This window comes from Streptomyces sp. NPDC046712 (assembly GCF_040645695.1).
Taxonomy (GTDB): Bacteria; Actinomycetota; Actinomycetes; order Streptomycetales; family Streptomycetaceae; genus Streptomyces.
Genome location: NZ_JBEYYW010000004.1, coordinates 115344 through 229460 on the forward strand (window position 1 = coordinate 115344; position 114117 = coordinate 229460).

The 114117-nt window shown below is 69.7% G+C and carries 111 protein-coding genes, 2 tRNA genes and 1 pseudogene (2 of these 114 running past the window's edge); 41 read left to right on the forward strand and 73 right to left on the reverse strand.

Features of this window, described 5'->3' with window-relative positions; all coding sequences use genetic code 11:
- Positions 1-467 carry the 5' portion of a tetratricopeptide repeat protein gene (locus ABZ939_RS07065; RefSeq protein WP_361850177.1) on the reverse strand. 508 nt of this gene lie to the left of the window's left edge, so 467 of the gene's 975 nt are visible here — the first part of the coding sequence; its start codon is at positions 465-467; its stop codon lies off the left edge, out of view.
- A gap of 251 nt (positions 468-718) precedes the next feature.
- Here ABZ939_RS07065 and ABZ939_RS07070 point away from each other — a divergent pair, with 251 nt between their 5' ends.
- Entirely contained in the window at positions 719-1348 is a 630-nt protein-coding gene (locus ABZ939_RS07070; protein WP_361850179.1) for a TetR/AcrR family transcriptional regulator, read from the forward strand.
- A 42-nt stretch (positions 1349-1390) separates the two neighbouring features.
- Positions 1391-1804: a PPOX class F420-dependent oxidoreductase gene (locus tag ABZ939_RS07075; protein WP_361850181.1), complete on the forward strand. Its 414-nt coding sequence runs from the start codon at positions 1391-1393 to the stop codon at positions 1802-1804.
- A 58-nt stretch (positions 1805-1862) separates the two neighbouring features.
- Here ABZ939_RS07075 and ABZ939_RS07080 read toward each other — a convergent pair whose 3' ends face one another.
- From ABZ939_RS07080 to ABZ939_RS07095, 4 genes are all read right to left on the reverse strand, one after another.
- A complete protein-coding gene (locus ABZ939_RS07080; RefSeq protein ID WP_361850183.1) occupies positions 1863-3563 on the reverse strand; it encodes a methylmalonyl-CoA mutase family protein in 1701 nt (566 codons plus the stop codon).
- An 83-nt stretch (positions 3564-3646) separates the two neighbouring features.
- Positions 3647-3979, reverse strand: coding sequence for a DUF3817 domain-containing protein (locus tag ABZ939_RS07085; protein ID WP_361850185.1), 333 nt, complete (start codon positions 3977-3979; stop codon positions 3647-3649).
- A gap of 56 nt (positions 3980-4035) precedes the next feature.
- Positions 4036-4545 carry a MarR family transcriptional regulator gene (locus tag ABZ939_RS07090; RefSeq protein ID WP_361850187.1) on the reverse strand — a complete coding sequence of 170 codons (510 nt, stop codon included), beginning with the start codon at positions 4543-4545 and terminating at the stop codon, positions 4036-4038.
- 31 nt (positions 4546-4576) lie between these two features.
- Positions 4577-5734, reverse strand: a complete 1158-nt coding sequence (locus ABZ939_RS07095; protein ID WP_361850189.1) for an MFS transporter — start codon at positions 5732-5734, stop codon at positions 4577-4579.
- A 248-nt stretch (positions 5735-5982) separates the two neighbouring features.
- On the opposite strand from ABZ939_RS07095, the gene ABZ939_RS07100 reads away from it, so the two are divergent.
- Complete coding sequence (locus tag ABZ939_RS07100) at positions 5983-6990, forward strand: DUF5937 family protein (RefSeq protein WP_361850191.1); 1008 nt, start codon at positions 5983-5985, stop codon at positions 6988-6990.
- Positions 6991-7103: 113 nt separating this feature from the next.
- Here ABZ939_RS07100 and ABZ939_RS07105 read toward each other — a convergent pair whose 3' ends face one another.
- Both ABZ939_RS07105 and ABZ939_RS07110 read right to left on the reverse strand, forming a co-directional pair.
- Complete coding sequence (locus ABZ939_RS07105) at positions 7104-7397, reverse strand: MTH1187 family thiamine-binding protein (protein ID WP_361850193.1); 294 nt, start codon at positions 7395-7397, stop codon at positions 7104-7106.
- The gene (locus ABZ939_RS07110; RefSeq protein WP_361850195.1) at positions 7394-7738 is read right to left on the reverse strand and encodes a DUF3817 domain-containing protein; all 345 of its coding nucleotides are present in this window, start codon (positions 7736-7738) and stop codon (positions 7394-7396) included. The genes ABZ939_RS07105 and ABZ939_RS07110 overlap by 4 nt, the downstream gene beginning before the upstream one ends.
- Before the next feature lie 116 nt (positions 7739-7854).
- Between ABZ939_RS07110 and ABZ939_RS07115 the strand changes: the two genes are divergently transcribed.
- The 4 genes from ABZ939_RS07115 to ABZ939_RS07130 all read left to right on the forward strand — a co-directional run bounded on the left by ABZ939_RS07115 (position 7855) and on the right by ABZ939_RS07130 (position 10542).
- Positions 7855-8493 carry an AIM24 family protein gene (locus ABZ939_RS07115; protein WP_361850197.1) on the forward strand — a complete coding sequence of 213 codons (639 nt, stop codon included), beginning with the start codon at positions 7855-7857 and terminating at the stop codon, positions 8491-8493.
- The gene (locus ABZ939_RS07120; RefSeq protein WP_361850199.1) at positions 8493-9143 is read left to right on the forward strand and encodes an AIM24 family protein; all 651 of its coding nucleotides are present in this window, start codon (positions 8493-8495) and stop codon (positions 9141-9143) included. The genes ABZ939_RS07115 and ABZ939_RS07120 overlap by 1 nt, the downstream gene beginning before the upstream one ends.
- On the forward strand, positions 9140-9925 hold the full coding sequence (locus ABZ939_RS07125; RefSeq protein ID WP_361850201.1) for an AIM24 family protein: 786 nt from the start codon (positions 9140-9142) through the stop codon (positions 9923-9925). Before ABZ939_RS07120 ends, ABZ939_RS07125 begins: the two co-directional genes overlap by 4 nt.
- A gap of 140 nt (positions 9926-10065) precedes the next feature.
- Entirely contained in the window at positions 10066-10542 is a 477-nt protein-coding gene (locus ABZ939_RS07130; protein ID WP_361850203.1) for a MarR family transcriptional regulator, read from the forward strand.
- Between the two features lie 49 nt (positions 10543-10591).
- On the opposite strand, the gene meaB is transcribed toward ABZ939_RS07130, so the two are convergent.
- A complete protein-coding gene (meaB, locus tag ABZ939_RS07135) occupies positions 10592-11548 on the reverse strand; it encodes a methylmalonyl Co-A mutase-associated GTPase MeaB (RefSeq protein WP_361850206.1) in 957 nt (318 codons plus the stop codon).
- 25 nt (positions 11549-11573) lie between these two features.
- On the reverse strand, positions 11574-12776 hold the full coding sequence (locus ABZ939_RS07140; RefSeq protein ID WP_361850208.1) for an acetyl-CoA C-acetyltransferase: 1203 nt from the start codon (positions 12774-12776) through the stop codon (positions 11574-11576).
- 137 nt (positions 12777-12913) lie between these two features.
- Between ABZ939_RS07140 and mce the strand changes: the two genes are divergently transcribed.
- The 7 genes from mce (at position 12914) to ABZ939_RS07175 (ending at position 22838) form a co-directional block, all read left to right on the forward strand.
- A complete protein-coding gene (gene mce, locus ABZ939_RS07145; protein WP_361850210.1) occupies positions 12914-13366 on the forward strand; it encodes a methylmalonyl-CoA epimerase in 453 nt (150 codons plus the stop codon).
- Between the two features lie 175 nt (positions 13367-13541).
- Positions 13542-17882, forward strand: a complete 4341-nt coding sequence (scy, locus tag ABZ939_RS07150) for a polarized growth protein Scy (RefSeq protein WP_361850212.1) — start codon at positions 13542-13544, stop codon at positions 17880-17882.
- A 114-nt stretch (positions 17883-17996) separates the two neighbouring features.
- Positions 17997-18935 carry a cellulose-binding protein gene (locus ABZ939_RS07155; RefSeq protein ID WP_361850214.1) on the forward strand — a complete coding sequence of 313 codons (939 nt, stop codon included), beginning with the start codon at positions 17997-17999 and terminating at the stop codon, positions 18933-18935.
- Positions 18936-19039: 104 nt separating this feature from the next.
- The gene (locus tag ABZ939_RS07160; RefSeq protein ID WP_361850216.1) at positions 19040-20014 is read left to right on the forward strand and encodes an ATP-binding cassette domain-containing protein; all 975 of its coding nucleotides are present in this window, start codon (positions 19040-19042) and stop codon (positions 20012-20014) included.
- A gap of 3 nt (positions 20015-20017) precedes the next feature.
- The gene (locus ABZ939_RS07165) at positions 20018-20797 is read left to right on the forward strand and encodes an ABC transporter permease (protein ID WP_361850218.1); all 780 of its coding nucleotides are present in this window, start codon (positions 20018-20020) and stop codon (positions 20795-20797) included.
- Positions 20798-20928: 131 nt separating this feature from the next.
- Positions 20929-22023 carry an ABC transporter ATP-binding protein gene (locus tag ABZ939_RS07170; RefSeq protein WP_361850220.1) on the forward strand — a complete coding sequence of 365 codons (1095 nt, stop codon included), beginning with the start codon at positions 20929-20931 and terminating at the stop codon, positions 22021-22023.
- Complete coding sequence (locus ABZ939_RS07175) at positions 22020-22838, forward strand: ABC transporter permease subunit (protein WP_361850222.1); 819 nt, start codon at positions 22020-22022, stop codon at positions 22836-22838. Before ABZ939_RS07170 ends, ABZ939_RS07175 begins: the two co-directional genes overlap by 4 nt.
- A gap of 13 nt (positions 22839-22851) precedes the next feature.
- Here the strand turns inward: ABZ939_RS07175 and ABZ939_RS07180 are convergent, their stop codons facing one another.
- Entirely contained in the window at positions 22852-23178 is a 327-nt protein-coding gene (locus ABZ939_RS07180) for an ATP/GTP-binding protein (RefSeq protein ID WP_361850224.1), read from the reverse strand.
- Between the two features lie 199 nt (positions 23179-23377).
- On the opposite strand from ABZ939_RS07180, the gene ABZ939_RS07185 reads away from it, so the two are divergent.
- On the forward strand, positions 23378-24412 hold the full coding sequence (locus ABZ939_RS07185; protein WP_361850226.1) for an LLM class flavin-dependent oxidoreductase: 1035 nt from the start codon (positions 23378-23380) through the stop codon (positions 24410-24412).
- A 107-nt stretch (positions 24413-24519) separates the two neighbouring features.
- Here the strand turns inward: ABZ939_RS07185 and ABZ939_RS07190 are convergent, their stop codons facing one another.
- Positions 24520-24912, reverse strand: a complete 393-nt coding sequence (locus tag ABZ939_RS07190) for an SCO5389 family protein (RefSeq protein WP_017236120.1) — start codon at positions 24910-24912, stop codon at positions 24520-24522.
- Between the two features lie 229 nt (positions 24913-25141).
- On the opposite strand from ABZ939_RS07190, the gene nucS reads away from it, so the two are divergent.
- Positions 25142-25813, forward strand: a complete 672-nt coding sequence (nucS, locus tag ABZ939_RS07195; protein WP_361850228.1) for an endonuclease NucS — start codon at positions 25142-25144, stop codon at positions 25811-25813.
- 86 nt (positions 25814-25899) lie between these two features.
- Here the strand turns inward: nucS and ABZ939_RS07200 are convergent, their stop codons facing one another.
- From ABZ939_RS07200 to ABZ939_RS07215, 4 genes are all read right to left on the reverse strand, one after another.
- Complete coding sequence (locus tag ABZ939_RS07200; protein WP_361850230.1) at positions 25900-28446, reverse strand: ATP-binding protein; 2547 nt, start codon at positions 28444-28446, stop codon at positions 25900-25902.
- Between the two features lie 296 nt (positions 28447-28742).
- A complete protein-coding gene (locus ABZ939_RS07205; RefSeq protein ID WP_024761898.1) occupies positions 28743-29066 on the reverse strand; it encodes an STAS domain-containing protein in 324 nt (107 codons plus the stop codon).
- A 127-nt stretch (positions 29067-29193) separates the two neighbouring features.
- A complete protein-coding gene (locus tag ABZ939_RS07210; RefSeq protein ID WP_361850232.1) occupies positions 29194-30042 on the reverse strand; it encodes a 3-hydroxyacyl-CoA dehydrogenase family protein in 849 nt (282 codons plus the stop codon).
- Positions 30043-30192: 150 nt separating this feature from the next.
- Positions 30193-30828: a TetR/AcrR family transcriptional regulator gene (locus ABZ939_RS07215; protein WP_361850234.1), complete on the reverse strand. Its 636-nt coding sequence runs from the start codon at positions 30826-30828 to the stop codon at positions 30193-30195.
- Between the two features lie 72 nt (positions 30829-30900).
- On the opposite strand from ABZ939_RS07215, the gene ABZ939_RS07220 reads away from it, so the two are divergent.
- Genes ABZ939_RS07220 through ABZ939_RS07230 form a run of 3 tightly spaced genes read left to right on the forward strand, consistent with a single transcriptional unit; the run spans position 30901 to position 33018 of the window.
- The gene (locus tag ABZ939_RS07220; RefSeq protein ID WP_361850236.1) at positions 30901-31674 is read left to right on the forward strand and encodes an ATP-binding cassette domain-containing protein; all 774 of its coding nucleotides are present in this window, start codon (positions 30901-30903) and stop codon (positions 31672-31674) included.
- Between the two features lie 8 nt (positions 31675-31682).
- Positions 31683-32432: an ABC transporter permease gene (locus ABZ939_RS07225; RefSeq protein WP_361850238.1), complete on the forward strand. Its 750-nt coding sequence runs from the start codon at positions 31683-31685 to the stop codon at positions 32430-32432.
- Positions 32433-32445: 13 nt separating this feature from the next.
- Positions 32446-33018, forward strand: a complete 573-nt coding sequence (locus ABZ939_RS07230; RefSeq protein ID WP_361850240.1) for a cob(I)yrinic acid a,c-diamide adenosyltransferase — start codon at positions 32446-32448, stop codon at positions 33016-33018.
- Here the strand turns inward: ABZ939_RS07230 and ABZ939_RS07235 are convergent.
- Positions 32938-33564, reverse strand: a complete 627-nt coding sequence (locus tag ABZ939_RS07235; RefSeq protein ID WP_361850242.1) for a hypothetical protein — start codon at positions 33562-33564, stop codon at positions 32938-32940. The two genes, ABZ939_RS07230 and ABZ939_RS07235, sit on opposite strands and share 81 nt — an antisense overlap.
- Positions 33565-33719: 155 nt before the next feature.
- Here ABZ939_RS07235 and ABZ939_RS07240 point away from each other — a divergent pair, with 155 nt between their 5' ends.
- From ABZ939_RS07240 to ABZ939_RS07250, 3 genes are all read left to right on the forward strand, one after another.
- Positions 33720-34934, forward strand: coding sequence for a histidine kinase (locus tag ABZ939_RS07240; RefSeq protein WP_361850244.1), 1215 nt, complete (start codon positions 33720-33722; stop codon positions 34932-34934).
- A complete protein-coding gene (locus ABZ939_RS07245) occupies positions 34922-35572 on the forward strand; it encodes a response regulator transcription factor (protein WP_361850246.1) in 651 nt (216 codons plus the stop codon). Before ABZ939_RS07240 ends, ABZ939_RS07245 begins: the two co-directional genes overlap by 13 nt.
- A gap of 209 nt (positions 35573-35781) precedes the next feature.
- Positions 35782-37539: a glycoside hydrolase family 18 chitinase gene (locus ABZ939_RS07250; RefSeq protein WP_361850706.1), complete on the forward strand. Its 1758-nt coding sequence runs from the start codon at positions 35782-35784 to the stop codon at positions 37537-37539.
- Between the two features lie 108 nt (positions 37540-37647).
- Here ABZ939_RS07250 and ABZ939_RS07255 read toward each other — a convergent pair whose 3' ends face one another.
- The 25 genes from ABZ939_RS07255 to ABZ939_RS07375 all read right to left on the reverse strand — a co-directional run bounded on the left by ABZ939_RS07255 (position 37648) and on the right by ABZ939_RS07375 (position 63534).
- Complete coding sequence (locus ABZ939_RS07255; RefSeq protein WP_361850248.1) at positions 37648-38094, reverse strand: DUF2550 domain-containing protein; 447 nt, start codon at positions 38092-38094, stop codon at positions 37648-37650.
- A 144-nt stretch (positions 38095-38238) separates the two neighbouring features.
- Entirely contained in the window at positions 38239-38613 is a 375-nt protein-coding gene (locus ABZ939_RS07260) for a F0F1 ATP synthase subunit epsilon (RefSeq protein ID WP_361850250.1), read from the reverse strand.
- Between the two features lie 111 nt (positions 38614-38724).
- Positions 38725-40167, reverse strand: coding sequence for a F0F1 ATP synthase subunit beta (atpD, locus tag ABZ939_RS07265; RefSeq protein ID WP_361850252.1), 1443 nt, complete (start codon positions 40165-40167; stop codon positions 38725-38727).
- Positions 40167-41084 carry a F0F1 ATP synthase subunit gamma gene (locus ABZ939_RS07270; protein WP_361850254.1) on the reverse strand — a complete coding sequence of 306 codons (918 nt, stop codon included), beginning with the start codon at positions 41082-41084 and terminating at the stop codon, positions 40167-40169. Before ABZ939_RS07270 ends, atpD begins: the two co-directional genes overlap by 1 nt.
- A gap of 20 nt (positions 41085-41104) precedes the next feature.
- Entirely contained in the window at positions 41105-42703 is a 1599-nt protein-coding gene (gene atpA, locus ABZ939_RS07275; RefSeq protein WP_361850256.1) for a F0F1 ATP synthase subunit alpha, read from the reverse strand.
- 136 nt (positions 42704-42839) lie between these two features.
- The gene (locus ABZ939_RS07280) at positions 42840-43655 is read right to left on the reverse strand and encodes a F0F1 ATP synthase subunit delta (protein WP_361850258.1); all 816 of its coding nucleotides are present in this window, start codon (positions 43653-43655) and stop codon (positions 42840-42842) included.
- A complete protein-coding gene (locus ABZ939_RS07285) occupies positions 43652-44197 on the reverse strand; it encodes a F0F1 ATP synthase subunit B (RefSeq protein ID WP_361850260.1) in 546 nt (181 codons plus the stop codon). The genes ABZ939_RS07280 and ABZ939_RS07285 overlap by 4 nt, the downstream gene beginning before the upstream one ends.
- A 41-nt stretch (positions 44198-44238) precedes the next feature.
- A complete protein-coding gene (gene atpE / locus ABZ939_RS07290; RefSeq protein ID WP_158990502.1) occupies positions 44239-44496 on the reverse strand; it encodes an ATP synthase F0 subunit C in 258 nt (85 codons plus the stop codon).
- Between the two features lie 94 nt (positions 44497-44590).
- Positions 44591-45400, reverse strand: coding sequence for a F0F1 ATP synthase subunit A (gene atpB / locus ABZ939_RS07295; protein ID WP_361850262.1), 810 nt, complete (start codon positions 45398-45400; stop codon positions 44591-44593).
- A gap of 225 nt (positions 45401-45625) precedes the next feature.
- Positions 45626-46042, reverse strand: a complete 417-nt coding sequence (locus tag ABZ939_RS07300) for a hypothetical protein (protein ID WP_361850264.1) — start codon at positions 46040-46042, stop codon at positions 45626-45628.
- 264 nt (positions 46043-46306) lie between these two features.
- A complete protein-coding gene (locus ABZ939_RS07305; RefSeq protein WP_361850266.1) occupies positions 46307-47638 on the reverse strand; it encodes an MraY family glycosyltransferase in 1332 nt (443 codons plus the stop codon).
- A gap of 107 nt (positions 47639-47745) precedes the next feature.
- Positions 47746-48993, reverse strand: a complete 1248-nt coding sequence (gene glyA, locus ABZ939_RS07310; protein WP_361850268.1) for a serine hydroxymethyltransferase — start codon at positions 48991-48993, stop codon at positions 47746-47748.
- A 180-nt stretch (positions 48994-49173) separates the two neighbouring features.
- Complete coding sequence (locus ABZ939_RS07315) at positions 49174-49818, reverse strand: protein-tyrosine-phosphatase (protein ID WP_361850270.1); 645 nt, start codon at positions 49816-49818, stop codon at positions 49174-49176.
- Complete coding sequence (locus ABZ939_RS07320; protein ID WP_361850272.1) at positions 49815-50462, reverse strand: L-threonylcarbamoyladenylate synthase; 648 nt, start codon at positions 50460-50462, stop codon at positions 49815-49817. Before ABZ939_RS07320 ends, ABZ939_RS07315 begins: the two co-directional genes overlap by 4 nt.
- A gap of 34 nt (positions 50463-50496) precedes the next feature.
- The gene (prmC, locus tag ABZ939_RS07325; RefSeq protein WP_361850274.1) at positions 50497-51342 is read right to left on the reverse strand and encodes a peptide chain release factor N(5)-glutamine methyltransferase; all 846 of its coding nucleotides are present in this window, start codon (positions 51340-51342) and stop codon (positions 50497-50499) included.
- Between the two features lie 46 nt (positions 51343-51388).
- Positions 51389-52465 carry a peptide chain release factor 1 gene (gene prfA / locus ABZ939_RS07330; RefSeq protein ID WP_361850276.1) on the reverse strand — a complete coding sequence of 359 codons (1077 nt, stop codon included), beginning with the start codon at positions 52463-52465 and terminating at the stop codon, positions 51389-51391.
- A gap of 97 nt (positions 52466-52562) precedes the next feature.
- A complete protein-coding gene (gene rpmE, locus ABZ939_RS07335) occupies positions 52563-52781 on the reverse strand; it encodes a 50S ribosomal protein L31 (RefSeq protein WP_046909139.1) in 219 nt (72 codons plus the stop codon).
- A gap of 155 nt (positions 52782-52936) precedes the next feature.
- Positions 52937-54028 carry an LCP family protein gene (locus ABZ939_RS07340; protein ID WP_361850278.1) on the reverse strand — a complete coding sequence of 364 codons (1092 nt, stop codon included), beginning with the start codon at positions 54026-54028 and terminating at the stop codon, positions 52937-52939.
- Between the two features lie 267 nt (positions 54029-54295).
- Positions 54296-56305 carry a transcription termination factor Rho gene (rho, locus tag ABZ939_RS07345; RefSeq protein ID WP_361850280.1) on the reverse strand — a complete coding sequence of 670 codons (2010 nt, stop codon included), beginning with the start codon at positions 56303-56305 and terminating at the stop codon, positions 54296-54298.
- A 384-nt stretch (positions 56306-56689) separates the two neighbouring features.
- Positions 56690-57607: a homoserine kinase gene (gene thrB / locus ABZ939_RS07350; RefSeq protein ID WP_137993333.1), complete on the reverse strand. Its 918-nt coding sequence runs from the start codon at positions 57605-57607 to the stop codon at positions 56690-56692.
- A 357-nt stretch (positions 57608-57964) separates the two neighbouring features.
- Positions 57965-59035, reverse strand: coding sequence for a threonine synthase (gene thrC, locus ABZ939_RS07355; RefSeq protein WP_361850283.1), 1071 nt, complete (start codon positions 59033-59035; stop codon positions 57965-57967).
- A gap of 6 nt (positions 59036-59041) precedes the next feature.
- The gene (locus ABZ939_RS07360) at positions 59042-60334 is read right to left on the reverse strand and encodes a homoserine dehydrogenase (protein WP_361850285.1); all 1293 of its coding nucleotides are present in this window, start codon (positions 60332-60334) and stop codon (positions 59042-59044) included.
- 104 nt (positions 60335-60438) lie between these two features.
- The gene (gene lysA, locus ABZ939_RS07365; protein WP_361850287.1) at positions 60439-61830 is read right to left on the reverse strand and encodes a diaminopimelate decarboxylase; all 1392 of its coding nucleotides are present in this window, start codon (positions 61828-61830) and stop codon (positions 60439-60441) included.
- Positions 61831-61842: 12 nt separating this feature from the next.
- Positions 61843-62844, reverse strand: coding sequence for an ArgS-related anticodon-binding protein NrtL (nrtL, locus tag ABZ939_RS07370; protein WP_361850289.1), 1002 nt, complete (start codon positions 62842-62844; stop codon positions 61843-61845).
- A gap of 162 nt (positions 62845-63006) precedes the next feature.
- The gene (locus tag ABZ939_RS07375) at positions 63007-63534 is read right to left on the reverse strand and encodes a response regulator (RefSeq protein ID WP_361850291.1); all 528 of its coding nucleotides are present in this window, start codon (positions 63532-63534) and stop codon (positions 63007-63009) included.
- A 111-nt stretch (positions 63535-63645) separates the two neighbouring features.
- Here ABZ939_RS07375 and ABZ939_RS07380 point away from each other — a divergent pair.
- A tRNA-Arg gene (locus tag ABZ939_RS07380) sits at positions 63646-63717 on the forward strand.
- 137 nt (positions 63718-63854) lie between these two features.
- Here the strand turns inward: ABZ939_RS07380 and ABZ939_RS07385 are convergent.
- On the reverse strand, positions 63855-64613 hold the full coding sequence (locus tag ABZ939_RS07385; protein WP_361850293.1) for a hypothetical protein: 759 nt from the start codon (positions 64611-64613) through the stop codon (positions 63855-63857).
- Between the two features lie 270 nt (positions 64614-64883).
- Between ABZ939_RS07385 and ABZ939_RS07390 the strand changes: the two genes are divergently transcribed.
- Positions 64884-65081, forward strand: a complete 198-nt coding sequence (locus tag ABZ939_RS07390; RefSeq protein ID WP_361850295.1) for a hypothetical protein — start codon at positions 64884-64886, stop codon at positions 65079-65081.
- An 88-nt stretch (positions 65082-65169) separates the two neighbouring features.
- Here the strand turns inward: ABZ939_RS07390 and ABZ939_RS07395 are convergent, their stop codons facing one another.
- The 13 genes from ABZ939_RS07395 to ABZ939_RS07455 form a co-directional block, all read right to left on the reverse strand.
- Positions 65170-66543 (reverse strand): site-specific integrase, encoded by a 1374-nt coding sequence (locus ABZ939_RS07395; protein WP_361850297.1) that lies wholly within the window; start codon positions 66541-66543, stop codon positions 65170-65172.
- A gap of 86 nt (positions 66544-66629) precedes the next feature.
- Entirely contained in the window at positions 66630-66845 is a 216-nt protein-coding gene (locus ABZ939_RS07400) for a helix-turn-helix domain-containing protein (RefSeq protein ID WP_361850708.1), read from the reverse strand.
- Between the two features lie 283 nt (positions 66846-67128).
- Entirely contained in the window at positions 67129-68673 is a 1545-nt protein-coding gene (locus tag ABZ939_RS07405) for a YfjI family protein (protein ID WP_361850299.1), read from the reverse strand.
- Positions 68674-68782: 109 nt separating this feature from the next.
- Positions 68783-69688 (reverse strand): bifunctional DNA primase/polymerase, encoded by a 906-nt coding sequence (locus ABZ939_RS07410; protein ID WP_361850301.1) that lies wholly within the window; start codon positions 69686-69688, stop codon positions 68783-68785.
- A gap of 86 nt (positions 69689-69774) precedes the next feature.
- On the reverse strand, positions 69775-70281 hold the full coding sequence (locus ABZ939_RS07415; protein WP_361850303.1) for a hypothetical protein: 507 nt from the start codon (positions 70279-70281) through the stop codon (positions 69775-69777).
- Positions 70282-70284: 3 nt separating this feature from the next.
- Complete coding sequence (locus ABZ939_RS07420; RefSeq protein ID WP_361850305.1) at positions 70285-70881, reverse strand: hypothetical protein; 597 nt, start codon at positions 70879-70881, stop codon at positions 70285-70287.
- Between the two features lie 11 nt (positions 70882-70892).
- On the reverse strand, positions 70893-71081 hold the full coding sequence (locus ABZ939_RS07425; RefSeq protein WP_361850307.1) for a hypothetical protein: 189 nt from the start codon (positions 71079-71081) through the stop codon (positions 70893-70895).
- Between the two features lie 165 nt (positions 71082-71246).
- A complete protein-coding gene (locus tag ABZ939_RS07430) occupies positions 71247-71498 on the reverse strand; it encodes a hypothetical protein (RefSeq protein ID WP_361850309.1) in 252 nt (83 codons plus the stop codon).
- A gap of 141 nt (positions 71499-71639) precedes the next feature.
- Positions 71640-73907 carry a cell division protein FtsK gene (locus tag ABZ939_RS07435; RefSeq protein ID WP_361850311.1) on the reverse strand — a complete coding sequence of 756 codons (2268 nt, stop codon included), beginning with the start codon at positions 73905-73907 and terminating at the stop codon, positions 71640-71642.
- A 98-nt stretch (positions 73908-74005) separates the two neighbouring features.
- A complete protein-coding gene (locus ABZ939_RS07440; RefSeq protein WP_361850313.1) occupies positions 74006-74557 on the reverse strand; it encodes a hypothetical protein in 552 nt (183 codons plus the stop codon).
- A gap of 32 nt (positions 74558-74589) precedes the next feature.
- Positions 74590-74976 carry an RRQRL motif-containing zinc-binding protein gene (locus ABZ939_RS07445; RefSeq protein WP_361850315.1) on the reverse strand — a complete coding sequence of 129 codons (387 nt, stop codon included), beginning with the start codon at positions 74974-74976 and terminating at the stop codon, positions 74590-74592.
- 91 nt (positions 74977-75067) lie between these two features.
- Positions 75068-76078, reverse strand: coding sequence for a DUF2637 domain-containing protein (locus ABZ939_RS07450; RefSeq protein ID WP_361850317.1), 1011 nt, complete (start codon positions 76076-76078; stop codon positions 75068-75070).
- Complete coding sequence (locus tag ABZ939_RS07455) at positions 76075-76368, reverse strand: hypothetical protein (protein WP_361850319.1); 294 nt, start codon at positions 76366-76368, stop codon at positions 76075-76077. Before ABZ939_RS07455 ends, ABZ939_RS07450 begins: the two co-directional genes overlap by 4 nt.
- An 862-nt stretch (positions 76369-77230) precedes the next feature.
- Between ABZ939_RS07455 and ABZ939_RS07460 the strand changes: the two genes are divergently transcribed.
- Together ABZ939_RS07460 and ABZ939_RS07465 are read left to right on the forward strand one after the other, a co-directional pair.
- Positions 77231-78001 carry a helix-turn-helix transcriptional regulator gene (locus ABZ939_RS07460; RefSeq protein ID WP_361850321.1) on the forward strand — a complete coding sequence of 257 codons (771 nt, stop codon included), beginning with the start codon at positions 77231-77233 and terminating at the stop codon, positions 77999-78001.
- Positions 77998-78471, forward strand: a complete 474-nt coding sequence (locus tag ABZ939_RS07465) for an NUDIX domain-containing protein (RefSeq protein WP_361850323.1) — start codon at positions 77998-78000, stop codon at positions 78469-78471. The genes ABZ939_RS07460 and ABZ939_RS07465 overlap by 4 nt, the downstream gene beginning before the upstream one ends.
- Here the strand turns inward: ABZ939_RS07465 and ABZ939_RS07470 are convergent.
- From ABZ939_RS07470 to ABZ939_RS07485, 4 genes are read right to left on the reverse strand one after another with little or no spacing between them, the layout of a single operon-like run.
- Positions 78459-79028 (reverse strand): HD domain-containing protein, encoded by a 570-nt coding sequence (locus tag ABZ939_RS07470; RefSeq protein ID WP_361850325.1) that lies wholly within the window; start codon positions 79026-79028, stop codon positions 78459-78461. The genes ABZ939_RS07465 and ABZ939_RS07470 overlap by 13 nt on opposite strands.
- An 11-nt stretch (positions 79029-79039) precedes the next feature.
- Positions 79040-79486 carry a GntR family transcriptional regulator gene (locus tag ABZ939_RS07475; RefSeq protein WP_361850327.1) on the reverse strand — a complete coding sequence of 149 codons (447 nt, stop codon included), beginning with the start codon at positions 79484-79486 and terminating at the stop codon, positions 79040-79042.
- A gap of 50 nt (positions 79487-79536) precedes the next feature.
- A complete protein-coding gene (locus ABZ939_RS07480) occupies positions 79537-81432 on the reverse strand; it encodes a tetratricopeptide repeat protein (RefSeq protein ID WP_361850329.1) in 1896 nt (631 codons plus the stop codon).
- Entirely contained in the window at positions 81429-82037 is a 609-nt protein-coding gene (locus ABZ939_RS07485) for a hypothetical protein (RefSeq protein WP_361850331.1), read from the reverse strand. The genes ABZ939_RS07480 and ABZ939_RS07485 overlap by 4 nt, the downstream gene beginning before the upstream one ends.
- A gap of 244 nt (positions 82038-82281) precedes the next feature.
- Between ABZ939_RS07485 and ABZ939_RS07490 the strand changes: the two genes are divergently transcribed.
- A tRNA-OTHER gene (locus tag ABZ939_RS07490) sits at positions 82282-82345 on the forward strand.
- 217 nt (positions 82346-82562) lie between these two features.
- On the opposite strand, the pseudogene ABZ939_RS07495 reads toward ABZ939_RS07490, so the two are convergent.
- Positions 82563-82941, reverse strand: a pseudogene (locus tag ABZ939_RS07495) (site-specific integrase); the annotation flags it as partial.
- Positions 82942-83728: 787 nt separating this feature from the next.
- Here ABZ939_RS07495 and ABZ939_RS07500 point away from each other — a divergent pair.
- Both ABZ939_RS07500 and ABZ939_RS07505 read left to right on the forward strand, forming a co-directional pair.
- On the forward strand, positions 83729-84919 hold the full coding sequence (locus ABZ939_RS07500) for a DUF262 domain-containing protein (RefSeq protein ID WP_361850333.1): 1191 nt from the start codon (positions 83729-83731) through the stop codon (positions 84917-84919).
- A gap of 10 nt (positions 84920-84929) precedes the next feature.
- Complete coding sequence (locus tag ABZ939_RS07505) at positions 84930-85550, forward strand: HEPN domain-containing protein (RefSeq protein WP_361850335.1); 621 nt, start codon at positions 84930-84932, stop codon at positions 85548-85550.
- 876 nt (positions 85551-86426) lie between these two features.
- Here ABZ939_RS07505 and ABZ939_RS07510 read toward each other — a convergent pair.
- Positions 86427-87236 carry a DUF6551 family protein gene (locus tag ABZ939_RS07510; RefSeq protein WP_361850337.1) on the reverse strand — a complete coding sequence of 270 codons (810 nt, stop codon included), beginning with the start codon at positions 87234-87236 and terminating at the stop codon, positions 86427-86429.
- Positions 87237-87915: 679 nt separating this feature from the next.
- Here ABZ939_RS07510 and ABZ939_RS07515 point away from each other — a divergent pair.
- Positions 87916-88761 carry an alpha/beta fold hydrolase gene (locus ABZ939_RS07515; protein WP_361850339.1) on the forward strand — a complete coding sequence of 282 codons (846 nt, stop codon included), beginning with the start codon at positions 87916-87918 and terminating at the stop codon, positions 88759-88761.
- A gap of 387 nt (positions 88762-89148) precedes the next feature.
- On the opposite strand, the gene ABZ939_RS07520 is transcribed toward ABZ939_RS07515, so the two are convergent.
- Complete coding sequence (locus ABZ939_RS07520; protein ID WP_361850341.1) at positions 89149-89805, reverse strand: DUF6308 family protein; 657 nt, start codon at positions 89803-89805, stop codon at positions 89149-89151.
- Between the two features lie 286 nt (positions 89806-90091).
- Here ABZ939_RS07520 and ABZ939_RS07525 point away from each other — a divergent pair, with 286 nt between their 5' ends.
- The 7 genes from ABZ939_RS07525 (at position 90092) to ABZ939_RS07555 (ending at position 97467) form a co-directional block, all read left to right on the forward strand.
- Entirely contained in the window at positions 90092-91312 is a 1221-nt protein-coding gene (locus tag ABZ939_RS07525; RefSeq protein WP_361850343.1) for a glycosyltransferase, read from the forward strand.
- Positions 91313-91456: 144 nt separating this feature from the next.
- On the forward strand, positions 91457-93046 hold the full coding sequence (locus ABZ939_RS07530) for an aldehyde dehydrogenase (RefSeq protein WP_361850345.1): 1590 nt from the start codon (positions 91457-91459) through the stop codon (positions 93044-93046).
- Positions 93043-93498: an SRPBCC family protein gene (locus ABZ939_RS07535; protein ID WP_361850347.1), complete on the forward strand. Its 456-nt coding sequence runs from the start codon at positions 93043-93045 to the stop codon at positions 93496-93498. Before ABZ939_RS07530 ends, ABZ939_RS07535 begins: the two co-directional genes overlap by 4 nt.
- 21 nt (positions 93499-93519) lie before the next feature.
- Positions 93520-95412, forward strand: coding sequence for an NAD(P)-binding domain-containing protein (locus ABZ939_RS07540; RefSeq protein WP_361850349.1), 1893 nt, complete (start codon positions 93520-93522; stop codon positions 95410-95412).
- The gene (locus ABZ939_RS07545) at positions 95409-96002 is read left to right on the forward strand and encodes a YdeI/OmpD-associated family protein (protein WP_361850351.1); all 594 of its coding nucleotides are present in this window, start codon (positions 95409-95411) and stop codon (positions 96000-96002) included. The genes ABZ939_RS07540 and ABZ939_RS07545 overlap by 4 nt, the downstream gene beginning before the upstream one ends.
- Positions 95999-96751: a 4'-phosphopantetheinyl transferase superfamily protein gene (locus ABZ939_RS07550; RefSeq protein WP_361850354.1), complete on the forward strand. Its 753-nt coding sequence runs from the start codon at positions 95999-96001 to the stop codon at positions 96749-96751. Before ABZ939_RS07545 ends, ABZ939_RS07550 begins: the two co-directional genes overlap by 4 nt.
- A 110-nt stretch (positions 96752-96861) precedes the next feature.
- Positions 96862-97467: a response regulator transcription factor gene (locus ABZ939_RS07555; RefSeq protein WP_361850356.1), complete on the forward strand. Its 606-nt coding sequence runs from the start codon at positions 96862-96864 to the stop codon at positions 97465-97467.
- 45 nt (positions 97468-97512) lie between these two features.
- On the opposite strand, the gene ABZ939_RS07560 is transcribed toward ABZ939_RS07555, so the two are convergent.
- The 11 genes from ABZ939_RS07560 to ABZ939_RS07610 all read right to left on the reverse strand — a co-directional run bounded on the left by ABZ939_RS07560 (position 97513) and on the right by ABZ939_RS07610 (position 110762).
- Entirely contained in the window at positions 97513-98685 is a 1173-nt protein-coding gene (locus ABZ939_RS07560; RefSeq protein ID WP_361850358.1) for a histidine kinase, read from the reverse strand.
- A gap of 120 nt (positions 98686-98805) precedes the next feature.
- Positions 98806-100350, reverse strand: coding sequence for a SagB family peptide dehydrogenase (locus ABZ939_RS07565; protein ID WP_361850360.1), 1545 nt, complete (start codon positions 100348-100350; stop codon positions 98806-98808).
- Between the two features lie 32 nt (positions 100351-100382).
- Entirely contained in the window at positions 100383-102656 is a 2274-nt protein-coding gene (locus tag ABZ939_RS07570; RefSeq protein ID WP_361850362.1) for a TOMM precursor leader peptide-binding protein, read from the reverse strand.
- A 73-nt stretch (positions 102657-102729) separates the two neighbouring features.
- Positions 102730-102870 (reverse strand): hypothetical protein, encoded by a 141-nt coding sequence (locus tag ABZ939_RS07575; RefSeq protein ID WP_361850364.1) that lies wholly within the window; start codon positions 102868-102870, stop codon positions 102730-102732.
- Positions 102871-102992: 122 nt separating this feature from the next.
- The gene (locus ABZ939_RS07580; RefSeq protein WP_361850710.1) at positions 102993-104273 is read right to left on the reverse strand and encodes a GTP-binding protein; all 1281 of its coding nucleotides are present in this window, start codon (positions 104271-104273) and stop codon (positions 102993-102995) included.
- Between the two features lie 77 nt (positions 104274-104350).
- A complete protein-coding gene (gene cysD, locus ABZ939_RS07585) occupies positions 104351-105346 on the reverse strand; it encodes a sulfate adenylyltransferase subunit CysD (protein WP_361850366.1) in 996 nt (331 codons plus the stop codon).
- Positions 105343-105963, reverse strand: a complete 621-nt coding sequence (gene cysC, locus ABZ939_RS07590; protein ID WP_361850712.1) for an adenylyl-sulfate kinase — start codon at positions 105961-105963, stop codon at positions 105343-105345. Before cysC ends, cysD begins: the two co-directional genes overlap by 4 nt.
- 5 nt (positions 105964-105968) lie before the next feature.
- Positions 105969-107825 carry a M20/M25/M40 family metallo-hydrolase gene (locus ABZ939_RS07595; protein WP_361850368.1) on the reverse strand — a complete coding sequence of 619 codons (1857 nt, stop codon included), beginning with the start codon at positions 107823-107825 and terminating at the stop codon, positions 105969-105971.
- A 183-nt stretch (positions 107826-108008) separates the two neighbouring features.
- The gene (locus ABZ939_RS07600) at positions 108009-108779 is read right to left on the reverse strand and encodes an SDR family oxidoreductase (RefSeq protein WP_361850370.1); all 771 of its coding nucleotides are present in this window, start codon (positions 108777-108779) and stop codon (positions 108009-108011) included.
- On the reverse strand, positions 108776-109717 hold the full coding sequence (locus ABZ939_RS07605) for a sulfotransferase (protein ID WP_361850372.1): 942 nt from the start codon (positions 109715-109717) through the stop codon (positions 108776-108778). The genes ABZ939_RS07600 and ABZ939_RS07605 overlap by 4 nt, the downstream gene beginning before the upstream one ends.
- A gap of 151 nt (positions 109718-109868) precedes the next feature.
- Complete coding sequence (locus ABZ939_RS07610; RefSeq protein WP_361850374.1) at positions 109869-110762, reverse strand: family 3 encapsulin nanocompartment shell protein; 894 nt, start codon at positions 110760-110762, stop codon at positions 109869-109871.
- 283 nt (positions 110763-111045) lie between these two features.
- On the opposite strand from ABZ939_RS07610, the gene ABZ939_RS07615 reads away from it, so the two are divergent.
- The 4 genes from ABZ939_RS07615 to argC form a co-directional block, all read left to right on the forward strand.
- Positions 111046-112023, forward strand: a complete 978-nt coding sequence (locus ABZ939_RS07615; protein ID WP_361850376.1) for a LysR substrate-binding domain-containing protein — start codon at positions 111046-111048, stop codon at positions 112021-112023.
- A gap of 137 nt (positions 112024-112160) precedes the next feature.
- Complete coding sequence (locus tag ABZ939_RS07620) at positions 112161-112343, forward strand: lysine biosynthesis protein LysW (protein WP_355108004.1); 183 nt, start codon at positions 112161-112163, stop codon at positions 112341-112343.
- Between the two features lie 45 nt (positions 112344-112388).
- Positions 112389-113252 carry a RimK family alpha-L-glutamate ligase gene (locus ABZ939_RS07625; protein ID WP_361850378.1) on the forward strand — a complete coding sequence of 288 codons (864 nt, stop codon included), beginning with the start codon at positions 112389-112391 and terminating at the stop codon, positions 113250-113252.
- A protein-coding gene (gene argC, locus ABZ939_RS07630) for an N-acetyl-gamma-glutamyl-phosphate reductase (protein ID WP_361850380.1) crosses the window boundary here: on the forward strand, positions 113249-114117 show its 5' portion. Its footprint extends 157 nt past the window's final position; the window shows 869 of its 1026 coding nt (coding positions 1-869); it begins with the start codon at positions 113249-113251; its stop codon lies off the right edge, out of view. Before ABZ939_RS07625 ends, argC begins: the two co-directional genes overlap by 4 nt.

The following is a 114117-nucleotide window of genomic DNA, read 5'->3' on the forward strand; positions in this document are numbered from 1 at the left end:
ACCTGGATCAGCTGGTCCAGGGTCTGCCGGATCTGGGCCTCGGGCGCCGCACCCTGGAAGAGCGGCAGCGCCTGACCGGCGACCACCGCGAAAACGGCCGGAATTCCCTGGATGCCGAACTGCTGCATCAGCATCTGGTTGGCGTCGACGTCGACCTTCGCGAGCAGGAAGCGACCGTTGTACTCGACGGCCAGCCGCTCCAGGAGGGGGCCGAGCTGCTTGCACGGCTCGCACCACTCGGCCCAGAAGTCGATGACGACCGGAACCTCGGCCGAGCGCTGCAGGACATCGCGCTCGAAGCCGGCCTCGTCGACATCGATCACCAGGGCAGAGGGGGAGACGGCCGCCGCGCCACCCTGCCGGGCGGCCTCGGCACGCGCCTGCTCCGCTTTCGCCTTGGCCTCTCCGGCCGCCTTCACCGCGGCGAGGTCGACGACGCCGCTCATGGACATGTTTCTGGGCTGCATGAGTACATCCTCCCCCTTCCGCGCACGTAACCGGTACGTCATGGCTGAACCGTGCACCGAAGTGCACGGTTCGTATTCTGTTGCGCCGGGTCCCCACCTGGCGCGTGTGGTTGTCGCTGGGGCCTATCAAGCCTTTCGCTACGAGTCGTAGCGTAACTCCCACACCCGGTCCGCGGACAGATCCGTCCGGTGAACTGGCTCACATCACCGGCCTCTGGCGCAATACCTACCGGCGGGTATGGTCGATCCCCATGTGTAGCCGCACCAGTTCCCGCAGCCGTACCGGACGCCCCCGAAGTGTCGAGGCCGATGCCGCGATCCTCGAGGCGACCCGTGCCGCCCTGGTCGAACTGGGCTGGTCCAAGCTGACGATGGGCGATGTGGCCGGCCGGGCCGGGGTCGCCAAGACGACCCTCTACCGGCGCTGGGCGAGCAAGAACGAGCTGGTCGTGGACGCCGTCGCCGTCCTCTTCGACGAACTCGAACTCCCCGACCTGGGCTCCCTCCAGGCCGACATCGAGCATGTGGTGCTGCAGTTCGCCGCGCTGCTCCAGCGGCCGGAGACCAAGACGGCCCTGATGGCGGTGGTGGCGGAGTCCACCCGCGACGAACCGCTGCGCGAGCGCATCCGCAGTTCCATCGTCGACCGGCAGAAGCGGCTGGTTCTCGAGGGTCGCCAGCGCGCCCAGAACCGCGGCGAACTGCCCGCCGACCGGGATCCGGTGTCGATCGACGACACCGACGACCTGATCTTCGACGTGATCGCGGGCGCGGTGGTCCACCGGGCGCTGGTGAGCGCGGAACCCGTCGACGAGGCATGGGTCCAGCGCTTCACCGCCCTGCTGCTCGGCGGACTCGGCGCGGCGGCGGCGCGGGGCTGAAATTCCCTGTCCGGCACGGATCCCGAAAGCTAGGGTCACGCCGTGACGACGACCTTGAACAGCGCCGTGCGCGCGCTTCTGGACGACATCAACCCGGCGATCCTGGGCACCGTCCACCCCGACGGCTCTCCGCAGACCTCGGTGGTCTGGGTGGCGAGGGACGGTGACGAGCTGCTGATCTCCACCCAGGACGGCCGCCGCAAGGTGCTCAACGTCCGGGCCGATCCCCGGGTCAGCCTCACGGTGTACGACCGCCGGGACCCGCTGCGGTACGCCGAGATACGGGGGACGGCCGCGGTCACCGAGGACGCGGGCCGCGCGCTCGCGGTCGCGCTCGCGGAGCAGTACGAGGGGCCGGGCGCCGGTCAGGAGTACCTCGAGCTGCCGCCGGAGGAGGTGCGGGTGGCCATCCGCATCACGCCGTCGAAGGTGCTCGGCACGGCCGCGAAGGAGTGACCGACGGGGGCGGTACCGGACCTCCGGTACCGCCCCCGTCGTCAACTCGCCGTACCGGCTAGAAGCCGGGGGGCTCCGTGTAAATGCCCCACTCCTCGCGGAGCACGTCGCAGATCTCGCCGAGCGTGGCCTCCGCGCGGACCGCGTCGAGCATCGGGCCGATCATGTTCGAGCCGTCCCGGGCCGCCGCCAGCATCGCGTCGAGGGCGGCGCGGACCTGGGCGTCGTCGCGGCGGGCCTTGCGCTCGCCGAGGACCCGGACCTGCTCCCACTCGACCTCGTGGCTGACCCGCAGGATCTCCAGGTCGCCGGTGACCGAGCCGTGGTGCACGTTGACGCCGACGACCCGCTTGTCGCCCTTCTCCAGGGACTGCTGGTACTGGAAGGCGGACTCGGCGATCTCGCCGGTGAACCAGCCGTCCTCGATGCCGCGCAGGATGCCCGAGGTGATCGGACCGATCGGGTGCTGACCGTCCGGGTGGGCCCGGCGGCCGCGCTCCTTGATCTGGTCGAAGATCTTCTCGGCGTCGGCCTCGATGCGGTCGGTGAGCTGCTCCACGTACCAGGAACCACCGAGCGGGTCGGCCACGTTGGCCACGCCCGTCTCCTCCATCAGCACCTGCTGCGTGCGCAGCGCGATCTCGGCGGCCTGCTCGCTGGGGAGCGCGAGGGTCTCGTCGAGGGCGTTGGTGTGCAGCGAGTTGGTGCCGCCGAGCACCGCGGAGAGCGCCTCCACGGCGGTCCGTACGACGTTGTTGTACGGCTGCTGGGCGGTGAGGGAGACGCCGGCGGTCTGGGTGTGGAAGCGCAGCCACTGGGCCTTGTCGGTCTTCGCCCCGTAGACCTCCTTCATCCAGCGCGCCCAGATCCGGCGGGCGGCGCGGAACTTGGCGATCTCCTCGAAGAAGTCGAGGTGCGCGTCGAAGAAGAAGGAGAGGCCGGGCGCGAAGACGTCGACGTCCAGGCCGCGGGAGAGACCGAGCTCCACGTAGCCGAAGCCGTCGGCGAGGGTGTACGCGAGCTCTTGCGCGGCCGTCGCCCCGGCCTCGCGGATGTGGTAGCCGGAGACGGAGAGCGGCTTGTACGCGGGGATGCCCTGCGCGCAGTGCTCCATGAGGTCGCCGATGAGGCGCAGATGCGGCTCGGGCTGGAAGAGCCACTCCTTCTGCGCGATGTACTCCTTGAAGATGTCGGTCTGGAGCGTGCCGTTGAGGACGCCCGGGTCGACACCCTGGCGCTCGGCGGCGACCAGGTACATGCAGAAGACGGGCACGGCGGGCCCGGAGATGGTCATCGAGGTGGTGACGTCGCCGAGCGGGATGTCCTTGAAGAGGACCTCCATGTCGGCGGCGGAGTCGATGGCGACACCGCAGTGGCCGACCTCGCCGAGCGAGCGCGGGTCGTCGGAGTCGCGGCCCATGAGGGTGGGCATGTCGAAGGCGACCGAGAGCCCGCCGCCGCCGGCGGCCAGGATCATCTTGTAGCGCTCGTTGGTCTGCTCGGCGTTGCCGAAGCCGGCGAACTGGCGGATGGTCCAGGTCCGGCCGCGGTAGCCGGTCGCGTGCAGGCCACGGGTGAAGGGGTACTCCCCGGGCCAGCCGATGCGCTCGAAGCCCTCGTAGCTGTCCCCGGGCCGGGGCCCGTAGACCGGGTCCACGGGGTCGCCGGAGAGCGTGGTGAAGTCCGCGTCCCGCTTGCGGGCCTTGTCGTAACGGGCCTGCCAGCGGCGGCGGCCTTCTTCGATGGCGTCAGCGTCCATGCTTCAAATTTACTAGGACGTCCTAGTAAATGTCGATGGCAAACCTCCGTGCGAATCCGCACGGAGGTTCGGGTTCCGCGTGCCTACGCCTCGGCCGGGGCGGGCTGCGCGCCGCTGACCAGCGGCTGGACCTCGCGGACGATCTTGCGCTCGACGAAGAAGGCGGCGAACGGAATCGTCCCGGACAGCAGCACCCACAGGAGCTTGCCGAACGGCCACTTCGCCTTGGAGCCCAGGTCGAAGGCGAAGATCAGGTAGATGATGTAGAGGACGCCGTGGGCCTGGGAGACCGCGAAGGTCACGTCCTCGCCCATGTCGAACCCGTACTTGAAGACCATGCAGGTGCACAGCACGAGCAGCATGACGGCGGTCACGTACGCCATGACGCGGTAACGGGTCAGCACGCTGGATTTCATGCCGTCGAGCGTAACGGCACGTTCCGGGCGATCTTCGCCCGGCCCCGCCCCGAGCGTCAGGACTCCTCGAAGTCCGACGCCGCGACCCGCAGGGGCCGCAGCATCGCGAAGATCTCCGCGCACTCCTCGGCGTCGTAGACCCCGAGCCCGAAGTCCATCGCCATCAGGTCACGGGTGGCCGCCTCGACGACCTCGCGGCCCTTCTCGGTGATGGAGGCGAGCGTTCCGCGCCCGTCGTTGGGGTTGGGCCGCTTGTCGACCAGGCCCGACTTCACGAGCCGGTCCACCGTGTTCGTCACGGACGTGGGGTGGACCATCAGCCGTTCGCCGATCTTGGACATCGGCAGCTCACCGGCCTTGGAGAAGGTGAGCAGCACCAGCGCCTCGTAGCGCGCGAAGGTCAGCCCGTACGGCTTGACCACGGCGTCGACCTCCGCGAGGAGGATCTGGTGCGCCCGCATGATCGAGGTGATCGCGGCCATCGAGGGGACGGGCCCCCAGCGTTTCTGCCAGAGCTCGTCGGCGCGGGCGATGGGGTCGAACGGGAGACTGAGCGGCTTCGGCACGCGTCGACCTTACCCACTGGTCACATGCCGGTCAGCCCCGTCTCGTACTTCGGTCCCCTTCCGTGGCACGGACTTCGGCGAGAAGCGCCAGGACGCAGACGGTCCCCAGCACGCCCGCGCCGACGACCACCACGTGGACGGGGAGGAACTCGGCGGCGAGACCGGCCCCGGCCATGCCGACGCCCTGGATCGTCATCATGCCCGCGCTCATCAGGGTCATGGCCCGGCCCCGCTGTTCCTCCGGGACCGCGGCGACGAACCAGGCGTCGAGGCCGAGGGTGTACGCGCCGGTGACACCGGCCAGGACGAGGGCGACGGCGGCGAGGGCGATGCCGGGCCGGACGGCGTAGAGGAGGAAGGGCAGCAGCCCCACCGCCACCAGCGGGAAGACGATCCGCTCGCGGACCCGGGCACTGAGGGCGGAGCCGGCGAAGAGCTCGCCCGCGATGAGTCCGACGGGCATCGCGCACATGAGCAGGCCCACGGCGGCGGTGGAGGCGCCGAGCTCGCGGACGTAGGGGGTGGCGAGGGCCTCGGGGGTGACGACGAAGAGGGGCGGCACCCAGAACATCAGCATCAGCGCGCGGACGCGGCGGTCGCGCAGCACGCCCCAGGTCCCGCCGAGCCCCCGGCGCTCGCCGGCCGCGGTCGCCCGGGCCGGGCGGTGGGCCGTGCCGAAGCGCAGCAGCAGCGCGGAGGCGAGGAAGGTGGCGACGGTGATCGCGATGGCGCCGCGCGGCGGCACGACGGTGAGGAGCACACCGCCGACGCCGAAACCGGCGAGCAGGGCGCTCTGCGAGACGATCCGGAGGAGGGAGCGGCCGAGCACGAAGAGGTCGCCCTCGCCGAGGATGTCGGCGAGGGTCGCCATCCGGGTCCCGTTGAAGACGGGCGCGACGGCGGCGACGGCGCAGCGCAGCACGAGCAGCCCGGCGACCGGGGTCACGGGCGCGACCATGAGGGCGACGCAGCCGGCGCAGACGAGATCGCAGACGACGAGCACCCGCCGGGCCGGGTACCGGTCGGCGACGCCGCCGAGCAGCGTGCCGCCGAGCAGATAGGGCAGGAGACCCAGGGCGAAGGTGAGGGAGGAGAGGAGCGGCGAGCCGGTGAGGTCGTAGACGAGCACGGTCAGCGCGATCTCGCTGACGATGACCCCGAGCAGCGAGAGCAGATGCGCGACGAACACGGTCCTGAACTCCCGGACCCCGAAGACGGCCCGATACCCGGGCCCCCGCCCGGGGTCCCCCCCGGGACCGGTCGGCGGCGCGGCGGCGGGCTCGGGCTCCGGGGGCGTGGGTCTTGTGCGGTCTTCGGTGTGCTCGATCGACATGGGGCAAGCCTCGCCCCGGCCCGAGCCCAGCCCTAGACTTTCGGCTCCAGCCGAATCTTTCCGGGAGGGGCCGTGCCCTGCCCCGACTCTTTCCGGGAGGAACCATGCCCTACCACCTCCACTTCGGCGAGGCCGACCCTCTCCGGATCCGGTTCGCGCTCTCGCCGCTCTGGGAGACGCACTCCGCCGTGCGGGTGCTCGCGCGGCCCCGGCAGCAGGGCTATCACCTGCCCTGGCTGCGGCGGATCCGCGGCGCCGCCGAGGGGATCGATCTCGGGCCGCTGCAGCTGCTGATGCCCCTGCACGGGCACAGCCCGGACTTCCTCTATCCGCCGCCCCTCGGGCCCGCCGCCTCCTTCGAGGAGGAGATCGCGGCCATGCGCGCGACCGATCCGGCCCTCACCCTGGACGACTTCGCGCGGGCGCTCGACGACACCCCCGGCGCCGCGGCGACCGACGAGGGACGGCGAATGCTCGCCGACCCCGCGGGCACCGTCCAGCGGCTCGCCGATCTGCTGGAGGAGGCGTGGGAAGCCCTGATCGCGCCCGAGTGGCCCCGGCTGCGGGCCCTGCTCGAGGCCGATGTCGCCTACCACTCCCGCCGGCTCGCCGACGGCGGCCTGGAGCGCCTGCTCGGCGAGTTGCACCCGAGCTTCGCGTGGGCCGCCGACAGCGCCACCCTCACCGTCGCCTACCGCGGTGAGCACGTCCGCGCGCTGGACGGGCAGGGCCTCGTCCTCATGCCGTCCGTCTTCACCTGGCCGGACGTGGTGAGCGGCTTCGATCCGCCCTGGCAGCCGACCGTCGTCTACCCGGCGCGCGGGATCGGCGGGCTGTGGACCGAGGCCCGGGAGCGGACGCCGGACGCGCTCGCCCGGCTCCTCGGCCGGGCCCGCGCGGACGTGCTGTGCGCGCTGGACGAGCCGGCCGGCACGAGCGCGCTCGCGCACCGGCTCGGTCTCGCCCCCTCCTCCGTGTCGGCGCATCTGTCCGTCCTGAAGCAGGCCGGGCTGCTGACCTCCCGCCGGTACGGCCACCAGGTCCTCTACGAGCGCACCCCGATCGGCATCGCGCTGGCCGCGGACACGGTGTCGCACCCCTCCCCCGACTGACCGTCATGTCACGACGACGCCCGCCCGGCCGGTGACGGGCAGGGCCGTTCGCGGGGCGGGCACGACGAAGCCCCCGGGCCGTCGGGCCGGGGGCTTCGTGCGGGTTCGGCGGCTCAGCCCGCCAGGTGGCGCTCCACCGTGGCGACCTTCGAGGTCAGCCCGTCGGTCACGCCGGGCCGGACATCGGCCTTGAGCACGAGCGAGACGCGTGGCGCCCGCGCCTCCACGGCGGCGACGGCGCGCCTGACGACGTCCATCACCTCGTCCCAGTCCCCCTCGATCGAGGTGAACATCGCGTCGGTACGGTTCGGCAGCCCCGACTCCCGTACGACCCGGACGGCGTCGGCGACGTACTCCCCGACCTCCTCGCCGACACCGAGCGGGGTGACGGAGAAGGCGACGATCATGCGTTCACCGTGCCCTCGCGGCGGGCGCGGGAGGCGATGACGGCGTCCTCTGCCTCGCGCTTGAGCTTGCGCTCGGCGAAGAAGCCGCCGAAGGGCAGCACGGAGAGCACGAAGTAGAGCGCCGCCGTCTTGAAGTTCCACTTGGTGCGGTTCCAGGCGTCGAGCCAGAAGAGCACGTAGAGGATGAAGAGGATGCCGTGGACCGCTCCCATGACCGGCACCGCGTTGAAGTCGGTCGTGCGCTTGAGCACCGAGCAGACCAGCAGCAGCAGGAAGGACACGGCCTCGGGGGCGGAGACGAGCCGGAGTCGCTGGAGGGAGGAGGCGGTCTTGATGTCCACGGGGTCACCTTCGGTGGGAGGGGGCAGGTGATCTTGTGAATGGATGCACAAGCGTCGGTCCATTGTGGCACCCGACTTTGCTGTCCCTTTGTCCGGGGGCCCCGTAACCTCGCTCCGTGGCAACGTTCCGACTCCAAGGCAGCAAAGTGCTCGCCGTCGACATGACCGGTGACGCCGTGAAGGCGAAGAACGGCTCGATGGTCGCGTACGACGGCCAGATGGCCTTCAAGAAGATGTCCGGCGGCGGTGAGGGCCTGCGCGGCATGGTCACCCGCCGGCTCACCGGCGAGCAGATGGAGGTGATGGAGGTGAAGGGCCAGGGGACCTGCTGGTTCGCCGACCGCGCCTCCGAGATCAACCTCGTCTCCCTGCACGGTGACAAGCTCTACGTCGAGGCGAGCAATCTGCTCTGCACCGACGCGGGGCTGCGCACCGGCACGAGCTTCACCGGGCTGCGCGGCGGAGCGACCGGCAACGGTCTCTTCACGACGACGGTCGAGGGCACCGGCCAGGCGGCGATCATGTCCGACGGCCCGGCCGTGGTGCTGCGCGTGTCCCCGCAGTACCCGCTCTCCGTCGACCCCGGCGCGTACATCGCCCATCAGGGCAACCTCCAGCAGAGCTTCCAGTCCGGTGTGACCTTCCGCACGTTCCTGGGTGAAGGCGGCGGCGAGGCGTTCCAGATCCGCTTCGAGGGCGACGGGTTGGTCTACGTGCAACCGAGCGAGCGCAACACGATCGGGGGTGACGTCTGATGCCGTTCCGCGAGATCAACTCAAAGATGGTCGAGGCCCAGGTGGTGCCCGGGCAGCGCATGTTCAGCCAGCGTGGCGCGATGCTCGCCTATCGCGGCGACGTCACTTTCACGCCGAACATCGCCGGCGGCCAGGGCGGTGTGATGTCGATGATCGGCCGCCGCGTGGCGGGCGAGGCGACTCCGCTGATGACCGTCGAGGGCAACGGCACGGTGATGTTCGGGCACGGTGGTCACCACATCCAGGTGATCCAGCTGACCGGCGACACCCTCTACGTCGAGGCCGACCGCCTCCTCGCCTTCGACGGCACGCTGGAGCAGGGCACGATGTTCATGGGCTCCCAGGGCGGGGTCATGGGCATGGTGCGCGGCCAGGTGACGGGCCAGGGGCTCTTCACGACGACGCTCAAGGGCCACGGCGCGGTCGCGGTCATGGCCCACGGCGGGGTGATCGAGCTGCCGATCACCCCGGGACGCGCGGTCCATGTGGACCCGCAGGCGTACGTCGCCCATCACGGCGACGTACGGAACAAGCTCTCCACCGCGCTGGGCTGGCGCGACATGGTGGGGCGCGGCTCGGGCGAGGCGTTCCAGCTGGAGCTGAGCGGCAGCGGCGCGGTGTACGTACAGGCCTCGGAGGAGAAGCTGTGACCGGTCCGGTGGTCCTCGACCCGATGACTCTGCCGTCGGACGACAACGTCAATCCGTACACCTTCTGCGTGGAGCTCAAGGGCTCCCAGTGGTTCCTGCAGAAGGGCAAGATGATCGCCTACTACGGGCGGATCGACTTCAACGGCATCGGACACGGGCGTCTCGACCGCCTGGTCCGTACGTCCTTCCACTCGCCGCTGCACGCGAGCGACTGGGTGGTGGCGGAGGGCAGCGGCAAGATGCTGCTCGCCGACCGGGCCTTCGACGTGAACTCGTTCGACCTGGACGAGGGCAATCTGACGATCCGTTCAGGCAACCTGCTGGCGTACCAGCCGACGCTGGCGCTGAAGCAGTCGATCGTGCCGGGCTTCGTGACGCTCATCGGCACGGGGAAGTTCGTGGCGGCCTCGAACGGGCCGGTGGTCTTCATGGAGCCGCCCCTGCGGGTGGACCCGCAGGCGCTGGTGGGCTGGGCGGACTGCCCGTCGCCGTGCCACCACTACGACCACGGCTACCTGACCGGCGTGATGGGCGGCGTACGGGCGCTGACGGGGATCGGGGGCACCTCGGGCGAGGAGCACCAGTTCGAGTTCGTGGGCGCGGGTACGGTGCTGCTCCAGTCGACGGAGCTGCTGATGGCCGAGCGGGCCATCGGTGAGACGCCGTCGCAGCCGGGGGTGCCGGGCGGTCATGGACCGGTCGGTTCCGGCCACGGCCAGGGCGGATCCGTACCGCGCCTTCCCGGACAGCTCGGGGACCTCCAGCGTCGCTTCGGGCTGTAGCCGGTAGTCTGCGGAGTGTGACGTCATCGAACGGCGTCGAACGCCGTCGAATGTCCGCACCCGTACACCGGGGTCCTGGGTGCCCGGCGTCACACCCCCTCATTTCGTCCAGCATTCAACTTCTTAGGTAGAATCCATATATGGAGACCGAGACGGCCACCCCCTGGCTCACCGACGCCGAGCAGTGTGCGTGGCGCACGTACCTGGACGTCAACAGGATGCTGACGTACCAGCTGGAGAAGGATCTCCAGCCCTTCGGCCTGACCATGAACGACTACGAGATTCTGGTGAATCTGTCGGAGTCGGCGGCGCGACGGCTGCGTATGAGCGACCTCGCGACGGCGACACTGCAGTCCAAGAGCCGGCTCTCGCACCAGATCACGCGCATGGAGAACGCGGGGCTCGTGCGCCGCGAGAACTGCGAGTCCGACCGCCGGGGCCTGTACGCGGTCCTGACCGACCACGGCATGGACACGATGCGCAAGGTGGCACCGCACCACGTGGAATCGGTGCGCCGCCACTTCATCGACCAGCTCAGCTCCGACTCGCTGGGCGACCTCCACGAGTCCCTGAAGCCGGTGGCGGAACAGCTACGCGGCCGCCGAGGCAAGCCGTAGACGAAGAAGGCCCGGTGCGCGGATGCGCACCGGGCCTTCTTCGTGTCCGTCAGTTGCCCGTCAGGCTCGCGATCAGCTCGTCGGAGGCCGCGTACGGGTCCAGCTCGCCCGCCACGATCCGCTCCGCCAGGGCGTCCAGGCGGCGGTCGCCGTGCAGGTCGCCGATGCGCTCCCGCAGCGCCGTGACCGCGATCGTCTCGACCTCGCGCGCCGAGCGCGAGCGGCGGCGCTCCGCCAGGACCCCGTGCTCCTCCATCCACGCGCGGTGCTTCTCGAGCGCCTCGACGACCTCGTCGATGCCCTCGCCGCGCGCCGCGACCGTCTTCACGATCGGCGGCCGCCAGTCGCCCGGCCCGCGCGCCTCGCCCAGGCCCAGCATGTGGTTCAGCTCGCGGGCCGTCGCGTCCGCGCCGTCCCGGTCCGCCTTGTTCACCACGTACACGTCGCCGATCTCCAGGATGCCCGCCTTCGCGGCCTGGATCCCGTCGCCCATGCCCGGCGCGAGGAGCACCACCGAGGTGTCGGCCTGGGAGGCGATCTCCACCTCCGACTGCCCGACGCCCACCGTCTCCACGAGGATCACGTCGCAGCCCGCCGCGTCCAGGACGCGGATCGCCTGCGGGGCCGCCCAGGCGAGCCCGCCCAGGTGGCCACGGGTCGCCATCGAGCGGATGTAGACGCCCGGGTCCGAGGCGTGCTCCGACATCCGGACCCGGTCGCCGAGCAGCGCTCCCCCGCTGAAGGGGGACGAGGGGTCGACGGCCAGGACGCCGACCCGCTTCCCGGCCCGCCGGTACGCCGCCACCAGCGCCGACGTCGACGTGGACTTGCCCACGCCGGGCGAGCCCGTCAGGCCCACCACGTACGCACCGCCGGTCAGCGGCGCCAGCGCCGCCATCACCTCGCGCAGCTGCGGGGACGCCCCCTCCACGAGTGAGATCAGCCGGGCCACGGCGCGCGGCCGGCCCTCCCGTGCCTGGGCGACCAGTTCGGGGACGTCCACCATGTTCAACCGCTCCTTGGTTCCGGTGCTACTTGCCGGGTACGCGAACGATCAGAGCGTCACCCTGACCGCCGCCGCCGCACAGCGCCGCCGCGCCGACGCCGCCGCCGCGACGCTTGAGCTCCAGGGCCAGGTGCAGCACCACACGGGCGCCGGACATGCCGATCGGGTGGCCCAGCGCGATCGCGCCACCGTTGACGTTCACCTTTTCCGGGGTCACGCCGAGGTCCTTCATTGACTGGACGGCGACGGCCGCGAAGGCCTCGTTGATCTCGATGAGGTCGAGGTCCTCGACGCCCAGGCCCTCCTTCTTGAGGGCGTGCTGGATCGCGTTGGACGGCTGCGACTGCAGCGAGTTGTCCGGCCCCGCCACGTTGCCGTGGGCGCCGATCTCGGCGATCCACTCCAGGCCCAGCTCCTCGGCCTTCGCCTTGCTCATCACGACCACGGCGGCGGCGCCGTCCGAGATCTGCGAGGAGGTGCCGGCGGTGATGGTGCCGTCCTTGGCGAAGGCCGGGCGCAGCTTGCCGAGCGACTCGGCGGTCGTCTCGCCGCGGATGCCCTCGTCCTTGGAGAAGACGACCGGCTCGCCCTTGCGCTGCGGGATCTCGACCGGGGTGATCTCGGCCTCGAAGATGCCGTTCTTCTGGGCGGCGGCGGCGCGCTGGTGCGACAGCGCGGCGATCTCGTCCTGCTCGGGACGGGCGATGCCGAGGCGGGTGTTGTGCTTCTCGGTGGACTCGCCCATCGCGATGTTCTCGAAGGCGTCGGTCAGACCGTCGTACGCCATGGCGTCGAGCATCTCGATCGCGCCGTACTTGTAGCCCTCACGGGACTTCGGCAGCAGGTGCGGGGCGTTGGTCATCGACTCCTGGCCGCCGGCGACGACCACGTCGAACTCACCCGCGCGGATGAGCTGGTCGGCGAGCGCGATGGCGTCGAGGCCGGACAGACACACCTTGTTGATGGTGAGGGCCGGGACGTTCATCGGGATGCCGGCCTTGACGGCGGCCTGGCGGGCGGGGATCTGGCCGGCGCCCGCCTGGAGCACCTGGCCCATGATCACGTACTGCACCTGGTCGCCGCCGATGCCGGCCCGGTCGAGCGCGGCCTTGATGGCGAAGCCGCCCAGCTCCGCGCCGGAGAAGGACTTGAGGGAACCGAGCAGCCGCCCCATGGGCGTGCGGGCGCCCGAGACGATCACTGAGGTGGTACCGGTCGTTCCAGACATGAGGCACAGCCCCTTGGGATGAGGAGTGAACGAGGGTTTACCGCCAATGTACTGAGCGGTGCCGCACGCGGTCACCGGCCAGCCGGTGTGATCGCGCGCACGTTGCGTAACCATGCCCGGAGCGCTGCACTGGAGAAATGCTGACGCGAATCGACCACATCGGGATCGCCTGTTTCGACCTCGACAAGACCGTCGAGTTCTACCGTGCGACCTACGGTTTCGAGGTGTTCCACTCCGAGGTGAACGAGGAGCAGGGCGTCCGCGAGGCCATGCTCAAGATCAACGACACCTCCGACGGTGGCGCCTCCTACCTCCAGCTCCTTGAGCCCACCCGCGAGGACTCCGCGGTGGGCAAGTGGCTGGCCAAGAACGGCGAAGGGGTGCACCACATCGCCTTCGGCACCGCCGATGTCGACGGAGACTCCGCGGACATCCGCTCCAAGGGCGTCCGGGTCCTCTACGACGAGCCGAGGATCGGCTCCATGGGCTCCCGTATCACCTTCCTTCACCCCAAGGACTGCCACGGCGTACTGACCGAACTGGTCACGTCGGCAAGCCCTTCCGACGACCACTCCTCAACGGAGCACTGACCTCCGGATTCCTGGCCCGGTAGAGTGGGCGGCTCCGGGCCGGGGCCGGTCGGTGCCGCATGCCATGCGGCGTCGAAGTCGGGGTATCCGATCTGCCACGATTCCCCGGGGGGCCGTTCTCCGGGGAACGGTGCTCGTTGGAGTGTTGCGACCAGGGGACGGATGGGACCGCGCAGTGCGGGGCTACGAACGCCAGGAGAGCCACCGAGCTGAAGACGACCATCTTTCGCGGTTCGAAGCCGAGATGGACCGGCTGAAGACCGAGCGGGAGAAGGCCGTCCAGCACGCCGAGGACCTCGGTTACCAGGTCGAGGTCTTGCGCGCCAAGCTCCACGAGGCGCGCCGGACCATCGCATCCCGCCCCGCGTACGACAGCGCGGACATCGGCTACCAGGCCGAGCAGCTGCTGCGGAACGCGCAGATCCAGGCCGACCAGCTGCGCCAGGACGCCGAGCGCGAGCTGCGCGAGGCCCGCGCCCAGACCCAGCGCATCCTGCAGGAGCACGCCGAGCACCAGGCCCGGCTCCAGGCCGAGCTGCACGCCGAGGCCGTCCAGCGCCGGCAGCGTCTCGACCAGGAGCTGGCGGAGCGCCGCCAGACCGTCGAGGCGCACGTCAACGAGAACGTCGCCTGGGCCGAGCAGCTGCGCGCCCGTACGGAGTCCCAGGCCCGCCGTCTGATGGAGGAGTCCCGCGCCGAGGCCGAGCAGTCGCTCGCCGCCGCGCGCGCCGAGGCCACCCGGCTCGCCGAGGACACCCGTCAGCGGGTCGGCTCGGAGGCGGAGGCGGCCCGTGCCGAGGCCGAAGCGATTCTGCTGCGCGCCCGCAAGGACGCCGAGCGGCTCCTGAACGCCGCGTCCACGCAGGCGCAGGAGGCCACCAGCCACGCCGAGCAGCTGCGTTCCTCCACCACCGCCGAGACCGAGCAGGCCCGTCAGCAGGCCACCGAGCTGTCCCGCGCTGCCGAGCAGCGGCTGCAGCAGGCCGAGGACCGGCTGCGCGAGGCCCGGGCGGAGGCCGAGAAGGCGCTGACCGAGGCCAAGGAGGCGGCCGCCAAGCAGCTGTCCTCCGCGGAGTCCGTCAACGAGCAGCGCACCCGTACCGCCAAGGCGGAGATCGCCCGGCTCGTCGGCGAGGCCACCAAGGAGGCCGAGACCCTCAAGGCGGAGGCCGAGGAGAAGCTCCGCGAGGCGACCGCCGAGGCGGAGAAGCTCGTCTCGGAGGCATCCGACAAGGCCCGTACGGTCGCGGCCGAGGACTCCGCCGCCGCGCTGGCCAAGGCGGCCCGTACCGCCGAGGAGGTCCTCACCAAGGCGTCCGAGGACGCCCAGGCGACCACCCGCAAGGCTGCCGAGGAGGCCGAGCGCATCCGCCGCGAGGCCGAGGCGGAGGCGGACAGGCTGCGCAACCGGGCCGAGGAGCAGGCCGACGAGCTGCTCGGCTCGGCGAAGGACGACACCAAGGAGTACCGCGCCAAGACCGTCGAGCTGCAGGAGGAGGCGCGCCGGCTGCGCGGCGAGGCCGAGGGGCTGCGGGCCGAGGCGATCGCCGAGGGCGAGAAGATCCGCGGCGAGGCGCGGCGCGAGGCCGTCCAGCAGATCGAGGAGGCGGCCAGGACCGCCGAGGAACTGCTGACCAAGGCCCGTACCGACGCCGACGAGCTGCGCGCGAGCGCGGGCGCCGAGGGCGAGCGGGTCCGCTCCGAGGCGATGGAGCGCGCCCAGACGCTGCGCACCCAGGCCGAGGAGACCCTGGAGCGCACCCGCGCCGAGGCCGAGCGGATGCGCGCGGAGGCCGAGGAGCAGGCCGAGGCGGTGAAGGAGGCCGCCGAGCGGGAGGCGGCCACGCTGCGCGAGGACGCCGAGCGGGCCGCCGCGGCCCGGCACGCGGAGGCGGCCGAGGAGCTGACCCGGCTGCACACCGAGGCCGAGTCGCGGGTCGAGAACGCCGAGCGGCAGCTCACCGACGCCCGCGGCGAGAGCGAGCGCATCCGGCGCGAGGCCGCCGAGGAGACCGAGCGGCTCCGCACGGAGGCCGCCGAGCGGATCCGTACGCTCCAGGCGCAGGCCGAGCAGGAGGCCGAACGACTGCGCACGGAGGCCGCGTCGGACGCGTCCACCGCGCGCGCCGAGGCCGAGGCCGTGGCCGTACGGCTCCGCACGGAGGCGTCGACGGAGGCCGAGCGGCTGAAGTCGGAGGCGCAGGAGACCGCGGACCGGGTGCGCGCCGAGGCCGCGGCCGCCGCCGAGCGGGTCGCCACCGAGGCCGCCGAGGCGCTGGCCGCCGCGCAGGAGGAGGCCAACCGGCGCCGCCGGGAGGCCGAGGAGACGCTGGAGTCGGCCCGTTCCGAGGCCGGCCGCGAGCGCGAGCACGCCCGCGAGCAGTCCGAGGAGCTTCTCGCCTCCGCCCGCAAGCGGGTGGAGGAGGCGCAGACCGAGGCGCACCGTCTGGTCGAGGAGGCGGACCGGCGGGCCACGGAGATGGTGTCCGCGGCCGAGCAGACCGCGCAGGAGGTACGCGACTCGGTCGCGGGTCTGCGCGAGCAGGCCGAGGAGGAGATCACCGGCCTGCGCAGCGCCGCCGAGCACGCGGCGGAGCGCACCACGACCGAGGCGCAGGAGGAGGCGGACCGGGTCCGCGCCGACGCGTACGAGGAGCGGGAGCGGGCCACCGAGGACGCCAACCGCATCCGGACGCGCGCCCAGGAGGACTCCGAGGCCGCGAAGGCGCTGGCCGAGCGGACGGTCGCGGATGCGATCGCCGAGTCGGAGAAGCTGCGCGGCGACACCGCCGAGTACGCCCAGCGGGTACGGACGGAGGCGACGGACGCGCTGGCCGCCGCCGAGCAGGACGCGGCCCGCACCCGCGCGGACGCCCGCGAGGACGCCAACCGCATCCGCTCCGAGGCGGCGGCGGAGGCCGAGCGGCTGACCGCCGAGGCCGAGGAGCTGGTCACGGTCGCCCGCACGGAGGGCGAGCAGATCCTCGACGAGGCCCGCCAGGCGGCCGACAAGCGGCGCGCGGACGCCGCCGAGCAGGCGGACACGCTGATCGGCGAGGCCACGAACGAGGCCGAGCGGCTGACGACCGAGGCGGAGTCGCTGCGGGCGGAGGCCGAGCAGCTGAAGACGGACGGCGAGGCGCACGCCCAGGCGCTGCGGGTCGCCGCCCTCGCGGACGGCGACCAGGTCCTGGACGAGGCCCGCAAGGCCGCCGACAAGCGGCGCGCGGACGCCGCCGAGCAGGCCGACGCGCTCATCGCGGAGGCCACGGGCGAGGCCGAGCGGATCACCACCGAGGCGGCCGAACTCCTGGAGTCGACCGAGCAGGACGCGCTGCGGCTGCGGACCGAGGCCGAGCAGGTCAAGGCGGACGGCGAGGCAGAGGCGGAGGCACTGCGGGCCGCCGCGCGGGCGGACGGCGAGCAGGTCCTCGACGAGGCCCGCAAGGCCGCCGACAAGCGGCGCGCCGACGCGGCCGAGCAGGCCGACGCGCTCATCGCGGAGGCCAACGGCGAGGCCGAGCGGATCGCGACCGAGGCGTCCGACGAGGCGGAGCGGCTGCGGGCCGAGGCCGCCGACAACGTGCGGCAGGCACAGCAGGCAGCCGAGCGGATCCGTGCCGAGGCCGAACGGCTGCGCGCGGACGCCGAGTCGGCGGCGGAGCAGATGCGGGCCGAGGCACGGTCCGAGGCCGACCGTACGCTCGACGAGGCGCGCGAGGCCGGTGCCAAGCGCCGCTCGGAGGCGGCCGAGCAGGCGGACCAGCTGATGGCGAAGGCTCAGGAGGAGGCGCTGCGCGCCACCACCGAGGCGGAGTCGCAGGCGGACACGATGGTCGGCGCGGCGCGTCAGGAGGCCGAGCGGATCGTTGCCGAGGCGACCGTCGAGGGCAACTCGCTGGTGGAGAAGGCACGCACGGACGCGGACGAGCTCCTGGTCGGCGCGCGCAGCGACGCGACGGCCATAAGGGAGCGGGCCGAGGAGCTGCGCGCCCGGATCGAGGGCGAGATCGAGGAACTGCACGAGCGGGCGCGGCGCGAGACGGCCGAGCAGATGAAGACGGCGGGGGAGCGCGTCGACAAGCTGGTGAAGGCCGCCACCGAGCAGCAGGCCGAGGCCGAAGCAAAGTCCAAGGAGATGCTCTCCGAGGCGAGTTCGGAGGCGAGCAAGGTCCGGATCGCCGCCGTACGGAAGGCGGAGGCGCTGCTCAAGGAGGCCGAGCAGAAGAAGGCGTCGCTCATCGCCGAGGCGGAGAAGATCAAGGCAGAGGCCGAGGCCGAGGCCGAGCGGATGACCTCCGAGGGCAAGCGGGAACTGGATGTGCTGGTGCGCCGCCGCGAGGACATCAATGCCGAGATCTCCCGTGTCCAGGACGTCCTCGAAGCGTTGGAGTCTTTCGAAGCGCCGACCACCGGGACGAAGTCCGATGGTGCGAAGTCCGCCGCGCGAGAGAACGTCAAGGCGGGTGCGTCGGCGGGGGCGACACGTTCGAGTGGCAAGTCTTCCGAGGGCTAGCCACTCAAAAGGCTGGACATTCTCCAGATCAAACGGACATCCGCTCGATGACACGCCGCTTCGACCCCTAGGATTCCCCCTAACACCTCACCGGTCTCATTCGACAGGAACCCCATGAGCGACACTTCCTCCCCCTTCGGCTTCGAGCTCGTGCGGCGTGGTTACGACCGCGGTCAGGTGGACGACCGCATTACCAAGCTCGTCGCCGACCGTGACAGTGCTCTGGCCCGAATCACCTCTCTGGAAAAGCGCATCGAGGAGCTCCACCTCGAGACGCAGAACGCCCAGGCCCAGGTCACCGACGCCGAGCCGTCGTACGCCGGCCTCGGTGCCCGCGTCGAGAAGATCCTCCGCCTCGCCGAGGAGGAGGCGAAGGACCTGCGCGAGGAGGCCCGTCGCGCCGCCGAGCAGCACCGCGAGCTGGCCGAGTCGGCCGCCCAGCAGGTGCGCAACGACGCCGAGTCGTTCGCGGCGGAGCGGAAGGCGAAGGCCGAGGACGAGGGCGTTCGGATCGTCGAGAAGGCGCAGGGTGAGGCCAACTCGCTGCGTGCCGAGGCGCAGAAGGACGCGCAGTCCAAGCGCGAGGAGGCGGACGCGCTCTTCGAGGAGACCCGCGCCAAGGCCGCCCAGGCCGCCGCGGACTTCGAGACCAACCTGGCCAAGCGCCGCGAGCAGTCGGAGCGCGACCTGGCCTCGCGTCAGGCCAAGGCCGAGAAGCGCCTCGCCGAGATCGAGCACCGCGCCGAGCAGCTCCGCCTCGAGGCCGAGAAGCTGCGTACGGACGCGGAGCGCAGGGCCCGCCAGACGGTGGAGACCGCGCAGCGCCAGGCCGAGGACATCGTGGCCGACGCGAACGCCAAGGCCGACCGCATCCGTTCGGAATCGGAGCGCGAGCTGGCGGCGCTGACGAACCGCCGCGACTCGATCAACGCGCAGCTGACCAACGTCCGCGAGATGCTGGCCACGCTGACCGGTGCCGCGGTGGCGGCGGCCGGCTCCCCGGTGGACGACGAGCCGGTCACCCGCGGCGTCCCGGCCCAGCAGACCCGCTGAGGCCTGCCAGTCCCGCTGAGGCTTTCCAGTCCCGCTGAGGTCCGACAGAAGACCCTCCGTCATTCCGGTGGCGGAGGGTTTTTCGTGCCCGTACGTTGGTACGCATGATCGAGCTCGAGGGCCTCACGAAGCGGTTCGGCACGAAGGTCGCCGTCGACCATCTGTCCTTCCAGGTCCGGCCCGGCGTGGTGACCGGCTTCCTGGGTCCCAACGGCGCGGGCAAGTCGACGACGATGCGCATGATGCTCGATCTGGACAACCCGACCAGCGGTACGGTCCGGATCGACGGCAAGCACTACCGCGACCTCCAGGAGCCGTTGAAGTACATCGGGGCGCTGCTCGACGCCAAGGCGATGCACGGTGGCCGGTCCGCGTACAACAACCTGCTCTGCCTCGCGCAGTCCAACCGCATTCCGTCGAGCCGGGTCGGTGAGGTCCTCGATCTGGTCGGTCTGACGCCGGTCGCGAGGAAGAAGTCGAAGGGCTTCTCCCTGGGCATGGGCCAGAGGCTGGGAATCGCCTCTGCGCTGCTCGGTGATCCCGAGATCCTGATGTTCGACGAACCCGTCAATGGTCTGGACCCCGAGGGAATTCACTGGATCCGCAATCTGATGAAGGCGCTCGCCGCCGAGGGCCGGACGATCTTCGTTTCGAGTCATCTGATGAGTGAAATGGCCCTGACGGCCGATCATCTCATCGTGATCGGACAGGGAAAACTGCTGGCCGACACGTCGATGGCGGATTTCATCCAACAGAATTCCAGGAGTTACGTACGGCTGCGTTCGCCGCAGCACGAGCGGCTGCGGGACGTCCTGCGCGCCAACGGCTTCACCGCGGTCGAGGCGGGCGGCGGGACGCTGGAGGTGGACGGGGCCACCACCGAGAAGCTCGGTGAACTGGCGGCGGAGAACCAGCTCGTGCTGCACGAGCTGAGCGCCCAGCGCGCCTCCCTGGAGGAGGCGTTCATGCAGATGACGGCCGGCGCGGTGGAGTACCACGCGCACGGCACGGACGTCCACGGCGCGGACGCGCCCCCCGCCGCCGGCCCCCGCTGGGGCGAGACCACCAAGGGAGCCTGAACGATGGCAGCGGTATCCGCGGTCCTCCAGTCGGAGTGGACGAAGATCCGGACGGTCTCCTCGACGGTCTGGACCCTGGCGAGCGCGCTCCTGGTGACGGTGGCGATGAGCGCGGCGCTGTGCGCCCTGCTGAAGTCGACCTTCACCGATCTCTCCGAGGCCGAGCAGGCGACGTTCGACCCGACGTTCGTCAGCTTCTCCGGGATGGTCCTCGGTCAGCTGGCGATGGTGGTCTTCGGCGTCCTGGTGGTCGGCACCGAGTACAGCTCGGGCATGATCCGCACGTCCCTGGCGGCGGTCCCGCAGCGGGCGACCTTCATCTTCAGCAAGATCGCGGTGGCCGGGGCGCTCGCCCTGGTGGTGGGTCTGGCGACCAGCTTCCTGTCGTTCTTCCTGGGCCAGGCCCTCCTGGGCGAGCACCGCACCACGCTGGGCGCGGACAACGTGCTGCGGGCGGTCGTGGGCGGCGGGCTCTACATGGGCCTGATCGCGCTCTTCTCGATGGGCGTTGCGGCGATGCTGCGCTCGTCGATGCTCTCGCTCGGCATCCTGGTCCCGTTCTTCTTCCTGGTCTCGCAGATCCTCTCGGCCGTGCCCAAGGCCAAGGACGTGGCCCGCTACTTCCCCGACCAGGCCGGTTCCAAGATCATGCAGGTCGTCCCGGACGCGATGAACTCGGAGAAGGCGCCGTACGGCCCGTGGGGCGGGCTCGGCATCATGCTGATCTGGGTGGCGGCGGCGCTGCTCGGCGGATACCTGGTGCTGAAGAAGCGGGACGCGTAGCGGAACGCCCAGGTCACGGTTCGGGCTTCGCCGGAACCGTCAATGGCTCGATAAGCTCCTAGCTCATACGGGGGGCTCCGGCTGTCGGCCTCGGCCCCGACGACGACCTGACCTGTCGATGGGGCTGGAGAATGATCGAGGCAGTCGGCCTGACGAAGCGCTACGGCGCCAAGACGGCCGTGTACAACCTTTCCTTCCAAGTGCGGCCGGGGACCGTCACCGGCTTCCTGGGACCCAACGGCTCCGGCAAGTCGACCACGATGCGCATGATCCTCGGGCTCGACCAGCCCACGTCCGGGCATGTCACGATCGGCGGCCATCCGTTCCGGCAGCTGCCGAACGCGCCCCGCCAGGTCGGTGCGCTGCTCGACGCCAAGGCGGTGCACGGCGGGCGCAGCGCCCGCAGTCATCTGCTCTCGCTCGCCCAGCTGGCCGGTATCCCGGCGCAGCGGGTCGACGAGGTCCTCGGGGTCGTCGGCCTCCAGGAGGTCGCCAAGCGCCGCTCCAAGGGCTTCTCGCTCGGCATGGGGCAGCGTCTGGGCATCGCGGCCGCGCTGCTGGGCGACCCGCAGGTGCTGCTCTTCGACGAGCCGGTGAACGGTCTCGACCCCGAGGGCATCCTCTGGGTCCGCAACCTGATGAAGAAGCTCGCCTCCGAGGGCCGGACCGTCTTCGTCTCCAGCCACCTCATGAGCGAGATGGCGCTGACCGCCGACCACCTCATCGTGATCGGCCGGGGGCAGCTGCTCGCGGACATGAGCGTCAAGGACTTCATCTCGGCGAACTCGGCGGACTTCGCCCGGGTGCGCACGCCGCAGACGGAGCCGCAGCAGCGGGAGAAGCTGACGGCCGCGCTGACCGAGGCCGGCGGCCGGGTGATGTCCGAGCCGGACGGGGCGCTGCGGGTGACGGGTCTGCCGCTGCCTCGGATCAGCGATCTGGCGCACGGCGCGGACGTGCGGCTCTGGGAGCTGTCCCCGCACCAGGCCTCGCTGGAGGAGGCGTACATGCGGATGACGCAGGGCGCCGTGGACTACCGCTCCACCGAGGACCAGCTGGCGCATCTCCAGCAGCCGCAGCCGCACGGTGCGGGATATGCCGTGCCGCCGCAGCCGGTGGTGCCCGAGGTGCCGCAGCAGGGCTGGTACGCCCCGCCGCCGCCCGGACAGAACCCGTACGCCACGCAGCAGAGCGAGCCCGCCGAGAACGCCGAGGACGCCCGATGACCGCCCCCGCCCCCTACTCGTACGTCTCCCCCATCCCGGTCCGCAGGGCCCACCTCGGTGACGCGATCGCCTCGGAGTGGACCAAGATCCGCTCCCTGCGCTCCACGATGTGGACGCTCGGTGTGATGGTGCTCCTGATGCTGGGCATCGGTCTCGGCGTGGCCGCGATCGTGGCGGCGTCGGAGGTGCCGGCGGAGAGCGAGCCCGCTCTCGGACTCGGCTTCTTCGGTGTGCTGCTCGGCTCGATCTGTGTGATCACGCTCGGCGTGCTGACCATCGCCTCCGAGTACGGCACGGGCATGATCCGCACCACGCTGACCGCCTGCCCGAGCCGCGCGCGGGTGCTGACGGCCAAGGCGATCGTCTTCTTCCTGCTGGTGTTCACGATCACCACGGTCACCGCGTCCGTGGTCGCCGTGGCGCAGGTGGCGATCGTGGACAACGCCGCGGAGCCCACCTCGTCGGAGTGGCTGCGGGCCACGCTCGGCGTCGGGCTCTTCATGGCCGAGCTCGGCCTGCTTTCGCTGGCCGTCGGCGCGCTCATCCGCCACTCGGCGGGCGCCATCACCATCATGATCGGCGTGCTGCTGCTGCCGCTCGTGGCCGCCATGTTCATGTTCTCGGAGTCGCTGGCCAAGGTGCAGGAGTGGCTCCTCGACTACGCGATCCCGAGCCAGCTCATCGCGCTGTACGCGGGCAAGGCGGCGATGGGCGAGTCCGGGCCCGCGGGCTGGGACCCGGTGTGGATCCTGCTCGTGATCACGGCCGCGGTGATGGGCGGCTCGTACGCCCTGCTGAACAGCCGGGACGTCTGACCGCCGCCGGGGCTCAGTACCTCGGCGCGTTACGGGACCGCTGCACCCTGGAGGTGCGGCGGTCCTTCGCGTTCCAGCAGGCCTTGTGCCAGTGCCGCCGGTCGTCCACTCCCCCGTACTCCGGCCAGGCCACCACGTGCGGCGCGCCGCCGGGGATCTCCTGGTCGCAGCCGGGGCAGCGGTAGCGCTTGCCGGGCGCGCTCGCGCCGGCGACATGGCGGACGTACCACTCCTCGCCCTGCCAGGTCTCGCTGCGCTGGGATCCGCCGTACCGGTCGCCCGACTCACCCTGGGGATCGGGCTTCTCGCCGCCATGGGGACGGTTGCGACGCGGGGACACGAATCACCTCACGGGGGCCGGGTACACGGAAGGTTCCATCAAGCCTACGGGCCGCCACGTCGTGTCCTCGCCCACCCTCCGGGCCGAATCAGCGGAAAATCGCAAGAACTTCGAGCATGGCCGTTGCCTTTGGCACGTGTCAGACGTTGTTGCCAGTACGAGGGGGAGAACCGCGTCGGCCGCAAGGAGGCAGAAGGCGATGCGCGTGGGTACGTTTGTTCTGGCCGCCCAGTTCCCGGGTCAGGGCCAGGGCGAGGCGCTGCACCGGGCGGTGCGGACGGCCGAGATGGCCGAGGAGTCGGGTCTCGACTCCGTCTGGCTCGCCGAGCACCATTTCGTTCCGTACGGAGTCTGTCCGTCGGCCGTGACCCTGGCGGCGCTGCTGCTGGGTCGCACGCGCCGCCTCCGGGTCGGCACGGCGGTCAGCGTGCTGCCGACCGTCCACCCGGTGGCGTTGGGCGAGCAGGCCGCGCTGCTCCATCTCACCTCCGGGGGGCGCTTCACGCTCGGAGTGGGCAGAGGCGGGCCGTGGGTGGACCTGGAGGTGTTCGGCGCCGGTCTCCCGGCGTACGAGGAGGGCTTCCCCGAATCGCTCGACCTGCTGCTGCGCTGGCTGTCCGAGCCCCGGGTCTCGGCCGAGGGAGAACGATTCGCCTTCCGCGAGGTGGCCGTCGTGCCCCGCCCCGGCGAGCTCATCGGCGGCGACGCGGCGCCCGAGGTCGTCGTCGCCTGCACATCCCCCAGGAGCGTCGAACTGGCCGCCGCGCGCGGGCTGCCGATGCTGCTCGGGATGCACTGCGGCGACGAGGAGAAGGCGGAGATGGTGGCCGCCTGGAGGCGTTGCGCACGGGAGGCCGGACGCACGCCCGACGAGATCGAGCGGATCGGCGCCGGCCATGTCTCGGCGGGCGTCGTCCAGCTCGCCGACCGCGCGGCGGACGCGGCCGAGGCGCTGGTGAAGGCGATGCCGGGCTGGCTGAAGCAGGGACTCGACGCCCATGTGACGGTGGACGGCCGGCGCCGGGCGATGCGGGACCCCGTCGCGTACACGGAGCTGTTGTGCGGGCTGCACCCGGTGGGCACACCGCGGCTCGCGGCGGACCGGCTCGCGGCGACCTCGGAGCGTACGGGCATCACGCGCTTCGCGCTGCTCGCCGAGGGCACGGGCGATCTCGCGGCCACCGAGGAGAACGTACGGCGGCTCGGCGCCGAGGTGCTCCCCCTGCTGGTCTGAGGGCATGGACAGGTCGGGATTCATGGGCGGATCGGGTGTGATGCCGCCGCTCCGGCACCTCTCGCATGGTTCGCGTCTCCCGCGATGCGGAGCGGCAGCACCGTGTCTCAGCAGTCGCGCAGTTCCGGCGACTGGTTGAGCAGCTGACCTCGTACGGAGGTGAAGCGGGCGAGCCGCTCGTCCACCGCGGGGTCCAGCGGGAACACCGCAACGCGGTGGCAGTTCTGGAAGGCCAGACGCACCCCGAAGTGCCGCTGCAGCGCACCACGGATCGCGTCACTCGCGAGTGCACGCAACAGCTGACCACGTGCCTGCTCGTTCGGCGGCGGCGTCTGGTTGTCGGCGAACTCGCCGCCGTCCACCTTCAGCTGAGCCACCAGAGAGCTGATCATCTCCCATGCGTAGGGCAGGGAGGTCCGGACGCAGTCGACGAAGTCGGCTTCGTCGACCTCGCCTCGCTCGGCCTGTTCCAACAGCGCCGGTGAGACGTCGAGCGACATGGGTTCTCCTCTCGCGACCCCGACGAACGGGGTCTTACGGGCAGGGATGAAGGACCCCCCGTACGACACGCAGCGTGCACGGACGGCGACCTCCTGCTTCCACGGTAAGCGCGCCGTCCAGAGCGCACCAGGAGATTGGGAACACAACCGGCCAATAACCGCCGGTGGTTGGGCGGGCGTTAAGAGCCGAATCGCGCGGAAGAGCGTGCGTCTTGTAGCGTTGCCGACCATGCGTCTCGTCATCGCCCGTTGTTCCGTGGACTACGCGGGCCGGCTCACCGCCCACCTGCCCTCCGCCCCCCGTCTGATCCTGGTCAAGGCAGACGGCAGCGTCTCCATCCACGCGGACGACCGGGCGTACAAACCGCTCAACTGGATGTCGCCGCCGTGCTCGCTCAAGGAGGGCGTCGACGGTGAGGCGGGCATCTGGACCGTGGTGAACAAAGCGGGCGAGAAATTGATCATCACGATGGAGGAGATCCTCCACGACTCCTCGCACGAGCTCGGGGTGGACCCGGGTCTCATCAAGGACGGCGTGGAAGCGCACCTCCAGGAGCTGCTCGCCGACCGCATCGAGACCCTCGGCGAGGGCCACACGCTGATCCGCCGCGAGTACCCGACGGCGATCGGCCCGGTGGACATCCTGTGCCGGGACGCCGACGGGGCGACGGTCGCGGTGGAGATCAAGCGGCGCGGCGAGATCGACGGCGTGGAGCAGCTGACCCGCTATCTGGAGCTGCTGAACCGCGATCCGCACCTCGCACCGGTGAAGGGCGTCTTCGCGGCGCAGGAGATCAAGCCGCAGGCGCGGGTGCTGGCCACGGACCGCGGCATCGACTGCGTGGTGCTCGACTACGACGCGCTGCGCGGCATCGAGGACGACAAGCTGCGGCTGTTCTAGGGCCTGCCCGGCGGATCAGGGTCGGATACGGATGTACGGCTACGGCCCCGGGTGCGGTGAACGTACCCGGGGCCGTACTCGTTGTCCTAGGCCGGCGTGCCGGTCGGGCTGGTGGAGTCGCCCGAGGCGGAGTTGCTGGCCGGCGGCGGGGTCGTCGTCGGCGGGGTCGTGGTCGGCGGCGTCGTCGTCGGCGGCGTGGTGGTCGGCGGGGTCGCCGTAGGCGGAGTCGCCGTCGGCTGCGTCGTCCTCGTCGGGCTCGTCGTCGGACGGGGAGGCTTCGTCGTCGGCGCAGGGGCCCCGCTCGTGGACGCGCCCGTGCTCGGGGGGCCGGACGGGGACGACGAGGTGCCCGAGGTGCCGGTCGTGCCCGGGGTCGTCGGCGAGCCCGAGGGGCCCGGCGAGCTCGGGGCGCCCGAGGGGCTGCTCGTCGAGTCGTCGGTCGGCTCGTCCGCGTCCAGGCCGTCGTCGCCGCCGTCCTCGCTGGCCGTGCGGTCGGAGGTGACGCGGTTGGAGCCCGGGTCCTCGGCGTTGCCGGAGGTGGCGCCGATGGTGACGACGGTGCCGAGCACGGCGGCCAGGAGCGCTCCCGTGCCGACCGCGACCAGGTTGCGGCGGGCCCCGGCGATGATGGCGAAGCGGCCGCCGCGCTTCGTGGCCTCGCCGCTCTGCTGGGTGTCGGCGCGGGTGATGAGGGTCGGGCCCTCGTCGGCGAAGTCCGGGAACGCGGGGATCGGCGCGGTCGTGGGCGCGACGGCCCGCGGGACGATGGCCTTCGGGATGCCGCGGGGCGGGGAGGTGGACTCCTCGTACCGGGCGGCGGGCAGTTCGTCACCCGCCGGGGTGCGGTCGCCGAGGAGGGGACCTCCGGTGCGGTCGGCGACCAGGGCGAGCGCCCGGCGGCCGGCGACGGTGCCGCGCTTGTCGGCGAGGGCCCCGCGCATCCCGATCGACGCCTCGAGTTCGGCGCGGGCCCGATCCAGGTTGCCGGCGCAGAGCGCGAGCACGCCCAACTCGTGGTGGAAGTACGCCTCTTCGGCGACCTCGCCGGCGAGCCTGGCGGCCTCCTGGCCGCTGCGCAGGGCGCGCTCCCAGGCGCCCCAGTGCAGTCCGGCGGCGAACGCGGGCGCGGCGCTGCGGGCGAGCAGGGTGGCAGCGGCGGGGTGCTCGGGGGCCGTTCCGGGCACGAGCACGGTCAGGGCGGCCAGCACGGCGTCGGACTCGGCGGCCGCGCGGGTCGGGGTGACGGAGGGGTGCCCTGCCCACCAGGCGTAGTGCTGGGCGACGGTGTGGGCCCGGGCCGACGTGTCCTCGGCCGACCCGCCGTACCCGTGGGCGAGGAGCTGGGTGAGGACACCGGCGGCGAGGCGGTAGCGGGGGCCGACGGGGGTGAGCAGTCCGCAGGCCATGAGCTCGCCGAGGGCGGCGTCCGCGTGCGTGTCGCCGACGAGGGCGGGCAGATGGGCCTGGTGAGGCACCTCGCCGCCGAGGGCGACGGCGAACCGCAGGGTCTCCTGGGCGGAGCGACTGAGCCGGGAGGCGAGCAGGGCCGCGGGGGCCGCGCCCTCCCCCAGGCTGGGCAGGGGTATGTCGCGCAGCTCGACGTCGGCGGCGTCCACGGGGGTCGAGGAGGTCGCGGGGGTCGGACCGAAGGCGTCGTCGAGGGCTCCGAAGGCGTCGAACTCGGCGGGGACGGCGTCCTCCTGGGCGCCGAAGGCGTCGAACTCGGCCGGGGTGACCCGGAGCCGGTCGCGCTGGCGGAGCAGGGCGCCGGCCTGGACGAAGCGCAGCGGCAGGCCCTCGGACTCGAACCAGAGGTCGCCCGCCCAGTTGGCCTCGTCGTCGGTGAGCGGCCGGTCGACGGCGCTCTCCAGGAGTTCGAGGGCGGTGGCGCGGCCGAGGCCGGCGAGGGCGAGCTCTTCGAGGTGGGCGTCGGGCGAGGGTGCCGGGACGTCGGGGGTGGCCGCGAGCAGGAAGGCGCACTCGGGGGCGGCGGTGAGCAGCTCGTCGAGGGTGGTGCCGCCGAACTCCAGGTCGTCGACGACCACGATCGCGCCGATGTCGTGGACCAGTTCGAGCAGGGCGGGGCGGTCGGGCCGGTGCTCCGGGGCGTGCTGGACGGTGGTGAAGAGTTCGTACAGCAGCTCGGTGGGGGTCCGGTGGTGGCCGGAGAGGCGGACGACGCCGTCGGGCGCGAGGTCGGCGCAGTCGGCGGCGACGGCGTCGAGCAGGGCGGTGCGCCCCGAGCCGGCGGGGCCGGTGAGCCGGACGGAGCGGCCGCGGCCGAGGAGCTGGACGAGGCGCTCGTGCTCCTCCTGCCGTTCGAGGAGCGGCAGGCGCGGGGCGGCGGGGCCCGGCGGTACGGGCGGGGCGGCCGCGCGGGCGGCTTCGGCCCGCTCCTCCGCGGTGCGGCGGCGCGGCGGCGCGGGCTGCTCCCCGGGCGGGCAGGCCTCGATCTCGCTGCCGTCGACGGGGTTGACGGTGAGCAGGAGGTCGCCCGAGACGACGCGGGCGGTGCGGACACGGGCGGGCGCGGACGGTCCGCGCTCGGGCACGAGGCCACCGCGTCCGTCGCGGGCGTCGTCGGCCTCGCGGTCGTAGCCGTACTCTTCCGGCTCCCGGTTCATCGGGTCCATGGTCAAAGCCCCCCAAAAGCGGTGCGTGCGGAAGCCCCTCCGGCCGATCTGCACGCTCGCTGTCGCTTCTGGTCCGGTGCCCGCCGGGTGGGTCCGTCAATGGGCAGGCGACCGAACCCTAGACCTTCTTCCAGTATCCGGGAACAGGCGGGGTGCCACCCCGCCCAAGACGTCACGGTCCGCTAAGGATTGGACCGGGACGCCGGTTTCGCACAGCAGCTTCACAGGCGGTACGGCGCCGATTCACGCCGTGGTCCGCCGAGCCCCGCCACCGGATGCGAGCGTCGGACGCGAGGTCAGACGCGCGGCAGGGACTCCGCCGCGAGACCGCCCTCGATGGCGAGGATGCGGTGCAGCCTGGTCGCCACGAGCAGGCGCTGCATCTGCGGCGGAACCCCGCGCAGCACGAGCCGGCGGCCGCAGCGGCCGGCCCGTCGGTGTGCGCCCATGATGACCCCGAGCCCGGTGGCGTCCCAGGAGTCGAGACCGGTCAGGTCGAGCACGAGGTCGCCGACTCCGTCGTCGACGGCCGAGTGCAGGACCGTACGGGCGTCCGCCGCGCTGCGGACGTCGAGGCGGCCCCCGACGACCAGCTCGACGTGGTCGCCCCTGATGTGCATATGCGCTCCCCGGGAGTGCTCCGTCTTTGCAACAACTGACTGCCGTCGGCGCAGAAGCGTTGCGCCTTGTAAGCGAACTGATACCGAATTCACCCGGTGGGGTGATGACCCATACGGGTTTCGGAACTCAGTGCTTGTAGAAGCCCTGCCCGCTCTTGCGGCCGATGTCACCCGCGTCCACCATCCGGCGCATCAGCTCCGGCGGCGCGAACTTCTCGTCCTGGGTCTCGGTGTAGATGTTGCTGGTGGCGTTCACGAGGATGTCGACGCCCGTCAGATCGGCGGTGGCGAGCGGCCCCATGGCGTGGCCGAAGCCCAGCTTGCAGGCGATGTCGATGTCCTCGGCGGTCGCCACGCCCGACTCGTAGAGCTTGGCGGCCTCGACGACGAGCGCCGTGATGAGGCGGGTGGTGACGAAGCCGGCGACGTCGCGGTTGACGACGATGCAGGTCTTGCCGACGGACTCGGCGAACTCCCGCGCGGTGGCGAGGGTGGCGTCGCTCGTCTTGTAGCCCCGGACGAGCTCGCAGAGCTGCATCATCGGGACCGGCGAGAAGAAGTGGGTGCCGACGACGGCCTCCGGACGCTCCGTCACCGCGGCGATCTTGGTGATCGGGATGGCGGAGGTGTTGGAGGCGAGAACGGCCCCGTCCTTGACCGTCTTGTCGAGGGCGCGGAAGATCTCGTGCTTCACCTCCAGCTTCTCGAAGACGGCCTCGACGACGATGTCGGCGTCGGCGACGGCTTCGAGCTCGGTGGTGGCGGTGATGCGGCCGAGGGCGGCCTCGGCGTCGGCGGCGTCGAGCTTGCCCTTGGCCACGAAGCGGTCGTACGACGCCTTGATGCCGTCGGTGCCGCGGGTCAGCGCGGCGTCGGTGACGTCACGGAGTACGACGTCCCATCCCGCCTGGGCCGAGACCTGCGCGATTCCGGACCCCATGAGTCCGGCTCCGATGACGGCGAGCTTCCTGGCCACGGTCTTCCACCCCTTAACGCCTGTTCACTTCTCTGACTCTCCGGCGGAGATTAGCGGGAGTGAGGCCGCATGTGACCGCTAAGTAATGCGCGTCACGCCCGGTTTGACGGACGTCACACTCACGACAGGTCCGCGGGGGGTACCCAGGACCTAGCCCCGCACCGCGTAGGTCAGCACCCGCTCGCTCAGGAGCTCCTCGATCTCGTCGAGGAGGACGAGGGTCTCGCGGGAGACGGTGGTGGCCTTGCGGCCGGCGGTCATCTCGCGGGTGATGTAGCCGACGGCGGTGTTCTCGATCCAGGCGATCTGTCCGCCGACGAGCAGCGGCAGCGGATCGTCCTCGGCCGCGCCGGTCTCCTCGCGCAGGGTGGCGACGACCGCGTCGTGGACCTCCTGCTGGAGGTAGAAGAGCCGGGCCTTGAGGGTGGGGGCGTGCTCGATGACGTTCATGAAGGCGTCGAAGCCGTCCATGAGTCCGTACGCGGGCGAGACGGCGCCGATCTGCTGGCGCATCTCGCGCAGCACGGCATGGGCGGCGGACTCCCCGTGGTCGCGGCCGCGGATCATCCGTGACAGGCGGAGGGTGACGCCCTCCATCCGGTCGAGGAAGAGGTCCTCCTTGGCCGGGAAGTAGTTGTAGACCGTGTTGACGGAGACGTCCGCGGCCTCCGCGATCTCCGCGATGGTCACGGTCACGAAGCCGTGTTCCAGGAAGAGTCCGGTCGCGATGTCCGAGATCCGCTGCTTCGTCTGCCGCTTCTTGCGTTCCCTGAGCCCCTCAGCCATGGCCTCATTCTAGGTGCCTCTGAATTTTTGTAGGCGTTGCAAAATTTCAGAGACTCTGTTTTTGTGGTCACCATGCCCATCATCAGTACGGCCGGGCTCTCCCGGACCTTCCAGACCAAGAACGGCCCCGTGGAGGCGGTGCGCGGCATCGACCTCACCGTGCGGCCGGGCGAGATCCTCGGCCTCCTCGGACCCAACGGCGCAGGCAAGACCACCACCCTGCGCATGCTCACCACGCTGCTGCCGCCCACCGGCGGCGCGGCCACCGTCGCGGGCCACGACCTGCTCGCCGCCCCCGCTGCCGTACGGCGGCGGATCGGGTACGTCGCCCAGTCCGGCGGGGTCGACCCGCAGGAGACCGTGCGCTCCGAACTCGTCACCCAGGGACGGCTCTACCGGCTGTCCAAGGCCGACGCCGTGGCGCGCGCCGAGGAGCTGGCCCGCGAGCTCGACCTCACCGAACTCCTCGACCGCTCCACCGCCGCGCTCTCCGGCGGCCAGCGGCGCCGCCTCGACCTCGCGATGGGCCTCGCCCACCGGCCCGAGGTGCTCTTCCTCGACGAGCCGACGACCGGGCTCGACCCGGGCAGCCGGGCCGACCTGTGGGCACTGGTGCGCCGGCTGCGCGACGAGCACGGCACCACCGTGGTGCTCACCACCCACTACCTCGACGAGGCCGACGCCCTCGCGGACCGGCTGGTGATCGTGGACAAGGGCGTCGTCGTCGCCGAGGGCAGCCCGGCCGCCCTCAAGGCGGAGCACGGCGTCACCACCCTCCAGGACGCCTTCCTCGCCATCACCGGGCGCGGCCCCGCCCCCGTCGACCTCACTCCCGTCGCCGTATAGGACTCGCCTTGCTTCTCCACGACACCGCGCTCGTCTTCGGGCGCTACGCCCGCCAGACCCTGCGCTCGAAGTTCCAGATCTTCTTCGGCGTGCTGATGCCGCTGATGTACCTGCTCTTCTTCGGACCGCTGCTCACCGGTCTGCCGCTCGGCCGCGAAGGCGACTCCTGGCAGATCCTCGTCCCCGGACTGCTGCTCCAACTCGGACTCTTCGGCGCCTCGTTCGCCGGCTTCTCGCTCATCATGGAGAAGAACTGGGGGGTGGTGGAGCGGATGCGCGTCACCCCGGTCAGCCGGCTCGCACTGCTCCTCGGCCGCGTGCTGCGCGATGCCTCGCTCTTCGTCTTCCAGGCCGTGCTGCTGGTCCTCGCCGCCCTGGTGATGGGGCTGCGGGCGCCGGTCGCGGGGATCCTGATCGGTTTCGTCTTCGTCGCCCTGCTGACCTTCGCGCTGGCCTCGCTCTCGTACGTCCTGGCGATGAAGGTCCGTACGCCCCAGGAGTTCGGGCCCGCCATCAACGCGCTCGCGATGCCCTCGATGCTGCTGTCCGGCCTGATGCTGCCGATGGCGCTCGCCCCCGGCTGGCTGAACGTGCTCTCGCACTTCATGCCGTTCCGCTATCTGGTGGACGCGGTACGGGACGCGTACGTCGGGCGGTACGCGACGACGACCATGCTGTACGGCGTCGTGGTGGCCGTCGCGCTCACGGCGCTCGCCGTGACGGTCGGCACACGGACGTTCCGGAGGGCCGGAGCGTAACTACGCTGGGGTCATGGTCAATCTGACGCGCATCTACACCCGTACCGGCGACCAGGGCACCACCGCGCTGGGCGACATGAGCCGGACCGCCAAGACCGATCTGCGGATCTCGGCGTACGCCGACGCCAACGAGGCCAATGCCGTCATCGGCACGGCCATCGCCCTCGGGCAGCTCGACGAGGAGGTCGTGAAGGTCCTCGTCCGCGTCCAGAACGACCTGTTCGACGTGGGCGCGGACCTCTCCACCCCGGTGGTCGAGGACCCGAAGTACCCGCCGCTGCGGGTCGAGCAGAGTTACGTCGACAAGCTGGAGGCGGACTGCGACCGCTTCCTGGAGCAGCTGGACAAGCTGCGCTCCTTCATCCTGCCGGGCGGCACGCCCGGTGCGGCCCTGCTGCACCAGGCGTGCACGGTGGTCCGGCGCGCGGAGCGCTCCACCTGGGCGGCGCTGGAGGTCCACGGCGAGACGATGAACCCCCTCACCGCGACCTACCTCAACCGCCTCTCAGACCTGCTCTTCATCCTTGCGCGGACGGCCAACAAGGAGGTCGGGGACGTGCTCTGGGTCCCGGGCGGAGACCGCTGACTCCGGCTCCCCCGCCGGGGCCTTCCTCGGCCAGATCGCATAGCTGAGCGCGATCAGGCCGTGGATGCCGACCGCCCGCCAGGCCCCGGACATCCAGGCCCGCAGCGAGGACGTGTCGCCGTCGTCGCCGACGTACCACATCGCGCCAAGCAGCAGAACGGTCGCGACGGCGCCGCCGATCAGCGTGCCCAGCCAGAGCCGGCCCTCGTAGCGGGCGCGGGCCATGCCGTACTGCGGGGGCTTGGCCGGGCGCGGGGCGCCGGCGAGCCGGTGGGCGGCGTGGCCGTCGAGCCACTTCACGGTCCGGTGACCGTGGCCGACGGTGTAGCCGATGTAGAGCGCCGCCAGACCGTGCTTCCAGTCCGGCGCGGCGCCGTTCTTGAGGTCGATCGCGGTGACGACGAGCAGCAGGACCTCGAGGAGCGGTTCGCACAGGAGCAGCGCCATGCCCGTGCGTTTCATCCTGAACAGGTAGCGGGCGGTGAGGCCGGCGGCCAGCAGGACCCAGAAGCCGACTTCGCAGATCACGATGAGGGTGACGATCACGGCGGTACTCCCTTTCGTACGTCCCTCTCAGCGTCCCGTCCCGATCGGGGCTTCTCGTCGTCTCCGGTGACGAACTGCGGCTACATCCTTCGACGGAGGCACGGATCGGCCCGGACGGCGAGGCCCGGGCCCCGGGCACCGTGTTGGATGGACACGTGACACTCCCCCGACCGCACCGCGACGATCTGCTCATCGCCGCCGGTGGTCTCGCCATCGGCCTGCTGATGTGGTCCTTCGGTCTGCACACCCAGGCCGACCGCCTGATCACGGCGCGGTGGGTGACGCTGATCCCGCTCGTCGTCATGGCCTCGATGGAGGCCCTGCGGCGCACCATGCCGCAGACCGCCCTGGCCGTCGCCACGCTCGCGCTCGTGGCGGATCAGTTCACCTACGGCAGCCTCGTCACCGCGTTGATGTTCACAGACGTGGTCTACGCGGCCGTGGTCTACGGGTCACCCGCCTCCGCCCGGCGCATCCCGTACACGACCGGACTGATCACCATCGGCGTGACGATCGGCTTCCTCGTCTGGTGGCAGAACGCGGTCGCCCTGCTGATCGGCCTGATCACGGGCATGGTGTCGTTCCTCCCCGCCGTCACCGGGGCGGTCGTCCGCAACCACCGGCAGGCGGCCGACGCCGCGCGGCTGCGCGCGGAGCAGACCGCGCTGCTCGCCGAGATGGACCGCACCCAGGCGGTCGTGGCCGAGCGTGCCCGGATGGCCCGCGAGCTGCACGACATGGTCGCCAACCACCTCTCCGCCATCGCGATCCACTCCACGGCCGCGCTGTCGATCGACGATCCGGGGACGACCCGGCAGGCGCTGACCGTGATCCGGGAGAACAGCGTCGAGGGACTGGCCGAGATGCGGCGGCTGATCGGGCTGCTGCGGGACAGCACCGGTGATGTCGAACCGGCGGCCGCGCCCACCCTGGACGGCCTGGAGGCGCTGCTCGCCCAGGCCCGGACGAACGGGGAGCCGAGCGCCCTGACGTTCACTCTGGACGACGGCCGTCCCCGGGACACCGGCTCACTGCCGACCCCGGTCGAGCTCGCCGCGTACCGGATCGTGCAGGAGTCGCTGACCAACGCACTCAAGCACGCGGCGCCCGGCGAGGTGCGGGTGGAGCTGGGCCGCCGCCCGGACGGCGCCCTCACGGTCGGGGTGTCCAGTCCGTTCGGCGGGCAGCCGGGGCCACGCGCGCCCGGCTCCGGGGCGGGTCTGGTCGGGATGCGCGAGCGGGTGGCGCTCCTGGACGGGGAGTTCGAGGCCGGTCCCGTGCCGGCCGACGACGGGGGCAAGGTGTGGCGGGTACGGGCTGTCCTGCCCGTCGATACGAACGACAAGGAGCCGCAGGCATGGTTCGGGTGATCGTGGCCGAGGATCAGAGCGCGGTGCGGGCGGGGCTGGTTCTCATCCTCGGCAGTGCCCCCGACATCGAGGTGGTCGCGGAGGCCCCGGACGGTGAGCGCGCGGTGGAGCTGGCCCGCGAACTGCGCCCGGACCTGGTGCTGATGGATGTGCAGATGCCGCGGATGGACGGGGTGACGGCGACCCGTCTGGTGGTCTCCGAGGGCCTGGCCGATGTGCTCGTCCTGACGACCTTCGATCTGGACGAGTACGTCTTCGGGGCGCTGCGGGCCGGGGCGGCGGGCTTCCTGCTGAAGAACACCGACGCGAAGGACCTCATCGAGGCGGTACGGACGGTGGCGCGCGGCGAGGGCCTGATCGCCCCCGCGGTGACCCGGCGGCTGATCGCCGAGTTCGCGGCGCCCCGCACTCCGGTGCGTGCGCCGGGCGCGGCGGACCCTTCCGTACTGGACGCGCTGACCCCGCGGGAGCGCGAGGTGCTGTCCGCGCTGGGGAAGGGGCTGTCGAACGCCGAGATCGCGGTACGCCTGGACATGGCGGAGGCGACGGTGAAGACCCATGTCAGCAAGGTGCTGGGGAAGCTGACGCTGCGCAGCAGGGTCCAAGCGGCCGTGCTCGCACAGGAGTTGGGTGTCTGAGAGCCCACTCCGACGTTGGTCTGGACCTCTTGACGATTGGTCCAGACCTTCCTACGCTCGCGGGGCGCGCGCATGTTCACGGACCACCCCCACCTTGTCCGTCCGCAACTTGAGGAGCACCGTTGAGCACTCAAGCACCGACGCGCAGAACAGGGTTCAGACACCGGGCCGCCGCCGGTCTGACCGCCCTGATCCTGCCCCTGGCCGCCATGGTCGGCCTCGCAGCACCCGCCGAAGCCGCCACGGCGGCCACCGCCACGTACACCAAGGTCTCCGACTGGGGCTCCGGCTTCGAGGGCAAGTGGACGGTGAAGAACACCGGCACCACCACGCTCTCCTCCTGGACCGTCGAGTGGGACTTCCCCTCCGGAACCGCCGTCACCTCGGCCTGGGACGCCACCGTCACCAGCTCCGGCACCCACTGGACCGCCAAGAACGTCGGCTGGAACGGCACCCTCGCCCCCGGCGCCACCGTCTCCTTCGGCTTCAACGGCACCGGCTCCGGCGCCCCGAGCGGCTGCAAGATCAACGGCGGTTCCTGCGACGGCTCCACCCAGCCCGGCGACAACCCACCCTCCGCGCCCGGCACCCCCGTCGCCTCCGACATCACCAACACCTCGGTCAAGCTGACCTGGACCGCCGCCACGGACGACAAGGGCATCAAGAACTACGACGTCAAGCGCAACGGCACCACGATCGCCACGGTCACCGGACTCACGTACACCAACACCGGTCTGACCGCCGGCACCGACTACAGCTACACGGTCGTCGCCCGCGACACCATCGACCAGACCGGCCCGGCGAGCGGCGCCGCGAGCGTCCGCACCACCGGCGGCGGCGGAACCAACCCCGGCTCCACGGTCAAGATGGGCTACTTCACCAACTGGGGCGTCTACGGCCGCAACTACCACGTCAAGAACATCGTGACGTCCGGCTCCGCGTCCAAGATCACGCACATCAACTACGCCTTCGGCAACGTCACCGGCGGCAGGTGCACGATCGGCGACGCCTACGCCGACTACGACAAGGCCTACACCGCCGACCAGTCCGTCGACGGCGTCGCCGACACCTGGGACCAGCCGTTGCGCGGCAACTTCAACCAGCTGCGGAAGCTGAAGAAGGCGTACCCGAACATCAAGGTGCTGTGGTCCTTCGGCGGCTGGACCTGGTCCGGCGGCTTCGGCCAGGCCGTACAGAACCCGACCGCCTTCGCACAGTCCTGCTACGACCTGGTGGAGGACCCGCGCTGGGCCGACGTCTTCGACGGCATCGACCTGGACTGGGAGTACCCGAACGCCTGCGGTCTGTCCTGCGACACCAGCGGCCCGGCCGCGTTCAAGAACATGATGCAGGCCATGCGTGCCAAGTTCGGCGGCAGCGCCCTGGTCACGGCGGCCGTCACGGCCGACGCCTCCGCCGGCGGCAAGATCGACGCCGCCGACTACGCGGGCGCCGCGCCGTACATGAACTGGTTCAACGTGATGACGTACGACTTCTTCGGCGCCTGGGCGGCGCAGGGCCCGACGGCACCGCACTCCCCGCTCACCTCCTACGCCGGCATCCCGCAGGCGGGCTTCAACTCAGCCGAGGCGATCGCCAAGTTCAAGGCGAAGGGCGTCCCGGCGAACAAGCTGCTGCTCGGCATCGGCTTCTACGGCCGCGGCTGGACCGGCGTCACCCAGTCCGCCCCGGGCGGCAGCGCGACGGGCCCGGCGGCCGGCACGTACGAGCAGGGCATCGAGGACTACAAGGTCCTGAAGAACTCCTGCCCGGCCAACGGCACGGTGGCCGGTACGGCCTACGCGCACTGCGGCAGCAACTGGTGGAGCTACGACACCCCGGCCACGGTCACGTCCAAGATGGGCTGGGCGAAGAACCAGGGCCTGGGCGGCGCGTTCTTCTGGGAGTTCAGCGGTGACACCGGCAACGGCGAGCTCGTCGGTGCCATCAACAGCGGGCTGAACTAGCCCGGAAAAAACGCGGCGGGGACGGTGCAGCACACCGTCCCCGCCGTCGTACGTCCGTATCAGGCCACATTCACCCTCCCCCAGACTTCGTCCAGGGGGAGGTGCCAATCAGGCCACATTCACCCGCTGGCCAGGCGGCGCCGCCTCGAGCCAGGCGAGGAAGCCGGTGAGAGCGTCCTCGCTCATCGCCAGCTCCAGGCGGGTCCCCCGGTGCATACAGCCCTGGATCACGGCGTCGGAGAGCAGCGCGAGCTCCTCCTCGCCCTCGGGCATCCGGCGCTCCAGGACCTCGATCGCCGAACGTTCCAGGACACGGCGCGGGCGGGGCGCGTAGGAGAAGACCCGGAACCAGGAGACCTGGTCACCGCTGTAGCGGGCCACGCCGTACACCCAGCCCTTGCCGGAGAGGTCCGGCTCCTCGGGGACGTTCCAGCGCAGCGAACAGTCGAAGGTGCCGCCGGCACGCTGGATCAGGCGACGGCGCAAGCCGAAGACGAAGAGCCCGATCACCACCAGTGCGACGACCAGGCCGCACACGAGCAGAGCGAGGAACATCTTCACCGACCTCCTCGCTGCGTCCCGTGACCGGCTCCGCCGGCGTAACCGAATACGACCTGCATATGCATCGCCTCAGCCGCGACACGGTCTGGAAAATTCCAGCCGTGCCGCGGCTGAGGGCACAACTCTCGGCGCGGTCCGCTAGCGGACCGCTACCGCACGCAACCGGACATCGGCGCGACGCTCGGCGGCGGCGTCCGATTCCGACTTGGCGCGCTCCAGCGCACGCTCGGCGCGCTGGGCGTCGATCTCGTCCGCCAGCTCGGCGATCTCCGCGAGCAGAGACAGCTTGTCGTCGGCGAACGAGATGAATCCACCGTGCACAGCGGCGACGACAGTGTTGCCCTCGCTGGTACGGATGGTCACCGGGCCCGACTCCAGCACACCGAGCAGCGGCTGGTGGCCGGGCATGACGCCGATGTCGCCGGAGGTGGTACGCGCGATGACCAGGGTGGCCTCGCCGGACCAGACACTCCGGTCCGCGGCGACCAGCTCGACGTGCAGCTCAGCAGCCAAGGGTGGCTCCTCGGGTCACCACCCGGCGGTCGTGCCGGGTGTTGGGGTCAATTCTAATGGGCGTGACGAGGGGGGCGGGACGGACCCGCCCCCCTCACGAGAGCACGGGGCTCAGGAGACGCCGAGCTCCTTGGCGTTGGCCTTGAGGTCCTCGAGGCCACCACACATGAAGAACGCCTGCTCGGGGAAGTGGTCGTACTCACCGTCGCAGATCGCGTTGAACGCGGCGATCGACTCGTCGAGCGGAACGTCCGAACCGTCCACACCGGTGAACTGCTTCGCCGCGTGGGTGTTCTGGGACAGGAAGCGCTCGACACGGCGGGCGCGGTGGACAACGAGCTTGTCCTCCTCGCTCAGCTCGTCGATACCGAGAATCGCGATGATGTCCTGGAGGTCCTTGTACTTCTGCAGGATTCCCTTGACGCGCGTGGCGGCGTCGTAGTGGTCCTGCGCGATGTAGCGCGGGTCCAGGATCCGGGACGTGGAGTCCAGCGGGTCCACGGCCGGGTAGATGCCCTTCTCGGAGATCGGACGGGAGAGAACCGTCGTCGCGTCGAGGTGGGCGAAGGTGGTGGCCGGAGCCGGGTCGGTCAGGTCGTCCGCGGGGACGTAGATCGCCTGCATCGAGGTGATCGAGTGACCACGGGTCGAGGTGATGCGCTCCTGGAGGAGACCCATCTCGTCGGCCAGGTTCGGCTGGTAACCCACCGCGGAGGGCATACGGCCGAGCAGGGTCGAGACCTCGGAGCCGGCCTGCGTGAAGCGGAAGATGTTGTCGATGAAGAACAGCACGTCCTGCTTCTGCACATCGCGGAAGTACTCCGCCATGGTCAGACCGGCGAGGGCCACGCGCAGACGGGTGCCCGGGGGCTCGTCCATCTGGCCGAAGACCAGCGCGGTCTTGTCCAGAACGCCGGCCTCCTCCATCTCCACCATGAGGTCGTTGCCCTCACGGGTGCGCTCGCCGACGCCCGCGAAGACCGACACACCGTCGTGCAGCTTGGCCACACGGACGATCATTTCCTGGATCAGAACGGTCTTGCCGACACCGGCGCCACCGAACAGACCGATCTTTCCACCCTTGACGTACGGGGTGAGAAGGTCGACGACCTTCAGGCCGGTCTCGAACATCTCGGTCTTGGACTCGAGCTGGTCGAAGGCAGGGGCCTTGCGGTGGATCGTCCAGCGCGGGGCGTCCGCGACGGTGGAGGCGTCGTCGTTCAGCACCTGACCGAGCGTGTTGAACACGCGGCCCTTGGTGACATCGCCGACCGGCACCGTGATGCCGGCGCCGGTGTCCACGACGGGAGCCTGGCGGACCAGACCGTCGGTGGGCTGCATGGAGATGGTGCGGACGATGCCGTCACCGAGGTGCTGGGCGACCTCGAGGGTCAGCGTCTTGGTCGCGCCCTCCTCGGCCGGGTCCGGAACCTCGACGTTCAGCGCGTTGTAGATCTCCGGCATCGCGTCGACGGGGAACTCCACGTCGACGACCGGGCCGATGACCCGGGCGACGCGGCCCGTGGCGGCGGCCGTCTCAACAGTGGTCGTCATTACTTGTCACTCCCCGCGGTCGCGTCGGCCAGGGCTGCGGTGCCACCGACGATCTCGCTGATTTCCTGGGTGATTTCGGCCTGGCGGGCCGCGTTGGCAAGTCGGGAGAGGTTGTTGATCAAGTCTCCCGCGTTGTCGGTCGCCGACTTCATCGCACGGCGCGTGGCGGCGTGCTTGGAGGCAGCCGACTGGAGCAGCGCGTTGTAGATCCGGCTCTCGACGTAGCGCGGCAGCAGGGCGTCGAGGACGTCCTCCGCCGACGGCTCGAAGTCGTACAGCGGACGGAGCGTGTCCTGCTCGCCCGCCTCCTTCGCCACCTCGTCGAGGCTGAGGGGCAGCAGCCGGGCCTCGACCGCCGTCTGCGTCATCATCGAGACGAACTCGGTGTAGACGATGTGGAGCTCATCCACGCCGCCCTCGGCCGTGTCCTTCTCGATCGCCTCGATCAGCGGAGCCGCGATCTTCTTGGCGTCCCCGTACTCCGGCTGGTCCGTGAAACCGGTCCACGAGTCGGCCAGCTTGCGCTCACGGAAGTTGTAGTGCGCGATGCCACGACGGCCGACGACGTAGATGTCGACCTCGCGCCCCTCGCTCTCCAGCTTCTTCGTCAGCGCTTCCGCCGCCTTGATGGCGTTGGAGTTGAAGGCGCCGGCCAGACCGCGGTCGCTCGAGAGGAGCAGGACCGCGGCACGGGTCGGGTTCTCCACCTCGGTGGTCAGCGCGTGCTTGTCGCTCGCACCCGTGGCCACCGCGGTGACCGCGCGGGTCAGCTCGGTGGCGTACGGGGTCGACGCCTGCACCTTGCGCTGCGCCTTGACGACGCGCGAGGCGGCGATCATCTCCATCGCCTTGGTGATCTTCTTCGTCGCGGTGACGGATTTGATGCGACGCTTGTAGACCCGGAGCTGCGCTCCCATGAGTCAGGTCCCTTCCGTCGTCACTTCGAGACGTTGACGGCAGCGGAAGCGTCGTCGCCCAGCAGCTTCCCGTCAGAGGTCTCGAACTGCTTCTTGAACTCCGCGATGGCGTCGGCCACGGACTGCAGGGTGTCGTCAGACATCTTGCCGCCCTCACGGATGGAGCTCATGAGACCGGAGTGGCTCTGGCGCAGGTACGCCAGCATCTCGGCCTCGAAGCGGCGGATGTCGGCCACCGGGACGTCGTCCATCTTGCCGGTGGTGCCGGCCCAGACCGAGACGACCTGGTTCTCCGTGGGCATCGGCTGGTACTGAGCCTGCTTGAGCAGCTCGACCATGCGCTGACCACGCTCCAGCTGCGCCTTCGACGCGGCGTCCAGGTCGGAACCGAAGGCGGCGAACGCCTCCAGCTCACGGAACTGGGCCAGGTCGACACGGAGGCGACCGGAGATCTGCTTCATCGCCTTGTGCTGGGCGGAGCCACCGACACGGGAGACCGAGATACCGACGTTCAGGGCCGGACGCTGGCCGGCGTTGAACAGGTCGGACTCCAGGAAGCACTGGCCGTCGGTGATGGAGATGACGTTGGTCGGGATGAACGCCGAGACGTCGTTGGCCTTGGTCTCGACGATCGGCAGACCGGTCATCGAGCCCGCGCCCATCTCGTCCGACAGCTTCGCGCAGCGCTCGAGCAGACGCGAGTGCAGGTAGAAGACGTCACCCGGGTAGGCCTCACGGCCCGGCGGGCGGCGCAGCAGCAGCGACACGGCGCGGTAGGCGTCGGCCTGCTTCGACAGGTCGTCGAAGACGATCAGGACGTGCTTGCCCTGGTACATCCAGTGCTGGCCGATGGCGGAGCCGGTGTACGGCGCCAGGTACTTGAAGCCGGCCGGGTCGGACGCCGGGGCGGCGACGATCGTCGTGTACTCGAGCGCACCGGCCTCTTCCAGGGCGCCGCGCACGGACGCGATGGTCGAGCCCTTCTGGCCGATGGCGACGTAGATGCAGCGGACCTGCTTGTTCACGTCGCCCGAGCGCCAGTTGTCGCGCTGGTTGATGATCGTGTCGACGCACAGAGCGGTCTTGCCGGTCTGGCGGTCGCCGATGATCAGCTGACGCTGGCCACGGCCGACCGGGGTCATGGCGTCGACGGCCTTGTAGCCGGTCTCCATCGGCTCGTGGACCGACTTGCGCTGCATGACGCCGGGCGCCTGCAGCTCGAGGGCGCGGCGGCCCTCGGTCGCGATCTCGCCGAGGCCGTCGATCGGGTTGCCGAGCGGGTCGACAACGCGGCCGAGGTAGCCCTCGCCGACACCTACGGAGAGAACCTCACCGGTGCGCTGCACCGGCTGGCCCTCCTCGATACCGCTGAACTCGCCGAGGACGATCGCACCGATCTCGCGCTCCTCGAGGTTGAGGGCGAGACCGAGGGTGCCGTCCTCGAACTTCAGCAGCTCGTTCGCCATGGCCGAGGGAAGACCCTCAACCTTGGCGATGCCGTCGCCGGCCAGGCTGACCGTTCCGACCTCCTCGCGCGAGGCCGCGTCCGGCTGGTACGACTGGACAAAGTTCTCCAGCGCGTCCCGGATCTCCTCCGGCCGGATCGTGAGCTCCGCCATCTGGGTTCCCTGCTCTCCTTGTTGGGCCCGAAGTTTCTTAGGGGGTCTGGGGGCCGACCCCCAGGAATCTTCTGCAATCTCTGCACGGCCCAACCGGGCCGCTGGTGATGCTGTGTTCAGTTGGTGGCTGCTGCCGTCAGCCGGCCAGTCGCCGGGTCGCCTCGTCGAGGCGCTCCGCGATGGTCCCGTTGATGACCTCGTCGCCGACCTGCACGGAGATCCCGCCGAGGACCGCCGGGTCCACGTCCAGGTTCAGGTGCATCTGGCGGCCGTACAGCTTGGCCAGGACGGCACCGAGGCGCTGCTTCTGCTGATCGGTCAGCGGCACCGCCGTGGTGACGACCGCGACCATCCGGTCCCGGCGCGCCGCCGCGAGCTTGGAGAGGGACTCGAGTCCCGCTTCCAGGCTACGTCCCCGGGGCTGCGTCACGAGACGGACGATCAGGCGCTCGGTGACCGCGTTGGCCTTGCCGCCGAGCAGGCTGCGCAGCAGCTCGCTCTTGGCGGAGACCGTGGCGGCCTTGTCCGTCAGCGCCGAGCGAAGCTCGGTGCTGGAGGAGACGATCCGGCCGAACCGGAACAGCTCGTCCTCGACGTCGTCCAGCGCGCCGACCCGCTGCGCCGCGGTGAGGTCGGCGGTGTTCGCCAGCTCCTCGACCGAGTCGACCAGGTCACGCGACTGGGACCAGCGGGAACGCACCATGCCGGACACCAGGTCGACGGTCTCCCCGCCCACCTGACCGCTGAGCAGTCGCCCGGCGAGCTCGGCCTTGGCCTCGCCCGCCTGCGCCGGGTCGGTCAGGACCCGACGCAGCGACACCTCGCGGTCGAGCAGCGCGGTGACTGCGGCCAGCTCGCCCGCGAGCTTCGCGGCGTCGACCGAGGTGTTGTCGGTCAGCGCGTCGAGGGACTCACGGCCGGCGGCCAGTGCTTCACGGCTCGCTCCGTTCATCGGACGGCCTCGGCCTTCTCCTCGAGCTCATCGAGGAAGCGGTCGATCGTGCGGCTCTGGCGGGCGTGGTCCTCGAGGGACTCGCCGACCAGCTTGCCGGCCAGGTCGGTGGCGAGCTTGCCCACGTCCTGGCGCAGCGAGGTCGCCGCGGCCTTGCGGTCGGCCTCGATCTGCGTGTGGCCGGCCGCGATGATCTCCTCGCGCTGGCGCTGGCCTTCCGCCTTCATCTCCTGGATGATCGCGGTGCCCTGCTCCGTCGCCTCCTGGCGAAGACGCGCGGCCTCATGGCGGGCCTCGGCGAGCTGGGCCTTGTACTGCTCCAGCACACTCTGGGCCTCGATCTGGGCCGACTCGGCCTTCTCGATGCCACCCTCGATGGCCTGCCGACGCTCTTCCAGAACCTTGTTGATGTTCGGGAGGAGCTTCTTGGCGAGGAAGCCGAAGACGATGACGAAGGCGATCAGGCCGATGACGAGCTCGTCAAGATGCGGGATCAGAGGAGGCTGGGGCTCCTCCGCCTGCGCAAGAAGCAGAGCGTTCACATCAGTGCCTTCCGTAAAAAGGTTTGGGCTGTCGGTCCGATTTACTGGTAGACGAAGCCCATGACGATGCCGATGAGGGCGAGCGCCTCACAGAAGGCGAAGCCCATGATCTGGTTGGTGCGGATCAGACCAGCGGCCTCGGGCTGGCGGGCGAGGGCCTGCGTACCGTTACCGAAGATGATGCCGACGCCGACGCCGGGGCCGATCGCGGCGAGGCCGTAGCCGATCGAGGCGACGTTGCCGACGACGTTCTCCTTGGCGGAGGCCGCGAGGTTGACCATGTCGAGAGCAGCGGACATGCCGTTACTTCCTTCTCTTTCAATGACCCGGTGGGGGTTGGCCACCGGACGACTGTTGGATTGGGGGTGTAGCTGAATCCCGGGCGGGAGTCGCTCAGTGGTGCTCGGCGAGCGCGCCCTGGACGTAGCTGCAGGCCAGGAGGACGAAGACGTACGCCTGGACGGCCTGGATGAAGAGCTCGAAGGCCGTCATCACGAGGACCATCACGAACGAGGCGCCGGCGTAGACGAAGCCCAGGCCGTTCATGAGGTACCAGGTGGCCAGCGAGAACATCACGATCAGCAGGTGACCGGCGAACATGTTCGCGAACAGTCGGACCGCGTGCGTGAAGGGCCGGATGATCAGGTTCGAGAAGAACTCGAGGACGACGACCATCGGGAGGATCGCGCCGAGGGACTTGTCGTAACCGACGATGTTCTTCCAGCCGCCGACGAAGCCGTGCTTCTTGAAGGTCAGCGAGATCCAGAGCACGTACACGATCAGCGCGAGACCGGCCGGGAAGGCGATCAGCGAGGTGACCGGGAACTGGGCGAGCGGAATGATCGACCAGAGGTTCATGATCCAGACGAAGAAGAACAGCGACACCATGAAGGGGACGTACTTCTCGCCGTCCTTCTTGCCGATGATCTCGTAGACGATGCCGCGGCGGACGAAGTCGTAACCGGCCTCGCCGACCATCTGCATCTTGCCGGGGATCAGCTTGGGCTTGTTGAAGGCAGCCCAGAAGAACCCGACGACCACGATGGAGCCCAGCAGGGCGAGCAGCATCGGCTTGGTGATGTCGATGCCCCCCACCGTGGTGATGGGCTCGTACATGAACGTGTGCAGGCCCGGCGCCGGGAAGCCGCATCCACTGAAGATGTGGCAATCCGGGTCGAAGGCAAGCGTCTGGTCAGCACTCACCGCGGGCTCCTTCAGCGTGGCGCATAGGTACGGCAACCTCGTTGTGTCGGCGCGGCACGCAGCCGCGGGTCGGCACTGGACTGGTCTTACGGATAAGGGGGCGGCGGTTCGGCATCGTGCCTCGCGCTGGGACAGGCGTCAGCTCGGATGCCCGCGCCCGCAGTGCCGCAGTTGGCACCGGACGATAGCAGGAAGCCGAAAGCGCCTTTATCCCGGCCCTACCCCTCACTTCGACGACCCCGGCTTCTTGGGGTCGTCGATGTACATGATCTTGGCCTTCATGTAAGCGCGCGCCTGCGCGGCGATCCAGACGAGGGTCGACGCGAGCAGGGTGAAGGCGAAGGCCTTGAAGTCGAAGAACGTCGTGTTCTTCAGCAACAGCATCAGCACGAAGAGAAGCAGCAGCTGGGTGGTGTAGAGCAGGAGACCCATCGCCTGGAACAGGTGCGGGTACGACTTGGCCGTCCGCTGGAGCACCACGAGCCCGATCCCCATGAACGCGAGGACGACGGCGCAGCCGATGACGGCGCCGATTGCGCCCTTGCCGCCGGCGACCACGCCGCTGATGACCGCGGCGATGGCGCCGGTGGCTGCAGCGGGAATGGCAGCTGACAGAAGGATGCGTGCGTCGTTGGACGGCATGGCGGTGTCTCCGCTGTTGCTGGTGGGGGCGATGGTGTCGTCAGGGACGAGCGTAAGCCCGGTCCGAGGTGTGTCTCGGGGCCAAGAGACCGTCGCACTACGGTCTTTCGGCTCTGTCGCCGGGTCTCGTGAACGGTATCACAAACTATTTGAGTAGTTCTTTACCCGTGAAGTGTGCCGACTGTCACACATGAGAGTTACTGCGCGCGTGTGTGCGCGACACGCGGTGGGCTTGTCTGCTATTGGCCCCTAATGGGGCTTTCGTCAACTCGGCGTTCCGGCCTTCCGCCGGTCGGTGAAGCGCGAGCGGTGACCGATGGCGGTGGACCCGTTGACTCCGGCCGGAACCGGGATGCGCTCGTCCATCGGCTCCTCCACGGACACGGAGACCGGAACCGTGGCGTCCGCGGCTTCCGTGGCCACGGTCCTGCGCCGCCGGTAGCGGGGCGGAACGAAGGACTCCGCCCATCGCGGGGCGCGCGGGGCGAAGCGCGGCAGCAGGAGCAGCACCAGACCGATCGCGCTGAGGAACACCACCGTGAGCACGATCCACATGGACGTCGAGTGCACCGAGTACGCGAGCGTCCCGAAGGCGATCAGCGCCGACCAGAAGTACATGATCAGGACGGCCCGGCTGTGCGAGTGCCCGATCTCCAATAGCCGGTGGTGCAGATGGCCGCGGTCGGCCGCGAACGGCGACTGACCGTTCCAGGTGCGGCGCACGATCGCCAGGATCAGGTCCGCCATCGGGATCGCGATGATCGTCAGCGGCAGGACGAGCGGGATGAAGACCGGCAGGGCCGCGTGGGTGGCCTCACGGGTCGAGCCCTCGAAGAGCTTCAGCACGTCCGGGTCGACCTGGCCGGTGATCGAGATCGCCGAGGCGGCCAGGATCAGACCGATCAGCATCGAGCCGGAGTCGCCCATGAAGATCCGGGCCGGATGCATGTTGTGCGGCAGGAAGCCCAGGCACATGCCCATGAGGATCGCGGCGAAGAGCGTCGCGGGTGCGGCGGCCTCGATCGTGTAGCCGTACCAGAGGCGGTAGGCGTACAGGAAGAAGGCCGCGGCGGCGATGCAGACCATGCCGGCGGCCAGGCCGTCGAGGCCGTCCACGAAGTTCACCGCGTTGATGGTGAGGACCACCAGGGCGACCGTGAGGAGCGTGCCCTGGCCCCGGGTGAGGGCGACCGTGCCGACGCCGGGGATCGGGAGCCACAGGATCGTCAGACCCTGGATCACCATCACACCGGCGGAGATCATCTGCGCGCCCAGCTTGATCAGGGCGTCCAGCTCGAACTTGTCGTCGAGGACGCCGATCAGCCAGATCAGCGCGGCTCCGGACAGCAGCGCGCGGGGCTCGTTGGAGAGCTCGAAGACGCTGTTGAGGTTCTGGAGGTGGTCGGCGACCAGCAGTCCGGCGCACAGGCCGAAGAACATGGCGATGCCACCGAGCCGCGGAGTCGGTTCTCGGTGTACGTCGCGGGCACGGATCTCCGGCATCGCCCCGGTCGCGATGGCGAACTTCCGCACCGGACCGGTCAGCAGATAGGTCACCGCGGCCGTGACACAGAGCGTCAGCAGGTAATCACGCACGGGCTGCCCCACAGGAATCGCTGGCCATCTCAGCCCCACACCCTAGCCGTGCTGTCCATGTGCTTGAGGACATACGTCCCGCCAGGATGGTTGCGCTCCGCCGTCCATCACCGGCCATACGGGGGAAATCGCCCGGCGAGTTCGCGTACTTCGGCGCGTACGCGCGCCGTCTCCTCGGCGTCGTCCCGTAGCGCGATCGTGAACAACGCCGCAATCCTGGCCATCTCCGCGGCGCCCATCCCCTGGGTGGTGACGGCGGCCGTGCCGAGCCGGATGCCGCGCCCGTCCCCGTACGGAAGCGCACAGGTGTCGAGGACGATCCCGGCGGCGGCGAGCCGCATACGGGCGGTGCGGCCGTCCACGCCCAGGGGGGCGGGGTCCGCGGTGATCAGGTGGGTGTCGGTGCCGCCGGTGGTGACGGCGAAGCCCTCGGCGGCGAGCGCCTCGGCGAGGACGCGGGCGTGCGCGACCACCTGATGGGCGTACGTGGTGAAGGCGGGGGTCGACGCCTCGCGGAAGGCGACGGCCTTGGCCGCGATGGTGTGCATCTGGGCGCCGCCCTGGGTGAACGGGAAGACGGCCCGGTCGACGCGGCCGGCGAGCTCGGCGCCGCAGAGGATCATCCCGCCGCGGGGACCACGGAGCACCTTGTGGGTGGTGGCACAGACCACATCGGCGTACGGGACGGGGTTGGGCGCCGCTCCCCCGGCGACGAGGCCGATGGGGTGGGCGGCGTCGGCGATCAGATAGGCGCCGGCCTCGTCGGCGATCTCGCGGAAGAGCGCGTAGTCGAGGTGGCGGGGGTAGGAGATGGAGCCGCAGACGATCGCCTTGGGGCGGTGGTGCCGGGCGAGGGCGGCGACCTGCTCGTAGTCGACGAGCCCGGTCTCGGCGTCGACGCCGTAGGGCACGAAGTCGAACCAGCGCCCGGAGAAGTTGGCGGGTGAGCCGTGGGTGAGATGGCCGCCGTGTTCGAGGCCCATGGCAAGGACGGTGTCCCCGGGCCGCAGAAGGGCCGCGTAGGCGGCCAGGACGGCGGAGGAACCGGAGTGGGACTGCACGTTGGCGTGCTCGGCGCCGAAGAGGGCGGTGACCCGGTCCACGGCGATCCGCTCGGCGGCGTCGGCGAACTCGCAGCCGCCGTGATGACGGGCACCGGGATAGCCCTCGGCGTACTTGTTGGCGAGCGGGGAGCCGAGTGCGGCGAGGACGGCGGGCGAGGTGAAGTTCTCGGCGGCGATCAGCTGCAGGCTGTCGGCCTGCCGGCGCACCTCCCCGAGCAGCACGTCGGCGATCTCCGGGTCCTGCCGGCGCAGGACGTCGAGATCCTCTTCGGGGGGAGCGGTGACCGGCATCTGTGGCTCCAGGCGTGGGCTGGGCTTCAGCTCCAATGTAGGCGCGTCGGCACGGGTTTGCCCGCTGTTCACCCGGTTCCTGGGCCGTTTGGCCCTGGCGCCTCGCGGGACCCCGTCGGCGTCGTGCGGGGCGACCGTCAGCGCCGCGCGGGAACCCGTCAGCACCTCGCGGGGCGGCCGTCAGCGCCGCGCGGGGACCCCCGTCAGCGCCGTCACCACGGGATCCAGCGCCGTGTTGATCTCCTCGCCGATCGAGCGGAAGAAGGTGATCGGCGCACCGTACGGGTCGTTCACCTCGTCCGCCTCCGCGCTCGGGGCCAGGAGCCACCCGCGTAGAGCCGCCGCCGCGCGGACCAGTGCACGTGCGCGTTCGACCATGCCGTCGCCCAGGGGGTCCGGCAGCGTCGCGGGATCTATGGCGCGGACGAGACGGGTGAACTCCTTCAGGGTGAAGGTGCGCAGGCCCGCGGAGTGGCCCATCGAGATGACCTGCGCCCGGTGGTCGCGGGTCGCCGTCAGGACGAGGTCCGCGCGGATGACGTGCTCGTCGAGGAGCTCGCGGCCCACGAAGCCGCTGTAGTCCGCGCCGAAGTCGGCGAGGACCAGCTCCGCGTTGGCCTCCATCGGGGCGCCCTCATGGCCCCAGGTGCCCGCGCTCTCCACGATCAGGCCGCCGCCCCGAGGGTCGCCGAGGCGGGAGCTCAGGGCATGCCGGGTCAGCCGCTCGGTGATCGGCGAGCGGCAGACGTTGCCGGTGCTGACGTGGAGAATGCGGAAGGAACTGCTGTCGTACCCCGCTATGCCACGCCCCTCAGGGGCGGTCAATTGGCCACCTCGAGGTCGGGTACGACCTTCCGGAGTTCCTCCACGGACAGCGCGCCCTGACGCAGCAGGACCGGCACCTTGCCCGTGACGTCCACGATCGACGACGGGACGATCCCGGGGGTCGGGCCACCGTCGAGGTACACCGAGACGGAGTCGCCGAGCATGCCCTGCGCGGCGTCGCAGTCCTCCGGCGACGGGTGGCCCGTGAGGTTCGCCGAGGAGACGGCCATCGGGCCGACCTCGGTGAGCAGTTCGATGGCGACGGGGTGCAGCGGCATCCGGATCGCCACCGTGCCCCGGGTGTCCCCCAGGTCCCACTGCAGCGACGGCTGGTGCTTGGCGACCAGCGTCAGCGCGCCCGGCCAGAACGCGTCGACGAGCTCCCACGCCTGCTCGGAGAAGTCCGTGACGAGCCCGTGCAGCGTGTTCGGGGAGCCGATGAGGACGGGCGTGGGCATGTTGCGGCCCCGGCCCTTGGCGTCCAGCAGGTCCGCGACCGCCTCCGAGCTGAAGGCGTCCGCGCCGATCCCGTACACGGTGTCGGTGGGCAGCACGACCAGCTCGCCACGACGAACGGCGGACGCGGCCTCGCGCAGACCGGTCACACGGTCCGTCGCCTCGTTGCAGTCGTATCGCCGAGCCATCAGTCCCGGTCCTCCTCGTACGCGTCGTGCGTGGTCATGGTGTCGCCTTGCGGGCGGTCGCGAAGCGCGGGCGGTTGTTCAGGTCCGGGTGGTCGGCAGCGTCCGCCCAGCCGGCCTCCTCGTTGAAGATCCACGGCACCTGGCCGCCCTGGGTGTCCGCGTGTTCGATCACGACGAGGCCCCCCGGGCGCAGCAGCCGGTGCGCGGTGCGCTCGATCCCCCGGATCGTGTCGAGGCCGTCCTCGCCGGAGAACAGCGCCATCTCCGGGTCGTGGTCCCGTGCCTCGGGCGCGACGTACTCCCATTCGGTCAACGGGATGTACGGCGGGTTGGAGATGACCAGGTCGACCTGGCCGTCGAGCTCCGGCAGCGCGCGCAGCGCGTCGCCCTGGTGGACGGTGACCCGCGAGCCCTCGGCGTTCTTACGGGTCCACACCAGCGCGTCGTCGGAGAGCTCCACCGCATGCACCCGTGAACGCGGCACCTCCTGCGCCATGGCGAGCGCGATCGCGCCCGAGCCGGTGCACAGGTCGACGATCAGCGGCTCGACCACGTCCATGGCCCGTACGGCGTCTATGGCCCAGCCGACGACCGACTCGGTCTCCGGGCGCGGCACGAAGACGCCCGGGCCGACCTGGAGCTCCAGGTAGCGGAAGAACGCGCGGCCGGTGATGTGCTGGAGCGGCTCGCGCGCCTCCCGGCGGGCGACCGCCTCCCAGTAGCGGGCGTCGAAGTCCGCGTCCTTGACGTTGTGCAGCTCCCCCCGCTTGACGCCGTGCACGAACGCGGCGAGCTCCTCCGCGTCGAAACGCGGTGAGGGAACGCCGGCGTCGGCCAGCCGCTGGGTGGCCTGGGCCACCTCGGCAAGCAGCAGGTTCACGCTGGTCCTCCGTGGTACGGGGCGTACGGGGTGGGGCTTACGGAACTTACGCCGCGGCGAGCTTCGCAGCGGAGTCGGCGTCGACGCAGGCCTGGATCATCGCGTCCAGGTCGCCGTCGAGCACCTGGTCCAAGTTGTACGCCTTGAAGCCGACCCGGTGGTCCGAGATCCGGTTTTCCGGGAAGTTGTACGTCCGGATCTTCTCGGACCGGTCGACCGTACGGACCTGGCTGCGGCGAGCGTCGGCGGCCTTGGACTCGGCCTCCTCCTGGGCGGCGGCGAGCAGCCGCGACCGGAGGATACGCATGGCCTGCTCCTTGTTCTGGAGCTGGCTCTTCTCGTTCTGGCAGGAGGCGACGATGCCGGTCGGCAGGTGCGTGATGCGGACCGCGGAGTCGGTCGTGTTGACGGACTGGCCGCCGGGACCGGAGGAGCGGTACACGTCGATGCGCAGGTCGTTGGCGTGGATCTCGACGTCGATCTCCTCGGCCTCGGGGGTCACGAGGACGCCTGCGGCGGAGGTGTGGATCCGGCCGGCCGACTCGGTGGCGGGCACGCGCTGCACGCGGTGCACCCCGCCCTCGTACTTCAGCCGCGCCCAGACGCCCTGGCCGGGCTCGGTCGCGCCGTTGCCGCCCTTGGTCTTCACGGCGACCTGGACGTCCTTGTAGCCGCCGAGCTCGGACTCGGTGGAGTCGATGATCTCGGTCTTCCAGCCGACGCGCTCGGCGTAGCGCAGGTACATCCGCAGGAGGTCGCCGGCGAACAGGGCGGACTCGTCGCCGCCCGCGCCGGCCTTGATCTCCAGGATGACGTCCTTGTCGTCGCTGGGGTCGCGCGGGACGAGCAGCAGCCGCAGCTTGTCGGTCATCTCCTCGCGCTGCTTCTCCAGCTCCTTGACCTCGGCCGCGAAGTCGGGGTCGTCGTGCATCAGCTCGCGGGCGGTCTCGATGTCGTCACCGTTCTGCTTCCAGGCACGGTAGACGGCGACGATCGGGGTCAGCTCGGCGTAACGCTTGTTCAGCTTGCGCGCGTTGGCCTGGTCCGCGTGGACCGAAGGGTCAGCGAGCTTCTTCTCGAGATCGGCGTGCTCGCCGATCAGTTCCTCGACCGCCTCGAACATCGGGGGCTCCTGTTTTCGTACGAACGGACTGCGGGGACGGCAAAGCGCCGGTCCGGTGCCCCCTGCGGGAGCGACCAAGGACCGGCGCAGTGACGTGCTACTTCTTGGCCGCAGCCTTGCCGAAGCGGGCCTCGAAGCGGGCGACGCGGCCGCCGGTGTCGAGGATCTTCTGCTTGCCCGTGTAGAACGGGTGGCACTCGGAGCAGACCTCGGCACGGATGGTGCCCTCGGTCAGGGTGCTACGAGTGGTGAACGACGCGCCGCAGGTGCAGCTGACCTGGGTCTCGACGTACTCGGGGTGGATCTCGCGCTTCAAGGTGTCTCCTAGTTTCGGGAGGGCGCCGGGTCGCTGTGCGGGATGCACCTGCGTGAACCGGGGCCGACGTACCAGTCTGCCAGGACCGGCCGTATCTCCCAAAACCGGGTCCGTGGTGAAACTATTCCGGGGTCGGCGAGACGGCCGCCTGCGGGCTATTTCACGAGGCCTGCGGCCTTGCCGGTGGCCGAGTCCTTCGTCGCGGAGGCGGGGATGGGCCTGTCGTTCTTGAGCGCCTGCCAGACCTGCCGGGACTGTGCTTCCAGCGGGATGACCCGGTTCGGGTCGGCGGGGTCGTACTCGACCGGCATCGTGATCATCTGGACGTCCTCGGCGCCGAGTCCTGAGAGCCCCTTGGCGAAGTCCATGAGTTCGTTGACCGAGTCGAGCTCGGAGTCGGGCGTGATGGCCTTGGTGGCCGTGTCGGCGATGTCCAGGAGCTTCTTCGGGTCGGAGAACACCCCGACGTCCTTGACCTGGTCGATGAACGCCTTCATGAAGGCCTGCTGGAGCTGGATGCGGCCGAGGTCGCTGCCGTCTCCGACGCTCTTGCGGGTGCGGACCAGGCCGAGAGACTGCTCGCCGTCGAGGGTGTGGGGGCCCGGCGCGAGGTCGAGGTGGCTCTTGTCGTCCGTGATGCGCTCGGTCGTGGTGATCCGCACGCCGCCGAGCTTGTCGATCAGCTTCTTGAAGCCCGTGAAGTCCACCTCGATGTAGTGGTCCATGCGGATGCCGGACATCGACTCGACGGTCTTCACGGCGCAGGCCGGTCCGCCCACCTCGTACGCGGTGTTGAACATCGCCCGCTTCTCGCCGGCGACGGTGGTGCCCTTCGCGTCGGAGCAGGCGGGGCGGTCGACGAGGGTGTCGCGCGGGACGGAGACGACACTGGCCTTCTTGTGGCCCTCGTAGACGTGGACGATCATCGCGGTGTCGGAGCGGGCGCCGCCCTCGTCCTTGCCGTACGCGCCGTTGTCGCCGGAGCGGGAGTCGGAGCCCAGGACGAGGATGTCCATCGAGCCGTTGTCGACGTCGTCGGGGCGATCGGTGCCGAGCTGGGCGTTGATGTCGACGCCCTGGAGGTTGCCGTTCAGCTTGAAGTAGACGTAGCCGAGTCCGGAGCCGCCGACCACGACCAGCACGGCCGCGCCCCAGGCGGCGACCGTCATCGCGCGACGGCCCTTCGTGGGCTGCTTGCGGCGGCGGCCGGTGCCCCGTATTCGGCCACCCTTGCTCTGCTCGGTCATCTGCTACCTCAGGTCCTAGTTTCACCTTCTGTGACGGCGAAGCGCCCAAAAGGGTTGCATAGGAACCTGTGAGGTTTGGATGAGCGACGGAGCGCAACGGCCCACAACGCACTGCGCCCACCGTGCGAGGCACGGTGGGCGCAGTGCGTTTGTCCAGGTCACGGCGGGGTCACGGCCCGGAGGCCGGTTCCCCGCCGTGTGACGGAGGTCTCGCCTCAGTCGTTCACATCGACTGAGCCTCCGGGGCGCTGGTGACGCCCCAGCGCCTCAGTCGTTGTTGCCGGCTCCGGGAGTCGTCTTCTGGATCTGCAGCAGGAACTCGCCGTTCGACTTCGTCTGCTTCATCTTGTCGAGCAGCAGCTCGATCGCCTGCTGCTGGTCGAGCGCGTGCAGCACGCGACGCAGCTTCCAGGTGATGGCGAGCTCGTCGCTGCCGAGCAGGATCTCCTCCTTGCGCGTACCCGAGGCGTCGACGTCGACGGCCGGGAAGATGCGCTTGTCGGCGAGCTTCCGGTCGAGCTTGAGCTCCATGTTGCCGGTGCCCTTGAACTCCTCGAAGATCACCTCGTCCATGCGCGAGCCGGTGTCGACCAGCGCGGTGGCCAGGATGGTCAGCGAGCCGCCGTCCTCGATGTTGCGCGCCGCACCGAAGAAGCGCTTCGGCGGGTAGAGCGCGGTCGAGTCGACACCACCGGACAGGATGCGGCCGGAGGCGGGCGCCGCGAGGTTGTACGCGCGGCCCAGGCGGGTGATCGAGTCGAGCAGGACGACCACGTCGTGACCCAGCTCCACGAGGCGCTTGGCGCGCTCGATGGCCAGCTCGGCGACCGTGGTGTGGTCCTCGGCCGGACGGTCGAAGGTCGAGGAAATGACCTCGCCCTTGACCGACCGCTGCATGTCGGTGACCTCTTCCGGACGCTCGTCGACCAGGACGACCATCAGGTGGCACTCGGGGTTGTTGTGCGTGATCGCGTTGGCGATCGCCTGCATGATCATGGTCTTGCCGGTCTTCGGCGGGGCCACGATCAGACCTCGCTGGCCCTTGCCGATCGGCGACACGAGGTCGATGATCCGCGTGGTCAGCACACCCGGGTCGGTCTCCAGACGGAGCCGGTCCTGCGGGTAGAGCGGGGTCAGCTTGTTGAACTCCGGGCGGCCACGGCCGGAATCGGCGGCCATGCCGTTCGAGGAGTCCAGGCGGACCAGCGCGTTGAACTTCTCGCGGCGCTCGCCCTCCTTCGGCTGACGCACGGCGCCGGTGACGTGGTCACCCTTGCGCAGGCCGTTCTTGCGGACCTGGGCGAGGGAGACGTACACGTCGTTCGGGCCGGGCAGGTAGCCGGAGGTCCGGATGAACGCGTAGTTGTCGAGGATGTCCAGGATGCCCGCGACGGGGATCAGGACGTCGTCCTCGGAGACCTGCGGCTCACCGGTCGCGAAGTCGTCACGGCCACGACGGCCACGGCGGTCGCGGTAGCGGCCACGACGGCCACGACGGCCGCCCTCGTCGTCGAAGTCGTCCTGCGGGCCGGCCTGCTGCTGGCCGCCCTGACGCTGCTGACGCTGGCCGCCCTGGCCACCGCCCTGCTGGTCGTCGCCCTTGCCGCGGTCACGGCGGTCGCGCTGGCGGTCGCCGCGGTCACGGCGGTCCCCGCGCTCGCCACGGTCACGGCGGCCGCGACCCTCGGCGGTGTCGACGGCGGCGTCGGCGGACGCGTCCGTACGGGCCTCGGTGCGGGACTCCGTACGGGCCTCCACCTTGGTGTCCGTCTTCACGGCCTGGGCGGACTCGCCCTTGGCCTCGCCCTCCGGGCTGCCGGCGGGCGCGGTGGCCCGGCGACGGCGGCGCTCGCCGGCCGGCTGGTCGTCGGAGGCCGGCTGGCCGGGGATGTCGATCTGCTGCTGGGCGACGGCCTTCTCGGCCTTCTCCGCCTTGGGGGCAGCGGTCTCGGCGGCGGCGTCGGTGCGGGCCTTGGAGGTGGCGCGGCGCTTCGGCTTGGTGTCAGCCGTGTCGGCGGCGGCCTTGGCGGGGGCGGAGCCTCCACCGGCCTGCGCCTCCTTGATGACCTCGATCAGCTGGCTCTTGCGCATCCGCGCGGTGCCCCTGATGCCGAGGCCGGACGCGACCTGCTGCAGCTCGGCCAGGACCATGCCCTCGAGGCCGGTGCCGGAGCGGCGGCGCCGTGCGGTGGTGCCAGTGGCAGCACCTGCGGCGGGCGCGGCGGCGTCGACACTGTTGTCGGCAGTCACGCCCATCAGATCGGTGGTGTCGCTCACGAAGGGTCCTTCCCTGGAGCGGACGTCGGCCATCTGGCTCGGCGACCGGTTGTGCTGTCCGACGACGGTCCTGGCTTGTGGACCGTGTCGGGGCGGTGGTCCCGCCGGGTACGGCGGAAGAGAAAAAACGTGCTGTGGGTCCGGCCCGAGGCCCCCTGCTCGGCCCTCACATAGGAAGAGCGAGGGGTGTCGTGCCGGTTCCGGAGCGTGCTCGAAACTGCTCAGGCAGGCTGCTCAGGCAGTTGGGGAGGCTCCCGGAAGAATGGGTGGTCCCTGATGGGGACACTCCGCACCGCGCCACAAAAACGTCGGGTGCAGACTTGAGGTTAACACTACCGGCTCCAACAAACATTCCCCCTCTCCATCACCGGCAATCTCGTGCCCCTAGGAAGCGAGCGGCAGAACACTCGCTCCGGACACGTCGAGGTCGAGCCGGTTCGCGGCCCATCCCTCGCCCGCCAGCCGGGCGACCTTGTCGGCCGTCCCGTGTTCGGCCAGCGCGAGCACCGTGGGGCCCGCGCCGGAGATGACCGCGGGGACTCCGTCCGCCCGCAGCCGGTTCACAAGGGCGATGCTCTCGGGCATCGCGGGAGCCCGGTACTCCTGGTGCAGCCGGTCCTCGGTGGCCGCGAGCAGCAGCTCGGGGCGGCGGGTCAGCGCCTCCACGAGGAGCGCGGCGCGCCCGGCGTTGGCCGCGGCGTCGACGTGCGGGACGGTGCGCGGCAGCAGACCGCGGGCGGTCTCGGTCAGCACGGGCTTACCGGGGACGAAAACCACCGGAACGATGGAATCCGAGGGGTCCATCCTGATCGCCCGCGCGGCGCCGGACTCGGTCCAGGCGAGCGTGAAGCCGCCGAGCAGGCAGGCGGCGACGTTGTCGGGGTGCCCCTCGATCTCCGTGGCGAGTTCGAGCAGGGCGGCCTCGTCGAGGCGGGCGTCTCCGCCTATGGTCACGGCGCGGGCGGCGACGATGCCGGCGCAGATGGCGGCGGAGGAGGAGCCGAGGCCGCGGCCGTGCGGGATGCGGTTGGCGCAGACGACCTCGAGGCCGCGCGGCTGTCCGCCGAGCAGGTCGAAGGCCGTGCGCAGGGAGCGTACGAGCAGGTGGCTCTCGTCGCGCGGGAGCGTGTCGGCGCCCTCGCCGGCGATGTCGATGTGCAGCCCGGAGTCGGCGACCCGGACGACGACGTCGTCGTAGAGACCCAGCGACAGGCCGAAGGCATCGAAGCCCGGGCCGAGGTTGGCGCTGGTGGCGGGAACGCGCACCCGTACGGCGGCGGCGCGGAACGCGGGACCGGCCATCGCTCGATGACTCTCCTTGACTTGCGACTACGGGATTTCAAGAGAAGTACACGGAAACCCGGGGGCCGCGTCTGCCTCGGGGGCGACAACGGCAACGACACCGCGCATATGCAACGGGGCGGGTTGAGTACAGCCTATCGAAGGAAGGTTCTGTGGCGACATAGGGCGCACAGGAGGCGCACGATGCGTGTCGCGAGCCATCCTGTGCGCCTATGTACGTTCCTGATCGGGTTTCACCCGGTGGCCTCTCCTCGCGGAGGGGCCGGATCAGGCCAGGCAGGGGTGGATCAGGCCAGTCTTGTCGGGCCCGACGTGTCCGGTCGGACGTGTCGGGCCGGACACTTCAGGCCGGGGGCGTCAGGCCAGGCCGAGGCGCTCGGCGGCGGCCGCCGCGTCGACCGGGACGGTGACCGGCTGGGGCGCGCCGGCGACGGCCCAGTCGGGGTCCTTCAGGCCGTTGCCGGTGACGGTGCAGACGATCCGCTGGCCCGGGTCGACCTTGCCCTGCTCGGCGGCCTTCAGCAGACCGGCGACGGACGCGGCCGAGGCGGGCTCCACGAAGACGCCCTCCTGGGCGGCCAACAGCCGGTAGGCGCGCAGGATCTCACGGTCCGTCACCTCGTCGATGAAACCGCCGGACTCGTCCCGCGCGGCGATCGCGAAGTCCCAGGAGGCCGGGTTTCCGATGCGGATCGCGGTGGCGATGGTCGACGGGTCCTTGACGACCTCGCCGCGCACGAGCGGCGCGGAGCCGGAGGCCTGGAAGCCCCACATGCGCGGCGTGTGCGTCGCCAGACCGTCCGCGGCGTACTCCCGGTACCCCTTCCAGTACGCCGTGATGTTGCCGGCGTTGCCCACGGGCAGCACGTGGATGTCGGGGGCGTCGCCCAGCATGTCCACGATCTCGAACGCGGCGGTCTTCTGCCCCTCGATCCGGACCGGATTGACGGAATTGACCAGCGCCACCGGGTAGTTGTCCGAGAGCGCGCGGGCCAGGTCCAGGCAGTCGTCGAAGTTGCCGTCGACCTGGAGGATCTTCGCGCCGTGCACGAGGGCCTGGCCCATCTTGCCGAGCGCGATCTTGCCCTGCGGCACGAGGACGGCGGACACCATCCCGGCGCGTACCGCGTAAGCCGCCGCGGACGCCGAGGTGTTGCCGGTGGACGCGCAGATGACGGCCTGCGCGCCCTCCTCCTTGGCCTTGGAGATGGCCATGGTCATACCGCGGTCCTTGAAGGAACCGGTGGGGTTGGCGCCCTCGACCTTGAGGTGCACCTCGCAGCCCGTGCGCTCGGAGAGGACCTGAGCGGGGACGAGCGGCGTACCGCCCTCACGGAGCGTGACGACCGGCGTCGCGTCCGTGACCGGAAGGCGGTCCCGGTACTCCTCGATGATGCCGCGCCACTGGTGGGTGCCCTTGCTGGTCATGGGTCCTTACTCCCCTTCAACACGCATGATGCTGGCGACACCGCGCACGGTGTCGAGCTTGCGCAGCGCCTCGACGGTCCCGGAGAGGGCGGCGTCGGGCGCGCGGTGGGTGACGACGACGAGGGAGGCCTCGCCGTCCTTGCCCTGCTGGCGGACCGTATCGATCGATACGCCGTGCTCGGCGAAGACCGTCGCGACCTGGGCGAGTACGCCAGGCTTGTCGGCCACGTCGAGGCTGATGTGGTACCGCGTCACCACGTCGCCCATGGGGCTCACGGGCAGCTGGGTGTACGCGGACTCGCCGGGGCCGGTGGCCTCGTTGAGCTTGTTGCGGCACACGGCGACCAGGTCGCCGAGGACGGCCGAGGCGGTCGGAGAACCGCCGGCGCCGGGGCCGTAGAACATGAGCCGCCCGGCGGCCTCGGCCTCGACGAAGACCGCGTTGTAGGCCTCGCGGACGGAGGCGAGCGGGTGGCTCAGCGGGATCATCGCGGGGTGCACGCGCGCGGTGACGGACCCGCCGTCGGCGGAGCGCTCGCAGATGGCGAGCAGCTTGATGGTGCAGCCCATGCGCTTGGCGGAGGCGAAGTCGGCGGCGGTGACCTCGGTCATGCCCTCGCGGTACACGTCGTCGAGGCGTACGCGGGTGTGGAAGGCGATACCGGCGAGGATGGCGGCCTTCGCGGCGGCGTCGAAGCCCTCGACGTCGGCGGTCGGATCGGCCTCGGCGTACCCGAGGGCGGTGGCCTCGTCCAGGGCCTCGGAGTACCCCGCGCCGGACGTGTCCATCTTGTCGAGGATGAAGTTCGTCGTGCCGTTGACGATGCCCATCACACGGTTGATCTTGTCGCCGGCGAGGGACTCGCGCAGCGGCCGGATGAGGGGAATGGCCCCCGCGACGGCCGCTTCGTAGTAGAGATCCTGCCCGTGCTGGTCGGCGGAGGCGTAGAGGTTCGCGCCGTCCTGGGCGAGGAGCGCCTTGTTGGCCGAGACGACGGAGACGCCGTGCTCGAAGGCGGTGGTGATGAGGGTGCGGGCGGGCTCGACCCCGCCGATGACCTCGACGACGACGTCGATGTCGCCCCGTTTGACCAGGGCGGTGGCGTCGGTGGTGATCAGCTCCGCGGGGATGCCCTCACGGACCTTGTCCGGGCGGCGGACCGCCACGCCGGCGAGCTCGACCGGGGCGCCGATGCGCGCGGCGAGGTCGTCGGCGTGCGTCGTCATGATGCGCGCCACCTCTGAGCCGACCACACCACAGCCCAGCAGCGCCACCTTCAGCGGACGCGTACGCATCATCCGACCTCGTTTCTCGTACTACTTCGTATCTCTACGGTTGGACCAGTCTCACTCACCGGACGAGGGTTTCTGTCCCTCGTCCGGATCCTGAGACGCTTATTTCATCACCCGACATCGAGACGCAGGAGATCTTCCTCCGTCTCACGCCGGACGATCACGCGCGCCTCGCCGTCGCGGACTGCGACGACGGGCGGGCGGAGTGCGTGGTTGTAGTTGCTGGCCATGGAGCGGCAGTACGCCCCGGTGGCCGGTACGGCGATGAGATCGCCGGGCGCGACGTCCGCGGGCAGGAACGCGTCCCTCACCACGATGTCACCGCTCTCACAGTGCTTGCCGACGACGCGGGTGAGCATGGGCTCGGCGTCGGAGGTGCGGGAGACCAGGGCGACGCTGTACTCGGCGTCGTACAGCGCGGTGCGGATGTTGTCCGACATGCCGCCGTCGACGGAGACGTACGTCCGCAGCCCTTCGAGCGGCTTGACGGTGCCGACCTCGTACAGGGTGAAGGCGGTCGGACCGACGATCGCGCGACCGGGCTCGACGGAGATGCGCGGCGTGGCCAGCCCGGCGGCCTCGCATTCCCTCGTGACGATCTCGTTCAGCGCCTTGGCGATGTGGTGCGGCTCGCGCGGGTCGTCCTCGGAGGTGTAGGCGATGCCGAGGCCGCCGCCGAGGTCGATCTCGGGAAGCTCGATGCCGTGCTCGTCACGTACCTCGGCGAGCAGCTGGACCACGCGACGGGCCGAGACCTCGAAGCCGGCCATGTCGAAGATCTGGGACCCGATGTGCGAGTGGATCCCGATGAGCTCGAGCCCGTCGAGCTTCAGCGCGCGCCGGACCGCCTCCGCGGCCTGCCCGCCGGCGAGGGCGATACCGAACTTCTGGTCCTCGTGGGCGGTGGCGATGAACTCGTGCGTGTGCGCCTCGACGCCCACCGTGACCCGGATCTGGACGCGCTGCCGCTTGCCGAGGGACTGGGCGATGTGGGCGACGCGGACGATCTCCTGGAAGGAGTCGAGGACGATGCGCCCGACGCCGGCCTCGACGGCCTTGCGGATCTCTTCCTCGGACTTGTTGTTCCCGTGGAAGGCGATGCGCTCGGCGGGCATGCCGGCGGAGAGGGCGGTGGTGAGCTCGCCGCCGGAACACACGTCCAGGTTCAGCCCCTCCTCCTTCAGCCATCGCACGATCGCCCGGGAGAGGAAGGCCTTCCCCGCGTAGAAGACATCGGCCTCCGTGCCGAAGGCGTCGGCCCAGGCGCGGCACCGGGCGCGGAAGTCGGCTTCGTCGAGGAAGTAGGCGGGGGTACCGAACTGCTCGCGGAGCTCGTCGACCCCGATGCCGCCGACGGTGACGACGCCGCGGTCGTTGCGCTCGACGGTCCTGGCCCAGACCTTGGGGTCGAGGACGTTCAGGTCGGCGGGCGGGGCGGTGTAGTGCCCCTCGGGGAGGACATCGGCGTGACGGGGCCCGGCGGGGTGGGCGGAACGGCTCATGTCTGCAATCTTTCAAATCCGGTGGGGTGCGCTGATGCCGAGCAGGGAGAGGCCACCGGCGAGCACCACCCCGGCGGCTTCGGCGAGCGCGAGCCGGGAGCGGTGGGCGGCCGAGGGTTTCTCGTCGCCGCGGGGCAGGACGGTGTGCTGGAAGTCCAGCAGCGCGTCGGCGGTGGCTTCGAGGTGCCGGGCGACCCGGTCGGGGGCGCGGTGGCGGGCGGCGGAGGCGAGGACGACGGGATGGTCGCCGAGGACCTGCGCGAGCGTGGGTGCGTCCACGGTCTCGTACGTCTCGCCCGTCTCGCCCCTCTCGCTCCGGAATCCCAACTGCTCGGCGTTCCGTACGAGGGCGCGGGTACGGGAGTGGGCGTACCGGACGCGGAAGAGGGGGTTGCCCTCGTGCTGGTGGAGGAGGTCGTCGCCGAGGCGGGCCCGGTCGTGCGCGGCGGCGGAGAGGAGCCCCCAGCGCGCGGCGTCGACGCCGAGGCGGGCATGGAGCTCACGCGCGGTGAGGGGAACGGGCAGGGGCGTGACATCGGCAATCGACCCTGATACCCCCTCCGCGATCCCCTGGGAACGAAGGATCCGGCGCAGGGCGTCGGCGGTGACGGCGGCGCGGAGGTCGGCGCGGTGACGGATCCGGACGGTCTCACCGGTGGGCTCGCGCCACCCGTACCGGGGACCGAGACTGAGGATCTCGCGCACGAGGTCCTGCTGCGCCTCCTGGCGGAGGGTGAAGTTGAGGAAACCCGGCCCGGTGATCTCGACGGCGGCGAGCCCGGCACTCGCGTCGAGCCGGTCGCGGAGGATCGCGGCGACGTCGAGGGGCGTGCGCTGGGCGGCCCGCGCGAGGGTCAGGGCCACATTGCTCGCGTAGTCCCCACATCCGCCCGGCCGGGGCCGCTCGACCTTGACGCCCGTGGGCATGTCGTCGGCCCGGACCCGCAGCGCACCATCGTCGACCGCACGGCGCACGGCGTGCAGCACGGTGAGGGAGAGATCCGCGGGGGTCACGGGACAAGCGTATGGGAGAAGGGGGGTCGGAACGCGAACCGGTTTCGCGATGCGGTCACTCGGAGGTGCCACGCCTCTACGGGTGGGGCCCGCTTGGGGCTACGGGTGGGGCCGCTCGGGACTACGGGTGGGACCCGCTCGCGGCTACGGACCGGCTCCGGACTACGGGTGGGACCCGCTCGGGCTCCCGGCACGCCCGGCCCCGTGTCTGCCGTCGACGGCAGACGGCCCCTCCTGTCCACCGCGGCGCTCGCCCCGCTCCCGCCCGACCCGGTGCATGAGCTGCCGGACGACCCGGACGAGCTCGGCGGGCTCGAAGGGCTTGGCCAGGAACGCGTCGACGCCGGCCGCGACTCCGTTGTCCATCTCGTGCTGCGTACAGGCACTGACGATGGCGACGGGCACATGACTGGTCCTCGGATCGGACCGCAGCTTCTCGGCGGTACGCAACCCGTCCAGCCGGGGCATGACGACATCGAGGGTGACGACATCAGGACATACCTGATGCACGACATCCAGACACTCGGCACCATCGGCCGCGGTCACGACCTCGAACCCCTCGAGCTCGAGATTGACCCTGATCAACTGCCGGATCACCCGGTTGTCATCGACAACGAGCACCCGCCCGGACACGCCTGACACACGACGAGAGTAGGTCGCGGGGAGGGGCTGCGTCCGGGTTTTGCCCACTTCCGACCCGTGAGGGGGAACGAGAGGCCGGTGACGCGACGGAAATACCTGTTCACAGGCACGGCTCGGATGCTGGTAGGGTTCTACCCGTCGCCGCCGAACACGGCGGACGCCCCCGTAGCTCAGGGGATAGAGCAACGGCCTCCGGAGCCGTGTGCGCAGGTTCGAATCCTGCCGGGGGCACAGAAGCCGGACCAGCGTGATCAACCCGCTGACCTGCGGAAGTGCCAGACATTGAGAGCCGGACCCAGTCCCACTGGGTCCGGCTCTTTGTCGTTGTTACGCACAGGCCGCGCTAGACCTGCGATAGAGGAATCGCCTCAACCCTTTGGCGTCACGGGGGGTTTCTTCAGGCGCTCAACATCAAGCCAGTACGTGTTCCTCAACCGCTGATGGTCGTAGAAACTCCCCTGGGGCTCTCGCCCAACCGTCAGCAAGCCATGCCCTGCAAGCTCCTTAGTCGCCTTCGTCCACGTGTCAGAGGACAGCCCGTAGCGGTGGCGCCTCTCCGTGGTGATGTAGCGAGCCTCGTCGTGCCCTCCTAGAGCTTCCAGAAGCACAAGCAGAAGGGCCGCAGCCGTAGGCGACAGTTCCAGAATCCAGCCCTGCGTCCAGAACTCCACCGGAACCCCAACGTAGCGACCCTGCTCGATGGGGCGGACGTAGTCACTGCCGTCTCCGGTGGCGCTGAGCAACGTGATGGCGTGTGGCCCACCCCCCCAACGCCGCTCCAGCCGAATGAAGCCATTGTCCGCAAGCCACTTCAGGTTGCGCGTCACCCGTCGCTCGCCGGTACGGGAATCCAGAGCCAGGAGCGCAGCCCATGACTTCGAAGTAGGCGGGGGCTTCAAGTCGTAGGGCTTACCCGACGCCATCATCGTGATGCACAGGTAGAGACGCAGGCGGACCTCTCCCCCCTGCCCCCCTTGGATCATGCGAGCGAGCGGCGCCGGGGTCCCTTCCCTCGTCGCTGCAATGACGAACGCCGGCGGAAACGGCACGTTCCCACTGCGCTTGGACCGGCTCGCCGCTCCAGCCAGCAGGACCTCAGCTCCAGCTCGCAGCTCACGCTTTTCCATGATCTTTTGCCTTCTTGCAGGAGAGACCGGTGTGCGGGGGTACCGGGGTACGGGGGTACGGACGTTCCTCCCTTCTTAGGTTGCAGTACAACAGCTTCAAAGCATCGTCACAACAGCCGAACCAATACAGCACTAACGGAGAAATACGCCAGCACTACAACCTTAAGACTCCTTCACAAGTGCATGACATGCCGTTTGACCTGCGGTTTTACCTTCTGGCAGCCTTCCTCTTACCAACCGAAGGACCGAAACGAAGGAGATTGAGCGCATATGAGCAACATCGACACCTCCCAGCGTGGCCTGTGGGCAGCGATCATCGTGATCGGCGCCCTGACGATCGCCTTCGCTACGACAGGTCTCTTCTGGACTACCGGCTCACAGCTGTCTGGAGCTCTGGGAGCTGGAGGTGCGGCCTTCCTTGGGGCAGCCACGCTGGGAATCACGATGCGACGATTCCTCACCGAATGAGCGGCTCGCGCAAACCCAGCTCAGCTCAAACGGCGAACGCCCAGCATCGACGCGCTGGGCATTCGCCGTGGTCAGGAGGAACAGGCACTCAGCCGCGATGGTCCGTCAGCCAGTTCAACTCCTGCTCGATCTTCTTGTTCATCGCGTCCTCCTGGCCGTAAATGCAGCCTTCGTAGACACGGTGGATCACCTCGGGCGAGTTCCCCACCCGCCGGGCAACCTCTGCCACAGGCACGCCGGCGTTCAGCCACGTCGTGATGCAGGTGTGTCGCAGGTCGTATGGCCGGCCGCCCAGGATGGACGCCTGGAGGTCCGGCGGGAGCGCGTACTGCCGGGCGTCCTTCCACACGCGCCAGTACGTGCTGCTGCCGACGAGTCCGAACCGCTCGTTCGTGAAGAGCCGGCCGTCCTTGGCTGTACCGAACTCCTTGATGTGAGCCCTGAGCATCGCGACCAGTGGCGGCGGAATGGGGACCGGTCGGTCGTCCTTCGCCTCTCGTGACTTCAGTCCGCGCTTGTCATGGCGTTCGCCGCTGTCCGTCCACTGCTTGCCCGACACCGGGTGTGTGTCGCGAACTGTGAGGGTGCCCCACCCCGTCTCAGGGAGGTGGCAGTCCGACTTGCGCAGCCCCACGGCCTCACTCGGGCGGAGAGCCGCGAAGTACATCGCTGCGAAGAACGCCACCAGTCGGCGCCCCTTCTTGCGGTCCCACGTCCCAACGTACGAAACGCCTGCGAGCAATTGAGCGGCCTGGGTCTTGTTCACGAGGACGCGTGGGTCGACGCGATCGGATGAAGAGGCCTTCACCCTCTTGAGTGCGGCGAGAGGATTCTCAACCAGGAGCTTCCGCTCGATCGCGTACTCCACCGCAGTGTTCAAGGCTCGGCGCCTTCGACGCGAGGTCTCACCTGCCGCAGGCGAGCCGTCCAGCTTGAACGAGAGGCGGTATTGGACATCCCGCAGGACCCTCGGGTCTTCCAGTGCAGAAACCATCAGCGACTTGTTGGTTAGCCACTCATGGGCGTCGTCCAGTTCGGCCGGCGGCTCCAGCTCGGCGTTTGCGGGGACGACAGCCCAGCGGAGAGCACGGCGCAGTTCCTCCGCCTGGGGCCTCTGCTCGTCCTGCTCCACCATGGCCAGGGTCACCGCCGCGAGGCCGTCCGCTATGCCCTCGCGAGTCTTGGCCGCAGCAGTGGGCCAGCGCATCGCCATGTACTCACGGCAGAACGAGAGCCAGGGCAACTCCTCCTGGACGCCTGCGGAGTCTGCAGCCTGTTCAGCTGCACGGACCTCGGACTCAGGCAGCCCATCCTTGATCCGAAACGCCTCGCCTCGCTTCATGGCCAGCCACAGCTCGGACCGACGGCTCTGCGCCAGCGCCACGGTGGCGAACGTCTTGCTGCTGACCTTGCCCCCGACAATCCAACGGAGCTGATATGGGCGGGTCTTACTCTTCGCCATGGTCACGTTCCATAGGCGGACATCGAGCGAGAATCCTTCCGGGTCCGGGCCTTGGTTCTGACCTGCCCCAGTAGCGGCATTGTTCGTCACGCGGATTCCTCTCGCATCTCCAGCCAACGGGTCAGTTCAGACCGTCGGATCCGCACGGAGCCATTCGGGAGTTTGATGGATTTGGGCCCCTTCTTGCACTGCCGCCAGCGGTAGAACGTCGCTCGCGGAACGCCGATTTCCTCGACCACCTGCGGGATGGTCAGCATTTCGTCGCGGGGCTTGGCCACGGCGAGACTCCTTCTTGAAGCTATGGACTGGGATGCGAGAACGCCGGGACTGCTGACAGAACTGACAGAACCTGGCTTGTGGGGCGCTGACCTGCACTTTCGGCGCCGGGATGGTGCGTGACAGAACTCGCGAAAACTCCGACAGAACCTCCTGCGGGGCGTTCTGTAATGCCCGGGCCTCGGGGGGCGGGATGGGTTCTGTCGGAGTTTCTGGAGGTTCTGTCACAGCCGCCGGGCAGGCTGCTTGCACAGGTCAGCGCCTCGGGCTGGGGGTTGTGTCAGTTCTGTCTGTCCGGCCAGGGTTCCGTCAGGTGTTGCGGGTGAGGCGGGGGTGCGTTTCGTAGCGGGGCGAGGGCGGCCGGCCACCGCGTCCGGTGCGCGGGGGCTGCGGCTGCTGCCGGAGCCATCCGTGCTCCTCCAGGAGCGTCAGGGCCGGATCGAGGTCGCTCATGGCACGGAAGTCGCCGCGGGAGAGCTGGCGGAACAGCTCGCGCTTGGTGAAGCCCGTCGCCCGGGTGTCGCGGAGGTGTGCGAGGACTTGGTGGGCGGCATCCTGCGCAGGGTCGGCGCCCATGGCGTCGAAGACGTGCTGAGCGTGGGCAGTGAAGTAGTCCCCCAGCTCCGCCGCTGCGGCGAGGGTGGCGGCCTCGATGGGGCGCTGCCATCCGTCGCCCGGGTGAGTGGCGAGGTGGAGCAGTCCCGCAATGCGGGCCACCGCCCCGTCACGCTTGCTGGCCCACTTCACGATCGCGGCGAGTGGTCCGCCCTTCCCGATGCGGGCTTCAGTGATCTTCTGGTAGGCGAGCATGACCCCGTCGGCATCGGGGGTGAGGGTGAGAACCGCCGGGTCCGTCCATCCGTTCATCGCCATGGCGAGTCCGGCGAGGCGCTGGGTGTAGGCGGCGGCGACCTCGTCCGGGATGAGTTCCGGGGTGAGGTTGCGGCGACCGACGAGGGATTCGGGTTGGGCGTAGAGGAATCGGGCGAGCAGACCGCGGCCATCGGCGCCCTTGATCTGCCCGATGGATTCCAGGACTTCGGGCTGCACCGCGAGGCCCATAGTGACGGCAGGGTGCTCGATGTGCTGGGAGTCGCGGCCCTGCCGGTTTACGCGGACCATGTCGCCGGCGTGGCCCTTGAGGAAGATCTCCATGTTCGGGGTGCCGGAGTAGAGGCCCGCGATGATGCCGAAGATCCCGCCCTCTGGCGAGAGTACGGACATGCGGCCGTCCTGCTCGGCCAGGAGCGTGGCCAAGCTCTCTTGAGTGACGTCGTCCGCGACGAGTTGCGGCTTGCACGGCACTCGGATCTCCTCGGCGGCTTGCGCGAGCGCGATCGCTTCGGCCGTGAGTTCGTTCCGCATTCCGGGCTCGGCGTTGGCCACCTTGGCCGCGGCCTCCTTGGCTGCGGACTTTGCGAGCTTGGCAGTGGTCTCCGCCTCGGCGCGGGCCGGGCCGGACTGCTCTACGAGGGCCTTTTCCACGGCCATGAGCGGATCGGTCATCAGGGAGAACACGGCGCTCTTGCGGTTGCCGGGGTCGAGCGCGACGGCGGTGTAGATGTTGACCGGCTCACGCCACCGGCCGCGGATGTTGACGACGGCCCGGCCGCCGGCCGCCGTGGCGATGACAGCGAGGGCGAGGCACCCGGCAAGGTCGGCCGGGGTCTGCGTCTCCTCCGCGACCGCGGCGACCATGCCACCCAGCCACTCGGGCAGCGTGTGCACGGGGAAGGTCGGGAGATCGCGGCGGGCGGTGAGCGGGACCGGCTCGTCCCACACCGGTCCGGCGACGTCCTCGGCGGTGAGCGGGTCGAATCCGGCCCACAGGTCCGTCTCGGGCTGCGCGGTCATGCTGCTGTCCTGCCTTCCTGCGAGTCAGGGCCAAGAGCTGAAGGAACGCCTTCGGCGACGCCTTTCGAGGCGCCCACGGCCGGTACGGGCCAGAGCTGTTCGGCGGCGCTCATGCCGTTGCTCCCAGGGCGGCGTGGAGGCCGTTGGCGACGGCGCGACGGGCGTACGGCTCGGGTACGCCGACGGAGACAGCTGCGTCCACGATCTGCTCGCCGAGCGCATCCAGGCCGCACGGTCCGGGGCAGCCGGTGTGCTGATTGGCAAGGAAGCAGGCGACCCCGTACGCGGCCGATCCAGCGCCGCTCTCGTGATGGGTGATGACACGGGCAAGACCCCGTTGCAGACCAGTACGGATGAAGCTCTCGGTGTGGCGGCAGCCGGTGGCCACGCTGCGGTCCCATGTGGCGCGGGTCGGAAGCGAAGAGTCCACTCCCCTGCCGGGTGGAGTGGTCTCTTCCCTCTCGGTGAGCGCGAGGACGGCCGCCGGTAGCTGCGTGATGGTGCCGGTTCCGGGGCCGAGCCAGCGTGCGTAGGCCATCCGGGACTTGATGTCCACGCCCGGCCGGACGTGATTGGCGGAGCCCATCGTTCCCCGGTAGATCCAGTGCTCCCCGCGCGTCGTGGGCACTGTCTTGGTGGCGGGCAGGGTCTCGCGGGCCCAGTCGATGGCGTCGGCGTCGTCCAGGTCGACGACCGTCAGCCCAGCTCCGGCCGGGTGGTAGGCCACGGCCACGGCCCGGCGCCATGCCGGGGCCCACACGGCAGAGGAGAGCACATCAGTGTTGGTAGTCGCGGCGGCCCAGCCGTGGCACACCAGCGGGCAACGGCAGGGGCCCGCCTTCTTCATATGGGGGCGGTCTCCACAGGCACCGTCGGCGCAGGCTCGGCAGTTTCCGAACGGAACCTTTCCTTCCCGTAGCGGCAGCACCGGCACACCGGCCCTCGCAAGGTCCAACGCGGCGTCCAACAGGGGCGGCCGGTGGCCGTCTCGCCGGATCGGGATCGGATGGGTCATGCTGGTGGTTCTCCTGTTTCTTCGAAGGGACGGAGAGAGCCGAGGCGGTCGCGGTCTTTGGAGAGAGGCGACCGCCTCGGGCGTACCTACTGGTGTTTCGCCCACTGGGCGTATTCCTGGCGGACGTAGCCGCGGGGGTTGGCGATGGCTTGGGGGTGCTCGGGCCAGTACGGGGTGCCGCCGTAGTTCCCGTCTCCGTCGCGGTCGACGTCCAGGAGCTGGCGGGCGGCGTTGAGCGCGAGCTCGAGGACGTCGGTGTGAATGCTGGCCGTCCCGTCGTCCAGGGCGATGCGGTCGAGCAATGCGGCCTTGCGGAGCCAGAACTCGCGGATGTTCGCGGCGCGGATGGGCCACAGAGCCTCGCGAGCCCGCTTCGCGGTCCAGCCGATCTCGCTGACGATGCTCGGGGCGAGCGCGTACGCCTGCTCCGGCGTCGGCCACGCCTCGCGGTGCTCGGCGGTGACGTACAGCCGCGCCTTGTCCGAGGCGCGAGAGGGCGAGCGCCTGACGGCTCCGGTCGTGAACGTCTCCGCGAGCGTGGTGGTGACCCGCTCGGCGTCGGCAGGGTCGCAGATGACGCGGATCTCGAACATGGGTCAGTCCTCCTTGGTGGTGTCGATGACGGGGAGTCCGGCGTTGGTGAGTGCCTTGGGGTCGAATCCGGGCAGGGCTGCACGCGTGATGAGGGCGGTGGCGAGCTGTTCGGCGTAGGCGGCGCCGGAGCGGGCGACTTCGATCTGTGCTCCGGCGCGCAGAGCTTCGACGCGCTCGATGTGGGCGTGGTCCTCGCGGCGCTCGGTGGTGCGGCGCTCGTGAGCGGTGGTGTCGCGGCGGTCGGTGCGCCAGTAGCGGGCGGCGAGCCCGTAGGCGACGGCTGTGGCGAGTGCCCAGAGCAGCAGGGGCAGGGAGAGGCCGTCGGCGTATCCGGCGACTCCGGCGAGGGCGAGTCCGCCGGAGGCGGCGAAGCCGGTTCCGGCGATGACGCTGTCCCCGAGGCGGCCGGCCGCGCACGTGCCGGCCGCCGCGGCCCCGGCGGCGAGCACGACTATGAGGGCTGCGTTGCCAGTGGAGTGTTCGGCGCCGTTGGCATTCCAGATCCGGCCGAGGATCAGCACCGTGGACGTGGCGACCGCGGGGGCTGCTTTCGGGGTGACGTGGGCGAGCCAGTGGCGGGCGAGGATCGGTTCGTTCATGACGGGGCTCCCTACAGGTTGGGAATGGCGTCGATGACGGCGGTGGCGAGGTTGTTGATGGGTCCGGAGGCGCCGGTGGAGGCGAGGAAGAACCCGAACATCACGGCGATGAATGCGGAGCCGTAGCCGAGGGTCTTGGAGCGCAGGAGGAAGAACAGGACAAGGCCGAAGAGCAGGACCAGGGAGACGGTGACGGCCATGCTGGGGAACTCCTTTGACGGTGGTTCGGGGCGGCTGGCTAAGCTGCGGACACCCTCGGGTGCTGGCAAGCTCAGGGGTTTGGCTGACGGTTGCGCCCGCCTAGCTCCTCCACTGGAGCGGGGTACGTCTCATGACGGGCACCGTCGGCCGCTGTGTGTCCCGGCTCAGCGGGTGCCGTCGCGGTGGATGCGCATCGCGACGTTGAACAGGTGGCGGCCGATGCGTATGCGGATGCCGTGGCCGTTGCAGCGGCGGCAGGGCTTGCCGCGCTTGGGCTTGCCCTTGCGGTCGTGCTTCAGGGCGAAGCCGAGTCCGTCGCACTTGCGGCACTGCCCGAACGGGCTGGCAGCACAGAGAGATGCGTAACCGAGTGTGACGACCAGCAGGAATGCGATAGCGAGCAGGGCAGGGGGCATGAAGGTGCCTCCAGGGCGGGTTTCAGGGGTTTTCGCAGGTGGGCCGCTATGCGCTAGCGACCTGATCAGGGCCCCTATGGGCCGCTATCGGGGCTGCTATCGATAGCGTGCCGTGGCGCTATCGATAGCAGCCCCGTGCGGTCAGCTCGCGTCCCGGTTTCGGTTACGCTCCGCGACCGTGGTGGTGATGTCGTCGCGCTTGATGCCGCGCTTGTTGACGAACTTGCCGTCGATGCGGCGCCCGACCTGCCCGGCGGCGATTCCGTAGGGCTTGAGCGCTGCGGTCAGGTGCGCGGTCTGCTCCTCTCCGCTCATGCGGGCCCAGTCGCCGTAGCGCTCGGGCCGCAGTTCCGCGAGGCGTTCCACGATGGTCTCGTTCCAGACCTTGGCCTCATCGGCGGGGATGACGGCCAGGATGTCCGCGAGCAGGGTGTCTGTGGCCTTCTCCTTCTTCGGCGCATCCGGGTTGGGCAGGGTGCCGGCGGCCGCGCGGGCGGCCTTGGCCTTCTGGCAGATCACTTCGGCGTTGGCGTTGTCGATGTAGTAGGAGCGGACGATCTGCGGGTTCGGCCCGGCGCCGACCAGGTAGCCGATGCCCAGGTCATCGGCGGTGAACGAGGTGGCGCGGATGCCGTTCTTGTACATCGAGGTACCCAGGACCATGTCGTTCTCGGGCTGGCCCATGACCTGGAGACAGAACCGGATGCCGACGTTGGCGCTGATCGCCTTCGGCAGGCTGTCGGCGTCCGGGCGCTGCGTGCCGAGCAGCAGGATCACGCCCAGCGCGCGCCCCCGCTTGATGATCGCGGTGGCCAGTTCGGCGGCCTTCTTGCCCCACCGCTCGTGGGTGAACACCTCCTGGCACTCGTCGATGGACATCACCAGCGGGTGCAGGCCCAGCGACTTCTTCGCCGCGAGGGCGGGGGTGACCTTGTTCTCCGGGCAGATGTCCTTGGGCAGCCCGTTGATCACCCTGGCGCGGCGGTCGAGTTCGCCGTAGACGTACTCCATCGCCTCCACGCAGCCCTCGACCGTGGCGTCGTCTCCGGGGCCGGAGCCGTAGGAGTGGGAGATGGGCTGGAAGGAGGAGAAGTCGCCGGTTCCCTTGAACTCCCAGGTGTGCAGCTCGCAGGTGGGGTCCATGGCGGCGGCGAGCAGCAGGATGCGCAGCGCGAACGTCTTGCCCCGTCCCGGCATGGCGCCGGTCAGGAAGTTCGCGTACATCAAGTCGAAGCCGACCTGCCGGCCGCGCGGGTCGGTGCCGTACGGAACGGGCTTGAACAGCGACGTGGTCCCGGTTTTGATCAGCGGCCATGACGGCTGCGGAGCGCGGGCCATGTCCTGATCGCCCACCCACAGCATCACCCGCCCCGGGTGCTCGCCCGGAACCGGTTCGGGCCACACGCAGCCCAGCGACTTCCGCAGACCCGACGCGAGCCGTTCGCGGCGGTCCAGCACATCCGAGACGGTCACGCCGTACGGCAGATCGAGGTCGGCGCGCCAGCCCTTGCCGTCGCGCTGGATCGGGGCCTTGAACTCGATGCCTGGCTTGCCCTTGGCCGCCTGCTTGTTGATCTCCGCGATCCCCAGGGCGGCGAACGCGCGGGCCACGATGTCGGAGGTGAGCCGCTGCACCTGCGGCAGGTCGACCGCGCGGGTGATGACCGGGGCATCCTCGGCCCGGCCCAGGTGCCCGAGCGCCAGCAGTAGCGCTCCGACCGACACCGTCTGAAGCCAGCCCGGAGCCAGCACATACAGGGCCAGCGCTGCCCCCATGCCGATGATGGAGCCGAGCACGGCGATCAGGGTCCGCAGTCGGACCCGGCCGTCGCGCTGGCGGGAGAGCTTGAGGTACTCGGCCGCGTCCTCGCGCCGGACTGCCGCGAGTCGGACCGGCTCGCCCTCCTTGTCGGCGACCCAGCGCATCGTGCCGCCGACGAACTTCGCAGCCCCGCGCGGCGACAGCAGTGCGAGCCGCGCGGCGTAGACCGGTGACCGGAGCGCGTGGTACCCGGCCTTGTGGCCGTAGTGGCCGGCCACCCAGCCCGTGGCGGCCTTGAGTTCCGCCGTGGACTGCAGCCACATCGGCACGATGGGACGGCGCTTGGCGCCCTTGACTCGGTCCATGAACCCCAGCCCCGCCGGGGCGGGACCGTCGACCATCACCGAACCCGACCCGATACCCGACCGCGTCGAGTTGGGGTCGCCCGACTCGCCGCCGGACTCCTTCGGGGTCGAGTCGGCCGACCGGTCGCCCGACCCGTTCGGGTTGGCGTCGGCCGACTCGCTGCGGGCGGATCGGGCCTTGCCGAGGTCGACCACGTCGGCCCCCGCGTCGGCCGTCCAGTCGGTGGCCATGTCGGCTTCGAGTCGGTTGAAGAACTCGTTCTCTTCGTCGGGGTGCTTCACTGAAGCTTCCTTCTCTCGGGAGGGAACAGACGGGCCCGGCCGGCGCTGTGAGAGGTAGGCGACCGGGCCCGTCACGGTGTGCGGTGCGGGTGTGGGGTTCAGGCGGCGTGGCTGTCGAGCAGGCGCGTGAGCGTTGCTTCCGAGCGGTATGCCTCGGCCTCGCGTTCGTTGCTCAGCCGCTCATGGATACGGAGCTGGCGAGCGGACAGCGGGGCGATGTCGAAGACGTGGCGCACGTACTCCACGTGTTCCTGGAACGCGCCGCGGCGCAGGAGCTGCGCGGCGTGCGTCAGCTCGTGAATGAGCGTGGCCGGCAGCTGTCCGGAGCGGTGCAGCTTGTGGGCGTTGAGCAGGACCAGGACGCGGGTGCGGGACTGCGGCACGACCTGCCCGAACAGGGCGCGGTTGGAGTGTGCGGCCTCGCGCAGGGTCTGCGGTGTGACGCCGACGGGCGGGCGGCCGGCCAGCGTGGTCTCGGCCTTGAGTTCCTGCTCCAGCATTCCGTCCGGGGTCGTGACCACGATGTGGCAGTGGGGCAGGCGCCCGATGTGGGCTTCCACGAGAGCAGCGCAGGCCGGGGCGAGTGCGCGGACGTCGTTGAGGACGTCCCGGCGTCCCCACAGCCTGTGGGTGGTGACCTTCACCTTCACGGCGGATCTCCTTGTCGGTCAGACAGTCGAGTTCAGGCGGCGCGCTGTTCGTCGGGGTAGGCGCAGGGGACGCAGGTACCGAGGGAGGTCGGGATGACGTATCCGGCGTCGGTGCTGCACTGAGGGCAGGTGCGGCGGGCGAGCATCGCCAGGGCGAGTGCGCCCCACTTGCGCGACGTCATGGGCCGGACGGGCTTGGCGAGGTCGATCCGGTAGAGGTGGCCGACCAGGACTCCGGTCTTGCGTCCGCGGCTGCGGCGCATGACCTGAGCCGCTACTGGCTGGCCGCCGGGGCGCAGTCCGAGGGCGCGGAGCTGGCGGCGGGTGGCGTAGCCGTCGGGGGCGTAGCGCCACGGGTAGGTCGGTATCCCGAACTTCGCCCCGGTCGGGTCGAAGCACTTGCCGAACGTCGGGGACATCAGGCAGCCACCGCGATCGCGGGAGCATCGGTGCGGGCGCCGGAACCGGCCGCCAGCGGCCCGGCCGCTGTGAGAACGGTTAAGAGGGTGTTCACGCCGCGACCTCCTCGGCCGTCTCAGCGGACTCGGTCTCAGTGGTGTCGATGGAGTGGAGCGGCCGGCCGTCGGCCCGCTCGGCGAGCAGCGCGTCCCGCAGGGCGCGGGAGTTGGCGGCCGAGCAGTGCAGGGCCGTGCGGATTGCCTCGGCGTTGATCGCGTCATCGGCCCAGTCGGCCGTGGTCTCGCGGGCCTCGGCCAGGAGCGTGGCCGCAGTCCGCGGAGACTTCGACGCCTTCGCCTTGGGGCGCGTGGTCCGCTTGCGCGGCGCCCGCTCCTTCGGCTCCTGCGGCGGCACGGGCGGCGCGTCCGGCTCCGGAGCCTGTTCCGGCTCGGGCTCGGTGCCCTCGGGGGCGAGGTCTCCGAGGCGGAGAAGGACGCGCTCGCGTCGTGGTGTCTTCGACCTCCAGCGACGGCCGTACTGCTCGCGCAGGTCGGCGCGGGCGAGCTGCCGCTCCTTCTCGCGGGCGAGAGCGTCGGCGTAGGAGGTGATCTCCCACAGCGTCATCCGGCGCCACAGTGAGAACGTGGAAGGGAAGGCGAGCAGCCAGCGCGAGGCGCGGATCTTGTCCATCCGCCGGCCGGTCGCGGCTCCGATCCGGACGGCGTAGATGTGCGCGCCGATCTCGGAAAACACCACCCACAGCAGCGGCATCGTGCCGTGAGCGACCTTTGCCCACAGCCCATGTCCGGCGGCGACGTTCAGACCGCAGGTCACCAGGGTGAGGATCCAGGGGACGAACCTGACCCAGGCGAGGGCCATGTCCATCCGGATCAGCAGCAGATTGGCCACGGTGAACACCGGGATGGCCACGTCGATGCCGACCGGCAGCATCCACGGCTCACCGAAACCCCACCGGGCAGCGGCAGCAGAGACCGCGTCGAAGGAGGAGATCAGCCCCAGCGCTCCGACACCAGCAGCGGCGAGCGCGCCGGTGCCGGCGAGGCCCATCTCCGGGCGCGTCAGCGGCGGGACCCCCGACCGCTCCACCGACAGTGCGGTCATGCCGCCGCTCCCTTTCGGGCACGGTTCCGGCGGGAGGCCGGCCGGACCAGCGGGACGACGTTGAACAGCTCCGGCGCGTACGCCTCGATCGCCTCGGCGGCGACCCGGGACACGTCGTCCGGCAGGTTCGGGTTGTCCGCCAGGATGTCGCGTGCCGCGTCCAGCCGGGCCGCGCGCTCCTCCTCGCTCTCGCCCTCTACCCCGAGCCACAGCTCAACTGGGGTGCCGAGGGCCAGTTCCACGAAATCGGTGCAGCTAACGGCCTGATGACCGCCGATGTACGTACGCATGACTGATCACTCCTGGTGGTGTCGAAGGGACACCGGAGCGGTCGCGGCCTTTGGAGAGAGGCGACCGCCCCGGTAAGTCGGGGCCGATGGTCCGGTTCCCCTCAACCCCGCCCGTACGAGCCCCGTGAGGGCGCCGGGCGGGCGGGGGAGGCAACCAGCCGCGGCGCTGCTAGCGCTGCGGAAGGGTGAGAGAGCCGTGCGAGCGAGGACCAGGCGGTGAAGCCCGGAGCCGCCTCGCACAGCGGTTGAGCGGTGACGCAAGGGGCGTGGCTAGCCGTACAGGTCCAGTACGTCCAGCGCCCGCAGATGTCGGTGGAACACAGAAGCCTCCAAGCAGGCGAGGCGAGGCTTCAACGGCGCTCCGTTGCCACGGCGCGTCGGTCCCGAGCCTGAGAGTCGGGTGCGTCATCGTCGCTGCTCTGACGCCAGCAGGGCGGCGCGTACCGGGTGGCACCCCCGAGGGTGTGTTCTCCAGAGCCAGCACGCAGAAGAAGTGGCCGCCGGCGACAACCCGTCGCCATGGGGACGGGGATCACGCCCGTCTCGTTTCACTTGGCACGCTGTTGAGTTCTCAAGGAACGGACGCTGCCTTCGTACTCACCCCCTCGGGCTTTCCTCCGGACGCACGTGCGGGTGAAACTGCACCACTGAAGCGATGCATGTATTACATGCCCCTCACCGTGGCAGACCAGACCCGCGCCGTCAACCCGCGGGTTTCTTGATGTCGGATCCGCCGCCCTCGATCAGCGACATGACCAGCTTGGCTTGGAAGGGCGGGACGTTGGACTCCGTGCATGCACGACTTGCGCCCTACTGGCTAGAGTTGAAGTCGTCCCAGGACGTCCTAGGCGGGGGAGGCCGTATGGCCAACGAGCGGCTTCGCGGGGCCATCGTGGAGAGCAACCTCAAGTTGGAGCAGGTCGCGGAGCGTCTCGGGGTGTCTCCCAAGACAGTTGAGCGCTGGATCTCGGACCCAAACCGCAAGCCCTATCGGCGGTTTCAGTACGCCATCGCCTCGATACTGCGGCGCGATGTTTCGTACCTCTGGCCGGACGAGCGGACATCCGAGGAGGTGACCGCCTCCAGCGGCTCTGAAGTGCTCACGCTCTACCCGCACCGCTCGGTTGTCCCTCAGGACGCATGGACGAAGCTGTACGCCGACGCCACAACGCACTTCGACGTACTGGTGTACTCCGGCTTCTGGTTGACCGAGGACGCACGGTTTCACCGCCTCGTGCGGGAGAAGTCGGCCGCCGGCGTTCCCGTCCGCTTCATGTTGGGCGACCCCAGCAGCAGTGCCGTGGCTGTCCGGGGCAGCGATGAAGGAATCGGATCCGCCATGGCATCCAAGATTCGGAATGCCCTGGTCAACTACGCACCGCTGTTCGGGCTGCCCGGTGTGGAGTTCAGGCTCCACGCCACCACGCTCTACAACTCGATCTATCGCGCCGACAACGAGCTGTTGGCGAACGGCCACGTCTACGGGGTCGGCGCCTACATGGCACCCGTGCTTCACCTTCAGCGCGTCCCTGGGGGCGAGCTGTTCGACACCTACGCCGAGAGCGTTGAGCGGGTCTGGGAGGCCGCGCGCCGAATCACATCACCCACCGACCACGAAGACGCCACCCCATGAGCCGCATTGACTATTTCCGCGACCCGAACGCCCCCGTGGCCAACTCGGTCGTGCCATCCGTCACCGCAGTGGTGCGTGATGAGCAGGGCAACGTTCTCCTCATCCACAAGACCGACAACAACCTGTGGGCATTGCCTGGTGGCGGCCACGATGCAGGCGAGAGCATCGCGCAGACGGTGGTACGTGAGGTGCATGAGGAGACTGGCATCTCGGTCGCCGTAGGGGACATCGTGGGGCTCTACACCGACCCGCAGCATGTCATCGCATACGACGACGGGGAGGTCCGACAGCAGTTCTCCATTTGCTTCCATGCCCGGCCCGTCGGTGGTGCCCTGCGGACCAGTTCCGAATCAAGAGAGGTCCGCTGGGTCTCCCCCGCGGACCTCTACTCACTCAACATCCACCCGTCGATGCGGCTCCGGATCACCCACGGCCTCGACGCATCCCGGACGGCGCCCTACATCGGCTGACCGGCGCCCCGGGCCACTTCGAGCCGCCCCTCAACCCGCTTTACTGCCGCGTGGATCTCGGGCGCGGCTCGCTGGATGAAGCGGCCCACGATGGTGTCAGGACCGTACCGCCCCACGATCTCTGCAACCCGGTCCTGCGAGGTGGTGCACCCACCATCAGGGGTGGTCGTCATGTCGCAGAAAACAAGCGCATCCACGAGGGCCGGCCGCTCTAGCTCAAATTCGGCCGCCAGTTCCTCCCGGAGCCCTCGTTCCTCCGCCTCCAGAAGAGCGCATGAATGGTGCGCCACCAGCTGGACAACGCGCTCGTCGATACCCTCCTGCGCGCGAAGAAACCGGGCGCCATCAAGCGGGTGGAAGCCAGTGGACGCAATACGGGGCGAGTACCCCACGTCGTGCAGGACCGCCGCGGCCTCCATGACGGCGGCATCCTCGCCGAGGATGGACCGCAGGGAGCGGGCCCGCTCAGCAACCCCCAGCGAATGTGACCAGCGGCGCGGCAGCGGCTCGGCCAGCAGCGATTCAGCGAGGCCATAGGCACGCTCTGTGAGATCCATGGTTGCCAAGATTACGAGTCTTCCGGCCCTGACGGGAGAGCTCGGACCCGGCGCCGACGGCCCGGACCCATCTCAATGAGCCCCCGCCCCTCCAACTGTGCAATGGCCGTCCGTACCGCCGTCCTGGACACGCCGAACGTCTCGCACAGTTCATTCTCGGACGGGAAGGTGTCGCCCACCGCCGCGCCTTCGGCTCGGAGCAAGTCAGTCACCCGCTCCACCAGCGGCCGGCGGTCGCCCGTTCCAGTCACGTACCAACCCGCCCCCTGAACCGACTCGATCACACCATCAGCCTTCAGCGCCTTGAGCGCACGTCCGATGGTGGTCCGGCCGACACCATAGATGCGCATCAGCTCCGCCTCGGAAGGCAACCCCTCACTGATCGTGCCCTTCTCGATCTTCCGTCGCAAAGATTCAGAAATCTGCAAGTACGTACCTCGCGGGCTTGCCTCAACCACACCTCTTCCCTTCCTCTACCTCCCATAGAGAACGTACAGCACGCGAATCGTCAAATATCCTCATGCCGCATGTTCTCCAAGCGCGCACGGGCCCGTCGCACCCACTCTGTCTGCACGTTGCGCTCCCCAAAAACCCTGACACAACGCTCTTCAGCATTCGACAAGAGGCTCACAGCCAGCTCAAAGGACCCTACTTGCGCGTGAGCCAAGGCGAGGTCGATCTCAGATTGGATCGTCTCAGGATGATCCGGTCCGAGAACCCTGGAACGCGCCTCTAGGTTTTGCTCCAACAGCGGGACCGCACGCTCAAACTCCTCTTGCGCCTGCCAAGCCAGCGCGAGATTTCCTTGGGCCGTAAGGAAGTCTGGGTGATCTTCCCCAAGCACTTCGCGACACAGACCGACAGTCTCGACAAACATCTCAATCGAGCGATCGATAAGGCCCGACATGAGGTAGGCATGACCGAGGTTGTTGCGGGAACTCAGAGTCTGAGGGTGCCTAGCCCCCAGCAATCGCTCACGCCGTTCCAGCACTTCGCTGTGCAGTTCTATGGCTTGCGCCACATCCCCAGATCCGAGATATGCGTTCGCAAGATTGTTCTGCGAGCTCAGAGTTTCAGGGTGATCCATCCCCAGAACCCGCATCCGATCCGCAAGCGTCTCCTCATACAGAGGAATAGCACGTTGCGGCTCACCAATTGCCCCATAGGCGTAGGCGAGATTGTTCCGCGAACTGAGCGTTTCGGGATGCTCCGGACCCAAAACCCGCACCCGATCCGCAAGCGTCTCCTCATACAGAGGAATAGCTCGCTGAACTTCACCTACTTCAACAAGCGCTGAGGCAAGGTTATTGCGGAGCGTCAGTGCAATCGGGTGATCCGAACCAAGAAGCCTCATGGCCCCCATGACGGCAGTCTCGAGCAGATTGATTGAGCGACGAGTGTCGCCAATCTCCCTTAGCGCATTCGCGAGATTGTTTTGGGAGAGAAGAACATCCGGATGGTCGGGTCCAAGAGTCTCCTCCCGCGCTCGGAGGATGTCTTCATAGATCGAGACAGCCGCTCGCGTGCGCCCAACGGAGAAATATGCACTGGCAAGGTTATTGAGAATTACCAGGCTCTCCGGGCTGGCAGGTCCATGGATTTCCGAAGAACGATTGGACGCGTCCTCATAGAGTGCGACGGCTTCTTCGAACCTGCCTCTTTGTGCCAGTAGGGAGGCCAAGCCGACCGTAGTCTCCAGTACGTCAGGGCTGTGCGCCCCCAGACGCGTCAGCTGATCGGTCAAGACCTCTCGATACTGAGCTTCCGACTGCATCATGCCGGCAAGTTCACTCCGCAATGACAGCACGCTCGGATGCCAGCTGCCGAGGACACTCTCCAGCTGAGCAATACGCTGACGCAGATCAGGTTCCGAGTCGCGATTTTCGGATCTAACGCGCTCGACAGAGTGCGCCGAAACAGCCGATGCTGCGATTCCAGAGTTATTCGAAGAAATCGCAGAATCCCCCATGAACTCGACATGCTCAATCGACTGCAGCTCTCGATTTAGCCGACTCAAAGAGTCACACTTCTCGGCGACCTCTTGAAGCAATTGCGGGAGTTCAAGGATCGGGGAGCAATGAACAATTTCCAAGGGGTACCGCGCGGAAGCCGCGGCAAGGCGTGCGGGAATTTGCACGTCTGCGAGGAGAACCCCGTAGGTCCCGCGAGTCGGACTGAGCAGGCCGTCGACATACTTGACGCGTTCAGCCAGATCGAAGACCCAGGAGCTGCGGACTTCGCGGGCATGGAACTTAGTTTCGACCACCAACACAAACCCTTGGCGCGTAAACAATGCATCGAGGCGCAGTTCCCCGATACGCGGTTCCAGCACCACCTCCCAACCGTGCTCTCTGAGGACGTCGGAGAGCAGTGCGACGAAATCACTTTCCCTTACTCGATTCACGTCCTGCTCCTAACGTACTTCCAAGAGAGTTCTTTCTTCCACTCTCGCCAGTTGATGATTGGTGGAATTTGGATCGAGATCGCCGCAACGAACAGAGAGAGTGAAATTCCCAGAAGGTTAGCCTCCCTGTCTGAGGCCGTATGCGGTGTGAGGAACTGCCAGACAATCAATGCCACGCCCACAATCGTGAAGAACGCGGAAAAGACATACCCGACACGGGCGCCAGTCGAGCGCAGAGGGGACTCCATATCACACATGAGGAGAATGCCCCTGGAGTAAGGGTCCTCGATCACACAGCGAGCCAGTGTTGGCCGCCCTTTTCTACCGTCTCCTCTGAGGGCCTTCTCGAGTCCCGCCCAGAGCACTCCCGTCGACCGAACGAGAAGCTCCACTGCCGTGACACTTCGCGCCGAGTTCGATGTAGATGGGCCAGTTGCCGAGGCCCGTACCCGAAACTCCAGTGCGGTTGTACTCGTGCAGTAGAATTCAACTTCGCAGTCGTTGAGTGGCACCACGAAGTCCATGGCGCCTTGAGCGGCGCGAGGAAATGCAGTCTGGACCTTCGTGAGGACCGCCGCGGAGTCCATCTCAACGTGCTCGATCAACCCTGTGACGGTGATCTGCGGTGACGCCACCGTGCGTTGCACCCCCCGGCGCGTGTGGGCAAGGGCACCAGGCACCCACCCAGCGCGGCCACAGCCTATCGGCACGCCACCCCCATGCACGGTCCTCGCCACGGACCTCGGTCAGCCCCTCTGAAAGCCCGTCAAGGCGGCTTGACGCACGGTACGCGATAGAGATCCGACCCGACAGACAGTCGTGCAGGAGAAAGCCAAGGTCAGCCGGCATGCCCCCTCTGTCGTGGGCACGGCCTCCGGAGCCGTGTGCGCAGGTTCGAATCCTGCCGGGGGCACTTCGCAGGAAGTGCCTAAAGACCCCGCCACCAGCGTTGATGCTGAGGACGGGGTCTTGTCGTATGTGCAGGCGTGTGCCGGGTTGTGTCGCCGAATGACGGGGGCTGCGGCCTATTCGCGGCCTGGACCGCGGGGGCATCGCCCCAAGTCAGCACCGAGAAATGGCGAAGGCCCCGAGACGAGTCCCAGGGCCTCATGGAGCACTTCACTCGCCGCTCACTCGTACTCGCGGAGCAGGTCCTCGATACGCCGATTCGCCACGTCCTGACGGCCGTCGAGGCACTTGGCGTACCGACTCAGCAGCACCTCAACGCTGTTGCCGGCCCGCTCGGCGACCTCGGTAAACAGCCGACCGTCGTCGGCGGTCCCGAAGGTCTCGACGTGCTCGCGAAGGATCGCGACGAGGGCACCCGACGGACGTCCTCGTTCGGGCGGTTCTTCAGCCCGCGGTCGTCGTGGCTCTTCCCCGAGTCGGTCCACTGCTTGCCCACGCTGGGACGCTTCGGTGGAGGAGCGCGGTACCCCACCCCGAGGCGTGGAGCGTCAGATCAGGCTCGGACAGCCCCACCACCTCAGCGGCCCGGAAGCCGCCGAAGACGCCCTCAGAGGTAGAAGAACGGGTGGCCGAGGTCTACGCGATCCGCCTCCTCGACGCCCTGGACGGGAACGGCCCCCATGTCCCTCGACTCCATGCTGACTGGCTATCGGGTCGCCCTGGAGGTCCACGGGGTCGACGAAGAGCCCGTGTTCGTGCACACCGGCCCGTTCAGCGAGTGGCTGTGGAAGAGGCTGGACGTGCAGTACTCCAGCCCGTTGGGCTGGGCTGTCGAGATCGAACGGGAAGCCGAGCGGAGCCATCGACTTGTTCTTCACCTTCCTCAACGAGTTCCTTGCAGAGCGCGACTGCACGCCAGTGGCCACAGAACCGGGGCAGTAAGAGTTTCTCTACTTCATCAAGGCAGCGCCGCGCACTGCGCGGCGCGTGCGACCCGTCGTCCGGGCCGCCGCTCCTGTCTCCGCCCCGCTCCGGCCCGACCGCCGGCCGCACGCCTGACAGTTGGGTTGATGGGCGGGAAGAACCACGGCGCGGCCGGGCGAGTGCGCGAGGTGCCGTCCAGAACGATGCTTCCGGCGGGGGCGCTCAGGCTCCGGGATGGAGGGGGCCCGTGGGCGTCTCCCGACAGTGCCGTGGTGGAGGTGGGGGCTCCCATCCCGCCTGGGCACGTTGTGGCTGGGGTGACTCGCGACCCGGCTTCTGCGACGTGGCGCCTTCCAACAAACTTTGACCATGTGCGGATGAGGCGCACCGCTCAAACGCCTCGTTCTCCCCACTCGGCACCTCGACCGTGCCCTAGGGTGAGGCGTCGACACCGGAGGAGATCATGACCAATCAGAGTCCCGAAGGAATGCTTCCCGTAGATGCTGAATCTGGGGAGAGCGAAGAGGATGTAATACACCGCCTAACTGCCGCTAGAGCGAGTATCTCGGCAACCGACTGGACGATCGAGACGATCGTCACGCAGATGCGAAAGGGGAGGATCGACCTCAATCCAAAATTCCAGCGCCGTGCCGCATGGACGAACCCCATCAAGAGTCGCTTCATTGAGTCCGCAATCCTCTCCTATCCGATCCCGCAGATCGTACTCGCGGAGAAGCCTGAGCGCCCCGGTCACTATTTTGTGATTGACGGGAAGCAGAGACTGCTCGCGTTGCGCCAGTTCTATGCAGGCGAGGGTCTGGAGGTGGATTCTGAATTCGATTCCTTCAAGATTACCGGCACGTCCATCCTGGAGAGCGTGCGCGGTTACGACATCAAGAAGCTCGAAGACGAGAGGGTGGAACTCTTTGACTCGTTCGAGAATCACACGATCAGGACCGTATCTATTAAAGGGTGGGAGTCGGAGGACTTTCTTTACACGCTATTCTTGCGACTGAATACTGGAAGTGTGCCGCTCTCCCCGCAGGAGCTTCGACAAGCTCTAGTGCCGGGGGATTTCGTGAATTTTGTGGATGAGCAGTCGGGCGTTAGCCCTGGCCTCCAGCACCTGCTTGGAAACAAGGGGCCGGATCGGCGGATGATTGACGCTGAAATGCTCGTTCGTTACTTCGGGTTTCAGAATTCCCCGACGCCATACCGTGGCAATCTTAAAGATTTCCTAGATAAGACCTGCGTGCATTTCAATCAGCGCTGGTCGTCAAGTTCCCGTGAAATCGTCGAGCAGCTCTCGGAGATGGAGCGCGCGATCGCTGCCGCCCGCCAGATCTTCTCTGACGAGGGGGCTTGCCACAAGTGGTCCGGCGTCCGGTGGGAGCGGAGTCTGAATCGTGCCGTTTTCGACGTTCAGATTCACTCTCTAGCCGATCCTCGCATCAGGGATATAGCGCTGGGGCGTGCTGAAAAGGTTAGGGAGGCCTTCAAAAACCTCTGTGTCGAGAACGATAAATTCGTTGCGGCCATCACGAGCACAACTAAGAGTATTGACGCGACTAGGAACCGGTTTGATATCTGGAGCTCGACACTAGAGGGTGTAGTTGGAATTGCCCCCCAGCGGCCTGCATGTCTCGACGATTAGGTTAGGCGAAATGGATCTCGTCGCAGGCCTGCGGAGTGACATTGAAGAGCTGAAGGATGCTCTTCTCGACGTGGATACGGTCGCCGTCAATCCGCCAGATGATCTGACTCGACGTCAACAGCTTCTAATTACCTCCTTCGTCATTCTCGCACACGCGCACATTGAGGAGTTCATCGAAGAGCTCTTCGTTTCCTATGTCGAGGCGAGAAGTGTCGAGATAACCAAAGACTCCATCCCCCATTGTTTCGTTAGGCTGTCGCTACACTTTTCGGGGGACCTGATTGGGCAAGGCGCGGGAAAGTATCCAACGGCTCAGGTCTGCGAAACGGCCAAGAACCTCTACCGCTCGAAGGTCGTGCAGATCAATAATGGGCTAAAGGGAGCAAACGTTACGGCGCTGGCCAAGCCTCTAGGCCTGCATGGTGACCCGCTTACGGATAGCTGCGACCGCCTCTTTAAGGCCCTAAATACTCTCGGCGCAAAACGAGGGAAGATGGCTCACACGTCATCGTCTCAGTCGGCGAGTGAAACGGTCTATGCCGGGCAGGCGGTGGTCTGGGTTGAGGATGCCGTAAGTAACATTGGCGAACTGGTGGGTTTCCTGGACGGATCCTCTTCGGCTTCGGTGTAGTCGCTGCGGATAAATCGGATGCGTGGCGACCAGTAGCGGCAGTACGACCAATCTCAGCGTCGCTCCGGCTGCCGCCCCTCCAGGGCGCGGTAGGAGCCGGAGGGGGTCACTCGCCGGTCCGACTAATGGGTGAGTGTCGAGCCTGAGCAGTGTCCGCAACGGCGGTAAGGCGGATCAAGGGACGGATGACCGTTTCCTGGGGCCGTCTGTGGGCCGTGCGAGGGGGCTCAGGGGTGACCGGGGGCGACCAACAGTGACAGGTTGGCTACGAGGGTGACTCGGGAACCCGAAGACCAGGGAGTTCCCCGCCTACTGGTTCGCCCCCAGGGTTGGCGGTCAGGCAAGCTGGGGTGTTTCTCTCCTCAGCTCGGGTCAGGGCGCTCGTCACCGAATGGTCCACGAGGGCCGCGACCTTCAGTAGGGGGTGCCCTGACGGAGCAGCACCGCGAACTCATCCACGGCCAATGGATCCGCCCGCAACGGATCCTCTACAGCGCGGATGCCGTCCTAGCTGCGGCCGGCATCCGAACTCGCGACGTGACCTCTATGGACTGGTACGGCATCCCGGCGCGGACCATGCCCTCTCATGCGATGTGAAGGGCTGTACGGAACTACCTGACTACCGGGTGACGAAGAGCGTGGGGTTGTTCAAACGATCCCAAACAGTCTTCGGATGCCCTGGACACCTCGACACCTGCCGCGCGGCGATGGCCTACGGACACAGCAGCGATCACTGACAACGCCCGATTCACGGGCGTGACGCCGGCGGTGGTGAGCAGGGTCGTCGTACCGTGCCGGGCATCGTAGAGCCGGACCCGGGCGGCAATGCGAACGTCGCCGCCCGGGTCCGATTCATAGGTTGATCCGTCTCAGGCGCTAGCTCCCGATGCGGTTCTCCTTGCGCCTGCCCTTGTCCCACTCAGTGACGATCAGCGTGTAGCAGGTACTGATTCTGGATCCAGTGCCACTGTGGCGTGTGCCGCCGGCGGAGGCGAGGGCCGTGATGTTGGCCCGCCACCGGAAGGCGGGATCCTTCCTGCCGATCTTCTCGGAAAGCACCCTGTCGTCGATGTCGTCCCCGTGCTTGCCAAGGAACATGCCGATACCGCCCAGCAGCATGCCGTCCCAGGTCTCCTTGGTTCGCCCCCAGGCGTCCTCGGCAACCTTCAGTGTCCGCTCGAGCGTCTCAGGGCCGTAGAGATCAGTGATCCGAAGGACACCAGCCACTGCGCCCACCATGTTCGTCCCTGTGGAGCCCATGGCAAGGTTTCGCTTCCGCAGCGCGGACTCCGTATCGACGAAGAGCGGGATGCCCGCCGTCAGTCCGATCTTGTATTCGTCAAGCGGCGTCGGCTTGCTCGACTCTCGGTTCTTGATCAGGAAAAGGACTGCCTCTTCCTGCTGGTCCAGCCCATGGTGGACCTCAGCCACTATCTCCGGGATGCCAGTGAGCTTGCAGACGTGCCACCGGTGCATGCCGTCAACGATGTATCGATCGCCACTGGTGCGCTGGGAGACGACGATGGTGCCAAGCGCCTCGGGTACCAGGTTGTTAGCCATGCTCCGCGCGCGGGGCTCGTTCAGTACCCGCTGCGCCTTCTCGTCGATCTTGAGGTCTTCGACCGGGATGCGGACACCATAGTCAACCTGGTGCTCCGGCAGTTCGTACGCGTACTTCTTAGGCATGGCTCTGCCCCCTCTTGCATCGCGCTCAGGAGTGTTGGCGGTCGCCAGATGTGGGATGCGATGCAAGATCAAGAGGTACACGCCCTCGCTGACTATCCAGATAAGAAGACGAATCTAGGCCAATCTTTGACCCGATTCCCGCCCATGGGCGAGAGCCGACGCTGCCGGAGGTTGCGTGCGTGATGGTTCCTCACGCGGCCCACTGCACGCCAAACGAGGGAGACGGCCGAAGGACAAGGGCCAGCCCGCGGCCTATTTGTGGACGGGGCTCCCCCATCACCACACCGTGAGGCCCTGACGAGCTGAAACACACGGGAAGCACGGGACCTCCGAAGCCGTGTGCGCAAGGTTCGAATCCTGCCCGGGGCACTTCGCAGGAAGTGCCTAAAGACCCCGCCACCAGCGGTTTTGCTGAGGGCGGGGTCTTCGCGTTTGTGCGGTCCTGAGCGGCCCTAGGGCGCCGGCTGGGGACTATTTCATGGACAGGATCTTGGAGCGTTTGCCCGGGTCAACCCGTCTCCGCGGGCGTAACTGTCGGGGAGCCGAGGGCTGTTCCAGGTGTTGTCGAAGAGCATCACCGGCCGGCTCCGGACCGCCGCAACCTCGCGGACCGGTCCCCGGCTCCCAGGGAAGCCGGTCAGGCAGCTCTCGGATCGAGGGGATGGGAGACGATAGGAGCGTGGAACTGCGTCGAGCCGACGGCGGGGTGATCGCCGTCGAGGTGGTCGGGGAGCCGGACGCGCCTGCGGTGCTGTTCTGCCACGGGCTGGCCGACTCCCGGCTGGCCGTGTACGACTTCGCGGGCGCGGCTCACGCGCTCGGACTGCGCCTCATCGCCCCGGATCGCCCCGGCATCGGCGACACCGACGTCCGTCGCCTGCCGCGGGTCGTGGATTGGGCTGCGGAAGCCACCCTGGTCCTGGACGCGTTGGACATCGGCTCGGTGGCGCTGCTCGGCGTCTCGGGCGGCGGTGCGTTCGCGGCCGCCTGCGCGTCCGAGCTACCTGACCGCGTCCGCAGCCTGCTGCTCATCGCGCCCCTTGGCCCGCCTGCCTGGCCCACCCGCGGGATGGCATCTGGGCAGCGCGCGTCCTTGCAGATCGCCCGGCACGCTCCGGCCTTCGGCGGCTGGTTCATGGGCTGCCTGGCCACGCTGGCGCGCCGGGCACCAGGGCTGTTCCTTCGCCTGGCGACCAGCGAGATGCCCGCCAGCGACCGGCGTGCCCTCGCCCAGTCGGACGCACGCGCGGCCTTTCTGGCCAACTACCTGCGAGCGTTCCACGGCGGCAGCTGGGGAGTCGGGCAGGATCTGCGCGTGCTGACCCGACCCTGGGGTTTCGACCTTGAGTCGATCAGGGTGCCCACGTCGATCCACCACGGGGACGCCGACACCACCGTCCCCCTCCAGCACGCCCGCCGCTTCGCCGCCGCGATACCGGGCGCACGCCTTCACATCCATCCCGGCCACGGCCACTTCTCAATCCTCACCGCACCCGAGAAGACGCTGGCGACACTCGCCGTATAGCCGGTCGAGGCGCGACGCGGGAGGTGCAACCGGTGGGCTTGCGGAGCAATTCCTGCTTCCTGGCTGGACACACTCGCGCTTGGTCACTGGCCGATGTGCTCTTGCCACAGGTGGGTAATGCCGAAGCCGCGTACCTCGCGGTACTGCTGTACTTGATCGACGGCCTCTGGAAGACATCCAGGCCACGGCCCGGGAGGATCGCGCAGCTCTCGCCGGTAGCGTGCGGGGTCTTCGGTGCGGTGCCGGGCGATGGCCTCCATCCTTGGCACGAGGCGGTCGTTGGCGCCGACGATGACGAGGCGCTGGTTATTCCAGTCCCTTGAACGGATGGCGCCGGCGTGGACGGCTCCGTCGCCGCGGGGCCGTCGGAGGCCAGCTGAGCAGTCCTCACGTGTCGCATCCGCTGGCCGTGTGCTCCCAGATAATAATGTCTGCCGCTCGAAGAAGGCTGAGAGGCCTCTCGTCAGGCGTGCGAATGCAGACAATAAGGTCTTGGATCCAATCCCGGTGACGGCGTAGGTCTGCTTGCAGGAGCGGCCACAAGCGGCGAGGGGTGTCCTTATAGGCTCCGGGAACTGGCTTTTGCCCGAGGTAGAACTCGTAGATGTTGCTGTCGAAAATCGGAACCAGGTTAGGTCGCTTGCGGTGGAGGATCTTGGTAACAGCAACGGCCTTGAAGTCCGGCAGGCCCGTACCGCCCGCTTCTCCTGTAGCGACCAATGCTCGATCGACCAGGGACCAGGGACCCAGAGACGGATCCAGCGTCACGTCCAAGAAGTCCGCTGCTGCACACGCCCCGTCGGCAAGCACCGCTTCCATGGCCTGTAGGACTTCAGCCCCCGGGCCGTCAGGGCGAAACAACGGGACTATCTGCTTGTAGCCAATGCGAACACTCAGCAAGGCCGGCGCCAGACAGTCCAACGGGCTCAATCGTGCCGGATCGCCCTGCCAGTCATACGTACGGAACGCTCTGGGGCCCCGAGGATCTGTGTAGGTCTGAAGGTGCCTCTCCGCACAACCACGCAGTGATCCGACGGTTCTCACGTAACTCCCTCCCCACAGTCTCGATGACTCGCACGGCTATGCCCCCTGGAGTAGTGCGAGCTGTCGCAACGGCGGCGCCGCCGTGGTTGCCATGAGCGACGGTACCGGGGCGGCAGGAGGGAGACCTACTCGGGCGTTGCCGGATTGGGAGGTGGTGGGGGAAAGGGGGTGCCCTCGCCTTTCCGTTTTCAACGTATAGCGCACCTGGGGGCTTGCGGCAAGGGCGTCCTTGGGGCGCAGAATCGCCGGGCTGGGTTGGAGTCGGTGGGAGTCGGGGAGTCGCCAAGTGCGGGTGTTGTTGTCGACGTATGGGTCGCGTGGGGATGTTCAGCCGATGGCGGGGCTCGCCGTGCGGTTGCGGGGGCTTGGGGTGGAGGTGCGGGTTTGTGCGCCGGCGGATGAGGAGTTCGCGAGGCTGCTCGGTGGTGTCGGTGTGGAGTTCGTGCCGGCCGCCGAGCCGATGCGGACGACGGTGAGCGGAGCCGCGTCGATGACGCCGGAGGGGCTGCCCCAGCGGGCGGCCGCGTTGGTCGCCGCACAGTACGAGGTGGTCGCCGCGGCGGGCGAGGGGTGTGACGCGGTGGTGGCGACCGGGCTGGTCCCCGCCGTGGCCGCGGCGCGGTCGGTGGCCGAGGAGTTGGGCGTCCCCTTCGCGTACGTGAGCTACTTCCCGACCATGCTGCCGTCGCCGCATCACGCGCCGCACCCGCTGCCGCTCTTTCCGTTCCCGTCGGACATGACCGACAACCGGGCGCTGTGGGAGCTGAACGCCCACAGCTTCAACGCCCTGTACGGCCCCGGGATCAACGCCCATCGGATGTCGATCGGGCAGCCACCGGTGGGCGACATCCGCGGCCACGTCTTCACCGACCGGCCGTGGCTGGCGGCCGATCCGGTCCTCGGGCCGTGGCAGCGGCCGTCGGAGCTCGACGTGGTGCAGACCGGCGCGTGGGTCCTGACCGACGAACGGCCGCTCCCGGCCGAGTTGGAGGCCTTCCTCGAGGCCGGCGAACCGCCGGTGTACGTGGGCTTCGGCAGCATGCCCATGGGCGGCTCGGAGGATGTGGCCCGGGTGGCCATCGAGGCGGTCCGCGCCCAGGGCCGCCGCGTGCTCCTCGCCCGCGGCTGGGCCGGCCTGGGCCCGGTCGACGACCGGGACGACTGCTTCGGCGTCGGCGAGGTCAACCAGCAGGCACTGTTCGGGCGCGTGGCCGCCGTCGTGCACCACGGCGGCGCGGGCACCACGACGACGGCCGCCCGGGCCGGCGCGCCTCAGGTCGTGGTCCCTCAGATCGTGGACCAGCCGTACTGGGCGGGCCGCGTGGCCGAGCTGGGTATCGGCGCGGCCCACGACGGTCCCACTCCGACCTTCGCGTCCCTGTCGGTCGCGCTCACGACCGCTCTGGCCCCCGAGACCCGTGCACGGGCGGCGGACGTGGCCGGCACGGTACGCACCGACGGGACGGCGGTGGCCGCGAAGTTGCTGTTGGAGATGGTCGGCCGATAAACGCCGTCAGCCCCTCGCTGTCGCCGAGTTGGGGCGGATCGGATCCATAAGGAGGCCTGATGGTGGGGTCATTGTTCCTGTGGATTCGCCGCCCTAGCTTGGGGACAAACGTCAGCCGTATTCGGACTGACCGAAGGGGGCGAAATGAAGTTCGGCGTATATCCGGCCTACATAGGTGGCCAGGACATCACCGGCGACAATCCGCAGTACGTACACACCATTACCGCCCGTTCCCTCATCGAGGACACCTTCCCCAGTCTGCGTCTCAAGCGCGATCTCGATCTGGGAATCGTCGATCCGGATGCGGCGGGGGAGCGTGTCGTCGGGGCCTGTGTGGTGGCCGACGAGGAGATGGCCGACCTTGCGTTGGAGGCGGCCGCACGGGCCGCCGAGGAGTGGCGGCGCGTACCCGTCGAGACACGGTTGGAGGTGGGGCGGCGGATCGGCGAGCGGTTGTTGGAGCACCGGGAGCCGCTTGTCGAGATTCTGGTCGCCGAAGGGACTCCCCGGGACGCGGCCGAGGGAATGATCACGGGAATTCCATACACCAGTTGGAGCCGGGAAACCCTCGAATGGTGCGCCGAGCAGCTGGAGTTCCGGCGGCAGGACGGCGAACGGGAAATGATTCTGCGCCGGATTCCCGACGGCGTCGTCTGCATCAATCCGCCGCAGAACGCGGCTACGGTGAACGCGCTGAACGGGCTCACCGCCCTCATCGCCGGCAACACCGTCGTGGTGCGGGCGCCGCGTGGCGTCGCGCTCAGCTGTATGTACGCGATGCGGGAGGTCGTGGCGCCCGTGCTGGAGGAGATGGGCGCGCCGGCGGGCACGGTCAACGCGTTCTGCGGGGCCCCGATGCTGGAGACCTGGCTCGCCAGTGAGCATGTCGACGACGTCCTGTACTTCGGCGGGAGCAAGAAGGGCCTCGAGTTCGAGGCCGACGCGATCGCCGCGGGCAAGAAGCCGATCCTGGAGCTCGCGGGGAACGACTGCTGCGTGGTCTGGCACGACGCCGACCTGGACGCCGCGGTGGAGACCATCACCCAGTTCTTCCTGAACTCCGGCCAGATCTGCAACGTCCCCAACCAGGTCGTCGCCCATCCGGCGATCGCGGACGAGCTCATCGAACGCCTCGTCGCGGCCACCAAGGACATCCAGCCGGGCTATCCCGACGAGCCGGGCGTGGTCCTCACCCCGGTCCTCGGGGTCGACTGGTTCTTCGGCTGCCTGGGCGAGGCGCTCGCCAAGGGCGCGAAGCTCGTGCACGGCGGGCGCCGTCTCGAGGTGGACGGATCGGAGTCGAGCACCGGGTTCTTCGTCGAGCCGAGCATCGTCCGCGTGGAGGGGCTCCAGGACGCCAGGTCGCTCTCCGTCGTCCGTGACGAGACCTTCTTCCCGCTGCTTCCGATCATCGTGCCCGAGGCCGGCGCCTCGGACGACGAGCTGCTCGAGCAGGTCCTGCGCTTCGTCAACAGCAACGCCTACGGGCTGCGCAACTCCGTCTGGTCCTCCAGCTTCACGACGGTCGAGCGCTTCCTGGAGGGGGTCACCAACGCCGGAAACCTGAAGATCAACGACTCGCACAGCGGCTTCCTCCCCTTCCTGCCCAACCAGGGCGGCCCCGGTCTCACCGGCGGTGCGTTCGGCGAGGCGAGCCACCCCATGCTGCGCACGACCCGTCTGCAGGCGGTCAGCATCCTCCGCCCGGCGGCCGACAAGGAGGACGCGTCATGACGACCCGCGTACTGAAGGCCACGGTCCCCGCCACGGCCGCCGAAGTGATCGAACGCCTCGCGGACGGCACGGCGTTCCCCTCCTACGCGGAGGACATCGTCTCCGTCGAGCGTACGGAGGACGGGGAGCAGTCGTGGGTGCTCGCGTTTCGGGGCGGTGCCGCCCGCTGGGTCCAGCGCACCGAGCGCGCCGACCGTGGTGAGGAGGCGTACCGCATCGAGTTCGAGCAGGTCGACGGCGACTTCCGGCATCTGAAGGGGGCCTGGACGAGCACCGACGTCCCGGGTGGCAGTGAGGTCGCCTTCGAGGTCAGTTACAGCACGAGCGTTCCCCATCTCGCGGGTGCGATCGACTCGGCCGTCGGACATGTGCTGCTCCGCAGCGCCCACCAGGTCATCTCCGCCGTCGGAGGCCCCGCGCGGGTCACCGCCGGCGGCCACCACCTGTCCTGACACACAAGGAGAAGCACCCCCATGGAGAAGGTCTGCATCATCGGAGCCGGCTGGTCGGGACTTGCCGCCGCCCAGGTTCTGCACGCGCGCGGGATCGATTTCGACTGCTACGAAGCCGGCTCGAAGGTCGGCGGCAACTGGCGTTACCTCAACGACAACGGCATGTCCTCGGGATACCGGTCCCTGCACATCAACACGTCCAAGAAGCTGTCCGAGTACCGCGCGTACCCCATGCCGAAGGACTATCCGCACTACCCCGACCACGTCCAGATCGCGCAGTACCTGGACGACTACGTCGACCACTTCGGCTTCCGCGAGTCGATCGCCTTCCGTACGTCGGTCACCCACGTGGAGCCCGCCGAGGGCGGCGGCTGGACGGTGACCTCGCAGAACCGCGACACCGGGGCCGAGACGACCCGGCACTACGGATCGGTGATCGTCGCCAACGGCCACCACTGGGACCCGCGCGACCCGGAGCCGGCCTTCCCGGGCGCGGACACCTTCACGGGCACCCAGATCCACTCGCACTACTACCGGGTCCCCGACGAGTACGCCGGCAAGCGGGTGCTCGTGCTGGGCTTCGGCAACTCGGCGTCCGACATCGCGGTGGAGACGTCCACGGTCTCCGAGCGCACGTTCCTGTCGATCCGGACCGGTGGCTACGTCTTCCCCAAGTTCATGTTCGGCAAGCCCGGCGACGACATGATCAGCCCGTTCATCACCCGGGTGATGCCGCGCGAGACGCAGCGCTGGGTCATGGCGGCTCTGCTGCGGATGACGATCGGCAAGGTCACGGACTTCGGTCTGCCGGAGCCGGGCCACAAGCTGTTCAACTCCCACCCGACCGTCTCGGAGTCGCTGCTCCCCCGGCTGGGTCACGGCGGTCTCACGGTCAAGCCGAACATCTCGCACTTCGACGGCGACACGGTGCACTTCACCGACGGCAGCAGCGAGGTCATCGACACCGTCATCTACAGCACCGGTTACAAGGTCAGCTTCCCCTTCCTCGACGAGTCCGTGATCGCCCCGACGGACAACGACGTCTCCCTCTTCCACCGTGTGGTCGACCCCCAGCACTCCGGGCTCTACTTCGTGGGTCTCTTCCAGCCCCTGGGCGCGACCACGGTGCTGGCCGAGGCCCAGTCCCACTGGATCGCCGACCTGCTCCAGGGCAAGGCCGCGCTGCCGTCGGTCAAGGAGATGCGCCGGGAGATCACGACGTACAAGGAGAAGCTCGCCAAGCGCTACGTGACGTCCAAGCGGCACACCATGCAGGTGGACCACTACCCCTATCTGGCCGAGCTGCGCGGTGCGCGGCGCAGGGGGGCCAAGCTCGCGAAGAAGTCCGCCGGGTCGATCCCGGCCGACTACCGTCCCGAGGAGGTGTCGATCCGGATCGACGCCGCTCCCGAGGTGGTGTGGGACCTGATCAGCGACGTGACCCGGATGGGCGAGTGGAGTCCCGAGTGCCGTCGCTGCTACTGGCGCGGTGACAAGCGCGGGGTCGGGGCGAAGTTCATCGGTATCAACCGCCGCGGCTGGGTCGCGTGGATCACCTCCAACACGGTCGAGCAGTGGGAGCGGGGCAAGTCCTTCGCCTTCCACACCACGACCAACGGGGTCCGCTGGGGCTACCGCCTCGAGCGGGACGGCCAGGGCGGCACCGTTGTCACCGAGGTGTGGGACGTCTCCGGGCAGAACACCGGGCAGCGCAAGCGCACCGCGTCCTTCGCCAACTCGATGCTCGGCGGTTACGAGAACCACACCGAGGAGCTGCGTGCGGGGATGCGGATGACTCTGGAGCGTGTCAAGGCTGCCGCCGAGCAGAATGGCCGGCCGCTGAGCAGCGTGCCGGACACCGCGCGCCCCGGTGCGCACGTCACGGAAGCGGTGGAGGTGGACACGGCGGCATGACGACGGACGACAATCTGCGCTGTGCCTCCGTCGAGGAGTTCGCCGCCTGGATGGAGGCGCATCACGAGGCGGCCGACGAGGTCTGGCTCGCCCTGCCGAAGAAGGGCACGGACGTCGCCTCTGTCACCCGGTCCGAGGCGCTGGACGTCGCCCTCTGCTACGGCTGGATCGACGGCAAGGCCTTCTCCGGGAACGTGCCGGACGGCTGGTGGGCCCAGCGCTTCTCCCCACGCAAGCGCCGCAGCCCCTGGTCGAAGATCAACTGCGCCAAGGTCGAGAAGCTGATCGCCGCCGGCCGGATGCGGCCCGCGGGGCTCGCGCAGATCGAGCTGGCCAAGGCCGACGGCCGCTGGGCCGCCGCCTACGCTCCGCAGAGCACGGCGGAGGTCCCGCCCGATCTGCGGGCCGCGCTCGACGCGGCACCGGCCGCGGCGGCCGCGTACGAGGCGCTGAGCAGGAGCAACAGGTACCAGATCCTGCTCAACGTGGAGAAGGCGGTGAAGGCGGAGACGCGGGCCCGCAGGATCGCGGGGTACGTCGAACGGCTGGAGGCCGGCGATCCGCCGCACGGGCCCCGGAAGAAGCCGTGATCCCGCTCCGGCCCGAGGTGCTGTCGGCGGCCCCGCCCGGCCCCTTGTCCGCAGCCCCGCCCACCGCCCTGTACGAGGCCCCGCCCACCGCCCTGCCCGCGCAGCGGGCGTCGGAGACGACGCTGTGGCTGGTAGAGGCGGGGCCCTGGGCCGGCTGGGCGGGGCGGCTCGCTCCCCGGGTGCTCGACGCCGGGGAGCTGCGGCGTGCCGAGTCCCTGCGGCGCGAGGCGGACCGGCGGAACTATCTCGTGGCCCATGTGGGCTTGCGGGTGCTGCTCGGCGTACGGCTCGGTCTCGCGCCGGACGCGGTACGGCTGGGGCGCGCGGAGTGCCCGTGCTGCGGCGGGCCGCACGGCCGTCCCGTGGTCGAGGGGGGCGGGGCGCACTTCTCGCTCTCGCACGGCGGGTCGATGGTGCTGGTGGGCCTCGCCCCGGTGCCGCTCGGCGTGGACGTGGAGCGCGTGCCGACGCCCGCGGCCGTCGCGGACACGACGGCGGTCCTGCACCCGGACGAGCGGGCGGAACTGGCCGTACTGGACGAGGAGTCGCGCCCGCCGGCCTTCGCCCGGGCGTGGGCGCGCAAGGAGGCGTACCTCAAGGGCATCGGTACGGGGCTCGGCCGCTCCCCCGCGCTGGACTACCTGGGGACGGGTGTCATACCGGCCGCGGGACCGGACGGCTGGACCGTACGGGATGTGGCCACGCCGGACGATCATGCCGCGGCGGTCGCGCTCGCACCGGAGCTCTGACCAGGGTGATGATCGGCGCCCGGTGTCGAATATCCGCCAAATACCGCTCGCCGCACTACGATTCACCTCGCGAACGGGCTCCGCTGGGGGGTTCGTGAGGGGGGACAACAGTGATCAGAGTCATGCTCGCGGACGACATGCTGATGCTCCGGCGGGCCCTGGTCTCGCTGCTGGAGCTGGAGGACGGCATCGAAGTGGTGGGCGAGGCCGACAACGGGGACCGGGTGCTTCCGGTGGCGTTGGAGACCCGGCCGGACGTGGCGGTACTGGACATCGACATGCCGGGGATCGACGGCATCAGGGCGGCGGAGCTGCTGAGCCGGGAGCTCCCGGAGTGCAGGACGATCATCCTCACCAGTCTGGGCAGGCCGGGGAACCTGCGCCGGGCGCTGGAGGCCAAGGTGTCCGGCTTTCTGCTCAAGGACGCCGACCCGACCCGGCTCGCCGCGGCGATCCACCAGGTGGTCGCCGGAGAGCAGGTCGTGGACCCGCAGCTGGCGCTCGCCACGCTGCAGGCGGGCGGTAGTCCGCTGAGTGCACGCGAGAGCGAGGTCCTGCGGCTGGCCGCGCAGGGGCTCGACGCACCGGAGATCGCGAAGAAGCTGTTCCTGTCCGCGGGGACCGTGCGCAACTACCTGACCACGGTGGTGACCAAGCTCAACGCCCGCAACCGGATGGACGCCGTACGGATCGCCCGGGACGCCGGCTGGCTGTAAGTGGGGGGCGTGTCCCGCGGAGCGGCTCGTTCCGTGGGACACGTCCTAGGCGTCCGTGGCCTCCGGGGCCGGGGCCGCGGTGGGGTCCGGGGTGGGCGGGGCGCCGGCCGGCTGGGTGGGGAGTTCCACGGCGAGTTCGAACCAGCCGTCGTCGCGGACGCGGCTGCTGAGCCGGCCGCCGACCGCCTCGGCGCGGATCGTGAGGCTGCGCAGTCCCACCCCGCCGGTGACGCCTTCCGCGTCCGGGCAGTGTGCGGAGTCCCGGTCGCGCAGACCGTCGTTGGTGATGCGGAGACGGGCGGTGCCGTCGTCGACGCTCGCCTCGATCACGCAGTGCTGGGCCTTGCTGTGCCGCAGCAGGTTGGTCACGCCCTCGCGCAGGACCGTCGCGAGGACGGTGTCCACGGAGCTGTGCAGGGGTTCCTGGGTGACGCGGATGTCGGTACGGATGCCCACGGCGCGCAGCAGGGAGGCCGCGCAGCCGACCTCGCGGTTCAGGTTCATCTGGACGTAGCTGCTCGCCACGGAGCGGACGTCGGTGAGTGCCTGCCGGGCGGTCTGGACGATCTCGGTGATCTCCATCTCGGCGCGCTCCGGCGCCACCCGCACCAGCCGGTGGGCGAGTTCGCACTTGAGCGTGATGGTGGAGAGGCTGAAGCCGAGCAGGTCGTGCAGGTCGCGGGCGAAGCGGAGACGTTCCTGCGTCACGGCGAGCCGGATCAACTCCTCGCGGGCCGCCTGCACTTCGCGAATCAGACCGGAGAGCCGGCTGAGGCCGTACACGACCAGGCCGGTGAGGACGGTGGCCACGGTGTTGTAGGCGAGCTGGCCCACTCCGTACCCCACGGCGAACTGCACGACGCCGGTCGCGACGATGACGGCGGCGAAGGCCGTCCAGGCCAGCGCCGACCTCAGGACGAGCAGCGAGGAGGCGGCGAGGAAGCCGGGCATGCCCAGCCAGGCGGCGCCGAACAGGGCGAACGGGGCGAAGGTGAGCACCGCTTGGAGCGCTAAGGTCGCCCTCCGGAAGCGGGCGGCCGCCGGTATCCAGTCCGGGAAGGAGTGGCTGAGCTGGAGAAAGAGCAGCATCAGCATCAGGACGCCGCAGAGGGCGAGTTCTCCCGCCCCGAATCCGCCGCCCACGGCGTAGGTCAGGGCGACGGCGAAGAAGCAGAGAATGACGACGATGGTGATGGTGCCGGCGACGCGCGGCGCCAAGTCACCTCCTTCGGTGGACCGATGGGCATATGCGTCTGAATCTGCGGTGTTGGACCATCGCACAAGGGCCCCCTACTCGACTGTGTTTTCGCACGGAGTGTGCAGCATAGGCTGAGTAGGTTACGTACTGGGAGGTATCTCCGGTCGCGGACCTCTCGCGGCGGGGCCGGCGAAGAAACCGAGGCCCCCGTGTTCGGCGGACGCGCCCCCCGTGGGCAGCGCGGCCAGGACGAACTCGCCGACGCCCGACTCCGCGCGCCAGTCGAGGCCGAAGGCACGGGCCGAGGTCGCGGTGTCGCCGAACGCCAGGGCGCACGGCCCGATCCCCATCGCCGTGGACACCAGGTACAGCGTCTGCTGCAGCGCCCCCACCTCCTTGAGCAGCACGCTGTACGCGCTCCCCGGGAAGGCGGCGCTCATCCGCCGGAAACGCGCCGTCATGCTGATCAGGACCGGCGGCTCCTCGCTCAGCCCCGCGTTCGCGCCCGCCTCTCCCAACAGCGCGTCCACCAGGGCGGGGTCGGTGCGGAGCGGGAAGAGCGTATGGCCGTCCGGGTCGTAGTGGTAGGCCCCGCGCGGCAGTTCGGCGGAGCCGGCCACGGTGACGTACAGCTCCAGCGGGTAGACCGAGCCGGCGCTCGGGTACGGCCGTCCGGCCGCCGGCCTGGCCCGGGCGGAGCGGTACAGCAGCTCCCCCAACTGGGCTACGGACAGCGGAAGTCCGCCGTCCGTGCGGACCGAGCGGCGGGATTCGAGCACGGTGGTCAGGCGCGGGTCGCGGGCGAGCACCAGGTCGAGGTCGGGCACCGGCAGCGCGACGGGCACGCCGTCGGGTGACGGGTGTTCCCTCGCGGCGGTACCGGTCTTCCCTCCGCCGGGGCCGAGCGGCTCGTCGTGCAGGCCCGGCCTGCTGCGGTTGTGCAGCATCAGCTCGCGCGGTGACCAGTGCTCCAGTACGGGATCCCGGTCCTCGGCGAAGGTGACGCGGTGCGGACCGGCCGCTGCCGCCGGTCCGGCACCGGCACGCACGCCGGACACCAGCATGCCGGACGCCTCCAGATAGCCGACCGCCGTCCGCACGACGTCCACGGGGACGTCGAGGAGCCGCGCGGTGTCGAGGACCGAGGTGGGGCGTACGTAGCAGCTGACCAGCCACATGGCCTGCGGGGTGTGCAGCAGCACCCGATGGGCACTCAGCGGCGATTCGAGGATCATGTCCTGGGCGCCGACGCGCAGGGTGGCGAACCGGGACAGCCGGTGGACGGTGTCCACCGGGGGCATCCGCGGGGCGAAGCGGGCCTCGCGCACGATCGGCACGACCGACAGCTGTGCGGTGCCGTCGGACAGGGCGAGCGTACGGATCACGGCGTGCCGCACCGATTCCAGGGTGGCGCGGAGTGCGGCGCGGCGCGGGTCGCCGGGGTGGGAGCCGGCGTCGCTGAAGCCGGGCAGCACGTTGTCCAGCGACACCGGGCCGTACGTCATGCGCTCCAGGGCGCGGGAGATCACCGGGTCGGTCATCGGCAGCCGGATCTCGTCCCAGCGGGTGTTGACCAGTCCGGTCCCGGGATCGTCCGCCGCTGTCTCCACCGTCGTGTCCTCGCGGAGCGACCACAGTTCGATCAGTCGGGTTTCCCGCGGGGCGGGTGGGGCGGATGACTTCATGGCCGGGACCTCACGGATGGCGCGACGGGGTGTTACAGGAAGAGGGGGACCGGGTTGAGGTCCTCGTAGCGGGTGGGGGTGGCAAGGCGGCCCAGGCGTACCGGTACGTCGTACAGGCGGCCGGGGGCGAAGCGGGTCCAGAAGGTGCGCAGTCCGGGCACGATCACCTTGACGACGGGCAGACCTATGTCGGCCCGGGTCTGGTCGAGGACCAGGAGTTCGCTGCCGAGGCCCCGGGCGAGCGCCTCGCACGCGGCCACGTCGTCGGCCAGGTCGGCGCGCGGCGTGTACGGGAAGTCTGCGGGGGTGCGGTCCGGTCCGGACGGGAGCAGATAGGGCCGGTTCGCGGTGGTGGCGGAGCGCCACCAGTTGAGTGCGGCGGGGTCGTCGCAGGTGTAGCCGGCGCCGTCCGGGGTGACGTTGACGACGGGCGGCAGCATCTGGTTGACCTCCGCCACGGCTCTGCGCAGCGCCACGCGTGGGTCGAAGTGGGCGCCGAACCCGAGGGTGATGTCCTCGGCCGGTTTGTCGGTGCGCCGGGAGAGCGCGGCGAAGACGGGGACGCCGAGGTCGCTGGTGAGGTCGAGGACCCAGAGCTCGCGGTCCAGGTCGGCGTGCGCGGCCCGGGTCTTGTCGATCCAGGGGTCGCCGAAGGAGGAGAGGTCGACGCCGGGCTGCCGGGTGCGGTTGTACCACCACAGGGCCACGGCGTCGCGTTCGACGAGCTCCAGGAAGCCCTGGACGATGGCGTCCTCGCGGGAGCTGCCGGCCGCCGTGCCGTTGGAGTGGGCGGAGAAGAAGCCGGTGGGGCAGGGCGCGTCGTAGTAGAGCATCGAGGTGGGCAGCAGCCGGTGGCGGTCCGCGGTCAGCGACCAGACCGGGGTCCAGTCGACGGGGGTGTTCTCGTCGAAGGGCGCGCAGACCCGGTGCGCCGGGGCGTGCTCGGCGTTCCAGGTCGCCCGGTCGGGGAACTGGCGGGGGTGGAACAGCTGGACCGTGTCCGGGTGGACGGCGCGGTCGGCGACCTCGCGGTAGGTGGCGCGCAGGGTGGGTTCGTCGCCCTGCCGGTAACCGCAGTGGCGTTCGACGGCCTCGCACAGGGCGCTGACCCGGGCCTGCAGCGGGGTGGTGCCCTTGCCCGAGCTGTGGCTGCGCAGCCCGGCGCGGACGGCGGCGAGTCCGGTGGGCGAGGTGGCCGGGTTGTGGCCGGAGTGGAAGCAGTTGAGGAAGCCGGGGTCGCGGCGGTCGCGGCGGACCTCCTTGACCACGCCGGTGAGCTCGTCGACCAGGTGGCCGTAGGTCTCCAGCATCTCCTCGGGGGTGAGGGACCGCTCGCCGGTGCCGGTGCCGGACTTGGGGCGGCTGACCGGCCGGACCGGTGCCCAGATGCGCCGGGCGGTCACCTCGGGGTCGCCGCAGGAGGGGCACTGGGGGCGCCGGCGTACCGGATGGTGACGGCCGGCCAGGGTGAGGGTGTCCATCGTCCAGAGGGTGTTCTGGCCGGAGTGGCGGTGTCCCGCCATCCACTTGACGGCTTCGAGGCAGGCCAGGTGGAGTCCGACGGCGCGCCCCGCGGCCAGACCGGAGGGCGGCACGCTGACGGGGCGTCCCAGGGCCCGGCCGAGGTAGGTCTCGGCGGGGCGGTTGCGGCGCAGGGGTTCGGCCAGGCAGTGCCAGCACGGCCCGTCGTCCGGCTGGAACACCGGGCCGATCCAGGGCTGTTCGCCGGTCAGCCGGACCGGCAGCCAGGGGGTGCCACTGGCGCGGTACGTGGCGTCGAGCTCGGCGAGCGCGGGGTCGAGGTAGCTGTCGCAGAGGACCACGGCCAGACCGGGGGGTTCGGTGTCCGTGCCGGAGCGGTGGATGCGCAGGCCGGCCGCCGCCAGTGCGGCGAGCAGTTCCTCGGTGCCGGCGCCCGCCTCCGTGCCGCGGCCGAGGCCGGCGACAGCGGCGCTGCCGGTGCGGCGGGCGGCTTCGCCGCCGTCCACGCCCGCCAGTTCCCAGAACGCCTCGCCCGAGCCGGCGGTGATGGTGTCCGGCGCCCGGTGGGCGAGCAGGCCGGAGCCGAGGAGCCGGGTGACGACCTGGCGTACCTGGTCGGCGGGGAGGGAGCCGTCGGCGTCGGCGATCAGGCGGTCGAGGGTGCGGGTGCCGTCGAGCAGAGGGGCGAGAGTGGTGACGCAGGAGCCTCGCAGCGCGGTCACTCCGCGCTCGGATATGAGGAACACGCCCTCCCCGGGGACGACCTCGGCCTTCAGATGAGGCTTGAATCCGAGTCCGGTCGTGGTGCCCTGGCGGTGTGCCACCGTGTTTCCCCCTGTCTGGTGTGCGGCCTGCGGTCGGTGAGGTGCGTCTTCTGCGTACGGACGGGGAGGGCTGCTACTCCGCGAGCGAGTCGCCCATCCAGCAGATGCAGGTGCCGGGCTGGTACTGCTCGGTGGCCATGGCGCCGAAGTCCTCGATGACCAGCTCCTCGGTGACCGGGGTGACGGTGGCGGCGGTGGCGACGGTGAGGTTCATGTCGGCCCTTCCTGGAGTCGTTGACCTGCTGACGGGGAAGAGTCTGCTGGGTGCCGGGAAGGGCCGACAGTGCCTGTGTCACCGGGCCGACATGAAGTTCTCATGGTCATCTCGCGATGGCGTCACACCCCTTCCGCGGCGGCCGGCGCGTCCGCCATCGCGGCGGTCAGGGTGCTGCCGTCGGACGGGTCGATGAGCAGGAACGACCCGGTGCGCCGGAAGTCCGCGTAGCCGTCAAGCGCGAGCGGCTCGGCGGTGCGGACGACGATCCGCCCGATGTCGTTCACGCCGAGGCTGTCGGGGCCCGGACGTTCGGAGAGGTCCTGGAGGTCGAGCTTCGAGGTGATCTCCACGACCACCGCCCGCACGGTGCGGGTGGTGTGCCGCAGCAGGACCTGCCGGCCCGCGTGGAGCGGCTGCTCGCCGAGGTGGCAGACGGTGGCGGTGAGCCGCTTGACGGCGCGGGGCGCGGCGGCGGCCGGGGCCAGCAGGTCGCCCCGGGCGATGTCGAGTTCGTCGGTCAGGCGCACGGTCACCGACTGGGGCGCCCAGGCGGTGTCGGTGCCGGTGCCGTCCAGGGTGTCGATGGCCTCGATGGTGCTGACCGCACCGGACGGCAGGGCCGTGACCCGGTCGCCGACCCGCAGCACCCCGGAGGTGATCTGGCCCGCGTAGCCGCGGTAGTCGCGGTGGGCGGCGGTGTGCGGCCTGATGACGTACTGGACGGGCAGCCGGGCGGACTCGGTGCGGGGATCGGCGCCCACCGGGACCGACTCCAGGTGTTCGAGCACCGTGGGCCCCGCGTACCAGTCCATGCGCTCCGAGGGGCGTACGACGTTGTCGCCGGCCAGGGCCGAGATCGGGATGGCGGTCACCCGCTCGACGCCGAGGGCGGCGGCGCACTCGGAGAACGTGGCGGCGGTACGGGCGAACACCTCCTCCGAGCAGTCCACCAGGTCCATCTTGTTGACCACGAGGGTGACATGGCGGATGCGCAGCAGGGCGGCCACGGCGAGGTGGCGGCGGGTCTGCTCCACGACGCCGTTGCGGGCGTCGACGAGGACCAGGGCGAGGTCGGCCGTGGAGGCGCCGGTGACCATGTTGCGGGTGTACTGCACATGGCCGGGGGTGTCGGCGAGGATGAACCGGCGGCGGGCGGTGGCGAAGTAGCGGTAGGCCACGTCGATGGTGATGCCCTGCTCGCGCTCGGCCCGCAGTCCGTCGGTGAGGAGCGCCAGGTCGGGCGCCTCCTGGCCGCGGGAGCGGGAGGCGTGTTCGACGGCCTCCAGCTGGTCGGCGAGGACCGACTTGGAGTCGTGCAGGAGGCGTCCCACGAGGGTGGACTTGCCGTCGTCCACGGAGCCGGCGGTGGCGAACCGCAGGGTGTCCACGGTGGTGGGCAGACCGGCTGCGTGCGACCCGGCGGTGTGCGGACCGGTGGCGTACGGCGCGGTGTTCGGTGCTTCGGTGAGGTTCACGGCTAGAAGTACCCTTCGCGTTTGCGGTCTTCCATGGCGGCTTCCGAGAGCTTGTCGTCGGCGCGGGTGGCGCCGCGTTCGGTGAGCCGGGAGGCGGCGATCTCGGCGATCACCGACTCGACGGTGGCGGCGGTGGACTCCACCGCGCCGGTGCAGGACATGTCGCCGACCGTGCGGTAGCGGACCAGCCGGGTCTCCAGCTGCTCGTCGGCGCGCGGGCCTCCCCAGTCGCCGGGGGCGAGCCACATGCCGTTGCGGGCGAAGACCTCGCGGTGGTGGGCGTAGTAGATCTCCGGCAGGGCGATGTTCTCGCGCTGGATGTACTGCCAGACGTCGAGCTCGGTCCAGTTGGACAGCGGGAAGACGCGGACGTGTTCGCCGGGGGCGTGGCGGCCGTTGTACAGCGACCACAGTTCGGGGCGCTGGCGGCGGGGGTCCCAGGCGCCGAACTCGTCGCGGAGCGAGAACACCCGCTCCTTGGCGCGGGCCTTCTCCTCGTCGCGCCGGCCGCCGCCGAACACCGCGTCGTAGCGGCCGGTGGTGATGGCGTCGAGCAGCGGGACGGTCTGCAGCGGGTTACGGGTCCCGTCCGGGCGCTCGCGCAGCCGGCCGTCGTCGATGAAGTCCTGGACGCGGGCGACGTGCAGCCGCAGGCCGTGTTCGGCGACCACGCGGTCGCGGTAGTCGAGGACCTCGGGGAAGTTGTGCCCGGTGTCGACGTGCAGCAGGGAGAAGGGCAGCGGCGCCGGCGCGAAGGCCTTGAGCGCCAGGTGGAGCATGACGATCGAGTCCTTGCCGCCGGAGAAGAGGATCACCGGCCGCTCGAACTCGCCCGCCACCTCACGGAAGATGTGGACGGCCTCGGACTCGACGGCGTCGAGGTGGGAGAGCCCGTAGGCGTCGCCGGTCCGGACGGCGGGCAGCGACGGGGCGTCGAACGGGGGGACGGTCGTCGGGGCGGTCGAGGGAACGGTCGTGGTGACGGTCGTGGCGGTCATGCGGCACTCCTCTCCTTCTCGTCCGCACCGGCGAGGAGCCCCCGCCGGGTGAGCAGGTCGAGCAGCTCCTGCGCGGACTCGGCGACGCTCTGGGTGTGCGAGGCGATCCTCAGGTCGGGTGCGGACGGCTCCTCGTAGGGGTCGTCGACGCCGGTCAGGCCGCTGATCTCGCCGGCCGCCTGCCGGGCGTACAGGCCCTTGACGTCACGCCGGGCGCACACCGACAGCGGGGCGGCGACATGGACCTCCAGGAAGGGGGTGCCGCTCTCCCGGTGCCAGGAGCGCACCGTGTCGCGGGACTCCGCGTAGGGGGCGATCACCGGGACCAGGACGGTGACGCCGTTGCGGGCGAGCACCTGGGCGACCCGGCCGATGCGTTCGACGTTGTTGTTCCGGTCGGCCCGGGAGAAACCGAGGCCGGCCGAGAACGTCCGGCGCAGCTCGTCGCCGTCGAGGACCTCCACGCGCCGGCCCTGGGCGCGCAGCAGTTCGGCGGTGGCGTACGCGAGGGTGGTCTTCCCGGCGCTGGGCAGACCGGTCAGCCAAAGGGTCGAGCCGGGGTAGCAGGTGCAGTGGACGACGGGGGCCGCGAGGTCGTGCCCGGGGGCGGCCGTCAGGACGGTCACATCAAGCTCCATTCTCGGACCGCGGCGGCCAGCAGGCGCTGGGCCCGCCGGAACTCGTCCGCGTGCAGGTGTTCGTCAGGGGTGTGGTCGAGCTTGGCGTCACCGGGGCCGTAGGCGACCATGGGGATGCCGTGCCAGGTGGTGGCGAGCGTGTTCATGTCGCTGCTGCCCTTTTTCATGAGGTATCGGGGCGTCACTCCCGCCTCGGCGAAGGCCCGTTGGAATGCCTTGACCAGCGGGCTGGTGCGGCGGGTGGCGACTCCGGGGGTGGCCCGCAGGACGTCGATCCGCACCGGTTCGATCGCGAGCGCGCGCAGCGCGTCCACGGTCTCGTCCACGTCGAGGCCTGGCGGTACGCGGACGTCCACCACGGCCTCGCCGACCTGGGCGTCGCCCTGGTTGAGGGCCCGTACGCCGAGCACGGCGGTCAGCGCGTCCCGATGGAGTCCGGCCACCGTCCCGGGGACCTTGGCGAGCACCTCGACCATCCGGTCGCCCGCGGTGCGGACGCCCTCGCCGGCCGTGTGGCCGGTGGGCTCCTCCACGGCGTACCGGACCTTGACCAGGCCGTAGTAGCCGAGGGTGAGCGCCTCCGCGCCGCTGGGCTCGCCCACGATCACCGCGTCGGCCGGGTAGGCGTCGCGGACGTGGAAGGCACCGGCGCCGGTGATCTCCTCCTCCACGGCGCCGACCACCCGCACCTCGACCCCCTCGGGCGGGTCGAAGTCGGCCAGGGTCTGGAGGTAGGTCACCAGACTGCCCTTGGCGTCCACGGAGCCGCGCCCGGACAGCACCTCGCCGTCCCAGCGGACGGGCCAGCGGTGCGGGACGGTGTCCAGGTGACCGAGCATCAGCAGCCGCCGGGAGCCCGCCCCCTTGGTGGCGACCAGGTTGTTCGCGGCGTCGACCTCCGCCTTGATGCCGTGCTCCGCGCACCATTCGGCGAGGAACTCGGCGATCTCCCGCTCGTCGCGTGAGACGGAGGACAGCTCCACCGCGCGGGAGAGCAGGTCGAGGTCGGGGGCGGGGGCGGGGGCCCGCCAGAACCAGGTGGCGCCGGCCGCGGACAGCGTGTGCGGCCCGGTGATGGCGGTGTCGGAGGTGCCCTTGAGGGCGATCTCGGCCGCCCTGACCTTCTGGCGCATCCGGCCCTTGGCGTAGCGCCGGCCCTCGCCCTCGGTGAGGTGACGGAGGCTGCTGGTGGGGTCGGCCGGGTCGGTGAGCAGTCCGGCGGTGCCGGTGACGAGCCGCAGATGGTCGGCGTCCAGGGCGCGGGCGGCCTCGGCGGCGAGCACGTCGGCGTCCACGTTGAGCGCCGTACCGCCGTCGGCGTCGGCGACCGGCGGGGAGAGACAGACGACGTCGAAGGTGGCCAGCAGGCCGGTGAGCCGGGGGACGTCCACGGAGCTGACGGTGCCCGCGCGGTGGTCGCGGATCAGCCGCGTCCTGCCGTCCTCCTGCACCCGCAGCGGACCGTTGACGGTGGCCTTGACGAGCGCGCCGGTGCGGGCGACCGCCGCGAAGACGGACAGTCCGCGCCTGGTCAGCTCCTCCTCCACGAGGGGCAGGGTGACCTCCTCGTACGCGGCGACGATGTGCCGCATCTCCTCCGGGGGGCAGTAGCGGATCTCGTCGCCGTTGCGGGAGACGAGGGTGCGGATCTCGCGGCCGGTGCGCCGGTAGTGCTCGCGGATGCCGGCCGCTCCCCCGGCGATGACGAGCAGGCGCGCGCCGCGCCGGTTGAGTTCGAGCAGTTCGTCGAAGACCTGAGTGTGGAGCAAGGTGGCGCTGCCCAGCTTGACCACGTAGAGCGCGGCCTCGCGTGAGCTGGCGACTTCCCCGAGGGCTGGCATGTACGGAACTCCTTCGGCTGATGAGAGGGCGGACGGTGCTGTCCGGGGCGGACGGGGCTGCCCGGTGCTGACGGTGTGGCGGTGCGGCCGGGCCGGCGGGCGATCCACGGGCCGGTAGGCCGACGGGCGGGCGGTCACACGAGCCGGCCTGGAGGTCGGGCGCCACGGGCCGGCCGGCGGGCGTCAGCCGATGCCGCGGGTGTTGCCGCCGTCCGCGACCAGCACGCCGCCGGTGACGAAGGCGGCCTGTTCGCTGGCGAGGAAGGCCACCAGGGCGCCCAGGTCCTCGGCCCGGCCGATCCGGCCCAGCGGGATCCCGGCGGCGACCTCGGCCAGGCGCTCCTCGACCTCGTCTCCGTACTGCACGTCGAGGATCGGGGTGCGGTGGAAGCCGGGCGCCAGCACGTTCACGGTCACTCCGGCCGAGCCGAAGGCGTGGACCAGGCCCTTGGCGAAGCCGAGGACGCCGAGCCGGGCCACCGAGGAGAGGCCGCTGCCCGGGTGGGGCTGGCGTACCGACTCGGAGGTGATCATGACGATCCGGCCCCAGCCGGCGTGCCGGAGGTACGGGGCGGCGGCCAGCGAGATCGAGACATGGGGCAGCAGGTTGCCGTTCACCGCCTCCCGGTACTCGGCGACCTCGAAGTCCTCCACGGGACCGAAGGGCACCCCTCCCGAGTTCGTGACGACCACGTGCAGCGCGCCGAACTCCGTCGCGGTGCGGCGCACCCAGCCGGCGGCGGCGTCCTCGTCGGACAGGTCGACCACGGTGCTCAGCACCCGGCCCGTACCGCAGGCGTCCACCTCCTTGTGGGCGCGGGCCAGCCGCTCGGGGTCACGGCCGCAGATCGAGACGTCGGCGCCCTCCGTGGCCAGGACGCGGGCCACGGCGAGGCCGATTCCGCTGCTGGAGGCCGCGACCAGCGCGGCCCGTCCGGCGAGTCCCAGGTTCACGCGGCCTCACCCCGCGAGGGGGTCAGCGGGTAGCCGTAGCGGGTCAGCAGGGGTGCCGCCGCCGCCGTGGCCGCCGCGATGTCGGTGCCGGGCAGGGCCGTGCGCCAGCGCTCGTCGGGGCGGATCCGGGTGACGCCGCGGCGCAGCCGGTCCGGGTTGCCGGTGACGGTGTGGTTGGCGCCGAGCGGGATCCGGCCCTCGGTGTCGACCGGGGAGTCGTCGTCGAGGCCCGCGAAGCGCAGGACCTGGGTCGTCACCTCGCGCGGGTTGCGGGCCAGATCCTCGTGACGGACTCTCAGATAGCGCTCGCCGGCGGTCCGGCCGACCAGTTCGGAGGCGAGGTTGAAGGCGGTCCAGTACCCGCTGCTGCGGGCCGGGGACATGGGGTCGATGTAGTCCTTGGCGCTGCGGTAGGACAGCGCGGTGGCCCGCGGGTCCCGCACGATGTGCAGCACCCGTACGTCCAGGTCGGTGCGGCCGAGGAGGGCGGCCGCCTCCGCCGGGTACTTCGAGCCGTCGACGATCAGGCGGTCGCCGCCGAGGGCGGCCACCTGCCGGTAGACGGAGGCCGAGTGGTCGAGGAGCTCCTTCACTCCGGGGGCGGTGGGCCGCTCGCCGCGGGCCTCGGCGAGCCGGGCGGCGGTGTGCCGGGTGCGCAGCAGCGCCTGTTGGAGCATGGCCATCCGGTGTGCGGTGGTCTCGGCGGCCCCCTCGGGCAGCGCCGCGAGGACGCCGCCCCAGAGCGGGCACTCGCGCACCGGTCGCCCGCAGCCGCAGCTGGAGTTGGTGCCGGCGCCGAGGACGCCGTTGCGCCAGAGGTAGAACAGCTCGCCGACGTGCCGGACGCCGGGGAGCTCGTTGAGGACGTTGCCGAGCAGGGTGCTGCCGCTGCGCATCCATCCGGTGATGTAGAGGACGCGCGGGGAGGGGCCTGTCATGGTGGTGGGGTCCCTTCGTGGTGCCGAGGACGTGGTCGGACGCGGGCCGTTCGCGATCGGTCGCGGTCGGACGCGGGGCCGGACGCGATCGCTCGCGGTCGGACGCGGGTGCCGTCGCGATCGGTCGCGGTCGGGCGCGGGTCGGTCCTCGTCAGTCGCGGGTGAGCAGCAGGAAGTGCTGCGGCAGGTGGACGGCGAGACCGATCCGGCTGGTCGCCTCGATGGCGTCGGAGCCGTCCGGGCCCGCGCCGCGGCGCAGCGCCAGCGAGGCCACGCCCGGGACGAGCAGGGTGACGGCGGCCCGGAAGTCGCCGAGGAGGATCTGGCCGCGCGGAATCATGCGGGTGCGCGAGACGGTGATGCCGGCAGCGCCCAGCTGGCCCAGCACGCCGGCCCGGACCAACTCCCAGTACGTGAAGGGGTGGACGACGATTCCGTCGCAGGAACCGCCCGTCTCCTCGACCTCGGCGGCGGCCTCGGTGATGGCGGCGTACACGTCCTCGCCGAGCGTGCCGCGGCGGATCTCCGGAAGGTTCAGCAGGCCGCTGATCGCCTTGTCGGCGCTGCCGTGCAGCAGGGTCTCGTTCTCCACGACGGACAGCCGGACGAGCACGCGGTAGTCGACGAAGGAGGCGAGCAGCGCCGGCTGGTCGAGCAGACCGGCGGGCAGCGGGACGCGCACCGTCAGGTCGGTGAGCTCGGCCTGCTCCAGGCGCGGGGCGAAGGCGCCCTCGGGGGTGGCCTGGTACGAGGTGCCGGCGGCGGCCAGCCGGGCGGCCGGCGGCTCGTGCACGAAGGTGACCGGCGCGTCGGCCACCGACGCCGTCTTCAGCAGGTGACGGACGGCGTACCGCGGGCGGGTCGCGAACAGCGGGAAGACGGCGGGGAGATGGGCGCGGAAGGGCACCTCGTGGTCCTGGTCCGGGCCGGCGGCGCGCACCGACCAGGCGAACTCCTCACCCGGGCTGCGGGTGGCCAGGGCCGGGTCGGCGAGCTGTATCTGGACTCCCTGCTGCACTGCGGAATCGGCGGTGGCTGCCAGCATGACGTCTCCTCAGGTGTTCGGTGAAATGTTCGGTCGGCCATTCACATTAGGCAGCCGATGGCATTTCGAGGGAGAAAGTCGATGGCGTGTGTTTATGGCTGGAATAAGGGGTGGTAATTCCGGCCACGGACCCCGTTCTTGAGCGCTGCACACCCGTCACATGAAGATGTCACATCCGGTCCGTGACCGCATCCATGGCGCCGTCGAAACCGCCGACCCTAGGCTGAGCCGCAGACTTCACGGAACGTCCTTCGACGATGTGGGTGGGAGAATGCATCACGACTTGCAGATAAACAGGCTGAGGACTCTGGTGGCCGTCGTCGAGCTCGGCGGTTTCCGGAGGGCGGCGGAGTCACTGCACATCACCCAGCCCGCGGTCAGCCAGCAGATACGCCAGCTGAGCGGTCTCATCAGAAGCCCGGTCTTCGCCTCCACGGGCCGCAACCTGCGGCTCAGCCCGCGGGGCGAGGAGCTGCTGAGGTACGCCCGCCGGATGGTGGCGCTCAACGACGAGGCGGTCGACCGCTTCATCCCGCAGGCCGGCCACATCATGTTGTCGATCGGCGTGTCGAGCCAGCTCGCGGAGGTGCTCCCCGAGTTCCTCCGGCTGCTGAACCGGGGCATGCCGCAGGCCCAGCTGAGCGTACGGACCGGGGCGAGCGAGGAGCTGGCGGCCCAGCTGGCCGGCGGCCAGCTCGACGCGGCGCTGCTGCTCCAGGCAGATCCGCCCGGGTCCGGCACCGACAGCCGGGAGCTGGGCAGGATGCGCATGGCCTGGTTCGGGCGGCCGGCCCACGGCGAGCGGGGGGCGCTGCCCCTGGCGCTCTTCCCCGAGCCCTGCACGCTGCGGGGCCGGGTCCGCGAGGTCCTCGACGCGTCGGGAATCGAGTGGCGGGTCGCGTACGAGAGCAGCGAGCTGATCGGACTGCGGTCGGCGGCGAAGGCGGGTCTCGGAATGACCTGCCTGGTCGCCAACGGGGACGAGCTGTGGGGGCTGACACCCTCCGTACGTCCCGGGCTTCCGCCGCCGCCCGAGCCGGTGCCGGTGACGATGGCGCTGGCTCCGGGAGGCGTACCGGAAGGCTTCACCGCCATCGCGGAGAAGGCGTTCCGCCAGGCCCTCCGGGGTTATCCGCTCACCTCGGAGGCGACCTCCGACGCCACCGCGGACGCCGCCCCCGAAGCGGCCTCCGAACCGGCCCCGACCTCGGAGCCTCCCGGCTCCGCCGGCACTCCGGTGCTCGCGACCGCCGCCGCCTGACGGCCTCGTCACCGCCCATAAGCATTCGCCCTCGTTCCGATCAGATCATTCGTCGGAGCACTCCGGAATAGGGCCCCACTTCGGCACTACAGTAATTTCCGATTCACCACCTCCACGGAAGAATTGAGGAAATCGCCATGCAGGAAACCCTCATTGCCCCCGAGTGCCCCGAGTGCGACGCCGAGGTGTCGCTGGGAACGGACGCCCGGGTCAGCGAAATAGTCGAGTGCCCGGAATGCCGGCTGGAGCTGGAGATCGAATCCGTCGAGCCGCCGCAGCTGATCCTCGCCCCCGAGGTCGAGGAGGACTGGGGCGAGTAACGGGCCCGGCCATCCCGACGAGAAGACGAGAAGGAGATTTCCCTGATGAGCTCTGCGGCAGCGCGACTCGGTGTCCTCGCCTCCCGGGTCCGGTTCGAGGAGAAGAACATCCTGACCGCGCTGGAGAGGCGCGGCGTCGCCTGTGAACAGATCGACCCCCGCGCTCTGTCGGTCCGGGCCGGAACGCCCTGGGACGGCCCGCAGATCGTGCTCAACCGCGAAGTGGGTCACTACCGTGCCCTGTACGCGGCTTCCGCACTGGAGTCGGCGGGCGTGACGGTGCTCAACAGCGCCGCCGCCACGGCCGTCTGCGGGGACAAGTGGCAGACCTCGGCGGCCCTGGTCGCCCGGGGCCTGCCGACCCCGGAGACCACGCTCGCCCTGACCCCGGAAGCGGCCCTCAAGGCCCTGGAGGAGCTGGGCTACCCCGCGGTGATCAAGCCGCTGGTCGGGTCCTGGGGACGCCTCGTCACCCGGGTCACCGACCGGGCGATGGCCGAGGCCGTCCTGGAGCACCTCGCCGCCCTGCCCTCCCCGCAGTCGCACATCGTCTACGTCCAGCGCGAGGTCGCCAAGGCGGACCGGGACATCCGGGTCCTCGTCGTGGGCGGCCGGGCGGTCGGGGCCACGTACCGGCGGAGCGAGGACTGGCGGACGAACGTGGCCCGCGGCGCGGTCAGCGAACGCTGCCCGCTCGAAGCGGACCTCACCGAGCTCGCGGTCGCGGCGGCGGACACCGTCGGCGCTTGTGTGGCGGGGGTGGACCTCCTGGAGGAGCCGGGAGGCCGGCTCACCGTCCTGGAGGTCAACGACCGGGTCGAGTTCCGCGGCCTGCAGTCGACCTACGGAACCGACCTCGATGTGGCGGACACCATCGCCGCCCTCCTGACAGCAAAGGCAGAGTCATGATCCGCGCGGCAGTGCTGGGAGCGGCCGGCTACATCGGTGGGGAGCTGCTGCGGCTGCTCGTCAACCACCCCCAGGTCGATCTGGTGGCGGCGACCTCGCGCACCCTCCAGGGACGCCAGATCGACGGCGTCCACCCCAATCTGCGCGGTCGCACCAAGCTGACGTTCTCGTCCGAGGAGCAACTCCCCCGCGTCGACGTGCTGTTCCTGGCGACGCCGCACCGCGAGACGATGCTCCGGATGCCGGAGTTCCTCGGCAAGGCGAACGTCGTCATCGACCTCTCGGGCGACTTCCGGCTGAGCGACCCCGAGGTGTACGCGGACTACTACGGCACCCCGCACGAGGCGCCCGAGCTCATCGGCACCTTCGTCCAGGGCCTCCCGGAGCTCCACCGCGAGCGGCTGCGCACCGCGGACCGGATCTCCGTGCCCGGCTGCATGGCCGCCGCCGGCATCCTCTCCCTCGTCCCGCTGGCCGAGGCCGGGCTCATCACGGGCGATGTCACGGTGGACGCGAGGACGGGCTCCAGCGGCTCCGGCGCGAAGGCGGGCGCGGAGAACCTGCACGCCGAACGCAGCGGCGCCCTGCGGGTGTTCGCGCCCACCCGGCACCGGCACGAGGCGGAGATCGCCCAGGCCACCGGGCACACCGTGCGGATGTCGGCGACCGGTGTCGAGGCCGTCCGCGGCGTCCAGCTGCTCAGCCGGGCGATGCTCGCCGACGGCGTCGACGAGCGCGCCATCCGGTCCGCGTACCGGACCCGCTACGCCGACGAGCCGTTCATGCGGATCGTCGCCGCCCGGCGCGGGATGCACCGCTTCCCCGACGCCAAGATCCTCTCCGGCTCCAACTTCTGCGACGTCGG

Coding starts and splice junctions, on each gene's coding strand:
- ABZ939_RS07070 (WP_361850179.1), top strand. CDS start 719: ATGTGTAGCCGCACCAGTTCCCGCAGCCGTACCGGACGCCCCCGAAGT.
- ABZ939_RS07080 (WP_361850183.1), bottom strand. CDS start 3,563: ATGGACGCTGACGCCATCGAAGAAGGCCGCCGCCGCTGGCAGGCCCGT.
- ABZ939_RS07085 (WP_361850185.1), bottom strand. CDS start 3,979: ATGAAATCCAGCGTGCTGACCCGTTACCGCGTCATGGCGTACGTGACC.
- ABZ939_RS07100 (WP_361850191.1), top strand. CDS start 5,983: ATGCCCTACCACCTCCACTTCGGCGAGGCCGACCCTCTCCGGATCCGG.
- ABZ939_RS07105 (WP_361850193.1), bottom strand. CDS start 7,397: ATGATCGTCGCCTTCTCCGTCACCCCGCTCGGTGTCGGCGAGGAGGTC.
- ABZ939_RS07120 (WP_361850199.1), top strand. CDS start 8,493: ATGCCGTTCCGCGAGATCAACTCAAAGATGGTCGAGGCCCAGGTGGTG.
- ABZ939_RS07130 (WP_361850203.1), top strand. CDS start 10,066: ATGGAGACCGAGACGGCCACCCCCTGGCTCACCGACGCCGAGCAGTGT.
- meaB (WP_361850206.1), bottom strand. CDS start 11,548: ATGGTGGACGTCCCCGAACTGGTCGCCCAGGCACGGGAGGGCCGGCCG.
- ABZ939_RS07140 (WP_361850208.1), bottom strand. CDS start 12,776: ATGTCTGGAACGACCGGTACCACCTCAGTGATCGTCTCGGGCGCCCGC.
- mce (WP_361850210.1), top strand. CDS start 12,914: ATGCTGACGCGAATCGACCACATCGGGATCGCCTGTTTCGACCTCGAC.
- ABZ939_RS07155 (WP_361850214.1), top strand. CDS start 17,997: ATGAGCGACACTTCCTCCCCCTTCGGCTTCGAGCTCGTGCGGCGTGGT.
- ABZ939_RS07160 (WP_361850216.1), top strand. CDS start 19,040: ATGATCGAGCTCGAGGGCCTCACGAAGCGGTTCGGCACGAAGGTCGCC.
- ABZ939_RS07165 (WP_361850218.1), top strand. CDS start 20,018: ATGGCAGCGGTATCCGCGGTCCTCCAGTCGGAGTGGACGAAGATCCGG.
- ABZ939_RS07170 (WP_361850220.1), top strand. CDS start 20,929: ATGATCGAGGCAGTCGGCCTGACGAAGCGCTACGGCGCCAAGACGGCC.
- ABZ939_RS07175 (WP_361850222.1), top strand. CDS start 22,020: ATGACCGCCCCCGCCCCCTACTCGTACGTCTCCCCCATCCCGGTCCGC.
- ABZ939_RS07185 (WP_361850226.1), top strand. CDS start 23,378: ATGCGCGTGGGTACGTTTGTTCTGGCCGCCCAGTTCCCGGGTCAGGGC.
- ABZ939_RS07190 (WP_017236120.1), bottom strand. CDS start 24,912: ATGTCGCTCGACGTCTCACCGGCGCTGTTGGAACAGGCCGAGCGAGGC.
- nucS (WP_361850228.1), top strand. CDS start 25,142: ATGCGTCTCGTCATCGCCCGTTGTTCCGTGGACTACGCGGGCCGGCTC.
- ABZ939_RS07200 (WP_361850230.1), bottom strand. CDS start 28,446: ATGGACCCGATGAACCGGGAGCCGGAAGAGTACGGCTACGACCGCGAG.
- ABZ939_RS07205 (WP_024761898.1), bottom strand. CDS start 29,066: ATGCACATCAGGGGCGACCACGTCGAGCTGGTCGTCGGGGGCCGCCTC.
- ABZ939_RS07215 (WP_361850234.1), bottom strand. CDS start 30,828: ATGGCTGAGGGGCTCAGGGAACGCAAGAAGCGGCAGACGAAGCAGCGG.
- ABZ939_RS07220 (WP_361850236.1), top strand. CDS start 30,901: ATGCCCATCATCAGTACGGCCGGGCTCTCCCGGACCTTCCAGACCAAG.
- ABZ939_RS07230 (WP_361850240.1), top strand. CDS start 32,446: ATGGTCAATCTGACGCGCATCTACACCCGTACCGGCGACCAGGGCACC.
- ABZ939_RS07245 (WP_361850246.1), top strand. CDS start 34,922: ATGGTTCGGGTGATCGTGGCCGAGGATCAGAGCGCGGTGCGGGCGGGG.
- ABZ939_RS07250 (WP_361850706.1), top strand. CDS start 35,782: ATGGTCGGCCTCGCAGCACCCGCCGAAGCCGCCACGGCGGCCACCGCC.
- ABZ939_RS07255 (WP_361850248.1), bottom strand. CDS start 38,094: ATGTTCCTCGCTCTGCTCGTGTGCGGCCTGGTCGTCGCACTGGTGGTG.
- atpD (WP_361850252.1), bottom strand. CDS start 40,167: ATGACGACCACTGTTGAGACGGCCGCCGCCACGGGCCGCGTCGCCCGG.
- ABZ939_RS07270 (WP_361850254.1), bottom strand. CDS start 41,084: ATGGGAGCGCAGCTCCGGGTCTACAAGCGTCGCATCAAATCCGTCACC.
- atpA (WP_361850256.1), bottom strand. CDS start 42,703: ATGGCGGAGCTCACGATCCGGCCGGAGGAGATCCGGGACGCGCTGGAG.
- ABZ939_RS07280 (WP_361850258.1), bottom strand. CDS start 43,655: ATGAACGGAGCGAGCCGTGAAGCACTGGCCGCCGGCCGTGAGTCCCTC.
- atpE (WP_158990502.1), bottom strand. CDS start 44,496: ATGTCCGCTGCTCTCGACATGGTCAACCTCGCGGCCTCCGCCAAGGAG.
- ABZ939_RS07300 (WP_361850264.1), bottom strand. CDS start 46,042: ATGCCGTCCAACGACGCACGCATCCTTCTGTCAGCTGCCATTCCCGCT.
- glyA (WP_361850268.1), bottom strand. CDS start 48,993: ATGCCGGTCACCGCTCCCCCCGAAGAGGATCTCGACGTCCTGCGCCGG.
- ABZ939_RS07320 (WP_361850272.1), bottom strand. CDS start 50,462: ATGGCTCGGCGATACGACTGCAACGAGGCGACGGACCGTGTGACCGGT.
- prfA (WP_361850276.1), bottom strand. CDS start 52,465: ATGTTCGAGGCGGTCGAGGAACTGATCGGCGAGCACGCCGATCTCGAG.
- ABZ939_RS07340 (WP_361850278.1), bottom strand. CDS start 54,028: ATGACCGAGCAGAGCAAGGGTGGCCGAATACGGGGCACCGGCCGCCGC.
- thrB (WP_137993333.1), bottom strand. CDS start 57,607: ATGGCCGGTCCCGCGTTCCGCGCCGCCGCCGTACGGGTGCGCGTTCCC.
- thrC (WP_361850283.1), bottom strand. CDS start 59,035: ATGACCAGCAAGGGCACCCACCAGTGGCGCGGCATCATCGAGGAGTAC.
- ABZ939_RS07360 (WP_361850285.1), bottom strand. CDS start 60,334: ATGATGCGTACGCGTCCGCTGAAGGTGGCGCTGCTGGGCTGTGGTGTG.
- lysA (WP_361850287.1), bottom strand. CDS start 61,830: ATGAGCCGTTCCGCCCACCCCGCCGGGCCCCGTCACGCCGATGTCCTC.
- ABZ939_RS07385 (WP_361850293.1), bottom strand. CDS start 64,613: ATGGAAAAGCGTGAGCTGCGAGCTGGAGCTGAGGTCCTGCTGGCTGGA.
- ABZ939_RS07390 (WP_361850295.1), top strand. CDS start 64,884: ATGAGCAACATCGACACCTCCCAGCGTGGCCTGTGGGCAGCGATCATC.
- ABZ939_RS07395 (WP_361850297.1), bottom strand. CDS start 66,543: ATGGCGAAGAGTAAGACCCGCCCATATCAGCTCCGTTGGATTGTCGGG.
- ABZ939_RS07405 (WP_361850299.1), bottom strand. CDS start 68,673: ATGACCGCGCAGCCCGAGACGGACCTGTGGGCCGGATTCGACCCGCTC.
- ABZ939_RS07410 (WP_361850301.1), bottom strand. CDS start 69,688: ATGACCCATCCGATCCCGATCCGGCGAGACGGCCACCGGCCGCCCCTG.
- ABZ939_RS07415 (WP_361850303.1), bottom strand. CDS start 70,281: ATGTTCGAGATCCGCGTCATCTGCGACCCTGCCGACGCCGAGCGGGTC.
- ABZ939_RS07420 (WP_361850305.1), bottom strand. CDS start 70,881: ATGAACGAACCGATCCTCGCCCGCCACTGGCTCGCCCACGTCACCCCG.
- ABZ939_RS07425 (WP_361850307.1), bottom strand. CDS start 71,081: ATGGCCGTCACCGTCTCCCTGGTCCTGCTCTTCGGCCTTGTCCTGTTC.
- ABZ939_RS07430 (WP_361850309.1), bottom strand. CDS start 71,498: ATGCCCCCTGCCCTGCTCGCTATCGCATTCCTGCTGGTCGTCACACTC.
- ABZ939_RS07445 (WP_361850315.1), bottom strand. CDS start 74,976: ATGTCCCCGACGTTCGGCAAGTGCTTCGACCCGACCGGGGCGAAGTTC.
- ABZ939_RS07450 (WP_361850317.1), bottom strand. CDS start 76,078: ATGACCGCACTGTCGGTGGAGCGGTCGGGGGTCCCGCCGCTGACGCGC.
- ABZ939_RS07455 (WP_361850319.1), bottom strand. CDS start 76,368: ATGCGTACGTACATCGGCGGTCATCAGGCCGTTAGCTGCACCGATTTC.
- ABZ939_RS07460 (WP_361850321.1), top strand. CDS start 77,231: ATGGCCAACGAGCGGCTTCGCGGGGCCATCGTGGAGAGCAACCTCAAG.
- ABZ939_RS07465 (WP_361850323.1), top strand. CDS start 77,998: ATGAGCCGCATTGACTATTTCCGCGACCCGAACGCCCCCGTGGCCAAC.
- ABZ939_RS07470 (WP_361850325.1), bottom strand. CDS start 79,028: ATGGATCTCACAGAGCGTGCCTATGGCCTCGCTGAATCGCTGCTGGCC.
- ABZ939_RS07500 (WP_361850333.1), top strand. CDS start 83,729: ATGACCAATCAGAGTCCCGAAGGAATGCTTCCCGTAGATGCTGAATCT.
- ABZ939_RS07505 (WP_361850335.1), top strand. CDS start 84,930: ATGGATCTCGTCGCAGGCCTGCGGAGTGACATTGAAGAGCTGAAGGAT.
- ABZ939_RS07510 (WP_361850337.1), bottom strand. CDS start 87,236: ATGCCTAAGAAGTACGCGTACGAACTGCCGGAGCACCAGGTTGACTAT.
- ABZ939_RS07530 (WP_361850345.1), top strand. CDS start 91,457: ATGAAGTTCGGCGTATATCCGGCCTACATAGGTGGCCAGGACATCACC.
- ABZ939_RS07535 (WP_361850347.1), top strand. CDS start 93,043: ATGACGACCCGCGTACTGAAGGCCACGGTCCCCGCCACGGCCGCCGAA.
- ABZ939_RS07540 (WP_361850349.1), top strand. CDS start 93,520: ATGGAGAAGGTCTGCATCATCGGAGCCGGCTGGTCGGGACTTGCCGCC.
- ABZ939_RS07545 (WP_361850351.1), top strand. CDS start 95,409: ATGACGACGGACGACAATCTGCGCTGTGCCTCCGTCGAGGAGTTCGCC.
- ABZ939_RS07565 (WP_361850360.1), bottom strand. CDS start 100,350: ATGAAGTCATCCGCCCCACCCGCCCCGCGGGAAACCCGACTGATCGAA.
- ABZ939_RS07575 (WP_361850364.1), bottom strand. CDS start 102,870: ATGAACCTCACCGTCGCCACCGCCGCCACCGTCACCCCGGTCACCGAG.
- cysD (WP_361850366.1), bottom strand. CDS start 105,346: ATGACCGCCACGACCGTCACCACGACCGTTCCCTCGACCGCCCCGACG.
- ABZ939_RS07595 (WP_361850368.1), bottom strand. CDS start 107,825: ATGCCAGCCCTCGGGGAAGTCGCCAGCTCACGCGAGGCCGCGCTCTAC.
- ABZ939_RS07605 (WP_361850372.1), bottom strand. CDS start 109,717: ATGACAGGCCCCTCCCCGCGCGTCCTCTACATCACCGGATGGATGCGC.
- ABZ939_RS07610 (WP_361850374.1), bottom strand. CDS start 110,762: ATGCTGGCAGCCACCGCCGATTCCGCAGTGCAGCAGGGAGTCCAGATA.
- ABZ939_RS07620 (WP_355108004.1), top strand. CDS start 112,161: ATGCAGGAAACCCTCATTGCCCCCGAGTGCCCCGAGTGCGACGCCGAG.
- ABZ939_RS07625 (WP_361850378.1), top strand. CDS start 112,389: ATGAGCTCTGCGGCAGCGCGACTCGGTGTCCTCGCCTCCCGGGTCCGG.